The 112,481-nt window shown below is 70.3% G+C and carries 97 protein-coding genes and 9 pseudogenes; 43 read left to right on the top strand and 63 right to left on the bottom strand.

Translation table 11 applies throughout. The features are described from left to right. Positions 1-121 precede the first annotated feature (121 nt). From ACWD3C_RS18265 to ACWD3C_RS18235, 7 genes and pseudogenes are all read right to left on the bottom strand, one after another. A pseudogene (locus ACWD3C_RS18265) lies at positions 122-520 on the bottom strand (molecular chaperone TorD family protein); the annotation flags it as partial. 115 nt (positions 521-635) lie between these two features. Next, positions 636-3,200, bottom strand: coding sequence for a molybdopterin-containing oxidoreductase family protein (locus ACWD3C_RS18260; RefSeq protein ID WP_451145028.1), 2,565 nt, complete (start codon positions 3,198-3,200; stop codon positions 636-638). Positions 3,201-3,220: 20 nt separating this feature from the next. Further along, positions 3,221-4,123, bottom strand: coding sequence for an NrfD/PsrC family molybdoenzyme membrane anchor subunit (gene nrfD, locus ACWD3C_RS18255; RefSeq protein WP_451145026.1), 903 nt, complete (start codon positions 4,121-4,123; stop codon positions 3,221-3,223). A gap of 4 nt (positions 4,124-4,127) precedes the next feature. Beyond that, positions 4,128-4,739, bottom strand: coding sequence for a 4Fe-4S dicluster domain-containing protein (locus ACWD3C_RS18250; protein WP_451145024.1), 612 nt, complete (start codon positions 4,737-4,739; stop codon positions 4,128-4,130). A 103-nt stretch (positions 4,740-4,842) separates the two neighbouring features. Further along, positions 4,843-5,607: an MMPL family transporter gene (locus ACWD3C_RS18245; RefSeq protein ID WP_451145022.1), complete on the bottom strand. Its 765-nt coding sequence runs from the start codon at positions 5,605-5,607 to the stop codon at positions 4,843-4,845. A 4-nt stretch (positions 5,608-5,611) separates the two neighbouring features. Next, on the bottom strand, positions 5,612-6,259 hold the full coding sequence (locus tag ACWD3C_RS18240; RefSeq protein WP_451145020.1) for a methyltransferase domain-containing protein: 648 nt from the start codon (positions 6,257-6,259) through the stop codon (positions 5,612-5,614). Positions 6,260-6,264: 5 nt separating this feature from the next. Then, positions 6,265-7,440: a cytochrome P450 gene (locus ACWD3C_RS18235; protein WP_451145018.1), complete on the bottom strand. Its 1,176-nt coding sequence runs from the start codon at positions 7,438-7,440 to the stop codon at positions 6,265-6,267. A 160-nt stretch (positions 7,441-7,600) separates the two neighbouring features. On the opposite strand from ACWD3C_RS18235, the gene ACWD3C_RS18230 reads away from it, so the two are divergent. Next, positions 7,601-8,140, top strand: a complete 540-nt coding sequence (locus ACWD3C_RS18230) for a TetR/AcrR family transcriptional regulator (protein ID WP_451145016.1) — start codon at positions 7,601-7,603, stop codon at positions 8,138-8,140. Between the two features lie 169 nt (positions 8,141-8,309). Here the strand turns inward: ACWD3C_RS18230 and ACWD3C_RS18225 are convergent, their stop codons facing one another. After that, positions 8,310-8,858, bottom strand: coding sequence for a hypothetical protein (locus ACWD3C_RS18225; RefSeq protein ID WP_451145014.1), 549 nt, complete (start codon positions 8,856-8,858; stop codon positions 8,310-8,312). Positions 8,859-9,321: 463 nt separating this feature from the next. Between ACWD3C_RS18225 and ACWD3C_RS18220 the strand changes: the two genes are divergently transcribed. Further along, positions 9,322-10,206 (top strand): universal stress protein, encoded by an 885-nt coding sequence (locus ACWD3C_RS18220; protein ID WP_451145012.1) that lies wholly within the window; start codon positions 9,322-9,324, stop codon positions 10,204-10,206. Positions 10,207-10,419: 213 nt separating this feature from the next. On the opposite strand, the gene ACWD3C_RS18215 is transcribed toward ACWD3C_RS18220, so the two are convergent. The 6 genes and pseudogenes from ACWD3C_RS18215 to ACWD3C_RS18190 all read right to left on the bottom strand — a co-directional run bounded on the left by ACWD3C_RS18215 (position 10,420) and on the right by ACWD3C_RS18190 (position 14,006). Next, positions 10,420-10,782: a hypothetical protein gene (locus ACWD3C_RS18215; RefSeq protein WP_451145010.1), complete on the bottom strand. Its 363-nt coding sequence runs from the start codon at positions 10,780-10,782 to the stop codon at positions 10,420-10,422. Between the two features lie 333 nt (positions 10,783-11,115). Beyond that, a pseudogene (locus ACWD3C_RS18210) lies at positions 11,116-11,414 on the bottom strand (twin-arginine translocase TatA/TatE family subunit). A gap of 155 nt (positions 11,415-11,569) precedes the next feature. Beyond that, entirely contained in the window at positions 11,570-12,154 is a 585-nt protein-coding gene (locus ACWD3C_RS18205; protein ID WP_451145008.1) for a TerD family protein, read from the bottom strand. Between the two features lie 71 nt (positions 12,155-12,225). Continuing rightward, the gene (locus tag ACWD3C_RS18200; protein ID WP_451145006.1) at positions 12,226-12,438 is read right to left on the bottom strand and encodes a hypothetical protein; all 213 of its coding nucleotides are present in this window, start codon (positions 12,436-12,438) and stop codon (positions 12,226-12,228) included. Between the two features lie 555 nt (positions 12,439-12,993). Then, positions 12,994-13,569: a TerD family protein gene (locus ACWD3C_RS18195; protein ID WP_451145005.1), complete on the bottom strand. Its 576-nt coding sequence runs from the start codon at positions 13,567-13,569 to the stop codon at positions 12,994-12,996. 149 nt (positions 13,570-13,718) lie between these two features. Continuing rightward, positions 13,719-14,006: a GlsB/YeaQ/YmgE family stress response membrane protein gene (locus ACWD3C_RS18190; protein WP_451145064.1), complete on the bottom strand. Its 288-nt coding sequence runs from the start codon at positions 14,004-14,006 to the stop codon at positions 13,719-13,721. Between the two features lie 163 nt (positions 14,007-14,169). On the opposite strand from ACWD3C_RS18190, the gene ACWD3C_RS18185 reads away from it, so the two are divergent. Together ACWD3C_RS18185 and ACWD3C_RS18180 are read left to right on the top strand one after the other, a co-directional pair. Further along, entirely contained in the window at positions 14,170-14,559 is a 390-nt protein-coding gene (locus ACWD3C_RS18185) for a BlaI/MecI/CopY family transcriptional regulator (RefSeq protein ID WP_451145003.1), read from the top strand. A gap of 6 nt (positions 14,560-14,565) precedes the next feature. Beyond that, complete coding sequence (locus tag ACWD3C_RS18180) at positions 14,566-15,498, top strand: M56 family metallopeptidase (RefSeq protein WP_451145001.1); 933 nt, start codon at positions 14,566-14,568, stop codon at positions 15,496-15,498. 32 nt (positions 15,499-15,530) lie between these two features. Here the strand turns inward: ACWD3C_RS18180 and ACWD3C_RS18175 are convergent, their stop codons facing one another. The 4 genes from ACWD3C_RS18175 to ACWD3C_RS18160 form a co-directional block, all read right to left on the bottom strand. Then, positions 15,531-15,809 (bottom strand): hypothetical protein, encoded by a 279-nt coding sequence (locus tag ACWD3C_RS18175; RefSeq protein ID WP_451144999.1) that lies wholly within the window; start codon positions 15,807-15,809, stop codon positions 15,531-15,533. A gap of 341 nt (positions 15,810-16,150) precedes the next feature. Continuing rightward, on the bottom strand, positions 16,151-16,606 hold the full coding sequence (locus ACWD3C_RS18170) for a tellurite resistance TerB family protein (protein WP_451144997.1): 456 nt from the start codon (positions 16,604-16,606) through the stop codon (positions 16,151-16,153). Positions 16,607-16,759: 153 nt separating this feature from the next. Then, positions 16,760-17,767, bottom strand: coding sequence for a sporulation protein (locus ACWD3C_RS18165; RefSeq protein ID WP_451144995.1), 1,008 nt, complete (start codon positions 17,765-17,767; stop codon positions 16,760-16,762). Between the two features lie 93 nt (positions 17,768-17,860). Then, positions 17,861-18,079 (bottom strand): hypothetical protein, encoded by a 219-nt coding sequence (locus tag ACWD3C_RS18160; protein ID WP_451144994.1) that lies wholly within the window; start codon positions 18,077-18,079, stop codon positions 17,861-17,863. Between the two features lie 408 nt (positions 18,080-18,487). On the opposite strand from ACWD3C_RS18160, the gene ACWD3C_RS18155 reads away from it, so the two are divergent. The 6 genes and pseudogenes from ACWD3C_RS18155 to ACWD3C_RS18130 all read left to right on the top strand — a co-directional run bounded on the left by ACWD3C_RS18155 (position 18,488) and on the right by ACWD3C_RS18130 (position 24,390). After that, on the top strand, positions 18,488-19,822 hold the full coding sequence (locus ACWD3C_RS18155; RefSeq protein WP_451144992.1) for a hemolysin family protein: 1,335 nt from the start codon (positions 18,488-18,490) through the stop codon (positions 19,820-19,822). After that, entirely contained in the window at positions 19,819-20,844 is a 1,026-nt protein-coding gene (locus ACWD3C_RS18150) for a hemolysin family protein (RefSeq protein WP_451144990.1), read from the top strand. Before ACWD3C_RS18155 ends, ACWD3C_RS18150 begins: the two co-directional genes overlap by 4 nt. A gap of 174 nt (positions 20,845-21,018) precedes the next feature. Continuing rightward, a pseudogene (locus ACWD3C_RS18145) lies at positions 21,019-22,334 on the top strand (hemolysin family protein). 48 nt (positions 22,335-22,382) lie between these two features. Then, positions 22,383-22,660: pseudogene (locus tag ACWD3C_RS18140) on the top strand (ion transporter); the annotation flags it as partial. Between the two features lie 30 nt (positions 22,661-22,690). Beyond that, on the top strand, positions 22,691-22,954 hold the full coding sequence (locus tag ACWD3C_RS18135; protein WP_451144988.1) for a GlsB/YeaQ/YmgE family stress response membrane protein: 264 nt from the start codon (positions 22,691-22,693) through the stop codon (positions 22,952-22,954). 542 nt (positions 22,955-23,496) lie between these two features. Beyond that, on the top strand, positions 23,497-24,390 hold the full coding sequence (locus tag ACWD3C_RS18130; protein WP_451144986.1) for a universal stress protein: 894 nt from the start codon (positions 23,497-23,499) through the stop codon (positions 24,388-24,390). 79 nt (positions 24,391-24,469) lie between these two features. Here ACWD3C_RS18130 and ACWD3C_RS18125 read toward each other — a convergent pair. Continuing rightward, positions 24,470-25,509 (bottom strand): annotated as a pseudogene (locus tag ACWD3C_RS18125) (sodium:calcium antiporter). A gap of 379 nt (positions 25,510-25,888) precedes the next feature. Further along, on the bottom strand, positions 25,889-26,314 hold the full coding sequence (locus tag ACWD3C_RS18120; protein WP_451144984.1) for an alpha/beta fold hydrolase: 426 nt from the start codon (positions 26,312-26,314) through the stop codon (positions 25,889-25,891). Positions 26,315-26,335: 21 nt separating this feature from the next. On the opposite strand from ACWD3C_RS18120, the gene ACWD3C_RS18115 reads away from it, so the two are divergent. Both ACWD3C_RS18115 and ACWD3C_RS18110 read left to right on the top strand, forming a co-directional pair. Further along, a complete protein-coding gene (locus tag ACWD3C_RS18115; RefSeq protein WP_451144982.1) occupies positions 26,336-26,647 on the top strand; it encodes a helix-turn-helix transcriptional regulator in 312 nt (103 codons plus the stop codon). A gap of 48 nt (positions 26,648-26,695) precedes the next feature. Further along, positions 26,696-27,112 carry a hypothetical protein gene (locus ACWD3C_RS18110; RefSeq protein WP_451144980.1) on the top strand — a complete coding sequence of 139 codons (417 nt, stop codon included), beginning with the start codon at positions 26,696-26,698 and terminating at the stop codon, positions 27,110-27,112. 129 nt (positions 27,113-27,241) lie between these two features. Here the strand turns inward: ACWD3C_RS18110 and ACWD3C_RS18105 are convergent, their stop codons facing one another. Together ACWD3C_RS18105 and ACWD3C_RS18100 are read right to left on the bottom strand one after the other, a co-directional pair. Next, positions 27,242-28,771 carry a helix-turn-helix domain-containing protein gene (locus tag ACWD3C_RS18105; RefSeq protein WP_451144978.1) on the bottom strand — a complete coding sequence of 510 codons (1,530 nt, stop codon included), beginning with the start codon at positions 28,769-28,771 and terminating at the stop codon, positions 27,242-27,244. Between the two features lie 172 nt (positions 28,772-28,943). Next, on the bottom strand, positions 28,944-29,576 hold the full coding sequence (locus tag ACWD3C_RS18100) for a DinB family protein (RefSeq protein ID WP_451144976.1): 633 nt from the start codon (positions 29,574-29,576) through the stop codon (positions 28,944-28,946). 314 nt (positions 29,577-29,890) lie between these two features. Here ACWD3C_RS18100 and acnA point away from each other — a divergent pair, with 314 nt between their 5' ends. Next, entirely contained in the window at positions 29,891-32,605 is a 2,715-nt protein-coding gene (acnA, locus tag ACWD3C_RS18095) for an aconitate hydratase AcnA (protein ID WP_451144974.1), read from the top strand. Between the two features lie 43 nt (positions 32,606-32,648). On the opposite strand, the gene ACWD3C_RS18090 is transcribed toward acnA, so the two are convergent. From ACWD3C_RS18090 to ACWD3C_RS18075, 4 genes and pseudogenes are all read right to left on the bottom strand, one after another. Continuing rightward, complete coding sequence (locus ACWD3C_RS18090; protein ID WP_451145062.1) at positions 32,649-32,858, bottom strand: hypothetical protein; 210 nt, start codon at positions 32,856-32,858, stop codon at positions 32,649-32,651. Positions 32,859-33,037: 179 nt separating this feature from the next. Next, positions 33,038-33,268, bottom strand: a pseudogene (locus ACWD3C_RS18085) (RNA-guided endonuclease InsQ/TnpB family protein); the annotation flags it as partial. Between the two features lie 109 nt (positions 33,269-33,377). Next, positions 33,378-33,689: a hypothetical protein gene (locus tag ACWD3C_RS18080; protein ID WP_451144972.1), complete on the bottom strand. Its 312-nt coding sequence runs from the start codon at positions 33,687-33,689 to the stop codon at positions 33,378-33,380. Between the two features lie 299 nt (positions 33,690-33,988). Next, on the bottom strand, positions 33,989-34,654 hold the full coding sequence (locus ACWD3C_RS18075; RefSeq protein WP_451144970.1) for a DUF1326 domain-containing protein: 666 nt from the start codon (positions 34,652-34,654) through the stop codon (positions 33,989-33,991). A 362-nt stretch (positions 34,655-35,016) separates the two neighbouring features. Here ACWD3C_RS18075 and ACWD3C_RS18070 point away from each other — a divergent pair, with 362 nt between their 5' ends. The 3 genes from ACWD3C_RS18070 (at position 35,017) to ACWD3C_RS18060 (ending at position 37,161) form a co-directional block, all read left to right on the top strand. After that, entirely contained in the window at positions 35,017-36,090 is a 1,074-nt protein-coding gene (locus ACWD3C_RS18070; RefSeq protein ID WP_451144968.1) for a lytic polysaccharide monooxygenase auxiliary activity family 9 protein, read from the top strand. 132 nt (positions 36,091-36,222) lie between these two features. After that, positions 36,223-36,456, top strand: coding sequence for a hypothetical protein (locus ACWD3C_RS18065; protein WP_451144966.1), 234 nt, complete (start codon positions 36,223-36,225; stop codon positions 36,454-36,456). Positions 36,457-36,477: 21 nt separating this feature from the next. Beyond that, on the top strand, positions 36,478-37,161 hold the full coding sequence (locus tag ACWD3C_RS18060) for a beta-galactosidase trimerization domain-containing protein (RefSeq protein ID WP_451144964.1): 684 nt from the start codon (positions 36,478-36,480) through the stop codon (positions 37,159-37,161). 22 nt (positions 37,162-37,183) lie between these two features. Here ACWD3C_RS18060 and ACWD3C_RS18055 read toward each other — a convergent pair. Continuing rightward, positions 37,184-37,376 (bottom strand): annotated as a pseudogene (locus tag ACWD3C_RS18055) (hypothetical protein); the annotation flags it as partial. Positions 37,377-37,845: 469 nt separating this feature from the next. Between ACWD3C_RS18055 and ngcE the strand changes: the two are divergent. The 8 genes from ngcE (at position 37,846) to dxs (ending at position 48,551) form a co-directional block, all read left to right on the top strand. Continuing rightward, on the top strand, positions 37,846-39,291 hold the full coding sequence (gene ngcE / locus ACWD3C_RS18050) for an N-acetylglucosamine/diacetylchitobiose ABC transporter substrate-binding protein (RefSeq protein WP_451144962.1): 1,446 nt from the start codon (positions 37,846-37,848) through the stop codon (positions 39,289-39,291). Between the two features lie 75 nt (positions 39,292-39,366). Then, complete coding sequence (locus ACWD3C_RS18045) at positions 39,367-40,296, top strand: carbohydrate ABC transporter permease (protein ID WP_451144960.1); 930 nt, start codon at positions 39,367-39,369, stop codon at positions 40,294-40,296. Between the two features lie 19 nt (positions 40,297-40,315). Then, positions 40,316-41,248, top strand: coding sequence for a carbohydrate ABC transporter permease (locus ACWD3C_RS18040; RefSeq protein WP_451144958.1), 933 nt, complete (start codon positions 40,316-40,318; stop codon positions 41,246-41,248). A 222-nt stretch (positions 41,249-41,470) separates the two neighbouring features. Then, positions 41,471-42,670, top strand: a complete 1,200-nt coding sequence (locus tag ACWD3C_RS18035; RefSeq protein WP_451144956.1) for an ROK family transcriptional regulator — start codon at positions 41,471-41,473, stop codon at positions 42,668-42,670. Positions 42,671-42,790: 120 nt separating this feature from the next. Next, positions 42,791-43,876 (top strand): substrate-binding domain-containing protein, encoded by a 1,086-nt coding sequence (locus ACWD3C_RS18030; protein WP_451144954.1) that lies wholly within the window; start codon positions 42,791-42,793, stop codon positions 43,874-43,876. Between the two features lie 292 nt (positions 43,877-44,168). Continuing rightward, complete coding sequence (locus ACWD3C_RS18025) at positions 44,169-44,960, top strand: ATP-binding cassette domain-containing protein (RefSeq protein ID WP_451144952.1); 792 nt, start codon at positions 44,169-44,171, stop codon at positions 44,958-44,960. Then, the gene (locus ACWD3C_RS18020) at positions 44,957-46,279 is read left to right on the top strand and encodes a sugar ABC transporter permease (protein ID WP_451144950.1); all 1,323 of its coding nucleotides are present in this window, start codon (positions 44,957-44,959) and stop codon (positions 46,277-46,279) included. The genes ACWD3C_RS18025 and ACWD3C_RS18020 overlap by 4 nt, the downstream gene beginning before the upstream one ends. A gap of 340 nt (positions 46,280-46,619) precedes the next feature. Then, positions 46,620-48,551, top strand: a complete 1,932-nt coding sequence (gene dxs, locus ACWD3C_RS18015) for a 1-deoxy-D-xylulose-5-phosphate synthase (RefSeq protein WP_451144948.1) — start codon at positions 46,620-46,622, stop codon at positions 48,549-48,551. 69 nt (positions 48,552-48,620) lie between these two features. Here the strand turns inward: dxs and ACWD3C_RS18010 are convergent, their stop codons facing one another. Continuing rightward, the gene (locus tag ACWD3C_RS18010) at positions 48,621-48,995 is read right to left on the bottom strand and encodes an NTP pyrophosphohydrolase (protein WP_451144946.1); all 375 of its coding nucleotides are present in this window, start codon (positions 48,993-48,995) and stop codon (positions 48,621-48,623) included. Positions 48,996-49,398: 403 nt separating this feature from the next. Here ACWD3C_RS18010 and ACWD3C_RS18005 point away from each other — a divergent pair, with 403 nt between their 5' ends. Next, a complete protein-coding gene (locus tag ACWD3C_RS18005) occupies positions 49,399-50,523 on the top strand; it encodes a hypothetical protein (protein ID WP_451144944.1) in 1,125 nt (374 codons plus the stop codon). Positions 50,524-50,602: 79 nt separating this feature from the next. Here ACWD3C_RS18005 and ACWD3C_RS18000 read toward each other — a convergent pair whose 3' ends face one another. Beyond that, positions 50,603-51,691 carry an LCP family protein gene (locus ACWD3C_RS18000; RefSeq protein WP_451144942.1) on the bottom strand — a complete coding sequence of 363 codons (1,089 nt, stop codon included), beginning with the start codon at positions 51,689-51,691 and terminating at the stop codon, positions 50,603-50,605. Positions 51,692-51,954: 263 nt separating this feature from the next. Between ACWD3C_RS18000 and ACWD3C_RS17995 the strand changes: the two genes are divergently transcribed. Continuing rightward, positions 51,955-52,650 (top strand): hyaluronoglucosaminidase, encoded by a 696-nt coding sequence (locus ACWD3C_RS17995; RefSeq protein WP_451144940.1) that lies wholly within the window; start codon positions 51,955-51,957, stop codon positions 52,648-52,650. Between the two features lie 11 nt (positions 52,651-52,661). Continuing rightward, positions 52,662-52,814 (top strand): hypothetical protein, encoded by a 153-nt coding sequence (locus tag ACWD3C_RS17990; protein ID WP_451144938.1) that lies wholly within the window; start codon positions 52,662-52,664, stop codon positions 52,812-52,814. A gap of 52 nt (positions 52,815-52,866) precedes the next feature. Here the strand turns inward: ACWD3C_RS17990 and ACWD3C_RS17985 are convergent, their stop codons facing one another. From ACWD3C_RS17985 to ACWD3C_RS17970, 4 genes are all read right to left on the bottom strand, one after another. Beyond that, entirely contained in the window at positions 52,867-54,996 is a 2,130-nt protein-coding gene (locus ACWD3C_RS17985; protein ID WP_451144936.1) for a 3-hydroxyacyl-CoA dehydrogenase NAD-binding domain-containing protein, read from the bottom strand. Then, a complete protein-coding gene (locus ACWD3C_RS17980; RefSeq protein ID WP_451144934.1) occupies positions 54,993-56,222 on the bottom strand; it encodes a thiolase family protein in 1,230 nt (409 codons plus the stop codon). The genes ACWD3C_RS17985 and ACWD3C_RS17980 overlap by 4 nt, the downstream gene beginning before the upstream one ends. A 156-nt stretch (positions 56,223-56,378) precedes the next feature. Continuing rightward, complete coding sequence (locus ACWD3C_RS17975) at positions 56,379-57,434, bottom strand: LacI family DNA-binding transcriptional regulator (RefSeq protein ID WP_451144932.1); 1,056 nt, start codon at positions 57,432-57,434, stop codon at positions 56,379-56,381. Further along, entirely contained in the window at positions 57,431-59,800 is a 2,370-nt protein-coding gene (locus ACWD3C_RS17970) for a glycoside hydrolase family 2 protein (protein WP_451144930.1), read from the bottom strand. The genes ACWD3C_RS17975 and ACWD3C_RS17970 overlap by 4 nt, the downstream gene beginning before the upstream one ends. A 161-nt stretch (positions 59,801-59,961) precedes the next feature. Here ACWD3C_RS17970 and ACWD3C_RS17965 point away from each other — a divergent pair, with 161 nt between their 5' ends. The 3 genes from ACWD3C_RS17965 to ACWD3C_RS17955 are packed head-to-tail and all read left to right on the top strand — an operon-like array spanning position 59,962 to position 63,076. Beyond that, positions 59,962-61,284 (top strand): ABC transporter substrate-binding protein, encoded by a 1,323-nt coding sequence (locus ACWD3C_RS17965; protein ID WP_451144928.1) that lies wholly within the window; start codon positions 59,962-59,964, stop codon positions 61,282-61,284. Further along, positions 61,284-62,225 (top strand): carbohydrate ABC transporter permease, encoded by a 942-nt coding sequence (locus tag ACWD3C_RS17960; RefSeq protein ID WP_451144926.1) that lies wholly within the window; start codon positions 61,284-61,286, stop codon positions 62,223-62,225. The genes ACWD3C_RS17965 and ACWD3C_RS17960 overlap by 1 nt, the downstream gene beginning before the upstream one ends. Continuing rightward, positions 62,222-63,076: a carbohydrate ABC transporter permease gene (locus ACWD3C_RS17955; RefSeq protein ID WP_451144924.1), complete on the top strand. Its 855-nt coding sequence runs from the start codon at positions 62,222-62,224 to the stop codon at positions 63,074-63,076. Before ACWD3C_RS17960 ends, ACWD3C_RS17955 begins: the two co-directional genes overlap by 4 nt. A 411-nt stretch (positions 63,077-63,487) precedes the next feature. On the opposite strand, the gene ACWD3C_RS17950 is transcribed toward ACWD3C_RS17955, so the two are convergent. From ACWD3C_RS17950 to ACWD3C_RS17940, 3 genes are all read right to left on the bottom strand, one after another. Next, positions 63,488-64,783: an HRDC domain-containing protein gene (locus ACWD3C_RS17950; RefSeq protein WP_451144922.1), complete on the bottom strand. Its 1,296-nt coding sequence runs from the start codon at positions 64,781-64,783 to the stop codon at positions 63,488-63,490. A gap of 212 nt (positions 64,784-64,995) precedes the next feature. Next, positions 64,996-65,658, bottom strand: a complete 663-nt coding sequence (locus tag ACWD3C_RS17945) for a response regulator transcription factor (RefSeq protein WP_123973178.1) — start codon at positions 65,656-65,658, stop codon at positions 64,996-64,998. A 342-nt stretch (positions 65,659-66,000) separates the two neighbouring features. After that, the gene (locus ACWD3C_RS17940; RefSeq protein WP_451144920.1) at positions 66,001-66,687 is read right to left on the bottom strand and encodes a DUF3000 domain-containing protein; all 687 of its coding nucleotides are present in this window, start codon (positions 66,685-66,687) and stop codon (positions 66,001-66,003) included. 313 nt (positions 66,688-67,000) lie between these two features. Between ACWD3C_RS17940 and hemE the strand changes: the two genes are divergently transcribed. Then, the gene (gene hemE, locus ACWD3C_RS17935; RefSeq protein ID WP_451144918.1) at positions 67,001-68,068 is read left to right on the top strand and encodes a uroporphyrinogen decarboxylase; all 1,068 of its coding nucleotides are present in this window, start codon (positions 67,001-67,003) and stop codon (positions 68,066-68,068) included. A 280-nt stretch (positions 68,069-68,348) separates the two neighbouring features. Here hemE and ACWD3C_RS17930 read toward each other — a convergent pair whose 3' ends face one another. Further along, on the bottom strand, positions 68,349-69,173 hold the full coding sequence (locus ACWD3C_RS17930; RefSeq protein WP_451144916.1) for a rhomboid family intramembrane serine protease: 825 nt from the start codon (positions 69,171-69,173) through the stop codon (positions 68,349-68,351). Between the two features lie 162 nt (positions 69,174-69,335). Between ACWD3C_RS17930 and ACWD3C_RS17925 the strand changes: the two genes are divergently transcribed. Then, the gene (locus tag ACWD3C_RS17925; RefSeq protein ID WP_451144914.1) at positions 69,336-69,671 is read left to right on the top strand and encodes a hypothetical protein; all 336 of its coding nucleotides are present in this window, start codon (positions 69,336-69,338) and stop codon (positions 69,669-69,671) included. Positions 69,672-69,813: 142 nt separating this feature from the next. Here the strand turns inward: ACWD3C_RS17925 and ACWD3C_RS17920 are convergent, their stop codons facing one another. Together ACWD3C_RS17920 and ACWD3C_RS17915 are read right to left on the bottom strand one after the other, a co-directional pair. Next, positions 69,814-70,914 (bottom strand): FAD-dependent oxidoreductase, encoded by a 1,101-nt coding sequence (locus ACWD3C_RS17920; protein WP_451144912.1) that lies wholly within the window; start codon positions 70,912-70,914, stop codon positions 69,814-69,816. 301 nt (positions 70,915-71,215) lie between these two features. Continuing rightward, on the bottom strand, positions 71,216-72,178 hold the full coding sequence (locus ACWD3C_RS17915) for a DUF4349 domain-containing protein (protein WP_451144910.1): 963 nt from the start codon (positions 72,176-72,178) through the stop codon (positions 71,216-71,218). A gap of 193 nt (positions 72,179-72,371) precedes the next feature. Here ACWD3C_RS17915 and hemG point away from each other — a divergent pair, with 193 nt between their 5' ends. Together hemG and hemQ are read left to right on the top strand one after the other, a co-directional pair. After that, entirely contained in the window at positions 72,372-73,808 is a 1,437-nt protein-coding gene (gene hemG / locus ACWD3C_RS17910) for a protoporphyrinogen oxidase (protein WP_451144908.1), read from the top strand. A 5-nt stretch (positions 73,809-73,813) separates the two neighbouring features. Further along, positions 73,814-74,551 carry a hydrogen peroxide-dependent heme synthase gene (gene hemQ / locus ACWD3C_RS17905; RefSeq protein ID WP_451144906.1) on the top strand — a complete coding sequence of 246 codons (738 nt, stop codon included), beginning with the start codon at positions 73,814-73,816 and terminating at the stop codon, positions 74,549-74,551. A gap of 23 nt (positions 74,552-74,574) precedes the next feature. Here hemQ and ACWD3C_RS17900 read toward each other — a convergent pair whose 3' ends face one another. The 11 genes and pseudogenes from ACWD3C_RS17900 to zapE all read right to left on the bottom strand — a co-directional run bounded on the left by ACWD3C_RS17900 (position 74,575) and on the right by zapE (position 86,351). Further along, positions 74,575-76,182 (bottom strand): alpha/beta hydrolase, encoded by a 1,608-nt coding sequence (locus tag ACWD3C_RS17900; protein WP_451144904.1) that lies wholly within the window; start codon positions 76,180-76,182, stop codon positions 74,575-74,577. 119 nt (positions 76,183-76,301) lie between these two features. After that, positions 76,302-77,717, bottom strand: a complete 1,416-nt coding sequence (locus tag ACWD3C_RS17895) for a DUF692 domain-containing protein (RefSeq protein ID WP_451144902.1) — start codon at positions 77,715-77,717, stop codon at positions 76,302-76,304. 373 nt (positions 77,718-78,090) lie between these two features. Next, on the bottom strand, positions 78,091-79,095 hold the full coding sequence (locus tag ACWD3C_RS17890; RefSeq protein ID WP_451144900.1) for an ArsR/SmtB family transcription factor: 1,005 nt from the start codon (positions 79,093-79,095) through the stop codon (positions 78,091-78,093). Positions 79,096-79,376: 281 nt separating this feature from the next. After that, positions 79,377-80,123: a peptidyl-tRNA hydrolase gene (locus ACWD3C_RS17885; RefSeq protein WP_451144898.1), complete on the bottom strand. Its 747-nt coding sequence runs from the start codon at positions 80,121-80,123 to the stop codon at positions 79,377-79,379. Between the two features lie 146 nt (positions 80,124-80,269). Next, entirely contained in the window at positions 80,270-80,452 is a 183-nt protein-coding gene (locus ACWD3C_RS17880; RefSeq protein WP_451144896.1) for a hypothetical protein, read from the bottom strand. Between the two features lie 34 nt (positions 80,453-80,486). Next, positions 80,487-81,335 (bottom strand): polysaccharide deacetylase family protein, encoded by an 849-nt coding sequence (locus ACWD3C_RS17875; protein WP_451144894.1) that lies wholly within the window; start codon positions 81,333-81,335, stop codon positions 80,487-80,489. A gap of 159 nt (positions 81,336-81,494) precedes the next feature. Continuing rightward, a complete protein-coding gene (locus ACWD3C_RS17870) occupies positions 81,495-83,003 on the bottom strand; it encodes an FAD-dependent oxidoreductase (RefSeq protein ID WP_451144892.1) in 1,509 nt (502 codons plus the stop codon). Between the two features lie 58 nt (positions 83,004-83,061). Beyond that, positions 83,062-83,559 (bottom strand): GNAT family N-acetyltransferase, encoded by a 498-nt coding sequence (locus tag ACWD3C_RS17865; RefSeq protein ID WP_451144890.1) that lies wholly within the window; start codon positions 83,557-83,559, stop codon positions 83,062-83,064. A 119-nt stretch (positions 83,560-83,678) separates the two neighbouring features. After that, positions 83,679-84,527, bottom strand: a complete 849-nt coding sequence (locus ACWD3C_RS17860; RefSeq protein ID WP_451144888.1) for a slipin family protein — start codon at positions 84,525-84,527, stop codon at positions 83,679-83,681. 132 nt (positions 84,528-84,659) lie between these two features. Further along, positions 84,660-84,858, bottom strand: a pseudogene (locus tag ACWD3C_RS17855) (carbonic anhydrase); the annotation flags it as partial. 380 nt (positions 84,859-85,238) lie between these two features. Continuing rightward, a complete protein-coding gene (zapE, locus tag ACWD3C_RS17850) occupies positions 85,239-86,351 on the bottom strand; it encodes a cell division protein ZapE (protein WP_451144886.1) in 1,113 nt (370 codons plus the stop codon). A gap of 37 nt (positions 86,352-86,388) precedes the next feature. On the opposite strand from zapE, the gene ACWD3C_RS17845 reads away from it, so the two are divergent. From ACWD3C_RS17845 to msrB, 4 genes are all read left to right on the top strand, one after another. Beyond that, on the top strand, positions 86,389-87,162 hold the full coding sequence (locus tag ACWD3C_RS17845) for a pyrimidine reductase family protein (RefSeq protein ID WP_451144884.1): 774 nt from the start codon (positions 86,389-86,391) through the stop codon (positions 87,160-87,162). Positions 87,163-87,362: 200 nt separating this feature from the next. Continuing rightward, positions 87,363-87,836: an indole-3-glycerol phosphate synthase gene (locus ACWD3C_RS17840; RefSeq protein WP_451144882.1), complete on the top strand. Its 474-nt coding sequence runs from the start codon at positions 87,363-87,365 to the stop codon at positions 87,834-87,836. Positions 87,837-88,054: 218 nt separating this feature from the next. Beyond that, complete coding sequence (murC, locus tag ACWD3C_RS17835) at positions 88,055-89,443, top strand: UDP-N-acetylmuramate--L-alanine ligase (RefSeq protein WP_451144880.1); 1,389 nt, start codon at positions 88,055-88,057, stop codon at positions 89,441-89,443. 13 nt (positions 89,444-89,456) lie between these two features. Next, complete coding sequence (gene msrB / locus ACWD3C_RS17830) at positions 89,457-89,864, top strand: peptide-methionine (R)-S-oxide reductase MsrB (protein ID WP_451144878.1); 408 nt, start codon at positions 89,457-89,459, stop codon at positions 89,862-89,864. A 9-nt stretch (positions 89,865-89,873) separates the two neighbouring features. Here msrB and ACWD3C_RS17825 read toward each other — a convergent pair whose 3' ends face one another. From ACWD3C_RS17825 to ACWD3C_RS17815, 3 genes are read right to left on the bottom strand one after another with little or no spacing between them, the layout of a single operon-like run. Beyond that, positions 89,874-91,151, bottom strand: coding sequence for an alpha-glucoside ABC transporter substrate-binding protein (locus ACWD3C_RS17825; RefSeq protein WP_451144876.1), 1,278 nt, complete (start codon positions 91,149-91,151; stop codon positions 89,874-89,876). Further along, on the bottom strand, positions 91,148-92,443 hold the full coding sequence (locus tag ACWD3C_RS17820; RefSeq protein ID WP_451144874.1) for a hypothetical protein: 1,296 nt from the start codon (positions 92,441-92,443) through the stop codon (positions 91,148-91,150). The genes ACWD3C_RS17825 and ACWD3C_RS17820 overlap by 4 nt, the downstream gene beginning before the upstream one ends. Then, the gene (locus ACWD3C_RS17815) at positions 92,356-94,710 is read right to left on the bottom strand and encodes a tetratricopeptide repeat protein (RefSeq protein ID WP_451144872.1); all 2,355 of its coding nucleotides are present in this window, start codon (positions 94,708-94,710) and stop codon (positions 92,356-92,358) included. Before ACWD3C_RS17815 ends, ACWD3C_RS17820 begins: the two co-directional genes overlap by 88 nt. Positions 94,711-95,091: 381 nt before the next feature. On the opposite strand from ACWD3C_RS17815, the gene ACWD3C_RS17810 reads away from it, so the two are divergent. Together ACWD3C_RS17810 and ACWD3C_RS17805 are read left to right on the top strand one after the other, a co-directional pair. Beyond that, positions 95,092-96,327 carry a hypothetical protein gene (locus ACWD3C_RS17810; RefSeq protein ID WP_451144870.1) on the top strand — a complete coding sequence of 412 codons (1,236 nt, stop codon included), beginning with the start codon at positions 95,092-95,094 and terminating at the stop codon, positions 96,325-96,327. 73 nt (positions 96,328-96,400) lie between these two features. Then, positions 96,401-97,332: pseudogene (locus ACWD3C_RS17805) on the top strand (glycosyltransferase); the annotation flags it as partial. Between the two features lie 109 nt (positions 97,333-97,441). On the opposite strand, the gene ACWD3C_RS17800 reads toward ACWD3C_RS17805, so the two are convergent. The 3 genes from ACWD3C_RS17800 to ACWD3C_RS17790 form a co-directional block, all read right to left on the bottom strand. Further along, a complete protein-coding gene (locus tag ACWD3C_RS17800) occupies positions 97,442-98,257 on the bottom strand; it encodes an SAM-dependent methyltransferase (RefSeq protein WP_451144868.1) in 816 nt (271 codons plus the stop codon). Between the two features lie 80 nt (positions 98,258-98,337). Next, entirely contained in the window at positions 98,338-98,550 is a 213-nt protein-coding gene (locus ACWD3C_RS17795; protein WP_451145060.1) for a DUF397 domain-containing protein, read from the bottom strand. 85 nt (positions 98,551-98,635) lie between these two features. Further along, positions 98,636-99,511, bottom strand: a complete 876-nt coding sequence (locus ACWD3C_RS17790; RefSeq protein ID WP_451144866.1) for a helix-turn-helix domain-containing protein — start codon at positions 99,509-99,511, stop codon at positions 98,636-98,638. A 347-nt stretch (positions 99,512-99,858) separates the two neighbouring features. Here ACWD3C_RS17790 and ACWD3C_RS17785 point away from each other — a divergent pair, with 347 nt between their 5' ends. Continuing rightward, positions 99,859-100,446: an ATP-binding protein gene (locus tag ACWD3C_RS17785; protein WP_451144864.1), complete on the top strand. Its 588-nt coding sequence runs from the start codon at positions 99,859-99,861 to the stop codon at positions 100,444-100,446. 104 nt (positions 100,447-100,550) lie between these two features. Then, on the top strand, positions 100,551-100,880 hold the full coding sequence (locus ACWD3C_RS17780; protein WP_451144862.1) for a hypothetical protein: 330 nt from the start codon (positions 100,551-100,553) through the stop codon (positions 100,878-100,880). 202 nt (positions 100,881-101,082) lie between these two features. On the opposite strand, the gene ACWD3C_RS17775 is transcribed toward ACWD3C_RS17780, so the two are convergent. From ACWD3C_RS17775 to ACWD3C_RS17745, 7 genes are all read right to left on the bottom strand, one after another. Next, positions 101,083-101,679, bottom strand: coding sequence for a GTP-binding protein (locus ACWD3C_RS17775; RefSeq protein ID WP_451144860.1), 597 nt, complete (start codon positions 101,677-101,679; stop codon positions 101,083-101,085). Beyond that, a complete protein-coding gene (locus tag ACWD3C_RS17770; protein WP_451144858.1) occupies positions 101,660-102,034 on the bottom strand; it encodes a DUF742 domain-containing protein in 375 nt (124 codons plus the stop codon). Before ACWD3C_RS17770 ends, ACWD3C_RS17775 begins: the two co-directional genes overlap by 20 nt. After that, complete coding sequence (locus tag ACWD3C_RS17765; protein ID WP_451144856.1) at positions 102,027-102,455, bottom strand: roadblock/LC7 domain-containing protein; 429 nt, start codon at positions 102,453-102,455, stop codon at positions 102,027-102,029. The genes ACWD3C_RS17770 and ACWD3C_RS17765 overlap by 8 nt, the downstream gene beginning before the upstream one ends. A gap of 98 nt (positions 102,456-102,553) precedes the next feature. Then, a complete protein-coding gene (locus ACWD3C_RS17760; RefSeq protein WP_451144854.1) occupies positions 102,554-105,364 on the bottom strand; it encodes a sensor histidine kinase in 2,811 nt (936 codons plus the stop codon). Positions 105,365-105,557: 193 nt separating this feature from the next. Continuing rightward, complete coding sequence (locus tag ACWD3C_RS17755) at positions 105,558-106,742, bottom strand: NAD(P)/FAD-dependent oxidoreductase (protein ID WP_451144852.1); 1,185 nt, start codon at positions 106,740-106,742, stop codon at positions 105,558-105,560. 153 nt (positions 106,743-106,895) lie between these two features. Beyond that, positions 106,896-108,506 (bottom strand): amino acid adenylation domain-containing protein, encoded by a 1,611-nt coding sequence (locus ACWD3C_RS17750; RefSeq protein ID WP_451144850.1) that lies wholly within the window; start codon positions 108,504-108,506, stop codon positions 106,896-106,898. Continuing rightward, the gene (locus ACWD3C_RS17745) at positions 108,503-110,434 is read right to left on the bottom strand and encodes a beta-ketoacyl synthase N-terminal-like domain-containing protein (RefSeq protein ID WP_451144848.1); all 1,932 of its coding nucleotides are present in this window, start codon (positions 110,432-110,434) and stop codon (positions 108,503-108,505) included. The genes ACWD3C_RS17750 and ACWD3C_RS17745 overlap by 4 nt, the downstream gene beginning before the upstream one ends. A 650-nt stretch (positions 110,435-111,084) precedes the next feature. Between ACWD3C_RS17745 and ACWD3C_RS17740 the strand changes: the two genes are divergently transcribed. Beyond that, positions 111,085-112,113, top strand: coding sequence for a GAF domain-containing protein (locus ACWD3C_RS17740; RefSeq protein WP_451144846.1), 1,029 nt, complete (start codon positions 111,085-111,087; stop codon positions 112,111-112,113). The last annotated feature ends 368 nt before the right edge of the window (positions 112,114-112,481 follow it).

The raw sequence follows: 112,481 nt of genomic DNA, 5'->3' as shown, positions 1-112,481 counted from the left end.
GGATGTCGGCCGGCCAGTCTGCGGCTTCCTGCAGCACGCGCCGGACCAGGTGGGCGATGGTGGTGTACGGGGCCCACTCGGCGGTGGTTTCGAGCTCCTTGAGGTAGCTGTCGGCCCAGGGCCGGATGTGGACGTGCAGCAGCTCGTGGGCGGCACGCCACGCCTGCTCGATGGTCAGGTCGCTGTCGGCGGTTCCGACGGCGACGCGGTAGAGGTGGGCCAGCAGCGAGAGCTCGACGGCGAGGTGGTCGTGGTCGACGACCGCGTCCTGCGGGCCGAGTGCTGGCTGGAGCTGGTAGTGCTCCATGAAGGCGCCGATGTCGCGGGCGGAGCGTCCGCCGAGTTTGACCTCGCCCTGGTGGGCGGAGGCGTACGGCGGGCAGACCGGCTGCGGGCCGATGAACAGGCGGCAGAACTCGGCGGCGAGCTCCTCCAGGGCCTCGGGCTCCTCGCGCTCGGCGAGAGCGGGGTCGGCGAGCGGCCGGTGGTCGTCCCGGGTGTGGGCGTCCGCGTTGATCATCTGCCGGTGGAGCAGCGGGTCGATCTCGCGGCTGAACAGGCGAACGGCGAGGCGCAGCAGGCCGGTGTACGCCTTGACGTGGTCGGCGGCGACGGGGATCTGGTTCACGACGCGGTCACACCTTCCGGATCTGCACGACGGTGTCGTGGTACGCCTGGCCGCCCGCGACGGGGTCGGGGTAGATCGGCAGCAGGTCGTTCTGGGGGACGCTGAGGGTGCCCTGCCACCACAGCCGGTCCAGGTCGGCGTCGGCGATGTCGCCGTAGCCCGGGTTGCCGGTCGCGTCGTTGCCGTTGGTGGCGTAGGCGCCGCCGACGCTGCGGCCGGCGTTGTGGGCGATGGCCAGCACCATGGGGTGCACGCCTTCGGTCAGGCGCACCCGGGTGCGCAGGGTGCCGAGCTTGGAGCCGTCGCCGCCGGGCACGGCCGCGTCGTCGGGACGGAAGCTGGTGACCTCGATCCAGTCGCCGTCGCCTATGCCGAGCTTGTCGGCGGTGGCGCGGTTGATCAGGGCGGGGTTGGTGTGGGAGATCTCCTGCAGCCACTTGGACTGCATGGTGCGGTGCCCGTTGTGCACGTTGATCTTGTAGCTGGTCATGATCAAGTGGTCGTCGGGGAAATCGCGCTGGTGGCTGGGTATCGGCTCGTACACCGGCAGCGGCTCCACGTCCTTGCCGACCTCTTTGCCCTTGCCGACGACGAAGGAGCTGTGGATCTCGACCCTGCGGGACGGGGTGAGGAAGCCGCGCCGTGCGATGCCGCCCACGCGTATGCCGATGGCTGTGGGTTCGCCGGTCTTGTCGTCGGTGCCCTTGTGGATGATCCCGGTCCTGGGGTCCTCGCGGGAGCCCTCGAGTTCCTCCGGGGTGAGCCGGGTGACGTGGGGCTCGTAGAAGGGCTTCTTGTCAGGGTCGATGTAGATGCCCTTGGCCTTCATGTGCGCGAAGCCGCCGGGGATGGGCTTGAAGTACTCCTCCAGGTATTCCTCGGTGGTCTGCCAGGGGAAGTACTTCTCCATGCCGCCGCCGATCCGGCGGGCGAGTTCGGGGAAGATCTCGCGGATGTCCTTGGACTGTCCGCGTGGTGGGACGACGGGCTGGCGCAGGCCGACGTAGTCGACGAGGCCCTGGGGCGGGCGGGAGTCGATGTCCCAGCGTTCCAGGTAGGTGGTCCAGGGCAGGATGATGTCGGCCAGGTGTGAGGTCTCGGAGTACATCACGTCGATGCAGACGTGGAAGGGGATCAGTTCCTCGTCCGCCAGGACACTGCGTACGAGTTTGCCTTCGGGGAAGGACCAGGCGGTGTCGGCGTTGTAGGTCATCAGGGCCGACACCTTCTGCCGGCGCTCCTTGATCCAGAGGTAGATGATCTCGGCGACCTTCTGCTGCTTGAAGGCGTTCGCGACCGGCCAGTCCCTGGCCTCGGCGATGACGCTCCTGGCCGTCGGCTTGTCCGGCACCGGCTCCGGCTCTGGGATGGCGTCCTTGTCCCAGGACGAGTTGGGGTGCCAGCACCAGCCGCCTTCCCTGCCCATGTTGCCGACCAGGGCGTTGAGGACGGTGATGGCCCGGTCGTTGTAGAAGCCGTTGCGATGGGACTGCGAGCCGCGGTTGCAGATCGTCGTGCACCGGGGCGCGGCGGCGGCGAATTCCCGCGCGATGCGGACGATGTCCTCGGCAGGCACGCCGCTTTCCTTGGCGGCCCGCTCGGGCGTGTAGGCGGCGACGTGCTCGGCGAACGCGTCGGCCGGATGGTTCGACCAGGTGTCGAACCATGTCTTGTCCCACAGGCCCTCGCGGCAGATCACGTTCGCCATGGCGAGGGCGATCAGGCCGTCGGTGCCGGGCTTGACGCAGAACCATTCGTCGGACAGGGCGGCGGTGTTGGACAGGCGGGTCTCGAAGGTGACCAGTTTCGCGCCGCGTTCGCGGGCACGCATCATGCGGATGGCGACCGGGATGTGGCCCTGGTGGGCCTCGGCCCAGTTGCAGCCGAAGTTCAGCACATACCGAGTGTTCTCGAAGTCGCCCAGATCCCAGTCGGACTCGCCGATCGTGGTGGCGATGGCGGCACGCCGGTTGTTGGAGCACAGCGCGCGGTGATTGAAGTGCGAGGGGGTGCCGTAGGCGTTCAGGAACCGGGCGGTGACCTCCTTGGACCGGTTGCGGCCCTGCTGGAAGGCGAACTCCTCCGGCTTGCCCCGCTCACGGATCTCCTTCAGCCGCCCGGCGATCTCGGTGTACGCCTCCTCCCAGCTGATGCGCTTCCACTTCCCCGAGCCGCGCTCGCCCACCCGCTTGAGCGGATACAGCAGGCGGAACGGGTCGTAGAGCACGGACGGGCCGGCGACCCCTTTGCCGCACACCGCGCCCTGGCTGTTGGGGTCCTCCGGGTTGCCGGTGATCTTCAGCAGACGGCCGTTCGCGACGTGGCCGATGATGCCGCACGCGGTGGTGCACATCTGGCACATCGACGGGACGGCTGTGGTCCGGGTCGTGCCCTTGCCGACCGGTGCGGACGGCTTCGGGTCACGGATGATCTCTATGGTGCCGAGGCCCGTGAGGGCCGCGCCCGCTGCGGCACCGATCCTCAGCAGGTCGCGGCGGCCGAGTTCCCAGCCATCGGGGCCCGGCGGGCTGTCGGGTGTCTCGGTGTCCGCAGCGGCGGTGTCGGTGGTCATCGTCGGTTCCCCCCGGGGTGTCAGGCAGTGAAGATCAGGTAGCGGACGGCGGCGGTTCCGGCGAGGATCGCGGCGGCTGCCGTGAGGCGGGTCCAGCGGCCGTCACGCACCAGAGTGAGCAGGGCGAGGGGGACGATCAGCCCGAGACCGATCGCTCCGGCGTAGAACAGAGGTGCCCATTCGCCCTTGAATACGGACTCAAGTGCCTGTTTGGCGGGCCCGTTCGGCACGGACACGGCCGTGAAGGCCAGCGCGGCCGCGTAGGTCATCAGCAGGACCAGGGTGGCCCGGCGGTGCACGGCAGCCTGCAGGGTGGTCGCCTCCGGGTCCCATGTCTGCACGAGCTGCAGCACGGCGGCGCCCATCAGCAGGGACGTGACGAGAAAGATCAGGGCCGAGCCGCTCGTGGAGGCGAGCGGCGAGACCCAGGTACGGGCCAGTACGGAGATCGGGTAGACCGCCAGGGCGACGCTGGTGAAGCCGAGCAGCCACACCACCGCGTTGTCCAGGTACTTGGCGGTGCCGAGGGCCGGGAGCGGGGCCGGGGCGCCTTCCGACGCCGTACGCCTGCGCCACAGCAGGTACAGAGCGACGGCGAGCAGGAACGTCTTGACCGCGATGATCTTCGCGCCGAGCGAGATGGGCGAGTCCCAGTTCCCGAACTTGGTGAGCATCAGGAAGAAGCGCCCGGGCCGCCCGAGGTCGACGGTCAGCAGCAGTCCCGCGCCGCTCAGCAGGAGCAGGCCCAGCCAGGTGGTGCGCCAGTCCAGGGAGAGGGAGGCGGTGGGGAACCGGCTGCGGTGCCACCAGGTGGCCAGCGTGAGTCCGCTCGGGATGCCGATCAGGGTGAAGTAGGCGGCCAGCAGGCCACCCCAGGGGGCGGCGTGCGGTAACGGCGCGACCTGGGCCAGGGTGGTGAGCATGGCCTCACTGCCCCTTCAGGTCGGCGTTCGTGTCGACCTGGACGCCGTCGACCGCGATGAGTGGCAGGGCCCGCTTGGGGTCGACGTAGAAGACCTTCGGCCGGGTGTTCGCCTCCGGTTTCCACACCTCGGTCTCGTTCTCACGCATCTTGGCGGAGATCGTGCTGTCCGGGTCGTCGAGGTCACCGAAGACGCGGCAGCCGGTGGGGCATGCCTCCACGCAGGCGGGCTGGCCACCTTGGGAGGTGCGGTGCTCGCACAGGGTGCACTTGCTCGCGGTCTGGGTCTGCGGGTCCTCGTAGATCGCGTCGTAGGGGCAGGCGGCCATGCAGAAGCGGTTGAGGTTGCAGTCGCCTTCCTCGATGACGACCTCGCCGTTGGGCAGGCGGGTGATGGCGTCGGTGGGACAGGCGTTCAGGCAGGGCGCGTCCTCGCACTGGTTGCACAGGACGGGGATGAAGTGGCGGGTGGCCTTGGGGTATTCGCCGTCCTCGACGTACTTCACCGTGTCGCGGAAGACCCCGAGGGGTACGTCGAACTCGTTCTTGCAGGCCACCGAGCAGGCGTGGCATCCGATGCAGGTGTTGAGGTCGATCAGCATTCCGAAGCGGGGCACGGTGCTCCTCACAAGGGCTTACTGTTCACGGTCACGTCAGATCAGAGGGGCGGTGAGTGGTGCGGGCACGGCTGCCCGCACCACTGTGGCATTCTCCTTCGACTCAGTGCCGGAAGGTGAAGGCGGGCAGCGCCTTGTCCAGCCAGCGGGGCATCCACCAGTTGGCCTTGCCGAAGATGGCCAGGGACGCCGGCACGATCAGCATGCGCACGATCGTCGCGTCAAGGATCACAGCAATGGCCAGGGTGATGCCGAGCTCGGTGGGCGGGATCGGGCCGGTGACGCCGAAAGCGACGAACACGATGACCATGATGACGGCCGCGTTGGTGATGGGCCGTCCGGTCGCGGCGATGCCGTCCCGTACCGCGGTGCGGGTGTCGCCGGTCAGCTCGTACTTCTCACGGATCGAGGCGAGCAGGAACAGCTGGTAGTCCATCGACAGACCGAAGAGGATCGCGAAGAAGAACACCGGCGCCCAGGCGTTGATGAAGCCCTGGGATTCGATGCCGATCAGCGAGGCGCCCACGCCGTGCTGGAAGATGATCGACGCGATGCCGAACGCCGCGCCGACGGTGAGCAGGTTCATCACCACCGACACCAGCGCGATGACCACACTGCGGAAGACGATCAGCATCATCAGCAGCGACATCACCAGCACCAGCGCGATGATGCCGGGCGCGGAGGCGGCGAGCGCCTCGGTCATGTCGTGGTTCTGCGCGGCCGGCCCTCCCACCAGGGCCTCGGGGGCGTCCTCGTCGAGATCGTCGCGCAGGTCGGCGACGAGGTCGGAGGTGCGGTTGTCGTCGATGGCCGTGGTCGGCGTGATCCGGACGACGGTGCGGCCCGAGTCCGCGGCCTCGGCCGCCACCTGGTCAGCCGGAATCAGACCGTACGGCGGTGCCGAGGATGTGGAACGAGGCAGGCATGCGGGCGTCGGGAAACAGGAAGTGGTCGAGCCGCTCGATGGTGAACCCGGACCGCTCGACCGACGCGGCCGTGTCGCGGCCGGTATGACAACCCCCGGCCAACCGCGGCCAGACGGTCGCGTCGAGCACGCGCTGGAAGCGGGCCAGACCAGGGGTGTCGGCCTGGACGTGTTCGAGGAACCGCAACTGCCCGCCCGGCTTGAGGACCCGGTGAAACTCCCGCAGTGCCGCGTCCTGGTCGCGTACCGAGCACAGCACGAGCGACACTACGACCGCATCCGCGGTGGCGTCCTCGGCGGGGAGCTGCTCGGCGAGGCCGTCGACGACCTCGACCGGCGTCGGCGCCTGGCTGGCGGCGGTTTGGGCGAGGCTTCGCAGGTGCGGCTCCGGTTCCACGGCCAGGACACGGGCGACAGTGGCTGGGTAGTACGGGAAGTTGAGCCCGTCGCCGGCACCGACCTCGATCACGTCGCCGGTGAGCCGGGCGAGTAGGGCTTGGCGGTGTTCGGCCATGCCGCCCCGCTCCATGGCCCGGCCCATCAGCGGGTAGAGCCGCGCAAAGACCGGATGATGCACACAGGTGCCGCGTCCCATGCCGATCACCACCGCACCGGAAGCTCGGCCAGGCCGCCGGTGAGCGTGTCGCGCCGCATGGTCAACTCCTCCATGCCGACGGCAAGGCGCAGGGCCGGAAGCCGTGCCACCAGCTGGGCGAACACCGCCTGCAGTTCGATGCGGGCCAGGGGCGCGCCGAGGCAGTAGCGGGCGCCGTGCCCGAAGCTGAGATGGGCCGCGGCCGAGCGGGTGATGTCCACCCAGTCCGGGTCGGGGAAGACGGCGGGGTCGTGATTGGCGGCGCCGTTGTCCAGCAGTACCAGCTCTCCGGCCCGGATGGTGACTCCGTCGATCTCCAGGTCGGTCCGCGCGTAGCGGGGGATACCGCCGCCGCCCTTGCCCGGCGCGCGCAGGATCTCCTCGACCGCATGGGGGACCAGACCGGGGTCGTCCACCAGGGCCTGCCACTGCTCCGGGTTGGTCAGCAACAGCAGGGCGCCCAGGCCGATCTGGACCACCGTGGTCTCGTGCCCGGCGAACAGCAACGCCATCGACAGCCCGGCGGCTTCGTCGTCGGAGACCCCCTCGGTCGCGCACAGCCGGGAGATCACATCGTCACCGGGCTCGGCCCGCTTGCGGGCTACCAACGTCTGGCCGTAGCCGAACAACTCGGCCAGCCCTCGTTCCGAACGGGCGCGGTCGCGGATGCTGGCGGCGTCGGCGGTCCAGTCGCGGAACTGTTCGCGGTCCTCGTACGGCACACCGAGCAGCTCGCAGATCACCAGGATCGGCAGCGGCACCGCCACCGCGGCGTGCAGGTCCGCCGGTGGCCCCTGCTCGGCCAGCTCGTCCAGCAGCCGCGCCGTCAGGGCATCAACCCGCGGGCGCAGGGCCCGCAGGTGCCGAGGCGAGAAGTGCGGCTGCAGCAGCGACCGCATGCGTGCGTGGTCGGCCGCCTCGGTGGCGAAGTTGCCCAGCGGACCGCCGAACAATGCCGACTCCCCGGTCCGCGCCGCGCTCTGCGGGGCCGGATGGGCCCGGCCGAGCCGGTCGTCGTCCAGCAGCTGCCGTACCTGCGCGTGGCCGGTGACCAGCCACGCCTCGTCCCCCACCGCAGTGCGCACGCGGTGCACCGTGCCCTGGGACTGCAACTCACGCAGCCGTGGCGCGATCCGCAACGGATCCGACTGCTCGAACGGCAACTGGGCCGCGACGGCCATGGCAACCTCCATAAGTTTATTCGAGCTTGTATAAGACCTATTAAACAAGTTACTTGTATAGTCTGGCTTAAACAAGAGGAGGTTTGGAGTGACCGAAGCCGACCGGCAGCCCTCTCGGACGGCGTCAGTACGTCAGCCTGAGCGTGCTCGTGCTCGGCGCATGCCCCGGGCCGAGCGGCGTGAGCAGATCCTCGACGCGGCCACCCGCGCCTTCGCCCGCACCGGCTTCGCCGCCACCGGCCTGGACGACGTGGCCGCGGAAGCCGGCGTGACCCACGTGATCCTCTACCGGCACTTCGCCTCGAAGAGCGACCTCTACCGCGCCGTACTCGACCGCGCCTGCACCCGGCTCGCCGAGACCGTCGGCATCGACGACTACGACGAGAACAGCGTCGCCGCGCTGTTGCGCGCCGCCGCGGCGGACCCCGACGGGTTCCGGCTGCTGTTCCGCCACGCCGCCCGCGAACCCGAGTTCCGCGACGTCATCGACAGCATCCGGTCCGCCTCGATGGAGATCGCCGCCCGCCACCTCGCCGACACGATCCCGGACAGCCCCTGGCGGACCTGGGCGGCGCAACTCGTGCCCACCCTCACCCTCGAAGCCGTCATCACCTGGCTCGACACCGGCCAGCCCGACCCCGACCACGCAGCTGACCGCATCAGGCAGGCCATCCAAGGAGTCGTCCAAGCCGCCCAGTAGATCCCTGAACAGCGGAACCCACACCCGGCGATACAGGTCCTTCGACGCCGGCCTCGCCGAAGCGAGCCCCGCCATGACGCGCCGGGGCGGCCGGCGCATGGCGACAGGGAGCCTCACCTGCCAACGCACCTTGCACAGCTGGGGATGTCCAGGCGCAGCGTCCGACCGATCAGCCGGCGCGCCGCTGACCACCTTTCAACTGCTCGGCCACATCCGTGAACACCCGGCATCTCCAGAGCAGTGCCGTGACCCGCTCCAGCAGTTGCCGATCCACGAACGGGTTCAGGGAGAACCGCAGCTCGGGCTCCCGGCTGCGGGTGCTGACGGTCATGCCGCCGACGGCGAGGAACTCGTCACCGGGCTCCCAGAGTGCACCGAACACCTCCGGCCAGCACCGGAGATCAGGGAGGTCGTTACCGCTCAGGTCGATGATCAGTACCGTCGGCATCAGCTTCGACTGGCGCTTCTTCCGCTTCTCCCGGAGCACATTGGCGGCCACGTCCTGCGCCATCGCGGTCACGTGCGGGCTGTTGAACGGCGCCGACATGGTCGTGTAACCACGATCGCGGCTGACCCGAATCGACAGCCAGGAAGCCGGAATGCCGTCTTCGGGCCGCGCCGGAGACGCCTCGACTCGCAGGGAAGTGACCCCCGGCCTGCCGCCGGCGGGGAGAAACCCCTCGATGATCGCCTCCCGAACGCTCGCCCTGATGGACACGGGCGGGACCGGATGCGTCCGGATGCTCACGGCTGCGGGCAAGCCACAGGCGCGAAGCCCCTGGCTCAGGGTGTGGCTGAGGTCCGTCACACTCCTCGGGTGCCGGGAGCCGATCTCGATGCCGAAAGTCTCTTGCCCGCACTGCGGCAGCAAATCGGGTCCCTTGTCGGTGTTGAACCGGAACGGAACGCCGGCCTCGGCCAGATGCGAGGCAACCGTCAGTTCGGCGAGGTGGGTTCCAGGCGGTGATGTCGACCGGTGGCCCGCAGCGGTGCTGGCCGCCTGCGGGCGATACCCCGGCAGCGGGTGCGAGATGGACGTACACCGAGTGCTCGGCGACACTCGCGTACGCACCGTTCGGACACCTTCCCGGCTGCCGCCGGCCGGATGGTGTACGAGCCGCGCTGGCCCGGGTGGAGGGAGAATGAGAGGGCATCCTGGCGCGCTGAAGGCGGTGGGAACCATGGTTTTGCCCTTGGTCGTGGGGGTCGACGGCTCGGAGCCCAGCCTCCACGCCGTCGACTGGGCCGTGGACGAGGCGGCCCGCCACGGTCTGCCGTTGCGGATCGTCCACGCCTCGCTGTGGGAGCGGTACGAGAGTGCGGCCCTGGCGGACACCCCCGGAGCCGTCTCGGACGTGGTGACCGAGCACGACCTTGCCGAGAGTGTCGTGGCGCGAGCGGCCCAGCGTGCCCGGCAGCGCTCACCGGCGGTGGAGATCAGCACCGGCGTGGTGCCGGAGGATCCCGTGTCGGCGCTGTTGCGCGAGGCGCGCCTCGCCGGTGCCGTCGTGACCGGGGTACGAGGCAGGGGCCCGATCAGGGAGCTCCTGCTTGGCTCGGTCAGTCTTTCCCTGGCGGCCCGGGCCCCCTGTGCGGTCGTCGTCGTACGCGGCTGGGCGGAGAACAGACAAGCCGCCAACGGCCGTATCGTCGTGGGCGTCGGCGGTGCCACAGCCCCGGCAGCGGTCCGGTATGCCCTCCGGGAGGGCGCGGTGCGCGGGTGCGAAGTCGAGGCCGTACGGGCCTGGCGTCGCCCGGCGCACAGGACTGCGCCGCATCCGCTGCTGACCGGGGAGCCCGCCCATGCCGAGGAGGATCACGCCTCGGTTCTGCTCGACGAGGCATTGGGCGGCGTTGCCAAGGAGTACTCCGGCGTGATCGTGCACCGTGCGCTTGTCGAGGGTTCCGCACGCCATGCGCTGGTGGCCCGGTCGTCGGCGGCCGACCTGCTGGTCATCGGGGCCCGTCGGCGTCGCGGCCACCTCGGTCCGCAGCTCGGCCTGGTGGGGCACACGGTGTTGCACCACTCCGAGTGTCCGGTGGCGGTGGTTCCGCAGCAGGAGTGACATCGGCTGACTGATCGGCGGTCACCAGGCGGGCCTGAGCCGCGCCTTATGTGCCGAAGGACGCCCCTCGGTGGCGGCATCCGTTCGGTGATGGCGCATGGGAGACGAGGTTTCTGCCCGGAGTTTTGCCCCTTGCTCGCGCTCCTCCTACCGGCGGTTGGGCTGTGCGTCCATGCAGGTGCCAGTAAAGAGGGGCCCTGGGCGGCGTGGGTGTCACATCCACATCTTCCACGCCGACTCCAGGCGGGAGTGCGGTGTGAATCGCGGATCACCCGCGAAGCACGCGTGGATCTCGGAGGGAGCGCCGATGAGATGGAAACGCCCCTCAGTGCCGAGCGCGAACAGTTCCCGAAGGACGTCCGCCGGCAGCTCGCCCTCGTAGCGGAGCTCTCTCATGTCCAGGAAGAACTCGCTGCGCTTGCCGTCGTCGCAGGCACGCAGCTTCTGTCGGAGGCGAGGCGCGGTGGCGGCGCCGAGGGTGCCACTGACCGCTATCCACACACGAGACGGCGCCTCGGCAAGCACCCGCGTCCGTATCACCATGATCTCCACGGCTGTCCCCCCGGTATCACGCACGCGCCGTTTCCTGCCCAGACCTTCCCCGCCCTGCGGACGAAGGTGGCAGACTCCTCGATTCTCATTCGCCGTGATGGCCCCGACTGAAGCCAGGGACGCCCAGCCACCGCAGAGTGGGGCCGACGACTGCTTGGTGATGAGCCTGCTGCTCGCCCGCGCGGCCTCAGCAGACCTGCTCCTCATCTCGACGCGCCCCACTGGCACTTCGGGCTCCCGCCCGGCCGCATGGGCCACGCGGCGCGCCATCCTGCGGACTGCCCAGTGGCCGCGATCCCCGCCGGGGCCAACTTGCGTGCCCCTTGGCTGTCGGCTCCCGGCCTTGGCCGCGGTCCTTCAGTCTTGAGGCCCCGATGACTGCCCGGAACCTGGCGTTTGGGGGTGAGGTGCGGAGGTCCGTGCGGTGTGGGTCGTGTTGCAGGTGGTGGGGGTGATGGTCTCGCCCTGGATGACGCGAGGTGCCATCTCTTCCGCCTGCTGTGTGGGCGCGGGCTGTTCCTCCTTCATCGCCTTGGCCTCGGCCTTGAGGATGCGGGCGGCTTGCCTGCGGAGCGGGTGAGTTCGGGGAGCTTCTTTGCGGCGAGGACGGCTATGACGACGATGAGGATGATGGCGAGTTCGCTCAGTCCGAACATGCGGGTCCTGTCGTTCTCCTTGAGCCTGGGCCGGGCGCGGCGCGAGCATATCGAGCGGCGGGATGGTGGCGGTATCGCCGTCCCGGTTCGTGGTCGGCCGCCGTTGGCCGGAGCGGCTGGGAGGCTGCGGAAGCCGCGCTTACGGGCGAGGCCGTCTACAGGTGCGGAGAGATCGACGGCAGCAGGTCCTGGAACGTGCGGCCGACGGCGGGTTCGCCGATGGCCTTCATCTGCCAGCCGCTGCCGTTGCGGTGGACCTTCGCCATGATCTGGGCGGTGTGGTTCCCGCCGCCGGTGAGTGTGTAGCGGGCCAGCTCGGTTCCTGTGGGCTCGTCGACCAGACGGCAGAAGGCGTTCTGCACTTCGGCGAAGGTCTGGCCGGTGAAGGAGTTGACGGTGAAGACGATCTGGTCGACGTGGGCGGGGATGCGGGCCAGGTCGACGAGGATGGCCTCGTCGTCGCCTCCGGCGCCGGCCCCGCCGGTCAGGTTGTCGCCGGTGTGTCGGACTGAACCGTCGTCGCTGGTCAGGTGTTGGAAGAAGACGACGTCGGCGATCTGTCCGGAGGCGAACAGCACGGCGGAGGCGTCCAGGTCGATCTCGCGCGCGCCGGTGAGCTTGGCGAGGAAGCCCTTGCGTGGTGCGGCCTGCCAGCCCAGGCCCATGCGTACCGAGGTCAGGCTGCTGCCATCGGATTTGCTGAGGCTGATCTGCTGGCCCTTGCTCAGGTTGACCGACATGAGGGTGCTCCTTCGGGTGGGTTCGGCTCTTGCGTACGGTGTTGTTGCGCGGTGAGGCGGCGGGCGGATCGTCAGGGTATGTGGCGCGCGGTGTCGTCGGGGCCGGTGGGTGGGCGCTTCGGGAGCGTGGTGCGAAGGAGTGGGTCCTCGCTGATACAGCGCCGCAGGTGGGGCAGCATTGCGCGGTCGAGCAGCGCCTGGTGCCAGGTCAGTCGCGCCTGTTCCAGGCGGTCGGCCGACGGGGCGCCGTGTTGGCGTATCGCCATGCGCAGGGGGGCGGTCACGGCGAGCAGGGTGCTCCCTGCCGCGATGAGTGCAAGGATCCAGCCTGCGGTGACGAGTGAGGCTGGGCAAGGTGCCTGCCAGGTCGGCGAGTTGGAGAACGTAGCCGAGCGGGAGCAGGACCGCCGCGGATGTGGCGGCCACCAGCGGCGTGAGCACGGTGAATGCGGGGAGGAGGGTGGCCTTGTCCGTCGGGTGCTTCGAGCCGTGCTGGGCTGACGATCGTACGGCGAGGCAGGCGTCGTAGGCGTCTCCTGCCTCCGCCGTGATCTCGTCGGCGGCTGCGAGGGCCCCCGGGTGCGGAGGTGGTCGGCCGCCCGGCCGGCGGGGTCGGCGAGGAGGGCCCTGCGGATGTCCGTCGTGCTCAGTGCGAGATGCAGTACCGCTTCGAAGTCCGCGGGGTCCTCCGGGCGGAGGCGGTGCGGGCCGGCCACGTGGTCTCCCGGGGGTTGCTGAGGCGTGCCACCGAGGAGGCCATGCTGCAGGCCCGCCTCGGTGGGCGCGACCGCCGGGCCTGTCTCCGAGTGACGGGTCCGGCGGTGTCAGATCGGTCCGTGTCAGACGTTGACGCCGAAGTCGGCGGCGATCCCGGCCAGGCCGGAGGCGTAGCCCTGGCCGACCGCGCGGAACTTCCACTCGGCGCCATTGCGGTAGAGCTCACCGAAGACCATCGCGGTCTCGGTGGCGGCGTCCTCCGACAGGTCGTACCGGGCGATCTCGGCGCCGCCCGCCTGGTTGACGACGCGGATGAAGGCGCCCCGGACCTGGCCGAAGCTCTGCCCGCGGTTCTCGGCGTCGTGGATGGACACCGGGAAGACGATCCTGTCGACCTCGGCGGGCACGGCCGCGAGGTTCACCTTGACGGACTCGTCGTCGCCCTCGCCCTCACCGGTGAGGTTGTCGCCGGTGTGCTCGACCGAACCATCGGGGCTGGTGAGGTTGTTGTAGAAGATGAAGTGCTGGTCGGACAGGACCCTGCCGGAGGCGTCGAGCAGCAGGGCGGAGGCGTCGAGGTCGTAGTCGGTGCCGGTGGTGGTGCGGACGTCCCAGCCCAGGCCGACCAGGACTGCGGTCAGGCCCGGCGCCTCCTTGCTGAGCGAGACGTTGCCGCCCTTGGCCAGGGAAACTCCCACTGCGTACTCCTTCTCGGAAGGTGCGAATCGCGGTCCACGGCGCGGACCAGGATTATGAATCTACAGCACTGTAGAGAAAGTGGAAGGGGGGGCGCGGCCGGACGTCGGACGCGTGACCGTTTGCGCGGTGCTGGCCGTGAAGTGGTCTGTCAGTCCCGTGAGTTGCCGAACAGGAGGCGGTAGCCGATCAGCAGCACCAGCGCACCGGCGATGACCGAGCCCCAGGTCGCGGCGTCGAAGAACTCCCGCTGCACCGGCCGGTCGAGCAACTCCGACGACAGCCAGCCGCCCACGAAGGCGCCGGCGATGCCGATGAACGTCGTGCCGGCGCAGCCGCCCGGGTCCCGTCCGGGCAGGATGGCCTTGGCGATCGCGCCGGCGAGCAGGCCCAGAACCAGCCATGCGATGACACCCGTCCTCTCCTCGTTCCTTTCGATCGGCGTTGCCCGTGGCGGGCGCGTCCGGGCAGCTTAGCTTCTACAATTATGTAGAGGTTGCGGTGGTGGGTCGATGAATGACTCCTCGGGTGGCGTGGAGGCGCTCCGGGCGTCTATACGATGTCCGCCCGGGAAACGGGCGGCAGCGGAAGGGAGACAGGGCGTGACGGATCACCGGCAGCGTCCCCGGCGGCGGGGGCAGGGCGAGCTGGAGGCGCTGGTCCTGTCGGCGCTGCGTGAGGCGGACGGCCCGGCGACCGCGGGCTGGGTGCAGGAACGTCTGGGTGGGGACCTCGCCTATACGACGGTGATCACGATCCTGACCCGGCTGCTGGCCAAGGGCGCGGTCACCCGGGAGCGGGCGGGCCGGTCCTTCGCCTGGACGTCCGCCTCGGACCAGGCGGGTCTGGCCGCCCGGAAGATGCGCAAGGTGCTGGACGCCGAGAGCGACCGGGAGGCGGTGCTGGCCAGCTTCGTCACCGGCCTCGGCCCCGACGACGAGCGGCTGCTGCGCGAACTGCTGGGTCGGCCCCGGGGCGAAGGGGAAGCCTGACATCTCATGGGCGTCTTCGTCTTTCTGCCGCTGGTCCTGCCGTTGACGGCATGGCCGATCGCCCGCCTGGCCGAGCAGCATCTGCATCCGCGTACCGCGACGCGACTGCTGACTTCAGTGGCCGCGGTGATGGGGACGTGCAGCACAGTGTGCCTGGGGCTGGTGATGGTGGTCGGCACCGCCCAGCTGCCGGGCAACCCGTTGCCGGACGGCTGGTCGGACCCCGAGGTTCGCGAGGCGGTCCCGTACGACGAGGTCGTCGGTAAGGCGGCCATCCCGGCGCTCGCCGTGGTGGTCGTGGCCTGCGGTCGGACGCTGTGGCGGCACGGCCGGGTGCGGCGTCGCGCCCACCGTGCGCTGGCCGGGCTGCCGGGTACGGAGGTGGCCGTCCTGCCCGATGGCATCCCGTACGCCTACGCGCTGCCGGGGGGTGGCCGGGACCGGGTGGTGGTGACCACGGCCCTGCTGGACTGCCTGGAACCGGCCGAGCGCCGGGCGCTGTTCGCCCACGAGCGGGCGCACCTGGCCGCCCGGCACCACCGCTTCCTGCTCACCGTTCAACTGGCCGCCCGCGCCAACCCGTTCCTGCGACCGCTGCGTACGGCGGTGTCGTACACGGTGGAGCGGTGGGCGGACGAGGAGGCGGCCCAGGCGGTGGGCAGCCGTCGGACTGTGGCGGGCGCGATCGGTAAGGCGGCTCTCGTGTCGCGGGGGACGCCGGTGCCCACGCTCGCGGGGCTCGCGGCGCCGGGGCCGGTACCGCGCCGGGTGGCGGCGCTGCTCGGGCCCGCTCCGGTGGTGCGCCGCTGGCCGTCGGTGTTCACGTCGGTGGGACTGGCCACGTGGGGTGCGGCGGCGGGAACCGCCGTGTCGGCGATGTCGTCGGCGAACTCCGCGGTGACGATGTTCTTCATCCTGCATGCGGCCACGCCCCTCTGAACCAGCACGGGCGGTCCGGCAGGGACGGCTCGTCAGGCGTGGTCCACGAGCACCGTGAGTCCGGCGACGAGCCCCACGAAGGCCAGCAGCGCGAACAGACAGGCGAACAGCATCAGCCAGCCGGTCAGGATGCCCGCCAGGGCGACCCCCGCGCTCGTCCCCGTCGAGCCGACGCCCCCGATGGGGGAGGCCCACATGTCGACCGGGATGGCGATCAGCGCGCACACCGCCGTCGATCCGGCGGCCCTCGAAGGCGAGCTTGCTGCGGTAGCCGTCGTGTGGGCCCAGGAGCCCGTCGGGGTCGTCGTCACGGTGGGTATGGAGGACCGTGTTCTCCACGGGAAGGCCAGCACGCTCTACCAGGTGGAACACGGCTGCGGCCTCATTGGTGACGGCCGCGGGGCCACTGCGCCGGTCCTCGTGGTCCCCCGCGCTGAACGGCAGGGGGATCGGCTCCTGCGGGAGGGCCGAGAGCGCGATGCTGACCGGCATCCCCGCGCCGGCCAGGACTGCGGCTGTGCGGACATGCCGCAGGGAACTCGGACGGGAGGACCGGCCGGCGTTCAACGTCGCCACCCCAGCTCTCACCGTGGGCCGCGCGCCGGGCCACGGCGCCCTTACGACACCGGCCCGGCGCATGGCCGTCTGTCGGTCAGAGGTCGAACTCGTGCGGCGGCAGGTCGAGGGTGAAGCACGCCTCGCGGACGACGCCCTGCTCGGTCTTGTCGAAGTCGCCGTCGGCGCCGCCGATGACGATGCCGATCTGGATGACGGCACGCGCCTCGGCGGGCTTCTTCTTCGCCTTGGCGATCTCCTGCAGGACACCGACCTTGCCGAAGTCGAAGTCGGTGGTGAGTTTGTTCAAGTTGTCCTCGAAGCGGCGCTGCAGATCCATGGCGTCGAAGTTCTGCAGGACCTCGTTGGTGGCGATGAGCTGGGCCACGCGGCGGCGTTCGGAGGGGTCGATGGTGCCGTCGGCGGCGGCGACGAGGGCGCACATCGCCATGCTCGCGTCGCGGAAGGCGCCGCTCTTGAGGTCGTTCTTCTTCGCCGTGAGCTGGGTCTGCATCTGCGATGCGGACTCCTTGAGGCGGTCCCACAGGGCCATGAGAACTCCGTACGTGTCGGAAGGATGCCCGGACGGAGGTGCTCCGGACAATGATTCTTCTACAGCAACGTAGAAGCTATCAGCAGGGTGCGGAGAGGCTCGCTCTTTCCGCACCCTGCTTGCGCATCCTCTACCACCTGCCGTTGGCGGGCTTCAGCCCTCTTCTTCCTCGTCGCCCTCGAAGAAGTCCCCGACCTCGTCGACGACTTCGGCCGCGACCATGCCGCCGACGACCCCGACGGCGAGCCCGGCCGCGCCCGCCGCGACGGCGGTGCCCATGCCGGGGCCGGAGCGGTGGCCGTCGTGGTGGTGGTCGTCGTGCTTGTCGTGCCCGCCGTGGCCGTGACCGGCGTACGGGTCGCCGTGGCCGTACGCGGAGTGGGAGCCGTACGACGCCCGGTGCTCGACCAGCCGGTGGATCCAGCCGTCGACCTCGCTGTTCCAGTCGCGGGAGTCGTCGTGCCCGACCGTGAAGCGGGTGAGCGCGTCGTGCCCTTCGGAGAAGAAGCCGCCGCGCTTGTCCGCCTCCAGGACCACCTCCATGCCGCCGGGGTTGGCGAGGAAGGTCACCTCGATCTCGTTGACCTGGTGGGCGTACTGCGGGGCCGGGGTGAGCTCGATCTCCTGATGGAAGGGCAGCTGCTGCCCGGTGCCGCCGATGCGGCCGTACTCCAGATCGGCCGACCTGAAGCCGAAGCCGAGCTGGCCGAGGGCCTCCAGGACCGTCTCCTGGACGGGCAGCGGAGCGACGGTGAGCTGGTCGAGGTCACCCTTGTCCTTCGCGCCGGCCACCGCCAGCTCGGTGCGCACGCCGAGCACGATGCCCAGCGGCTGGCCGTACAGCTCGGTGATCGGGGTCTCCCACGGCAGCGTCACACCGAACGGCACGCTGCGCTGCTCACCCGCCGCGAGCCGGAAGCCCCCGCCGACGGTGAACCGGTCGAAGGCGACGGCGCCCTCGCTCTCCCCGTCGTCGTGCTCGGCCTCGACGCGGGCCACCAGCTCCAGGGTGATGTGCTCGATCTCGAAGTCGGCCTCACCTCCCTTGAGATGGACCTGGCCCGTGAGGCTGCCGCCCGGGCGGGCCGCGCCCGGGTCGAGGACCGTGTCGACGCTGGGGCCGCCCACGCCGAGCGAGCCGAGCAGTCGTTTGAACACCATCGTGGCGTCCACTCCTTAAACGTGCGTGTGTTCCATGAGGGTGGTGCCGCTCGCCCGACAGGGGTACGCGGCACCACGGCAGTTCGGGGCCGGCTACTTGGCCCCGTCGAGAGCGGCGAGCGCCTGCGCCCAGCGGACGTACTTCAACTCGGCCAGGTCCGCTATGGTCTTGACCCCGAACGCCTCCTGAAGCAGCTCGCCGTCACGGTCGGAGACCCCCTTCAGCGCCCCCACCGGGGCGGCCATGATCTCGGGCAGGCTCTTGTCCGCCCACGCCTTGTCCAGCACCTTGTCCAGGTCGATCGAAGCCATGTGTGACGTCCCCCAAAAGCGCGGGGCCCGGCTTGCGCGCGAGCCTTCTACAAACGCGTAGAAGCATAGGGCGGCCAGAGGCTGGGAGGGGCACGCTCCGCGCGGGCGTGCCGGGAAAGGCCGAAAACGGGTTCTTGCGCTGGCCGACGTCCATACGTATTCGCTTGCGTCGCCCCTTGACGCCGTTTGGTGTCCCGGCCTGTGGGCTGGGGAAGGTGGCGGGTGACGTTTTTTGCGTCTCCTTTACAGTGGGTGTAGAGGCAGGTAAGCCTGCTTCCCTGCCACTGTCTTCCTACGTGTTTCGTGCGTTTCGAGAAGGAGCGACGGTTCCGCAATGGGTGAGCCTCCCAGTACCAGCCGTGCTGTACCCCGTCCGCTGTCCGAGCGTGAGGGAACGGGGGTGGCACGGTGACCGAGGTCCTGCTGCTCCTGCTGGCCCTCCTCCTCACCTTGGCCTGCGCGCTGTTCGTCGCCGCCGAGTTCTCCCTGACCACCGTCGAGCGCGGTGACCTGGAGCGCGCCGCCCAGGCGGGCGAGCGCGGCGCCGAGGGCGCGCTGAACGCCGTACGCCGTCTGACCTTCCAGCTGTCCGGTGCCCAGCTCGGCATCACGGTGACCTCGCTGGTGATCGGCATGCTCGCCGAGCCGTCCCTCGCGGCGCTGCTGCGCGGTCCGCTGCGGGCGGTCGGGCTGGGCGGTGTCGCCTCGTCGGTGGCGACCGTGCTGGGCGTGGCGGTGTCCACCGTGGTGCTGATGGTGGTGGGCGAGCTGGTGCCGAAGAACTGGGCGATCTCCCGGCCGCTGGCCGTCGCCAAGGTGGTCGCCGGGCCCCAGCGTGGCTTCACCGCCGCGTTCGGCCCGTTCATCCATCACCTGAACAACACCGCGAACCGTTTCGTACGGCGCTTCGGCCTGGAGCCCGCCGAGGAGCTGGCCTCCGCCCGCAGTGCCGAGGAACTGGTCGCGCTCGCCCGGCACTCGGCCGCCGAGGGCGCTCTGGAGGCGGATTCAGCCGAGTTGTTCGTCCGTACGCTCCACCTGAGTGAGCTGACCGCGGAGAACGTGATGACCCCGCGCGTCGATGTCAAGGCACTGGAAGTGCACGCGACGGCCGCGGACGCCGCGAACCTCACCCATGCCACCGGCCTGTCCCGCTTCCCGGTCTACCGCGACAGCCTGGACGAGGTCGTCGGCACCGTCCACATCCGCGACGTCCTCGCCCTGGAACCGGACAAGCGCGCCGCCACGCTCGTCACCGAGCTGGCCACACCGCCCCTGCTGGTGCCCGACAGTCTCACGGCCGACCGGCTGCTGGAGAGGCTGCGGGCCACCCGCACGATGGCCGTGGTCATCGACGAGTACGGCGGCACGGCGGGCGTGGCGACGATGGAGGACATCGTCGAGGAGGTCGTGGGTGAGGTGCGCGACGAGCATGATCCCGTGGAGGCGCCCGACCTGGTGCCCGCCCCCGCCACCGGGGACGGGCGTGCGGTGTGGGAGGCGGACGGCTCCGTGCGCCTGGACCAGCTCGCCGGGATAGGGCTGACAGCGCCCGAGGGGCCGTACGAGACCGTGGCCGGCCTGATCGCCACTCGCCTCGCCCGCATCCCCGCCAAGGGCGACGCCCTCGACCTCGATGGCTGGCAGCTGGCCGTCGTGGAGGTCGAGCACCATCGCGCCGACCGGGTCCGCATCACGGAACCGATCCGCATTCCGGCTCAGGCGGGTGAGGAGTCCCGATGACCGCCCTCCAACTCGCCATCGGTGCCCTGACGCTGCTGACCAACGCCTTCTTCGTCGGCGCCGAGTTCGCCCTGATCTCGGTGCGCCGCAGCCAGATCGAGCCCCGCGCCCACGCGGGCAACAAGCGGGCGCGGATGACGCTGTGGGCCCTGGAGCACCTGTCCGCGATGATGGCCACCGCCCAGCTCGGCATCACCGCGTCTTCGCTGGTGCTGGGCGCGGTCGCCGAACCGGCCATCGCGCACCTGCTGGAGCCCGGCTTCGAGGCGGCCCACCTCCCGCACGGCCTGGTGCACCCGATCGCGTTCGTCATCGCGCTCACCCTGGCGACGTACCTGCACATGCTGATCGGCGAGATGGTCCCCAAGAACATCGCCCTGGCCGCCCCGGTCCCCACCGCGCTGCTGCTCGGCCCGCCCCTGGTCGCCCTCACCCGGGCGCTCAAGCCGGTCATCTTCGGCATCAACGCCTTCGCCAACGCCCTGCTCAAGCTGCTGCGCGTCGAACCGAAGGACGAGGTCGAATCGGTCTTCACCGACGACCAGCTGGCCCGCATGGTCGTCGACTCCAGCGAGGCCGGTCTGCTGTCGCCCGCCGACGGCGAGCGGCTGCGCGACGCGCTGGAGCTGGGCACCCGCCCGGTGGGTGAGATTCTCGTCCCGGCCCAGCGGATGCGCACCGTCGACCACACCATCACCCCGGCGCGGCTGGAGCGGACCGCGGCCGGGGCGGGCTACTCCCGCTTCCCGGTCACGGGCCAGGACGGCGCACTCCTCGGGTACCTGCACATCAAGGACACCCTCGGCCGCACCGACCGCCACCGGCCCTTCCCGCGCGGCGCACTGCACCCGGTCACCCGGGTCCGCATCGACACACCACTGGACGACACCCTCACAGCCCTGCGTGCCGACGGCAGCCATCTCGCCGCCGTCCTCGGTGAGAGCGGCAAGGTGATCGGCTTCGTCACGATGGAGGACGTGCTGTCCGAGCTGGTCGGACCGGCAGCTCCGGCCACCGCGTGACCCTGGACGTTCACCGATGAGGAACACGGTTTCGGCCACCCTCGTTACCCGAGGGCACAGCCGATCAATAAGGAGCGACAGCTTGTCCGCCAGACCGACGGACCCCCCTGGGCACAGTCCGCGACCATCCCGCCTTCCGGGCAGTGAGTACGGCATGCGGCGGGGTGGTGTTCGTTGAACGCCGTACTCGGCCTGCTGGCGTGCTCGTCCTGACCGCCGGTACCGGCTACTTCGTCGCCCAGGAGTTCGCGTACGTCTCCGCCGACCGGCTCGCCCTCGCTCGGGAGGCCGAGGCAGGCGACAAGCAAGCCGCCCACGCGCTGAAGGTCCTCGAACGCCTCTCCTTCATGCTGTCGGGCGCCCAGCTGGGCTTCACCGTCACCGGCCTGGTCGTCGGCTTCATCGCCGAGCCGTCGGTGTCGGTCGGCCCTGCTCAAGCCCGCGCTGTCCGGGGCCGGCATCCCCGACGCCGCCGTCACCGGCATCTCCGTGACCCTCGCCTTGGTGCTGGCCACGGTCATCCAGATGGTGCTGGGCGAGCCGGCCCCGAAGAACCTCGCGATCGCCGTGCCGGAGCGGCTGGCGAAGTCGCTGGCCCCGTCCACGCCGGCGTATCTGAAGGTCGTCGGCCCTGTGGTGCGGATCTTCGACGGCGCGGCGAACAGGCTGCTGCGCAAGATCGGCATCGAACCTGTCGGGGAGCTGCACCACGGCGCCACCCTGGAGGAGCTGGGCCACCTGATCGGCGAGTCCCACAAACAGGGCGAGCTGCCCAAGGACACCGCCGAACTGCTCGACCACGCCCTGGAGTTCTCCGACCGGACGCTGGACGAGGTGATGGTGCCGCGCGTCGACGCCGTCTTCGTCCGCAAGGAGGCCACCACCGCCGAGGCCGTCGAACTGATCTGCAAGCACGGCCACTCCAACTACCCGGTGCTCGGCGACCACCCGGACGACATCACCGGCGTGCTCGGCATGCGGGAGCTGATGCGCCTGCCCGCCGACCGGCTCGCCGACACGACCGCAGGCGCGGTGGCCCGCCGTCCGCTGCTCCTGCCCGACACCCTGCCGCTACCGGACGCCGTGCAGCAGATGCGCTCGGCCGACGACGAGTTCGCGGTCGTCCTCGACGAGCACGGCGGCGTGGCGGGCATCGTCACCTACGAGGACATCGCCGAGGAACTCGTGGGCGACATCGCCGACGAGTCCGACACCGTCACCGAGGTCGCGGTCGCGGACCGGCAGGGATGGCTGGTGGACGCCGTCTGGACGAGGTGGCCGACGCCACTGGCGTGGAGCTACCCGTGGAGGAGGACTACGACACCGTGGCCGGCCTGATCGTCGACCGGCTCGGCCGGTTCCCGGCCATCGGCGACCGCGTCACGGTCGAACTGCCCGACGGCGGTCATGCAGTGATCGACGTACGCACCCTGGACCGGCACGTGCCCGAGCGCGTCCGTATCCAGCGACTGGTGGAGGTCCAGGCATGAGTTTCCCGATGGCCCTCTGCGTCACCGTGCTGCTGCTGATCGGCAGCGGCTTCTTACGTCCTGCTGGCCTCGTTCGTCCTGGTCAAGTCCTCATCGGTGTCGTACTCAACTCCCTCGACGAGGCCCGCGGCATGGAACGGGACGAGAACACGCCCACCCCGGCCGCCGTCGCCGCGCTCGACGACGACGCCGAACGGCAGGTGCGCGACCGCATCGCCAGGGCGCGCCGGGCCCTCGACGAGTTGGAAGAGAGCCTGGCGCGCGCCCCCGTGCCCCGCCCGCACGAGGCGGAAGGGAGTACACCGTCCCCGTCAGGGCACCCCTGAGACGAAAGGACCTGGCGACGAGAGGCTGTCATGGAGATCTCCGGGATCATCACCGCCATCGTGATCGGCATCGTCATCGGTGTGCTGGGCCGGCTCGTCGTCCCCGGACGCCAGCGCATCGGCGTGCTCTGGACCATCGCGGTGGGCATCGTCGCGGCGCTGGTGGGCACAGGCATCGCCGCGGCGTTCGACGTCGCCGACACCAGGGGCATCGACTGGATCGAGCTCGCTCTCCAGATCGGCCTGGCGGCACTGGGCGTGGCCGCCCTTGACCGGGCCAAGGCTCGCCGCTGATCTCCACTTGGGCGCTGCCAACCCGGCGCCCTCGAGGTACCGCAGAGCGCTGCGGCCGGGCGGGGCGAAGAGCGAAACCTGTCGACAGCGCTCGGCACCCCGCGACATCCGTGGGAGGGCCGCTGCGGACAGCCGGTGCCGCCGCGACCGTGGAAGCAGGCTGGCTGTGACTGCCCGGCGGCCCGCTCGGCGCTGCACTGCTGATCGCGGTCGCCGCGGACAAACCTGCTTCGCTGCGGGCGGTGACAGCGCCCTGCGCCCGGCATTGAGCACAGCCACGTCGCGGAAGCCGTGGGCCCGCGGAGCATCCCGGCTCCCGGCCGGCGGGCGTTGCCTGTGCGCGGCGGCAAGGCGGCGGATCGCCTTACAACTGGCAGACCGTGCAGCACAGGCAGGCGGCATCGCACGAACGGGCGGCTGGGTCTGTGGCGAGGGCTGGAGTCTGGAGAGACGCTGGAGGAGGGCGGACAGACGCTGCCTGCAACGCCGAGGGACTGCCGACGTGACGACTCCCTGTTGTCCACAGGAAGGGGAGCGTGCCGATGAGTGGGCTCGTGGTTGTCGGGGTGGACGGCTCGCCATCGAGTCTTGCCGCTGTGGACGTCGCGGTGCAGGAAGCGCGGTTGCGGTCTGCGGGACTGCGTGTCGTGCACGGGTTCACCTGGCCCGCCCTGCACCCGCCGGTCGGCCCGTCTCCGTTGGGCCCGGCTCACGGCGCGTTGCGTGATCAGGTCGAGCACATGGTGTCGGAAGCGGTGCAGCGGGCCAGAACCCAGGCGCCGGACGTGGAGGTCACCCACGCGGTGATCGCCGGCGAGGCGCTGGCGGTGCTGGAGGGACAGTCACGCGACGCGGCCCTGCTCGTGGTCGGCAACAAGGGGCACGGGCGCTTCGCCGGAGTGCTGGTGGGCTCGGTGGCGATGCATCTGGCGGGTCATGCCCACTGCCCGGTCATGGTGGTGCGGGGCAGACCCGACCCGGAGGGGCCGGTGCTGATGGGTGTCGACGGCTCGCCGGAGAGCAGGGCTGCTGTGGAGTTCGCCTGCACCGAGGCCGCGCTGCGGGGCGCTGATCTGGTGGCTGTGCACGTGTGGGGGACCCGGGGGGATGGGGCTGAGTTCACGCTTGGGCTCCCGGCGGAGGAGGAGCATGCCGACCGGCTCCGAGCAGAGGGAGAACAGGTACTCACCGAGGCGCTGACGGGCTTGAGCGTGTCGCAGACAGGGGTGATGGTGAGCGGCCGCTTGGTGCGGGGCCCCGTCCGTCAGTCGTTGATCAAGGAGAGCGAAGGGGCCCAGCTGCTGGTCGTGGGGGCACGGGGGCACGGCGGCTTTACGGGACTGCTTCTGGGATCGGTCAGCCAGGCGGTCCTCCACCATGCCCGCTGCCCTGTCGGTGTCGTACGGCCAACGGGACAGGGGAATGAACGGCCCTGACGCGTGTCCGTAGCAGCGGGCTCCGTCGGCGGCTCCGAGGCCACGCACCGGCCCGTTCGCTCTGGTGCGGGCTCGGCCTTCAGACAGCGAGCACGGCAACCGTGCTTGCGTAGAGGGCGATGAGCAGGATGCCGTCGAAGCCGATCTTGAGCAGCCGCGCTTTTGGCGTACGAGGAGGCCACCGAGCAGGACTGCCGTCATGACCATCGCGCCGCTCGTGAGGAACAGCTCGTCCGGGTCCGCAGCGTGGAACACGGACCCGCCTCGGTAGGCGATGTCGCCGACGACCAGGTTGAGCGCGTCCAGGCAGTTCCCGCCGACGATGGCGGCGATGGCCAGCGTGACAGCGCCACGCCGGACGGCGGCGATGGACGTGACCGTCTCCGGGAGGGCGTTGACCAAGCCCATGAACACAACCCCCACGAGACCGGCGCTCAGACCCGTATGCCCCACGACGCTTTCCGCCGCACGGGCCACCGCCCAGCCCCCGATCACGACGAGCCCCGCCACGGCTGCGAACTCGCCCCACAGCCGTGATGTCGAATGGGCGCCAATTCCCTCGGTGCCTTCGCCCGGGACATCGGGAAGCGTGTCCCTGGTGCGCACCGCTCGCCACATGGGTTCACCGTGGCCGCGGATGAGCCGTAGGCCGCCGAGGTAGAAGGTCACCATCACCACGGACGCCGGATGCAGGCCCAGAAAGGTGACAGAAGGGCTGAACGCTGCCATGAGAGCGATGCCCAGCAGCCCGATGAGCAGGCAGCCGAAGAGCATGTTGGACAGTGATGCGGCGGCGTGTTCGAGATTGACTTTCCGCAGGAAGGCGTCGGCGACGACGAGTGCGACGGTCTGCGCTGCGATACCTCCCACAGCGTTGCTGTACGCAAGGCGAGGCTGGTCCACAGCGGCGCTCACCGCGGTCATCACAATGCCCGAAAGGGATGTCACGAGACCGAACAGCACCGCGCCGAACAGGGCTTCTCCCCAGCCGGTGCGGTCGGCGAGGGTGTCGCCCAGCCCCGCGAGCCGGACGCTGCACACCACGGTGACGGCCGTAGCCACGAGGAAGACCCCGATGCTCCAACTCAGAGGCCACAAGTCGGCCAGCGGTGTGAGCATGGAAGCCCTTCGTCGGTGCGTGATAGCGCGGAGTAGTCGGCTCTCACGTACCACGGAACACCCGCTCCACACCGACGCACGCGTGAAGTTGGGCCAGAGTGTGCTGCCGCAAGGGGAGCACGCACAGCACGAGGGCCTCCACGCGCTGTCACGACGTGTGCCTCCTTGACGCTCGGGGCGTTCGGCAGCAAGTGGTGGTCTGCGCCTTGCCGTGGTGGCCAGTATTGGTGGCGTCCGCGCCGAAACTGTGACGACCCAGGCCAGCCGCGACACCGACACAGGCGGCCTGATCACTGCCCCGGCGCGGGCTTGTCTCCTCACTCACGACCCACAACAACGGCGGCGGATCACAGAGTCCCTGAGGGCTGAGAACGCGTACTCACAGCCCGCTGTTCGTGTTCGCGCTCATCAACGCTGCCACCAGCGTGACGACCGTCTCCGGGTGTTCTTCCACCACGAGGTGCCCCGCACCTGGCACGGTTCTCACCACGACGCCGAGGTGGCGGGAAGCGGGCGAAGCCAGCCGGGACGGTGGCAGGAAGACATCGTGCTCGCCAGTGGCTACCAAGTTCGTCACCCGCCGGGACCGGGCGAGTAACGCCTCGGGGAGGGGCGCGGGTGCCAGGCTGGAGCGGCAGGACCGGGCCAGGAGAGTCATCCAGGTGACGAGTTCGGCCGCCGGCCGGCCCCGTGGATCTGCCGCAGCAGCGTCGAGCTGCGGACCCCGGTGGGACTGGCGAGCCAGGGCAAGGTGGCCGCCAGGACCCGACCAGTGACCTTGAGCCGGGTCAGCCCCGCGGGTCACGCACCTCACAGAGAACCTTCCATGCCTGCGCAACCGTTGCTTGTCCGTTCCGTTCCTCCTGCTTCTCCCGGTGCCGTACACGCGGCGTTCCTGACCGTGAAGGCCGCCGCCGAGTATCTCGGCCTCTCACCCCACACCCTCTACGTCTGGCGCCACCGGCGACAGGGCCCGCCGAGCTTCCGCATGGGTCCACGCGGCCGCGTCATGTACCGGCTGGAAGCCCTGGACGCCTGGGTCCGTGAGCAGGAGCAGGCCGATTCGCGTTCCAACGCAGCCCTCAACCCGCTGAACGCCCCTCCCGAGGAGCGGTCCACCCGCTTCCCCAGCGCGTGACGCTCCAAGCGCCGTAGGGCGCCGTATTCATCCACCTTCGTCAAGGAGTTGCACCTGGCTGGCTACATAGAAGACCGATGGCTCAAGAAGCGCCCCAACCCGAAGACCGGTAAGCGCGAACGCACCGCCATGTACGGCAAGTGCACCCGTTACCGTGTCAAGGGCATCCCCAGCGTCAAGGACCGTTCCTTCGACACGCTCCAGGACGCCAAGACCTGGCTCGCCCAGGCCCAGACCGATGCGCGTCGAGGCGAGTTCGTCGTCTGGGAGCCCTCTCGGGAACACGGCTACCATGCCCTGCGCCACTTCTACGCCTCCGAGCAGTTGGAGGCCGGCGAGTCGGTCGGCTCCCTGGCCCGCTGGCTCGGCCACTCGGACCCCGGGTTCACGCTCCGGAAGTACGCACACTTCCTGCCCCGCGCAGGTGCACGCGGCAGCGCCGCCATCGACGCGGTCTTCGCGTAGCCGTAGCACCGGGCGACCGGGACCAGCCCGGTCCCGGCCCAAAGTCCCAGAGAAGTCCCAGAGGTGCCGCCGCACCCCCTCCAGACCCACATCCGTGCAGGTCAGACAGGGTGTGGCGGCACCCGCCGTTCAGATGTCCCGGAAGATCTCGATCTGTGCCCCCACCGAGTTGAGCCGCTCCGCCAGGTCCTCGTACCCGCGGTTGATGACGTACACGTTGCGCAGTACGGACGTGCCCTCCGCCGCCATCATCGCGAGCAGGACGACCACGGCGGGCCGGAGCGCGGGTGGGCACATCATCTCGGCGGCGCGCCAGCGGGTCGGGCCCTCGACCAGTACGCGGTGGGGGTCGAGGAGTTGGAGGCGGCCGCCGAGGCGGTTGAGGTCGGTCAGGTAGATGGCGCGGTTGTCGTAGACCCAGTCGTGGATGAGGGTCTTGCCCTGGGCGGAGGCGGCGATGGCCGCGAAGAAGGGGACGTTGTCGATGTTCAGGCCGGGGAACGGCATCGGGTGGATCTTGTCGATGGGCGCCTCCAGCTTGGAGGGCCGGACGGTGAGGTCCACAAGGCGCGTACGGCCGTTGTCCGCCGAGTACTCGGGGGAGCGGTCGTGGTCGAGGCCCATCTCCTCCAGGACCGCGAGCTCGATCTCCAGGAACTCGATCGGCACCCGGCGGACCGTCAGCTCGGACTCGGTGACGAGCGCGGCGGCGACCAGGCTCATCGCCTCGACCGGGTCCTCGGACGGCGAGTAGTCGACGTCCACGTCGATGTCCGGCACGCCGTGCACGGTCAGGGTCGTGGTGCCGATGCCCTCCACCCGTACGCCCAAGGCCTCCAGGAAGAAGCACAGGTCCTGGACCATGTAGTTGGACGAGGCGTTGCGGATGACGGTCGTGCCGTCGTGGCGCGCGGCGGCGAGCAGCGCGTTCTCGGTCACCGTGTCCCCGCGCTCGGTCAGCACGATGGGCCGGCCGGGGGTGACCGACCGGTCGACCTGCGCGTGGTAGAGCCCTTCGGTCGCGGCGATGTCGAGCCCGAACCGGCGCAGCGCGATCATGTGCGGCTCGATGGTCCGCGTACCGAGGTCGCAGCCGCCCGCGTACGGCAGCCTGAAGTGGTCCACGCGGTGCAGCAGCGGGCCGAGGAACATGATGATCGAGCGGGTGCGGATGGCCGCCTCGGCGTCGATGGCGTCCAGGTCCAGGTCGGCCGGGGGCACGATCTCCAGGTCGACGCCGTCGTTGATCCACCGGGTGCGGACGCCGATCGAGCCGAGTACCTCCAGAAGGCGGTACACCTCCTCGATGCGGGCGACCCGGCGCAGCACGGTGCGCCCCTTGTTGAGCAGTGAGCCGCACAGGAGCGCGACGCACGCGTTCTTGCTGGTCTTCACGTCGATGGCGCCGGACAGCCGGCGGCCGCCGACCACGCGCAGGTGCATCGGACCCGCGTAGCCCAGCGAGACGATCTCACTGTCCAGGGCCTCACCGATTCGAGCGATCATCTCAAGGCTGATGTTCTGGTTGCCGCGCTCGATACGGTTCACCGCGCTCTGACTGGTGCCGAGGGCCTCGGCGAGCTGCGACTGTGTCCAGCCTCGGTGCTGCCTGGCGTCACGGATGAGCTTGCCGATGCGTACGAGGTAGTCGTCTGACATGAGGGAAGGCTATCTCAGATATGAGATGCCGCACGGTGTGGGGTCCAGATGGGTGACGATGTGTCAGTGACGCCTGCGCGCCACCCGTGTACGGCGTGCGCCGCGCGTACGGCGCCGGCCGAAGGGGCCCGGCAGGTTCATCGACGTCGACTCGGTCCGGTCCGGTCCGTAGTCACGCGTCCCGGTCGGCTTCCTGAGCCGCACGCTCCAGCCGGTTCCGATGATTCTCCCACCATGCCGAGTCGCCCGGCGGCATGCTGTCATTGCCCTTGTTCATACCTACGGCGCCGTCCATGAGTTCCCGGAGGATGTCGGCGTGCCCGGCGTGCCGGTGCGTGTCGGCGATCACGCGCACCACGGCATGATGCAACGTCACCTCGTTCCGGCTGCTCGGCCACCACGGCACCCTGCCGACCGTGTCCAGCGCCAGCGCGTCGATCGTCGCGTCCGCGTGCGCCCACGCCCGGCGGTACAGCTCCACGATGTGCTCGCGCGACTCGTCGGCGGTCGCCCACATGTCCGCGTTGGGCTCGGCACTGTCTTCGAGCCAGGGCAGCGGCTCGCCGGACAGACGGCCGAAGGTGTCGCCGAGGTAACCCAGTTCTACACCGGCCGCGTGCTTCACCAGGCCGAGGAGGTTGGTGCCGGTCGGCGTCAGCGGGCGGCGGACGTCGTACTCCGAGAGCCCTTCGAGCTTCCACAGCAGGGCATCGCGGGCGGACTGCAGGTAGAAGTGAAGGTCGCCCTTGGGATCCGCCTTGGGATCGGCCTTGGTGTCAGTGTTGGTGTCGTCCGACGTAGTCATGGGGTCAGTCTGCCGCTCGCGCGATCTGTGTCCATCGGCTTTTTCATGGTGGAGCGTGGCTGAGCGCCGCAACCGCGCCGAACTCGGCGAACCTTGCCGAGGGGCGCCGTCCGGGCATGGCTGTCCCGCCCCCTCCGGACATGACCATCCCGCCCCTATGTACTAGAGTTATCTCGACATCGAGATATCTGCCGAGGCGCACCGCAGCCGCCACTCCGATAAGGGTTACCTAACTTAGCCTTACCTTAGCGGATCGTCGAGACGGCGTGGCGGCAGGATGCGGTGGTACGCGCACAAAAATGAAGGAGACTGTCGTGTCGGCGAACAGCTTCGACGCCCGCGCCACGCTGAGCGTGGGCGACGAGTCGTACGAGATCTTCCGGCTGGACAAGGTGGAGGGCTCGGCCCGTCTTCCGTACAGCCTCAAGGTTCTGCTGGAGAACCTGCTCCGTACCGAGGACGGCGCGAACATCACCGCCGACCACATCCGGGCCCTCGGCACCTGGGACTCGCAGGCCCAGCCGTCCCAGGAGATCCAGTTCACGCCGGCCCGCGTGATCATGCAGGACTTCACCGGTGTGCCCTGTGTCGTGGACCTCGCCACCATGCGTGAGGCCGTGAAGGAACTCGGCGGCGACCCGGCGAAGATCAACCCGCTGGCGCCGGCCGAGCTGGTCATCGACCACTCCGTCATCGCCGACAAGTTCGGCACGAACGACGCCTTCGCGCAGAACGTCGAGCTGGAGTACGGCCGCAACCGCGAGCGTTACCAGTTCCTGCGCTGGGGCCAGACCGCCTTCGACGAGTTCAAGGTCGTCCCGCCGGGCACCGGCATCGTCCACCAGGTGAACATCGAGCACCTCGCCCGTACCGTCATGGTGCGCGGCGGCCAGGCGTACCCCGACACCCTCGTCGGCACCGACTCGCACACCACCATGGTCAACGGCCTTGGCGTGCTGGGCTGGGGTGTGGGTGGCATCGAGGCCGAGGCCGCCATGCTCGGCCAGCCGGTCTCCATGCTCATCCCGCGCGTCGTCGGCTTCAAGCTCACCGGTGAGCTCACGCCCGGCACCACCGCCACCGACCTCGTGCTGACCATCACCGAGATGCTCCGCAAGCACGGTGTCGTCGGCAAGTTCGTCGAGTTCTACGGCGAGGGTGTGGCCGCCACGAGCCTTGCCAACCGCGCCACCATCGGCAACATGTCGCCGGAGTTCGGCTCCACCGCCGCGATCTTCCCGATCGACGACGAGACCATCAAGTACCTGAAGCTGACCGGCCGCAGCGAGCAGCAGCTGGCGCTCGTCGAGGCGTACGCCAAGGAGCAGGGCCTCTGGCTGGACCCGAAGGCCGAGCCGGACTTCTCCGAGAAGCTGGAGCTGGACCTGTCGACGGTCGTCCCGTCGATCGCCGGTCCCAAGCGGCCGCAGGACCGGATCGTCCTCGCCAATGCCAAGCAGCAGTTCGAGCAGGACGTCCGCAACTACGTCTCCGAGGACGAGGAAGCGGGCAAGGAGTCCTTCCCGGCCTCCGACGCCCCGGCCACCTCCAACGGCGTGCCCACCCGCCCGACCACGGTCACCGCCCCCGACGGCTCGACCTACGAGATCGACCACGGTGCGGTCACGGTCGCGGCCATCACCTCCTGCACCAACACCTCGAACCCGTACGTCATGGTCGCCGCCGCCCTGGTGGCCAAGAAGGCGGTCGAGAAGGGCCTGACCCGCAAGCCGTGGGTGAAGACCACGCTGGCGCCCGGCTCCAAGGTCGTCACCGACTACTTCGACAAGGCGGGCCTGACCCCGTACCTGGACAAGGTCGGCTTCAACCTGGTCGGCTACGGCTGCACCACCTGCATCGGCAACTCCGGCCCGCTGCCGGAGGAGGTCTCCAAGGCGGTCAACGACCACGACCTCGCGGTCACGTCGGTCCTGTCCGGCAACCGCAACTTCGAGGGCCGTATCAACCCCGACGTCAAGATGAACTACCTGGCCTCCCCGCCGCTGGTCGTCGCGTACGCCATCGCGGGCTCCATGAAGGTGGACATCACCAAGGACGCCCTCGGCACCGACCAGGAAGGCAAGCCTGTCTACCTGACCGACATCTGGCCGGCCGAGGCCGAGGTCAACGACGTCGTGGCGAACGCCATCGGCGAGGACATGTTCAACAAGTCCTACTCCGACGTCTTCGCGGGCGACGCCCAGTGGCAGGCGCTGCCGATCCCGACCGGCAACACCTTCGAGTGGGACACCGAGTCGACGTACGTCCGCAAGCCCCCGTACTTCGAGGGCATGGGCATGGAGCCGGCCCCGGTCGGCGACATCACCGGCGCCCGCGTCCTCGCCAAGCTCGGCGACTCGGTCACCACCGACCACATCTCCCCGGCCGGTGCCATCAAGGCCGACACCCCGGCGGGCAAGTACCTCACCGAGCACGGTGTCGAGCGCCGCGACTTCAACTCGTACGGTTCCCGCCGCGGCAACCACGAGGTCATGATCCGCGGTACGTTCGCCAACATCCGCCTGCGCAACCAGATCGCGCCGGGTACGGAGGGCGGCTACACCCGCGACTTCACGCAGGACGGCGGTCCGGTGTCGTTCATCTACGACGCCTCCCGCAACTACATCGAGCAGGGCATCCCGCTGGTCGTCCTGGCCGGCAAGGAGTACGGCTCCGGTTCGTCCCGTGACTGGGCCGCGAAGGGTACGGCGCTGCTGGGCGTCAAGGCCGTCATCGCCGAGTCGTACGAGCGCATCCACCGCTCGAACCTCATCGGCATGGGTGTTCTCCCGCTCCAGTTCCCGGAGGGCGCGAACGCCGAGTCCCTCGGTCTGACCGGCGAGGAGGCATTCTCCTTCTCCGGCGTCACCGAGCTGAACGAGGGCACCACGCCGCGCACGGTCAAGGTCACCACCGACACGGGCGTCGAGTTCGACGCGGTCGTCCGCATCGACACCCCCGGTGAGGCCGACTACTACCGCAACGGCGGCATCCTGCAGTACGTGCTGCGCAGCCTGATCAGCAATTGATGTGCCCCTTGGCTTGAGTGCCTTGGGTTCTGGCCGTCGCCCTTCACCGGGCGGCGGCCAGTGCTGCACGCATCCGAGCGCCACTTGCATGGCCCCTTGCCTCCGCGTGGAGACTGCGCGTGCTCTTGATTACCGTGTCGCCCGCGAATTCTCGTCCGCAATGGAGACGGTTCCTGGGATCGCGTTTCTTGCAAGAAGGGCATGTCTGGGACGTTCCCTGTGGGAGGACTGAGCGTAGATCGCTCCCGTACAGCGGGCTTTTGTATACCAGTTGGCGGCGGCGTTCGTCGGAGCGTTGTCCAGGATCCCTCTGGTGAGCTCTGCTTTCTGCTTCCTGTTCTTGTTTCCTGCCGTGGCCTGAGATCGGGTGGCTGACGTCGCCATGTTCTGCACGCGCAAGTCTTCGATTCCGACGAACCCGTGGTATTTGGACAGGTCGGTGGTCAACTTGTGAGTGAAGTCGAGTCTTCTTCTGTCCTGCCTCGCCCCGAGCGCCCCGATCGCGGCAATGGTGCGCATCAATCGATTTGAACGCGTGCCACGGTTGTACTTCTCGGCATATGTGAGTTGGCGCTCCTTCCGTTGTTCCAGAGCCGTGAGGCGTTTCTCCTCCCCGGCTTTCAGCGTGGGGCGCATGGACCGCCCCGTCGGCTCGGTGGACACCCATGCCGAGATGGAAACTCCGAAGTCGACGCCACAGCCGGGGCCTCCGTTGGGGCCAGCCGGCTTGGCACCGGAGTGCACACCAAGGGAGACATGCCATCCAAGTCCGTCACGGGCGATCGTGGCGTTGCGAATGGTTCCGCCCAGCGTCCGGGAAAGCCGGATCCTCAGCCAACCCAGAACCGGGAAGCGGACCTCCGCCCAGCCTGTTGGGCTTGCGGAACTGGACGGCCTGACCGGTGAAGGGAATCCCCATCCGATCGCCACGGCGCTTGAAAGCAGGAGAGCCCGCTGGATGATCAGGATTGGCCATGTTGACGAACGCTTGATCAAGGCGGCGCAGGATCTGTTGCCCGGACTGCGCCGGGAGGTCACGGATCCAGTTGATGGAGGGGTCGGGGTGATTACGTATCTCGGTCAACAGGGCACAATGCTCTGCGGACCACACCCAACTTCCGTCCTGCTTGCGGCCGACCATCAGACGGTGGTCCAGGGCGAGATGTGATGGCCACTCCAAGAGGCTCGCACTCCTCGGGTGTGCACATGCGGTTCACGGTACGGCTGCCCCTCGCGACGCCACAGGCGGATACGGTCACGAAGGGGCTCCGGGCACCCATGCGGTGAGCGCCCATGCAGTTGAGCGCCCATGCGGTGATCAGGGCGCCTTCGATCTCCGCCTCAGGGCTCGTCCAGGGCAGCCGGCGCCGACCGGGCCGCGCATCAGTTGGGGCCGCTCCAGTCGAAAGGGAAGTACTTGCTGGACTTGCCGCTGCGGCTCCAGCTGAAGCCGAACGCGTCGGCCTGGTCGGTGGTGGCCCGACCCCAGGTGGCGATCTGACCCGGGCCGACCTCGGAACCGGGGGCGTTGTGGACCTGGACCCGCGCCCCCTCGGGCGTGGTGGGACCGGTCAGGGCCTCGGCACGGGCGGTGACCCGGCCGGGGATCTCGGCGCGCCACGACCCCAGGTCCTTGTCGACCTCGATGGTGATCGGAGCGACGTCCATGCCGCGCAACTCTGCGCCGAAGACCTCGGCGAACTGCTGCGGCCAGCCCCCCGCCTCACCGCCGAAGATCGCGCCGAGCGCGGCGCGCTGCTGGTCGTCTGCCCGCTCGTCGACGAAGACGGCGGCATACGGGTCCGTGTGCTCACCGGCCCACACGTTGCCGGTGAAGGACCCGAGCATCAGGACGTTCAGATCGTCGAGCCGGACATCCCCGTACTGTCCCTCGCGTATGTGCCAGGCGAGAACACCCTCGCAATCCCCCTCGGACGGGGGCTGGGCAAATGTGCACGGGCAAGGAATGGCGCACTTGCAGGTGTCGAACCAGTCGCCCACCACATGCCACTGCGGGCTGCCGGTGGTCTGCTCGGTCTGCTCAGTCATCTCGCTCCTCCTGTCCTGCCGCCTCGGAGCGGTGCTACTTCCAGGGTGCGCCCTTGCCGATGCGGAAGCGAAGTGACTCCGGACCAGGTTGAGCAAGGCCGTCACGAGGGCCGCACGCACCCGGGCGCGGCCCTCCTGCGTCAGGCCGCGTCAGGCGTTTACAAGGGCGACGCGCGGCGCTAACTTCACCAAAGGGTGAGGTGGGAGCGCTCCCATATTCGGTGGACCGGAACCCGCCCCGGGGCTCGCTCCCATCTCACGCACACCTCCGCACGCACCCTCGCGCACAGATCCGCACACGCATCTGTATACGCATCCGCACCGCACCTTCCGAAAGGCTGTACACCCAAGGAGTAATTGTCATGCGCGTGACAAGCCTACGATTAAGGCTGCCCCAACGCCACAGAGCCCTCCTCCTCGTCCTGCTCGCCCTCGTCATGACCGTCCCTTCGCTCGGCCTGGTCGTGTCGGCCGGCGGCGAGGCGGAGGCGCACGGTACCCCCATGAAGCCCGGCAGCCGCACCTTCCTGTGCTGGCAGGACGGGCTGACCGACACCGGTGAGATCAAGCCCGTGAACCCGGCCTGCCGGGCGGCGCAGCAGGTCAGCGGGACGACCGCGTTCTACAACTGGTTCTCGGTGCTTCGCTCGGACGGCGCCGGCCGCACCCGGGGCTTCGTCCCGGACGGCGAGCTGTGCAGCGGCGGCAACACCAACTTCACCGGCTTCAACCTCCCGCGCGACGACTGGCCGTTGACCCACCTCACCGAGGGCGCGACCGTCGACTTCTCGTACAACGCGTGGGCGGCGCACCCGGGTTGGTTCTATGTCTACATCACCAAGGACGGCTTCAACCCCAACCAGGCGCTCACCTGGGACGACATGGAGGACCAGCCGTTCCTGAGCGTCGACCACCCGCCGCTCAACGGCAGCCCGGGGACGGTCGAGGCCAACTACTCCTGGTCCGGGCAGCTTCCGCAGGGCAAGGACGGGCGCCACATCATCTACATGGTCTGGCAGCGCTCCGACAGCCAGGAGACCTTCTACTCCTGCTCCGACGTCGTCTTCGACGGCGGCAACGGCGAGGTGACGGGCGTCAAGGACCCGGGCAACCCGCCCACCGAGCCCCCGCCGGGCGACTGCACCGCGACCCGTCGTACGACGGGCAGCTGGAACGGCGGCTACCAGTCCGAGGTGACCGTCACCAACAGCGGCACCGTGCCCATGCTCGGCTGGATGGTCGACTGGACGCTGCCGAGCGGGCAGTCGATCGACAGCCTGTGGAGCGGCAACGCCACGTACAACGGCCAGGACGTGATGGTCCACAACGCCGACTGGAACGGGGCGCTGGAACCGGGAGGGAGTACGACGTTCGGTTACGTCGTCTCCGGCTCCGGCGGTGACAGTACGACGGCCCTGCCCTGCCGGGTCGGCTGAACCGGTGCTCCGGGCGGACCCGGTGGGCACGAGCCGCTGTCCACCGGGCCCGCCACAAGCCTGGCAGGAATTTGATGCCAGGCGGCAGTCCTGCCACTGCCGCCCAGACTGATCCGGGGTCAGGCTGGAGTCATGAACAACACATTCGACACCGCAGTCCAGACCCTCATCACTCTCGCCGTGCTGTCCCTCGTGGCGCTCCCCGCGATCCTCGGCGCCATCCGTGACCGCCGCGTCGATATCCAACTCAGAGACGCGGAGGAGGGGCGAGATCGCCGCACCGGCCTGCTGGTCGTCTTCGACCTCGCCTACGGTCCGCACGAAGAACGGGTCTTCCGCGCGATCGCGCGCCGCGGCACCAGCTGAGCGCGACTCCGGTCGGTCCCGGTGCGCCACTTCCCGGGGCGCCTGAAGGGGTTGACGTCCCGGGAGGCGCTCGCCGCACACGGCGGCACGGTCCTGGCCACCTTCCTCTCCGGCCGCGTCGACGCACACGACCACGCGTTCCTCACTGACGCCCCCGTCCCACTCGCCCCCTCATGGGCGTCCGGGTCGACGAAGGGGACGCGCGCGCCGGAGTTCGTACAGACCGTCCGGCTGGGGGAGTCGGACTGCGAACCGCGCCTCGTCTTCGAGATCGTGCGGGTGCGCGGCGCCGAACCGGTCGGTACCTACGGCGCCGACTTCTACGCGGGCACCCCCGTCGTGAACCGGAACCGGAACCGGGACCGGAACCGGTTCAGTGAGGGCGAGGCCTGGTACGTCGCCACCGCCTTCGGCCGACCGGGCGTCGACCGGGTGGTCCGCCGGATCCTCGCCCGCCACGACCTCCTCGGTCCGTACGCCGACCACCCCGCCGTCGAGACCGCGACCCGCGTCGCCCCCGACGGCACCACCCTCCTCTTCCTCCTCAACCACACCTCCGAACCCGCCCACCTGACCGCCCACGCCACCGCCACCGACCTGCTGACCGGCAAACGGGCCGAACAGGGCGAGCCCCTGACCCTCGACCCGCTCGGCGTGGCCGTCCTCCGGACTCAGCAGGCGCACCCGGCACAGAACCTCCAGTAACGCGCGCACCCGTGACACCCCGTCAGGCGAGCAACTCCACCTCCGCGAGCGTCGACTCACCGTCGAGGACCAGCCGGTACTGCCGGTACGGCCCCCGTGCCGTGACCGAGAGCACCTGGGTCCGACTGTCCCGGGTGAAGGACTCGCCGGAGCGCCTGTCGACGGTCTTCCCAGGTGGTGCCGTTCATGGACGCCTGGAGGGTCCAGCCGGTGGGGATCGTGCGTGGCGGTGCTCGTGCAGCCCCGAGCGGTGGGAAGCCCGTTCGGGCCGGGGCGCGTGCCGGGCGGCGTGGGGGCGTGCCTGAACTTCCCCGGGGTCGCTCAGCGCCGAAGATCCGTCGTCGAACGGTGTCGACGCGGTGTCGATCTTCACTCGGGAAGCACACAGGCCGCTCATATTTCCGCGAGGTCTCAACTCGGAAAAGACCATTGGCCAACCTTGCATTCGATCTTGCTCCGTCGACGGGAAATGGACTATACCTGTCGGCGTCCGGGTAGCCGTCCGACGGCTGTGGACAGGCAGGACCCTGGGGAAACACAGGAGGCGGCGGACCGTGTCGCGCGCGCCGACTGCCGCTTGCCCCCTGTTGAATCCCTCACGCACGACCCCAGCTTGAACCGACCGCGGTGCCGGGGAGGATCCGGTTCACCGCCTGAGTCCTGTAAGAAGGCGAGGACTTGAGCATGGGATCCACTTCCGCCGAGAACAGCAGTACCGAGGGTGTCGGCCGCCGCGATCTGATCAAGCGTTCAGCGGCGCTCGGCCTGGTCACCGTACCCACCATGAGCTTCCTGTCCGCATGCGCCAGCGGCGGCGGGGGCGACGACTCCGGCGGCGACACCCAGGGCGAGGTGTCCGAGGCGAACCCCTTCGGTGTGAAGGAGGGCAGCAAGCTCGACGTCGTCATCTTCAAGGGCGGTTACGGCGACGACTACGCCAAGGCGTGGGAGGCCGAGTTCGAGAAGAAGTGGGGTGTGACCTCCGCCCACACCGGAACTCAGGAGATCACCGGCAAGCTCCAGCCCCGCTTCAACTCGGGCAACCCGCCGGACATCGTCGACAACTCCGGCGCACAGAAGATCAAGATCGATGTTCTGCACAAGAACGGCCAGCTCCTCGACCTCGCGGAGGTCCTGGACGCCCCTTCGGTCGACGACCCGAGCAAGACGGTCCGCGACACCCTCATCCCCGGCACGCTCGACGCGGGCTTGCAGGAGGGCAAGATCGTCGCCCTCAACTACATCTACACGGTGTGGGGTCTGTGGTACTCCGGCAAACTCTTCGAGGAGAAGGGCTGGGAGGCGCCGCAGACCTGGGACGACTTCCTCGCGATCTGCAAGGACGCCAAGGACCAGGGCATCGGGGGCCTCGCGCACCAGGGCAAGTACCCCTACTACATCAATGTCGCCATCATGGACCTGATCGCCAAGACGGGCGGCCTGGACGCCATGAAGGCGATCGACAACCTCGACCCCAAGGCGTTCGTCGGCTCCGACGCGGCACAGGCGGGCGTCGAGGCGATCTACGAGGTCGTCGAGAAGGGCTACTTGATGCCCGGCACGAACGGCCTGACCCACACGGAGTCCCAGACCCGGTGGAACCAGTACAAGGCAGCGTTCATCACCAGCGGGTCCTGGCTGGAGAACGAGCAGCTCAAGCAGACGCCGGACGACTTCGACATGAAGTTCCTGCCGATGCCGGTGCTCGCCGACAGCGTGCTGCCCTTCGAGGCGATCCGGGCCGGCTCCGGCGAGCCCTTCATCATCCCGGCCAAGGCCAAGAACCTGCCCGCGGCCAAGGAGTTCATGCGGATGATGCTCTCCAGGGAGTGGTCCACGCTGTTCGCCAAGGAGGCCAACTCCCTGACCATCCTCCAGGACGGCGTCGACTCCGGCGTACAGCTGCGGCCGGGCACCCAGTCCACGGTCGAGGCGTCCCAGGCGGCCGGTGACAACACCTTCCGGTATCTGTACACGGAGTGGTACGGCGAGATGGACACGGCCATCCAGAACGCGTCCAACGAGCTGATGGCCAAGCGGATTCAGCCGAAGGAGTGGCTGCAGCGGGCGCAGGACGCCGTTGACGAGGCGGCGAAGGACCCGGCGTCGAAGAAGAACCGTCGGGACTAGCAGTTCCCCGCGCCCCTCACGGGGCGCGGCCCCCTCCAGGCCGGCCGAACGGAACACCAGGGGCAGGAAACGCCAATGCGCAAAGGGCAGTACAGGTTCGTCGCGGGGTTTTTGTTCATCCCCGTGGCGCTCTACCTGATCTTCGTCATCTGGCCGTACATCCAGACGTTCGGCTATTCGCTGACGGACTGGAAGGGGCAGTCGCAGACCTTCAAGTTTGTCGGGCTGGACAACTACACAGCATTGTTCCAGGACGACATCTTCATGAAGGCGATCTGGCACAACATCCTGTTCCTGGTGTTCATCCCGGTGATCACTATCCTTTTGGCCCTGTTCTTCGCGTTCATGCTGAACGCGGGCGGGCGGGGCAGGGCCGGCGGCGTCGCGGGGGTCGCCGGTTCCTCGTTCTACAAGATCGTTTACTTCTTCCCGCAGGTGCTGTCGCTGGCGATTCTCGCGGTGCTGTTCGGGGCGGTGTACCGCAGTGACAGCGGCGGCATGCTCAACGGCTTTCTCGTGAAGCTGGGACTGGTCGACGCCAATTCCCCGGTCGAGTGGCTGAACGAGCCGAACTTCGTGCTGTGGGCGCTGATTCTCGTGGTCGTGTGGCACGGGGTCGGCTTCTATCTCGTGCTGTTCTCCGCGGCCATGCAGTCCATTCCCAGAGACATCTACGAGGCCGCGCTGATCGACGGTGCGGGCCGTGCCCAGTCGTTCTTCCGTATCACGTTGCCGCTGCTGTGGGACTCCGTGCAGACCGCGTGGGTCTACCTCGGAATCGCGGCGATGGACATGTTCATCCTGGTCTCCACGATGACCGCCGGCGAGTACGGCGGCGGCCCCGACCACCACAGCGAGGTCATGGCGACCGTGATGATGCGGAACTTCCTGCTGTACGGCAAGAGCGGCTACGCCTGCGCCATGGGCGTGATCATGCTACTCCTCACCCTGATCGTGTCCGTGGTCATGCTGCGCGCCACCCGCCGTGAGCGCATCGAGTTCTGAGCGGGAGAGACGACAAACGATGAGCGCATCCCTGAAGACCGTCTCGCACGGCGGCTCCGCACCCGCCCGGCCGGCCGTGGCCAAGGGCCCGGTCCGCCCCGGCGACGAGCGCAGCGAAGGCGTCGTCCTCAACGTCTTCTCGCACGGCTTCCTCGCCCTGTGGGCCCTGCTGATCGTGCTGCCGCTGCTGTGGCTGGTGCTCAGCTCCTTCAAGACCGACACCCAGATCGCGGGCTCGGCGTTCGGCTGGCCCGAGAACTGGTCCCTCGACGTCTTCTCCCGCGCCTGGGACAAGGGCATCGGTGACTACTTCCTCAACACGGTCATCGTGCTGGCCTTCTCCGTGCCGCTGACGATGCTGTTCGGCTCGATGGCCGCGTACGTGCTGGCCCGCTACCCGTTCTGGGGCAACCGCCTGCTGTACTACTTCTTCGTCGCGGGCGCGATGTTCCCCGTGTTCCTGGCGCTGGTCCCGCTGTTCTTCATGGTCGACCGGCTGGGCATGCTGAACACCTACCAGGGACTGATCCTGGTGTACGTCGCCTACTCGCTGCCGTTCACCGTGTTCTTCATGCACGCGTTCTTCCGCACGCTGCCCACGGCCGTCTTCGAGGCGTCCATCCTCGACGGGGCCTCGCACACCCGGACCTTCTTCCAGGTGATGCTGCCGATGGCGAAGCCGGGACTGATCAGCGTCGGGATCTTCAACACCCTGGGGCAGTGGAACCAGTTCATCCTGCCGACGGTGCTCATGCAGCCGCAGAGCGGTGACGACCCCGAGCGGTACGTTCTCACCCAGGGGCTCATCCAGCTCAACCAGCAGCAGGGGTACGCCTCCGACCTGCCCGTTCTGTTCGCGGGTGTGACCATCGCGATGATCCCGATGCTGGTGGTGTACCTGTCCTTCCAGCGTCAGGTGCAGTCGGGTCTGACCTCGGCGACGCTCAAGTAGAGCTCGACGTTCGAGCAGCGCTCCGGAGCGTTCGGCGCGTACGCCGTCTCACGCTCCGTGAACACGCCGTCCCCGCTTCGGGGGCGGCGTACAACTCGTGCGCGGACACCCGATTGCGGTTCAACCTCTTGACGGGAGGCGACCCGAACGGCTCAGCTTAGAGTTCACTAGTTGGACATATACGGGGTCTCACCGAGGCGACCCCGTGCGCAGGAGGTCGTCGTGGAGACTCCGGGGTCGCAGTCGTCGCTGCACCGGGCAAATCTGGAGCGCGTCGTACGGGCGGTGCGACTCGCCGGTTCGCTCACGCAGGCGGAGATCGCGAGGACGACGGGCTTGTCCGCGGCGACGGTCTCCAACATCGTGCGGGAGCTCAAGGACGGTGGAACGGTCGAGGTCACGCCCACGTCCGCGGGTGGCCGCAGGGCCCGGGCGGTCTCGCTCAGCGGCGACGCCGGCATTGTCATCGGCGTGGACTTCGGGCACACCCATTTGCGCGTCGCGGTCGGAAACCTCGCCCACCAGGTGCTGGCCGAGGAGTCCGAGCCGCTGGACGTGGACGCCTCCGCCGCGCAGGGCTTCGACCGGGCGGAACAGCTGGTCAACCGCCTGATCGCGGCCACCGGGGTGGACCGCGCCAAGATCGCGGGGGTGGGCCTCGGCGTGCCCGGCCCGATCGACGTGGAGTCCGGCACGCTCGGCTCCACCGCCATCCTGCCCGGCTGGACCGGCACGAAGCCCGCCGAGGAGCTGCGGGGGCGGCTCGGCGTGCCCGTGCACGTGGACAACGACGCCAACCTCGGCGCCCTGGGCGAGCTGGTCTGGGGCAGTGGCCGCGGAGTGAAGGACCTGGCGTACATCAAGGTCGCCAGCGGGGTGGGCTCGGGCCTGGTCATCGCGGGCAAGATCTACCGCGGCCCGGGCGGCACAGCGGGGGAAATCGGCCATATCACTCTTGATGAATCCGGCCCCGTCTGCCGCTGCGGCAACCGGGGCTGCCTGGAGACCTTCGCCGCCGCCCGCTATGTGCTGCCGCTGCTCCAGTCCAGCCACGGCACCGACCTGACCATGGAAGGGATGGTCAGACTGGCGCGGGACGGAGACCCCGGCTGCCGCCGGGTGATCGCCGACGTCGGCCGCCACATCGGCAGCGGAGTCGCCAATCTCTGCAATCTGCTGAACCCCAGCCGGGTGGTGCTCGGCGGCGATCTCGCCGAGGCCGGGGAGCTGGTCCTGGGGCCCATAAGGGAGTCCGTCGGCCGCTATGCGATCCCCAGCGCGGCGCGTCAACTCTCCGTGCTGCCAGGGGCACTTGGGGGCCGTGCGGAGGTGCTCGGGGCGCTCGCCCTGGCCCTCAGCGAGATGGGCGATTCGGCTCTTTTGGACGGCAGCCTCCACGCCGCGACGCCCGTCTTCACTTAGAGAACGAATAACGCCGTTGCCATCTCGTTAGTATTTACTTCTTGACGTCGCACGTGCGGCCGAGTTGACTTCCGGTCACCTCGGCCGCAACGACGCGGCCTCGTCAGGGAGGTTTACAGGATGAACACGTTCGCGCGTCGTGCCGCCGTGGCCGTCACCGCCACCGCGATGGCAGCGACCCTCGCCGCTTGTGGTGAGGCAGGTAGCGGCGACAGCGACTCCGGCGACAACAAGACCATTGGTCTGCTGCTCCCCGAGAGCAAGACCACGCGTTATGAGTCGTTCGACTATCCGCTCATCAAGGCGAAGGTCGAGGAGCTCTGCTCCGACTGCAAGATCGACTACAAGAACGCCAGTGAGAACGTCTCGACCCAGAAGCAGCAGTTCGACGACCTGATGGCCTCCGGTGTGAAGGTCATCATCCTGGACGCCGTCGACTCCGCGGCCGCCAAGGCCTGGGTGCAGGAAGCGGCCGACCAGGACGTGCAGGTCATCGCGTACGACCGGCTCGCCGAGGGCCCCGTCTCCGCGTACATCTCGTTCGACAACGAGAAGGTCGGTCAGCTCCAGGGCCAGGCCCTGGTCGACGCGCTGGGCGACAAGGCCGCCGACGCCAACGTCGTGATGATCAACGGCAAGGAGAGCGACCCGAACGCCGCCCTGTTCAAGAAGGGCGCCCACTCGGTCCTCGACGAGGAAGTCGGCAAGATCGTCTACGAGCAGACCGGTGAGTGGGACGCTGCCGTCGCGGGCCAGAAGGTCGGCAGCGCCATCACCGCGCTCGGCAAGGACGGCTTCGACGCGGTCTACTCCGCCAACGACGGCATGGCCGGAGGCGTCATCGCGGCCCTGGACTCGGCCGGCATCAAGGGCATCCCGGTCGGTGGCCAGGACGCCGAGCTCGCCGCCATCCAGCGGATACTCGCCGGTACCCAGGCGTACACGATCTACAAGCCGTACAAGCCGGAGGCCGAGGCGACCGCCGAGATCGCGGTCAAGCTCCTCAACGGCGAGTCGATCGACTCCCTGGCCACCGGGTCCATCGACAGCCCCAGCGACTCGGGCATCCCGGCCGCGCTGCTGGAGCCCACGGTCGTGACCAAGGACAACGTCAAGGACACGATCGTCGCCGACGAGTTCTTCAAGGTGTCCGAGATCTGCACCGCCAACTACGCCGACGCCTGCAAGGACGCCGGCATCCAGTAACCCGCGGACCGGTACGGCGCCCCTCCCCGAGCACGCCCCGCATCCGGGGCGGGGCGCCCTGCCCACCGGCGGGTTCCGGGCGGAGCCGGCCTTCGCCGCGGCGGCACTGTGTCCGCACGGCCGGCCTCCCCATCCCCCCACCATGGGCCGTGTCCCGTTCGGCCCTTGCACAGCTCAGTCTTTCGCGCGTTGATGCGGACGTAGTCCCGTTCCTGGTGCCGGCCCTCAGCGCCCCAACCCCGGTGCTGCTCTTCCAGCGCGCGGTATCCCCGCCGGTCAGGCGGCGAAGGAGATGGTTCATGTGTCCGCTACGCCCGTGTTGGCGTTGCGCGGAGTGTCCAAGCGGTTCGGTGCGGTTCAGGCCCTCACCGATGTCGAACTGGAGATTTCCGCCGGCCAAGTGGTCGCCCTCGTGGGCGACAACGGCGCAGGTAAGTCGACCCTCGTCAAGACGATCGCGGGTGTCCACCCGATCGACGAGGGCATCATCGAGTTCGAGGGCAACCCGGTCCGGATCCAGCGGCCGCACGACGCCCAGAACCTCGGTGTCGCCACCGTCTATCAGGACCTCGCCCTCTGCGACAACCTGGACGTCGTGGCCAACCTGTTCCTCGGCCGCGAACTCGGCAAGGCCTCGGTGCTCGACGAGGTCGCCATGGAGAAGCGCGCCAAGGAACTCCTGGACACCCTCTCCATCCGCATCCCCAGCGTGCGCATCCCGACCGCCTCGCTCTCCGGCGGTCAGCGCCAGGTCGTCGCGATCGCCCGCGCCCTGGTCGGCGACCCCAAGGTCGTGATCCTCGACGAGCCCACCGCCGCCCTCGGCGTCGAGCAGACCGCCCAGGTCCTCGACCTGGTCGAGCGGCTGCGCGAGCGCGGCCTCGCCGTGATCCTCATCAGCCACAACATGGCCGACGTCAAGGCCGTCGCCGACACGGTGGCCGTGCTGCGGCTCGGCCGCAACAACGGCGTCTTCGAGGTCAAGACCACCTCGCAGGAAGAGATCATCTCCGCCATCACGGGCGCCACGGAGAACGCCGTGACCCGTCGTGCGGCCCGCAGCAACGGGGAGGTACAGAAGTGACCACCGACAAGACCTCCGCCGCCGGGACGACCGAGGCCGTCGCGACCGCGACCGACGAGCACATCGTCGAGAATCCCGAGGCCGCCGACGGCGCCATCCCCGCAGTCGACCCCCGCCTCCTCGTCCGCGAGGAGGGCCTGGCCGGCTACTTCAACGAGTTCAAGCGGAAGATCCGCGGCGGTGAACTCGGCGCGGTCCCGGTCGTCTCCGGCCTGATCGTCATCTGGGCGATCTTCGAGTTCACCACCGGCCGCTTCCTGGAGCCGTCGAACCTCACCAACATCGCGCAGTACATCGTCGGCCCCGGCCTGATGGCCACCGGCATCGTCTTCGTGCTGCTGCTCGGCGAGATCGACCTCTCCGTGGGCTCCATCGCCGGTGTGACCGCCGCGGCCTCCGCCGTGATGGCCGTCAAGAACGGCATGAACGAAACGCTCGCCGTACTGATCGCCGTCGTCGGCGCCGCTCTCATCGGTGCGCTGCACGGCTTCTTCTTCGCCAAGATCGGCGTCCCGGCGTTCGTCGTCACCCTGGCCGGCTTCCTCGGCTGGAGCGGTCTGCAACTGTCGGTCCTCGGCAACACGCTGTCGCTGAACAACATCCCCGACGGCGTCGTCCACTCGCTGAACAACACCTACTTCTCCAACATCGCCTGGGCCAACACGGCGGCCACCGTCGCGGTCGCCCTGCATCTGCTGTCCCAGCTCAGCGAGCAGCGCCGCCGCAAGGCGGTCGACCTGCCGCACCGTCCGCTCAGCGAGATCGCGCTGCGGTCCGGCGTCGTCGCGGCGCTCGCCTTCGGTATCGCGGCCGTCTTCAACCAGGCGCGCGGCTTGCCGCTCGGCATCACGATCTTCATCAGCATCGTCGTGCTGGCCAGCTTCGTCCTGCGCCGCACCCGTTACGGCCGTCAGGTCTTCGCCGTCGGCGGCGGCATCGAGGCCGCCCGCCGTGCCGGTATCAACGTGGCCCTGATCCGGATCTCGGTGTTCACCATCTCCGGGACCCTCGCGGGCCTCGGCGGTCTGTTCATCGCTTCGCAGTCCGGTGTCTCCGACTCCAGCCTCGGCGGCGGCAACATGCTGATGATCGCCATCGCGGCGGCCGTCATCGGCGGCACCAGCCTCTTCGGCGGCCGCGGTACGCCGTGGTCGGCGGTGCTCGGCATCCTGGTCATCCAGTCGATCATGACCGGCCTGTACATGCAGGGCAGCTCCAGTGCGGCCGTGCAGTACATGATCACGGGGGCCGTGCTGCTGGCCGCGGTGGTTCTGGACTCGGTGTCGCGTCGTACGCAGAAGTCGGCGGGGCGCGCGTAGCGGTTGAGCAGGGGGCGCCGTCGGGGTTGCGGTTGGTTGTCGGCTGCGGGTTTGTGTGTGGCTGGTCGCGCCCACGCGGCGGAGCCGCAAATTGACACAGCCCCGCGCCCCTTCAGGGGCGCGCTGCAGTCCCCTCTGTGACAGGAAGTGCCCGGTGCCATGGTGGTGTCGGGCACTTCTTTGCGCTCGGGGGCGTTTCGTACGCGTATGGCGGTGCAGGATGGTTTACGGCCGATCGCGTGATGTATGACGCGGAGGCCGGACGCCGCCGTGGAAGGCGGAACATTAGACTCGACAAGCCTGGCAAAAGGTCGATCAGCTCTACTGCAAGGAGGCACGGGTGCCGCTGCTGACCCGCATCAGGGGACCGCGCGATCTGGACCGGCTCAGCTTCGAGGAGCTGGACCTGCTGGCAGGGGAGATCCGGAGCTTCCTCGTCGACGCGGTCTCCAAGACCGGCGGCCACCTCGGCCCGAACCTAGGTGTGGTCGAGCTCACCATCGCGCTGCACCGCGTCTTCGAGTCGCCGAAGGACAAGGTGCTCTGGGACACCGGCCACCAGTCCTACGTGCACAAGCTGCTCACCGGCCGTCAGGACTTCTCGAAGCTGAAGATGAAGGGCGGCCTGTCGGGCTACCCGTCGCAGGCGGAGTCCGAGCACGACGTCATCGAGAACAGCCACGCGTCGACGGTCCTCGGCTGGGCCGACGGTCTCGCCAAGGCCAACCAGCTGCGGAAACGCGACGACCACGTTGTCGCCGTCATCGGTGACGGCGCCCTCACCGGCGGTATGGCCTGGGAGGCGCTCAACAACATCGCGGACGCCAAGGACCGTCCGCTCGTCATCGTCGTCAACGACAACGAGCGTTCGTACGCCCCCACGATCGGCGGCCTCGCCAACCACTTGGCCACGCTGCGCACCACCGACGGTTACGAGCGCTTCCTGGCCCGGGGGAAGGATCTGCTGGAGCGCACCCCCGTCGTCGGCAAGCCGCTCTTCGACACCCTGCACGGGGCGAAGAAGGGGCTGAAGGACTTCATCGCGCCGCAGGGCATGTTCGAGGACCTCGGCCTGAAGTACGTCGGGCCGATCGACGGGCACGACGTCGAGGCCCTGGAGTCCGCGCTCGCCCGCGCCAAGCGCTTCGGCGGCCCGGTGATCGTGCACTGCCTGACGGAGAAGGGCCGCGGCTACCAGCCCGCCCTCCAGGACGAGGCCGACCGCTTCCACGGCATCGGCCCCATCCACCCCGACACGGGCCTGCCGATCAAGGCATCGGGCGCCGACTGGACCTCCGTCTTCGGCGAGGAGATGGTCGAACTCGGCAGGGAGCGCGAGGACATCGTCGCCATCACCGCGGCGATGCTCCAGCCGGTCGGCCTGAAGAAGTTCGCGGACGCCTTCCCGGACCGTATCTACGACGTCGGCATCGCCGAGCAGCACGGCGCCGTCTCCGCGGCGGGCCTCGCGGCGGGCGGGGTGCACCCCGTCTTCGCCGTGTACGCCACCTTCCTCAACCGTGCCTTCGACCAGGTGTTGATGGATGTGGCCCTGCACAAGTGCGGGGTCACCTTCGTGCTGGACCGGGCCGGCGTCACCGGCACCGACGGCGCCTCGCACAACGGCATGTGGGACATGTCGATCCTCCAGGTCGTCCCCGGCCTCAGGCTCGCCGCCCCGCGCGACGCCGACCAGGTCCGTGCCCAGCTGCGCGAGGCCGTCGAGGTCGACGACGCGCCGACCGTGGTCCGCTTCTCCAAGGGCACCGTGGGCCCCGCCGTACCCGCCGTGGGCCGGATCGGCGGCATGGACGTGCTGCGTGAGCCGGGCACGGACGCCCCGGACGTGCTCCTCGTGTCGGTGGGCGCCCTCGCGCCGATGTGCCTGGAGATCGCCGGCCTCCTCGACAAGCAGGGCATCTCCACCACGGTCGTCGACCCGCGCTGGGTCAAGCCGGTCGACGAGGCCATGGCCCCGCTCGCCGAGCAGCATCGCGTGGTCGTGACCGTGGAGGACAACTCCCGCGTCGGCGGCGTCGGTTCGGCCGTCGCCCAGTCCCTGCGCGACGCGGGCGTGGACGTTCCGCTCCGTGACTTCGGCATCCCGCCGCGCTTCCTCGACCACGCCTCCCGCGCCGAGGTCATGGCGGAGATCGGGCTCACCGCGCCCGACATCGCCCGCCAGGTCACCGGGCTCGTCTCCAAGCTCGACGGCCGCTTCGCGCGCACCACGGCCGAGGCGGTCGACCAGGTGGAGCCCGCCCGCGACTGACGTACCGGCAGGCGGCCGTGCGCGTTGGTGAGGCTGTGTCACGTCCCCGGCCGGGGACGTGACACAGCCTCAGTCCTGTCCGGCCCGCACCGCACGCGGCCCGGTGACCTCGGCGCCCGTCTCGGTGACCCGGCGCCGCAGTTCGCGGTCGGCGGTCACCACCAGGCAGGGGCGGCCGTGGGCCTCGGCCGCCAGTTCCGTGATCCGGTCGTCGCCGCTGCCGGAGGCCGACTCGACGCGTACTCCCGGCACGGACTCCACACCGCGAGCCGCGCCCTCCACCACGAGCACGATTTCGACCTGCTCCCCGCGCCCCGGCATCCCGTCCCGCGCGAGCCGGTCCCGGAGCCGCTCGGCGGCCCCGCGGCGGTCGCGCCACCAGCCGTCGGGGACGGAGCCGATGACGTTGGCGGCGTCGATGATCACGAGCAGTGGGTCAGCCATGGGGACAGGGTCCCATGGTGGTGGTCAGAGCCTGTGTCATATCCCCGGCCGGGCGCCCGCCGCCTGGCACGCACTCCCCCACTGCCTTAAGGGCGTGGGGGACCCCCAGCCGTGTTGCCGAAAGGCCCTGGTAGCTCCTCCCCCACGCTCGGCTTCGCTCGCGCGGGGCCGCCCCCATCGAGGACCTTCCGGCGCCTTGCGATCGCACGCTCCCCCACTCTCGGCTGCGCTCGAGCGGGGGGACCCCATGACGACGTGCGCTGATCCGGCCGGGGATATGACACAGGCTCTCACAGAGCTGGCGGAACGATCATCTTATGATGGGCGCGCTTGCCTCTCGCATTCCTGGCGCGAGAGGGCGGCCGGTAGCCGCGCCGAGCGTCATGGGGAGGGACAGGTCGTCATGCGGACCAGAGCCGGGCGCGCCGCCGCCCAGGGGGAAGCGGCCGGAACCGGTGAGAAGAGGGCCGGAGGCGAGCGGCAGGCCGCCGTGGCCACGCTCCGTGGGTCCTGGCTCGTCCTCGGCAAGGACGGCAGGCTCACGGCGTACGCCCGAACCCACGACGGCCTGTTGCGCTGGACCCAGACCCGGCCCGGCGACCCGCGGTGGAGCGGCCCGGACCTCTTTCCCGTGCCCGCTCTCACCCACCTCTCGGTGACCCAAGGGACCGACGGCTACGTCCACTTCCTCGGCCGGCGCGAGGTCCCCAAGGACGACGGCCCGCCTGCCGTGAACCTCGTGCATGCCGTCCAGTACCAGACCGGCCGCCCCGTCACCGAGTGGCGCCCGCTGGGCAACCCGCACAAGGTCCGCGAGAAGGCGGCGCGGCTCGGGGCGCCGACCGCGGTGGTCGACACCGCCGGAATCGTGCACGTCTTCGTGCGGAACGCGGGCGGTGGCGTCACGCTGCGGCGGGAGCTGCCCAGCGGCAAGTGGGGCCGGTGGACCGACATCAAGGGCAGCCGGGTGCAGGGCCCCGTCGCCGCGGTCGCCCACGCCTCCGGACGCGTCGAGGCGATGGTCGGCGGCAAGAACCTGATCACGCGCTGGGCGCAGGACCAGCCCGGCGGGGACTTCCGCCGGATCCCGGACACCCCGCTGGCGGTGGCCCGCGGCAGCGCCGTCGGGCTGGAGACCGCGCCCGACCGTGCCACGTACTACTGGACCGACCCGGCGACCGGGGGAATCGTCGCCCACCGTCCCGGCAGCGAGGCGATCCCGCTCGGCGGCACACCGGCCGGGGGCCCCGTCGCCCCGCTGCGCACGACGATCGACGGCTACGACTGCACCGTACTGGCCCATCGTGACCGCGACGGACAGGTCCAGCTCGCCGCCAGCGGCACGGAGAACGAGCAGGCCGGCGTCTGGTGGTCGCCGACCCGGGCGCGCTGCGTGGGCACCCCCGCGCTGGTGAGTGACGCGTACGGCAAGGTCGTGCTCGGGACCATCGGCGCCGACGGCGCCCTGTACATCGCCCGGCAGAAGGACGAGGAGGGCCTGGCGATGCCTCCCTCGACCCGCGTCTGACGCCGGCGCCCACCGGAACACGACGAGGCGGGCCACCGGTCGGGGTGGCCCGCCTCGTCGTGTGTCAGGTGCCGGGTTGTCAGCCGCCCGTGGCGGGGGACTTCTTGGCGGACTCGGGGATCTCCGAGTCGGTGCGGATCGCCTTCCACAGCTGCGTCGCCTGCGGCTCCGCGGCCACCACGCGGTTGGGATCGGTCTTGTCGTACTCCACCGGCAGCATGATCGTCTCCATGGTGGCGGGGTCGACCCCGTTCATGCTGCGCCCGAAGTCCGCCAGCTTCGTCAGGGACGCCAGCTCGGAGTCGGTGGTGAGCGACTCGGTGAGCGAATTGGCGATCCTGTAGGCCTTGGTGGGGCTGCCCAGCAGGTCCTGCTGCTTGACCTCGCTCAGCAGCGCGATCATGAACTGCTGCTGGAGGCCGATACGGCTCAGGTCGCTGCTGTCGCCGACGCCGTACCGGGTCCGGACGAACCCGAGCGACTCGGTGCCGTTCAGCTTGTGGGTACCGGCACTCAGGTTCAGGCCGTTGGCGCCGTTCTTGATGTCCTGGTCGATGGTGACCGTCACACCGCCTATGGCGTCGACCAGTTCCTTGAAGCCGGCGAAGTCGATCTCCATGAAGTGGTCCATGCGGACGCCGGACATCTGCTCCACGGTCTTGACGACACAAGCGGAACCGGCGAGCGAGTACACGGAGTTGAACATCACCCGGTTCGCCGACGGGAGCGTGGAGCCGTCCGACGTGGTGCACTCGGGGCGGGTGACCAGGGTGTCGCGCGGGATGCTGACGGCGACGGCGCTGGTGCGGCCCTCGGGGATGTGCATCACGAGGGCGGTGTCGGAGCGGGCACCGGAGACGTTGCCCGAGTCGAGCTCGGCGTTGTCCCCTGCGCGCGAGTCGGAGCCCAGGACCAGGATGTTCCGCCCCGACGTAGGCAGCTTCTCGGGGCGGTCCTCGCCGATCGCCTTGTCGAGGTCGACGCCGTCGATGTTGCCGTTCAGGTCGCTGTAGAGCCAGTAGCCGGTGCCGGCGCCCGCCAGCAACAGCAGGACGAAGCCGAGCGCGATCCAGCGCCACACCCTGCGGCGCCGTGGCTTGTCGGTCCGGCCGCCGGACGGCGCACGCCGGGATCTGCCTGATTCCGTGTCCGTCAGGGCATGCGTCATGCCTCGGTGTCCTCTCTCATCGCTTGACTCGATGCCGGGATTCGAACGTGGGGGGAGGGCACGAGTGGGGGGAGAGGCCGGGCCCGTACGGCTGTCGAACACCACAATGTATCCGAACTATAGACCGACTCCGGGGTCATGCCCCGAAGAAGGGGCGCTTCACCCTCAGGGCGCGGGGATGAGCGAACTCGATTGTCTCGTCCGGCGAAGGGTGATCACATGACGCCTGCACACGGAAAACCACACGGAAAGCGAGTACACCCATGGCAGTTGGGCGCAGAGTATTCCTCGGCGGCTTCACCGCGGGCGCGGTGACCGTCGCCGTCAGCGGGTCGGAGGCCGCAGCGGACGACGGTGAGTACACGCAGTACACCGCGCCGGCCCAGTTCTACGGCACCTCGACGACGGCGCACACGGTCACCATCAACCACAAGGGCGCCTCCGGGGAGGCCGTGGCGCTCAACGTGACCTCGGACAACCCGGACACCTCGGCGATGTACCTGACCGGCAGGGAGACCGCACGCGGCACGCTGAAGATCTCCCACATGGGGTACGCCGACGGCTCGGACCAGGGCGCCGCCGCCCTCTCGCTCGACCTCCGCACGGCCGGAACCGCCGCCCAGGGCATCTACCTGACCGCGACCGACGGCCCGACCACCGGCAACCTCGTCGCCGTGCGGAACACCCCCGGCCTGGACGACTTCATCATCAAGGGCACGGGGCGGATCGGCGTCGGCACAGCCCGCGGGGCCACGCCCCAGGCCCAGCTTCACGTGGTCCAGCGGGCCGAGAACGCCGCGTCGGCCGTGCTCGCCGAGGGCGCGGTGCGGCTCGCGGACGTCTCCGCCGTACCGACGAACGCGCCCGCCGCACTCGGCGGCGGTTCCCTCTACGCCCAGGACGGCGCCCTGTACTGGAAGGGTGGCAACGGCAAGGTCACCCAGGTCGCGTCGGCGTAAGGGGGCTTGAGATGCAACTGACCCCCGAAGAACTCATCTCCGAGTTCCACGACGCCGTCATGGAGCTGTACTTCGCCCGCAAGCGCATCATCGCCCTGGAGACGGAGAACGCCGAACTGAAAGCGCGCCTCGCCACGGCCGAGCAGGACGACGCGAGCGCATGACAGAGGGCCTCCGCACACCGCGGAGGCCCTCGTCACATCCGTACTACGCCGGTTACGCCGGAACCGACGCCACGCCCGGAGCCAGGAACTTCTTGCCGTTCACCCGCTCCGACACGCCCTCGCGGTCCAGGTACGGCGTGATGCCGCCCAGGTGGAACGGCCAGCCGGCGCCCGTGATCAGGCACAGGTCGACGTCCTGGGCCTCGGCGACGACGCCCTCGTCGAGCATGAGCCCGATCTCCTGCGCGACCGCCTCCAGGACGCGCGCCCGCACCTGCTCCTCGGTGAGGACGGAGTCGCCCTGCTTCAGCAGCGCGGCGACCTCCGGGTCCAGCTCGGGCTTGCCGCTGTCGTAGACGTAGAAGCCGCGCTTGCCCGCCTCGACGACCCGCTTGAGGTTCGGGGAGACCTTGAAGCGGTCCGGGAACGCCTTGTTGAGCGTCTCGGAGACATGCAGGCCGATCGCGGGGCCGACCAGCTCCAGGAGGACCAGCGGGGACATCGGCAGGCCCAGCGGCTCGACCGCCTTCTCGGCGACCTCGACCGGGGTGCCCTCGTCGATGACGTTCTGGACCTCGCCCATGAAGCGGGTGAGGATGCGGTTCACGACGAACGCCGGGGCGTCCTTCACCAGAACCGCCGTCTTCTTCAGCTTCTTGGCGACGGCGAAGGCCGTGGCGAGGGAGGCGTCGTCGGTTGCCTCGCCCCGGACGATCTCCAGGAGCGGCAGCACCGCCACCGGGTTGAAGAAGTGGAAGCCGACGACCCGCTCGGGGTTCTTCAGCTTCGACGCCATCTCCGAGACCGACAGCGAGGAGGTGTTGGTGGCGAGGATCGCGTGTGCCGGGGCGACCGCCTCGACCTCCGCGAACACCTGCTGCTTGACGCCGATCTCCTCGAACACGGCCTCGATGATGAAGTCCGCGTCCGCGAAGCCCTCGGCCTTGTCCAGGACACCGGTGACCAGCGCCTTGAGGCGGTTGGCCTTGTCCTGGTTGATACGGCCCTTGCCGAGCAGCTTGTCGATCTCGGCGTGGACGTAGCCCACACCCTTGTCGACGCGCTCCTGGTCGATGTCCGTGAGAACGACGGGCACTTCGAGGCGGCGCAGGAAGAGCAGCGCCAACTGCGAGGCCATCAGGCCCGCGCCCACGACACCGACCTTCGTCACCGGACGGGCGAGGTTCTTGTCCGGGGCACCGGCCGGGCGCTTGCCGCGCTTCTGGACCAGGTTGAACGCGTAGATCCCGGCGCGCAGTTCGCCGCCCATGATCAGGTCGGCGAGGGCCACGTCCTCGGCGTCGTACCCCTGCTGGAGGTCGCCGTTCTTGGCCGCGGCGATGATGTCCAGGGCGCGGTACGCGGCCGGGGCCGCCCCGTGCACCTTGCCGTCCGCGATGAAGCGGCCCTTGGCAACAGCCTGGTCCCAGGCCTCGCCGCGGTCGATGACCGGGCGCTCGACCTCGACGTCACCCTTCAGCACCTGAGCCGTCCAGATCAGCGACTGCTCCAGGAAGTCCGCGCCCTCGAAGATGGCGTCGGCGATGCCGAGGTCGTAGACCTGCCGGCCCTTGAGCTGCTTGTTCTGGTTGAGCGAGTTCTCGATGATCACCGAGACGGCCTTGTCGGCGCCGATCAGGTTCGGCAGCAGGGTGCAGCCGCCCCAGCCGGGGACCAGGCCGAGGAAGACCTCGGGGAGCGAGAAGGCGGGCAGCGCCTTCGAGACCGTGCGGTACTTGCAGTGCAGGCCGACCTCGACGCCGCCGCCCATCGCCGCGCCGTTGTAGTACGCGAAGGTCGGCACGGCCAGGGCCGCGAGGCGCTTGAAGACCTCGTGGCCGCCCTTGCCGATGGCGAGCGCGTCGTCGTGGTTCTTGAGGAGCTCGACGCCCTTCAGATCCGCCCCGACCGCGAAGATGAACGGCTTGCCGGTGACGCCGACACCGACGATCTCACCGGCCGCGGCCTCCTTCTCGACCTGGTCGATGGCGGTGTTGAGGTTCGCCAGGGACTGCGGCCCGAAGGTGGTCGGCTTGGTGTGGTCGAGGCCGTTGTCGAGGGTGATGAGGGCGAAACGGCCCGCCTTGAACGGCAGATCCAGGTGGCGTACGTGCGCCTGGGTGACGACCTCGTCGGGGAACAACTCGGCCGCGCCCTTGAGGAGTTCAGCGGTGGTGCTCACTTGTTGCCTCCGGCAGCGTTCTCGAAGTGAGGGTTCTCCCAGATGACCGTCGCGCCCATGCCGAAGCCGACGCACATGGTGGTCAGGCCGTAGCGGACGTTCGGCTGTTCCTCGAACTGGCGGGCCAGCTGCGTCATCAGCCGGACGCCGGAGGAGGCCAGCGGGTGCCCGAAGGCGATGGCGCCGCCGTACTGGTTGACGCGCTCGTCGGCGTCCGCGATGCCGTAGTGGTCGAGGAAGGCCAGGACCTGGACGGCGAAGGCCTCGTTGATCTCGAAGAGGTTGATGTCCTGGATCGACAGGCCCGCCTTGGCGAGGGCCTTCTCGGTCGCCGGGATCGGCCCGTAGCCCATGACCTCCGGCTCGACGCCCGCGAAGGCGTACGAGACCAGGCGCATCTTCACCGGGAGGTTGTTCTCGCGGGCGAAGTCCTCGGACGCGATGATCGAGGCGGTGGCGCCGTCGTTGAGACCGGCCGCGTTACCGGCGGTGACCCTGCCGTGCACGCGGAACGGCGTCTTGAGACCGGCCAGGTTCTCCAGCGTCGTCCCCGGGCGCATCGGCTCGTCGGCGGTGACCAGGCCCCAGCCCGTCTCGCCCGCCTCAGCGTTGGTACGGCGGACCGAGATCGGCACCAGGTCGGCCTGGATCTTGCCGTTGGCGTACGCCTTGGCGGCCTTCTCCTGCGAGCGCACGGCGTATTCGTCGGCGCGCTGCTTGGTGATGTGCGGGTAGCGGTCGTGCAGGTTCTCGGCGGTCATGCCCATGAACAGGGCGGACTCGTCGACCAGCTTCTCGCTGACGAACCGCGGGTTCGGGTCCACGCCCTCGCCCATCGGGTGGCGGCCCATGTGCTCGACACCACCGGCGATGACGGCGTCGTACGCGCCGAACGCGATCGAACCGGCCGTGGTCGTGACGGCGGTCAGCGCGCCCGCGCACATGCGGTCGATGGAGTACCCGGGGACGGACTGCGGCAGCCCGGCGAGGATGCCCGCGGTGCGGCCGATGGTCAGGCCCTGGTCGCCGATCTGCGTGGTCGCGGCGATGGCGACCTCGTCGACCTTCTTCGGGTCGAGACCGGGGTTGCGTCGCAGCAGCTCCCGGATCGCCTTCACGACGAGGTCGTCGGCTCGGGTCTCGTGGTAGATGCCCTTCGGGCCCGCCTTGCCGAACGGGGTGCGGACGCCGTCGACGAAGACGACGTCCCTGACGGTACGAGGCACGATGGCTCTCCTCCAGGGTGCGGGATGGCACTGCTGCGATGCGCTTCGCTGAGCGAGCGCTCACCCCCATGCTACTTACGGGTAACCATGCTGCCCAGTCCCGGAGGGCCAAGCGGTGAAGGTCACATCCGTTTCACAGCCATGATGCTACGGAGATCATCCGCGCGGCGGTGCCGTGGACCCGCGTGGCGTCAGTACGGGTGTCTGCACGGGATGCGACCCCGCTCCCTCTCCCATGATCACCCCGAACAGCGTCCGCGCCACGTCCGCGCCGAATCCGTGCACGTCATGGCTCATCGCGGACAGGGTCGGACGGGTCAGCCGGCACAGCTGGGAGTCGTCCCAGGCGAGCAGGGAGACGTCGCCGGGGACGCTCAGCCCCATCTCGGCGGCGACCGACAGCCCGGCCACGGCCATGATGTCGTTGTCGTAGACGATCGCCGTCGGCCGGTCCGCCGCACCGGCCGCGAGCAGCGAGCGTGTCGCCCGCGCCCCCGAATCCCCCGAGAAGTCCGTCGCCACCTGCCACGCCCCGGCCAGCGCCAGCGCCCTGGCGGCCTCGTCGAAGGCGGCCGCACGGATGGACGTGTGGCCGAGGGCCGCCGCACCTCCCACCCGGGCGATCCGCCGGTGCCCGAGGGCGGCGAGATACCGTACGGCCTCGGTGACGGCGGTGGCGTCGTCGGTCCACACGGAGGTGAGACCGCCGGTCAGGGACGGATGCCCGACGGCGACCACCGGCATCCCGAGCCGCTCCACGGCCGCCACTCTCGGATCGTCCGCGCGGAAGTCGACGAGAATCGAACCGCTGACCTGCTTGCCCCGCCACCACGCGTCCTGGAGCCCCACCTCCTCGTCCAGATTCCGTACGAGCCGCAGCAGCAACGAGCACGACCGCTCGGTGAGCACGCTCTCCACCCCGGAGATGAACTCCATGTAGAAGGGTTCGAGCCCGAGCAGCTTCGCCGGCCGGCAGATCGCGAGCCCCACCACGTCCACCCGCTGGCTCGACAGCGACCGCGCGGCCAGGTTCGGCGCCCACCCGAGCTCCCGCGCCGCCGCGAAGATCCGCTCGCGGGTCGCCTCGGCCAGCCCCGGCTTGTGGTTGAACGCGAGCGACACCGCTCCCTTGGACACCCCGGCCCGCGCGGCGACGTCCTTGATCGTGACGCGGGGCGCCGGGGGAGTCGAGGGTGTCGAGGGTGTTGTCATCGGGTGGGCTCCACGCAGTACAGGGCCGACCGGGCGGCGTCCGCGTCCGGACTCTCCCAGCCGCGCACCCCCATGGTCACCTGTTCCCCGGGCAGCAGCGTGACCAGCCCCGTGTCCGTCCGAGCCGCCGGCTGCAACCGGTCGGCCTGCAGCAGCAGATCCCGTACCAGGGTCCGGGCCGTCACGGTCACCGTGCCCGGCGCGACGGTGACGTCGAACTCCGGCCGCGGGTAGGGGATGTCGCGGTCCGGCACGGGGAAGTGCACGGCACGCAGCCCGTCGGCGTCCGCGACCAGGAACTCCTTCAGCCCGACAGGCTCCAGCTCACGCGGCACCCGGAGGCCGGCGACCGCTCGCGCGGAGGCCGCCAGTTCCACGCCCGTCTCCGCCACCACGGCCCCCTCGACCGACATCCGCCGCAGCCTGAGCGCGGGCGCCCACGCCTCGCCCGACTGGTTCACCGCCGCCAGCACCAGCCCGCCGTCGCGGGGCCGCAGCGTCAGCAGCCGGTCCGCGTACAGCCGCCTGAGCTCGTGGTACAGCGGCTTGGGCCGCCCGTCCCCGTCGATCGCCGCCCAACTCGTCACCGGCCAGCAGTCGTTGAGCTGCCACACGATCGTGCCCGCGCACACGGGCCAGTGCGACCGCCAGTGCTCGATCCCGGCGGCGACGGCCCGCGCCTGGTTGACCTGCGTCAGATAGTGCCAGCGGTCGAAGTCGCCCTTCGACACCGGGAAATGCCGGGCGAGACCCCGCTCCAGCTTCCCGTTCCCGTCCTCGGCCTTCTGATGGTGCAGCATCCCGGGGGAGTCCGCCGCGAGCTCCTCGCCGGGCAGGGCGCGCCGCAGAGTGGCGTACGCGGGGGGCGCCTGCCAGCCGAACTCGGCGACAAACCGCGGCACATGGAGCCGGTAGTCCGCGTAGTCCTCGCGGTTCCACACCTCCCACGAGTGGTGCGTGCCGTGTGCCGGGTCGTTCGGGTGGTGGTCCCAGGACCCGGACCAGGGACTGCCCGGCGTGTACGGCCGCGTCGGGTCCGACTCGGCCACGACACGCGGCAGTACGCCCAGGTAGTACCCCTCGCCCCACGACTCCCCGGCCAGCCGCCGCTCCCAGTCCCAGTCCCTGAAGCCCCACAGGTTCTCGTTGTTGCCGTTCCACAGCACGAGTGAGGGGTGCGGCATCAGCCGTACGACGTTCTCGCGCGCCTCGGCCTCCACCTCGCCCCGCAGCGGCTGTTCCTCGGGGTAGGCGGCGCAGGCGAACGGGAAGTCCTGCCAGACCAGCAGCCCCAGCTCGTCGCAGGCGTCGTAGAAGTCCTCGCTCTCGTAGATCCCGCCGCCCCACACGCGTACGAGGTCGACGCCCGCCCCGGCCGCCTGCCCGAGCCGCTCGCGGTACCGCTCCCGGGTGATCCGGGACGGGAACGGGTCGTCCGGGATCCAGTTGACCCCGCGCGCGAAGAGCCGCTCCCCGTTCACGACCAGGGTGAAGCCGGTGCCGTGCTCGTCGCGCGAGGTGTCCAGCTCGACCGTCCGGAAACCGATCCGCCGCCGCCACACATCGAGGGCGCCGGAGTCGTCGTACAGCGTCAACTCCACGTCGTACAGCGACTGTTCACCGTATCCGCGCGGCCACCACAGCTCGGCGCCGGGCACCCGGAGCCGTACGGCCGCGCCCGTGCCGTCGACCTCGGCGCTCGCCTCCACGCCACCGACCCGGGCGGTCACGCCGAGCCCGGCCTCGACGGCGGACCGCTCCACGTCGACGAACAGGTCCACGTGCCCGACAGAGCCGCTCACCGTCACCACCGGCCGCACCCGGGCGATCCGCGCCGTCGACCACCGCTCCAGCCGCACCGGCCGCCAGATACCGGCGGTGACCAGCGTCGGCCCCCAGTCCCAGCCGAAGGAGCAGGCCATCTTGCGGATGAACTGGAAGGGCTCGGGATATGCGTTCGGCCGGTCCCCGAGCCGCTGGCGCACCGCCTCGGCCTCGGCGTACGCGGAGGTGAAGCGCACGGACAGCCGGCCGCTCAGCCCGGTCACGTCGAAGCGGTACGAACGGTGCATGTTCCGTACGGAGCCCAGGAGTCGGCCATCGAGCCGGATCTCGGCTGCCGTGTCCAGCCCGTCGAAGACCAGGTCCGTCTGGTCGTGCCCCACGGACTCCGGCAGATCCCTCTCGTACGTCCACCCCCGCCGCCCCACCCACGCCACCTCGGTCTCGTTCCGCCCGAGGAAGGGGTCCGGGATCACCCCGGCCGCCAGCAGATCGGTGTGCACACAGCCCGGCACCACGGCCGGCAGTTCGGCCCCGTCGTACCGCAGGGTCCATCCCTCGGTGAGCGGTGTGGCGTCCAGCATGCGGTCTCCCTAAACCGGTCCAGCACTTGAAGGAGCAGTGCCCTTAATCAATCTTGCAGCGTTGGCGAAATTGGGACTTTACCGGTTCAGGTACGGCTGCCAGAGTGCCGAACCAGCCAACCATCCACGCGCGCTCGACCCGCCGAACGGAGCTGGTGCAGATGAACCGCAGCGCACACAGAGCACTCGCCGGAACACTGCTCGCCGCCGCACTCATGGCCGCGGGCTGCACGGGAAGCGGAGGCAGTTCGGAAGGCGCGGACGCCGAGGCGCCCGACGACCCGGCAACGGTGTCCGGAACCATCACGGTCCTCACCCACCGCACCGACCTCGTGCAGGACGGCACGATGAAGAAGTACGCCGCCGAGTTCAACAAGACCTACCCGAAGGTCAAGGTCGAGTTCGACGCCCTCACGGACTACGAGGGCGAGGTCAAGATCCGGATGAACACGGAGAACTACGGCGACGTCCTGATGATCCCGGCGGTCATCAAGAAGAACGACTACCCCAAGTTCTTCGCCTCGCTGGGCACGCAGGCCGAGCGCAGCGAGAAGTACCACTTCACCGACTTCACCACGGTCGACGGCAAGGTCTACGGGCAGAGCCCGATGGGCGGGCTCCCCGGATTCCTCTACAACAAGAAGGTCTGGCGGGACGCCGGGATCACCGACTGGCCCACCACACCCGCCGAGTTCGTCGAAGGCCTCAAGGCCATCAAGGCCAGGACCGACGCGGTCCCGTACTACACCAACTTCAAGGACATGTGGCCGCTCACGCACTGGACGTACATGAACGGCGCGGTCAGCTGCGACACCGGGGCGACCGACAAGCTGGCCGAGGGCAACCCCTGGGCCGAGGGCGCCGATCTGCGCGTCGCCGACACCCTGCTGTACGACATCGTCCGCGGCGGGCTCGTCGAGAAGGACCCGACGACCACCAACTGGGAGGGCTCCAAGCCCAAGCTGGCCAAGGGCGAGATCGCCACGATGTGGCTCGGTTCCTGGGCGATCACCCAGTTCCAGGCGGCGGCGAAGGAGGCGGGCACCAACCCGGACGACATCGGCTTCATGCCCTTCCCGGCCCAGGTGGACGGGAAGTTCTGCGCGGCCATGTCGCCCGACTACAACCAGGCCGTCAACGTCAACTCCGACCACAAGGAAGCCGCCCGCGCCTGGATCGACTGGTTCACCGACGAGTCCGGCTACGCCGCCGACAACCTGACCCTCTCCCCGGTCAAGGGCGCCCCGCTCCCCGAGGTGCTCCGGCCGTACGAGGAGGCGGGCGTGAAGTTCATCGAGGTCGACGACGCCCAGGGCGGCACGGTCAAGGAGATCGACAACGCCTCGGAGGTCGGCATCTACCAGCCCGACTACCGCCAGGACCTCGTCGACCTGGCCCGCGGCGCCAAGGACGGCAGCCTGGAGGACTTCCTCGACGACCTCGGCAGGCGCTGGACCGAGGCACAGCAGTCCCTGGGGTCCTGATGACGGACACGGTCCACAAGGCGCGGCCCACCGTGGCCGCGCCCGGCGTCCGCAAGACCGGGCCCCCGAGGAGACTGAGGCTGCGCCGGGGCCTCACCCCCTGGCTCTTCCTCCTCGCCCCGCTGGCGCTCCTGGTCACCTTCACGTACGCGCCGGTCGCCAACATGATCGCGTACAGCTTCACCGACTGGGACGGCATCAGCCCCGAACTGAACTACACGGGCGCCGAGAACTACGTCGACATCTTCACCAGGGCGGAGCTCTTCCAGGTCTTCCTGGTCAGCGGCTACTATCTCGCCGCCTCGGTGGTGCAGATCGCCCTCGCGCTCTACTTCGCGACGATCCTCAGCTTCAACGTCCGTTTCCGGAACTTCTTCAAGGGCGTGCTCTTCTTCCCGTACCTGATCAACGGGGTCGCGATCGGCTTCGTCTTCCTCTACTTCTTCCAGGACGGCGGCACGCTCGACTCGGTCCTCGGCCTGCTCGGCGTGGACACCGACCGGGCCTGGCTCTCCACATCCACCTCCGCGAACATCTCGCTCGCCGGCGTCTCGGTCTGGCGCTACATGGGCCTGAACTTCGTGCTCTTCCTGGGCGCGATCCAGTCCATACCGGGGGAGTTGTACGAGGCCGCCGAACTCGACGGCGCCAACCGCTGGCAGCAGTTCCGGTACATCATCGCGCCCGGGATCCGCCCGGTGCTGAGCCTCAGCGTGATCCTGTCGATCTCCGGCTCGCTGTCGGTCTTCGAGATCCCGTACATCATGACCGGCGGCGCGACCGGCACCGAGACCTTCGTGATCCAGACGGTGAAGCTCGCCTTCCAGTTCAACAAGACGGGCCTCGCCTCGGCCGCCGCAGTCGTCCTGCTGCTGATCATCCTGGCGGTGACGTGGGTGCAGCGCCGCCTCGTCCCCGACGACAAGGTGGATCTCGTATGACGCTCATCGCCCCGACACCGGGGGTCCGCCGGGGAGTCGCACGCACGCTCACGTATCTGTCGCTGGTCGCCGCGTCCGTCGTGGTCCTGCTGCCGCTCGCAGTCGTCTTCCTGACGTCGCTCAAGACGTCGAAGGAGATGACGGACGACAGCGGCGCACTCTCGCTGCCCGGCGACTTCCTGAACTTCCACAACTATGTGACGGCGTTTCAGGACGGCCGGATGCTGACGGCGTTCGGCAACACGGCTTTCATCCTGCTCTTCGCCATCACGGGCACGGTGGTCATCGGGTCCATGGCGGCCTACGCGATCGATCGCTTCACCTTCCGCTTCCGGAAGCTGGTGGTCGCGCTGTTCCTGATCGCCACCCTCGTACCCGGAGTGACGACTCAGGTGGCGACCTTCCAGATCGTCAACAGCTTCGGCATGTTCGACACCCGCTGGGCACCGATCGCGCTCTACATGGGCACCGACATCGTCTCGATCTACATCTTCCTGCAGTTCGTACGGTCGATCCCGGTCTCACTCGACGAATCGGCCCGCCTCGACGGCGCCAACGCCTTCACGATCTACCGGAAGGTCATCTTCCCGCTGCTCAAGCCCGCGATCGCGACGGTCGTGATCGTGAAGGGGATCACCGTCTACAACGACTTCTACATCCCCTTCCTCTACATGCCGTCCGAAGATCTTGGCGTGATCTCGACGTCCCTGTTCCGCTTCAAGGGCCCGTTCGGCGCGCACTGGGAGACCATCTCGGCGGGTGCCGTGCTGGTGATCCTGCCGACGCTGATCGTGTTCCTGTTCCTGCAGAGGTTCATCTACAACGGGTTCATGCGGGGCGCGACAAAGTGACCTCTGGGTGCCCTCGGCTCACGCCGGGGCACCTAGGGGGTGTTTCGAAAGTCCCGCACAGCACCCACGGCGCCCGGCACGCACTCTCGCCGCACCAGCCGAAAGCCCAAGTACATCCAGTACGAGAGCTTTCGTCCGGCACGCCGAGAGCACGCACCGGACACCGCGGGCACCGCACAGGACTTTCGAAACACCCCCTAGGAGGGTGCTGAAGATCTTGGCCGGGCTCCCGACGCCTGGCACGCACTCCCCCACTGCCTTAAGGGCGTGGGACCCCCAGCCGCGTTGCCGAAATGCCCTAGTAGCTCCGCTACGAGGGCATCCCGGCGCCTTGCAGCTGCACGCACCAGCCGCCGCTCGCTGATCCGGCCAAGATCTTCAGCACCCTCCTGGAACGCGCCCGCCCGCAGGTCACGCCTTCGCGGCCCGCGCCTGGAGCGCCGCCACCAGCATCGGCGTGACCTGCTCGACCTGCCAGGGCCGCGCCCCGTACCCGGCCAGCGCGGCCGCGACCGACTCGGCGTCCGGGACCGCCGGCGGCTCCCAGCAGACCCGCCGCACGGTGTCCGGCGTGATCAGGTTCTCCTGCGGCATGTTCAGCTGCTCGGCCAGGGCCGACACGGCGGCACGCGCGGCGGAGAGCCGGGCCGCGGCGGCAGGGTCCTTGTCGGCCCAGGAGCGCGGCGGCGGAGGCCCGGCCACCGGCTGCCCCGGCTGCGGCAGCGCGGAGTCAGGCAGGGCCTTCGCCCGGTCGACGGCCGCCTGCCACTGCTCCAGCTGACGCCGCCCCATGCGGTGCCCGAAGCCGTTCAGCGCGGCCAGCGCGTGCACATTGGCCGGCAGGGCCAGCGCCGCCTCGACGATCGAGGCGTCGCCGAGCACCTTGCCCGGAGAGATGTCCCGGCGCTGCGCCACCCGGTCCCGGGTCTCCCACAGCTCCCGTACGACCGCCATCTGTCTCCGGCGCCGCACCTTGTGCATCCCGGACGTACGGCGCCACGGGTCCCTGCGCGGCTCGGGCGGCGGCGCCGAGGCGATCGCGTCGAACTCCTGCAGGGCCCACTCCAGCTTGCCCTGCCGGTCCAGCTCCTTCTCCAGGGCGTCACGCAGGTCGACGAGGAGTTCCACGTCGAGGGCCGCGTAGCGCAGCCAGGGGTCGGGCAGCGGGCGGGTGGACCAGTCGACCGCGGAGTGGCCCTTCTCCAGTACGTAGCCGAGGACGCCCTCGACCATCGCGCCGAGGCCCACACGCGGGAACCCGGCGAGGCGGCCGGCGAGCTCGGTGTCGAAGAGCCGGGTCGGCACCATGCCTATCTCGCGCAGACAGGGCAGGTCCTGGGTGGCCGCGTGCAGCACCCACTCCACGCCGGCGAGCTCCGCACCGAGGCCCGACAGGTCGGGGCAGGCGACGGGGTCGATGAGCGCGGTGCCCGCGCCCTCGCGGCGCAGCTGCACCAGATAGGCGCGCTGTCCGTAGCGGTACCCGGACGCGCGTTCGGCGTCGACGGCTACCGGACCGGAACCGGCGGCGAAGGCGGCGATCACCTCGGCGAGTGAGGCGTTGTCGACGATCACGGGCGGAACGCCGTCCTGCGGCTCCAGCAAAGGGATCGGCGCCTCTGCATCAGAAGATCCGCCGTCGTCCGGAGGGGCGCCTCCGGTGGTTCGCAGTGAGCTGTCTGCTGCGGTCTCTTGGGCGTCGGTCACCTGTCAAGGGTATCCATGTATGGACAACGCCCGTCGACGGAACGTTCCGTCGACGGGCGTCCTAGGGGCGTAAACCAGTCAAGTGTCACACGTGTCAGTGAAAATTCCCGGCGTACGGCATGAATCAGGCACTACACGGATGATACGGGTGGTGGCTCTCGGTGCTCATGGTCTTACGGTGCTCTCAGCGCTCTTATGTGCTCTTCGTGCTCTCAGTGGATGATCCCCGTCCGCAGGGCCACCGCCACCATGCCGGCGCGGTCGCCCGTGCCGAGCTTGCGGGCGATACGGGCGAGGTGGCTCTTGACGGTCAGGGCGGACAGGCCCATCGAGACGCCGATGGCCTTGTTGGACTGGCCCTCGGCGACGAGGCGGAGCACCTCGACCTCGCGGCCCGACAGCTCGCGGTAGCCGCCCGGGTGGCTCGGGGCACCCGGGGGGCGGCGGTGCATACGGGCGGCGGCGGAGCCGATGGGGGCGGCACCCGGTCGGGTGGGGAGCCCGATGTTCGTGCGGGTGCCGGTGACGACGTATCCCTTCACGCCCCCGGCGAGGGCGTTACGGACGGCGCCGATGTCGTCGGCGGCGGACAGGGCGAGGCCGTTGGGCCAACCCGCGGCGCGGGTCTCGGAGAGGAGGGTGAGGCCGGAGCCATCCGGCAGGTGGACGTCGGCGACGCAGATGTCGCGGGGGTTGCCGATGCGGGGACGAGCCTCCGCGATGGACGAGGCCTCGATGACGTCGCGTACACCGAGGGCCCACAGATGGCGGGTGACGGTGGAACGGACGCGCGGATCGGCCACGACCACCATCGCGGTCGGCTTGTTCGGGCGGTAGGCGACCAGGCTTGCGGGCTGCTCGAGGAGAACGGACACCAGGCCTCCTGGGGGTGCGGGACGGGGCCGGCTCGTGGGGGTGAAGCCGGGACGAACCGTGCTTTCAAGGTCACAGTCGTCTTCGGCATCAAACCCGTGCTCCTTTAGAGAATGATCACGATTTGGTGAGTAACAATACGTGCAATTCGGACACATCTTCGATCATTCGAAGATCGAACGGGTTCGCTCCGCGTCGGAACCGGCTCGAAAGTGGCCGTATCGACAAAACGGCAGAGGCAAACGGGTGATGTGAGCGGGACGGGGGCATACAAACGGCGGGCCCCCTGGCCGTTCGGCCAGGGGGCCCGCCGTCTGAGGGTGCGGGGCTGTGACAAAAGCCCTTCAGGGCGCTCCCGGCTCCCCCCGAGGAGCGCGCCGCTGCGGCAGCGTCACCACCGAGGCGTCGCCCGGGGCGGCCGGGGGCAGCCCCGCGACCTGGGAGAGGAGGTCGCACCAGGAGGCGAGGTGGGCGGCGGTGTCGGGAACGCCGCCAAGGCCCTCCTGGGGCGTCCAGGAGGCGCGGATCTCGATCTGGGAGGCGGCGGGGCGGGCACCGAGGCCGCCGAAGTAGTGCGAGCTCGCCCGCGTCACCGTGCCGCTCGGGTCGCCGTACGACAGACCACGGGACTGGAGCGCGCCGGTCAGCCAGGACCAGCAGACGTCCGGCAGCAGCGGGTCAGCGGCCATCTCGGGCTCCAGTTCCGCGCGGACCAGGGTGACCAGACGGAACGAGCCCTGCCAGGCCTCGTGCCCGGCCGGGTCGTGCAGCAGCACCAGACGTCCGTCGGCCAGATCCTCGTCGCCGTCGACGACCGCGGCCTCCAGGGCGTACGCGTACGGGGCGAGCCGCTGCGGGGCCCGCGTCGGGTCGACCTCGATCTCCGGCCGCAGCCGCGTGGCCCTCAGCGCGTCGACAGCCGCACGAAAGGGCAGTGGAGCCGCGTCCGTCGCATCCAGGTCGCCCTCCCCCTCCTTCGCGTCGTCCATTCCGCCAGCGCCGTCCGACAGTCGTCCCTGTGCCGCAGCCATGCGGGGAAGAGTAAGGGGGAACAAGCTCCGCGCGGAGGTAAGACACTGCCTTATGGGGGCTCGGTTCGCCTCCGGGGCGCCGCAGTGCCCAATATGCGGCTACCGCCGCGTGGCGGTGTCGGGAGGCCGACCGTGCTCGACCCCTCCTTCGTCGGGGCCTCCGCGCGCTCGGGCTCCCGACACCGGCGCGCCCCTTCGGCTCACTCGCCGGGTTGCTGGGTGTGGCCGTAGCCGGGCGGGCCGTTGTCGTGGCCCGGCGGCCGTTGTTGTACCCGGCGTCGGAGGTGTCGGTGAGCGTGCGAGACTTTTCGTCGTGAGTGCCAATGCCGGCCCCTCGGGCCACCAGCCGACCGCGACGTACGACTCAGCTTTCCTCAAGGCATGCAGGCGCGAGCCCGTGCCGCACACGCCGGTGTGGTTCATGCGCCAGGCCGGGCGCTCCCTGCCCGAGTACCGCAAGGTGCGCGAGGGCATCCCCATGCTGGAGTCGTGCATGCGGCCCGAGCTGGTCACGGAGATCACCCTCCAGCCGGTACGGCGCCACAACGTGGACGCGGCGATCTACTTCAGCGACATCGTCGTCCCCCTGAAGGCCATCGGCGTCGACCTCGACATCAAGCCCGGCGTCGGCCCGGTCGTCGAGAAGCCCATCCGCACCCGCGCCGACCTCGCCCAGCTGCGCGACCTGACCCCCGAGGACGTCGGTTACGTCACCGAGGCGATCAAGCTGCTCACCCCCGAGCTCGGCGAGACCCCGCTCATCGGGTTCGCGGGCGCGCCGTTCACCCTCGCCAGCTACCTCGTGGAGGGCGGCCCGTCCCGTACGTACGAGAACGCCAAGGCGATCATGTACGGCGACCCGCAGCTCTGGGCCGACCTGCTCGACCGGCTCGCCGACATCACGGCCGCCTTCCTGAAGGTCCAGATCGAGGCGGGCGCCAGCGCGGTCCAGCTCTTCGACTCCTGGGCCGGCGCGCTCGCCCCCACCGACTACCGGCGCTCCGTCCTGCCCGCCTCGGCGAAGGTGTTCCAGGCGGTCCAGGGGTACGGCGTCCCGCGCATCCACTTCGGCGTCGGCACCGGTGAGCTGCTGGGCCTCATGGGCGAGGCCGGCGCGGACGTCGTCGGCGTCGACTGGCGTGTCCCGCTCGACGAGGCCGCCCGTCGGGTGGGCCCCGGCAAGGCGCTCCAGGGCAACCTCGACCCGACCGTCCTCTTCGCCTCCCAGGAGGCCGTCGAGGCCAAGGCCCGCGAGGTGCTCGACTCGGCCGCCGGGCTGGAGGGCCACATCTTCAACCTCGGGCACGGCGTCCTGCCGTCCACGGACCCGGACGCGCTGACCCGGCTCGTGGAGTACGTCCACGCCCGGACGGCCCGCTGAGAGCCTGTGTCCTATCCCCGGTCGGATCAGCGCACGTCGTCATGGGGGTCTCCCCGCTCGAGCGCAGCCGAGAGTGGGGGAGCGTGCGATCGCAAGGCGCCGGAGCGCCCTCGATGGGGGTGTCCCCGCGCGAGCCGAGCGAAGCCGGTTCGAGCGTGGGGGAGGAGCCACGTGGGCGTTTCGGCAACGCGGCTGGGGTCCCCCCACGCCCTTAAGGCAGTGGGGGAGTGCGTGCCGGGCGGCGGGCGCCCGGCCGGGGATGTGACACAGGCTCTGACGTTCACCCCTGCCAACCGGGCCGCGCCTGCCTGCCCCACAGCGGGCCGCGCGGCTCGGGTGGCGGCGGGGTACCCGGGCGCAGCGGCCAGGCCAGCAGCATGCCCGCCAGGAAGCCGACGACATGGGCCGCGTACGCCACGGTCCCGGCGTCGGAGACGCCCTCGCCCGACGAGTACACCGCCTGCAGCACGAACCAGAAGCCCAGCACCATCCACGCGGGCAACCGCAGCGGCAGGAAGATCAGGAACGGGACCAGCACCCAGACCCTGACCTTCGGATACAGCACCAGATACGCGCCGAGCACCCCGGCGATCGCCCCGGACGCCCCGATCAGCGGGGAGCCGGAGTCGTCGTTGAGGAGCGCGTAGCCGTATGTGGCCGCGTAGCCGCAGGCCAGGTAGAACAGCGCGTACCGCACATGCCCCAGCCGGTCCTCGATGTTGTTGCCGAAGATCAGCAGGAAGAGCATGTTGCCGAGCAGGTGCAGCCAGCCGCCGTGCAGGAACATCGCGGTGAAGACGGACAGCGGCGGCGACTTGTCGTAGCCCGGCTCGCTCACCACACAGCCCGGACCCTGCGGGCCGACGGCGACCTCGCCCGTGGGCACCAGCCGCGGCATCTGCTGATGGATCAGCTCCTGGGGCACCGCCGCGTAGCGGTCGAGGAACGCCTCCAGGTGGCACAGCTGCGACAGCTGGCTGTCGCCCGCCACCGAACCGGCCAGACCGGGTGTGAAGAGGAAGACGAGGACGTTGGCGGCGATCAGCGTGTACGTCACATAGGGCGTGCTGCGTACGGGGTTCGCGTCATGGACGGGGATGACCACAAGGAACTACTGCCCTCGATCCAGGGGCGGAACCCGCGTGCGGAGGGGTGGGGGCGCCACGGCATGCGCCGATGCGCCCCCGGAGCGGTGAACATGGTCGACTTCCGATGCGTATGTGTCCTCAACCGCGCGTGATGCGAGGAACTACGTGAGGAACAGGCGATGAACGACCGAGTTACTCCTCAGATGCACGCCACGCCCGACGGCGAGGCGGAACTCACCCTGGTGGTACGCCTGCCCTGGGAGGACGTCGCCCGGCTCGGCCAGGAGGCCGGCCGGCTCGCCGCCCAGACGCAGCGCCCCGTGACCCTCGACGAGGCCGTCAGCCACCGGCTGCGCTCGGCACGGGCGGCTGCCGCTCATGCCAAGCCCGGTGCGTCGGCTGAGCAGCCGCCCGCCGTTTCTTCCAACGCCTCCGCCTCGGTGTCGTCGCTGCCTGCGCGGCCGCCGGCGGAGCAGGCTCGGCAGGCCATAGAGAGGATCAACGGGACGGCGTAGCTCCGCCGGTTGGGCAGGGGGCGCCGTGGGGGTGCGGTCAGGTTTTGGGTGCAGGTTCGTTGTGGCTGGTCGCGCCCACGCGGCGGAGCCGTACATGTCACAGCCCCGCGCCCCTCAAGGGCGCGGCTGCCCTGCACGTTCGTTAAGAGGCGCCCTTGCGGACCGCCGCTACCGCCTTTCTCGCCGCCACCAGTACCGGGTCCCATACCGGGGAGAACGGGGGCGCGTAGCCCAGGTCCAGGGCTGTCATCTGTTCCACCGTCATGCCTGCTGTGAGGGCGACCGCTGCGATGTCGACGCGTTTGGCGGCGCCCTCGCGGCCGACGATCTGGACGCCCAGGAGGCGGCCGGTGCGGCGTTCGGCGAGCATTTTCACGGTCATGGGAGAGGCGCTCGGGTAATAGCCCGCGCGACTTGTCGACTCGATGGTGACCGTTTCGTACTGGAGGCCGACTCGTTGGGCGTCCTTCTCGCGGAGGCCGGTGCGGGCGATCTCCAGGTCGCAGACCTTGCTGACGGGGGTGCCGACGACGCCGGGGAAGGTGGCGTAGCCGCCGCCGGCGTTGGTGCCGATGACCTGGCCGTGTTTGTTGGCGTGGGTGCCGAGGGCGATGTAGCGCTCGCGGCCGGAGACGAGGTCGAGGACCTCGACGCAGTCGCCGCCGGCCCAGATGTTCTCGTGGCCGCGCACACGCATGGCGAGGTCGGTGAGCAGGCCGTCGTGTTCGCCCAGGGGGAGGCCCGCCGCTTTGGCGAGCGTGGTCTCCGGGCGTACGCCGATGCCGAGGACGACCACGTCCGCCGGGTACTCGGCGTGTTCCGTGGCGACCGCGCGGACCCGGCCGTCGTCGCCGGTGAGGAGCTTGGTGACCTCGGCGTCGTTGACCATGGTGATGCCGAGGTCCTCCATGGCCCGGTGCACCAGGCGGCCCATGTCGGGGTCGAGCGTGGACATGGGTTCCTTGCCGCGGTTGACGACCGCCACCTCGTAGCCCCGGTTCATGAGCGCCTCGGCCATCTCCACGCCGATGTAGCCCGCGCCGACGACCACCGCCCGGCGGCCCCGCGTGGCGGCCAGCGTGTCGAGGAGCGCCTGACCGTCGTCGAGGGTCTGCACGCCGTGCACCCCGGGCGCGTCGACGCCCGCGAGCGGCGGGCGGAGCGGGCGTGCGCCGGTGGCGATGACGAGCTTGTCGTACGGCGTCCAGGACTCGGCCCCGGACTCGACGTCCCGCACGCGCACGCCCACTCAATACGATTCGCCCACTGCGGGTGACGCCTGTGTTACTGTCGGTGCGCCCGGTCGGCGTCAGTCAAGCCGTTCGGGTCTACCGCCGGGCTGGCGGGATGTCAGGTCTGTGGAGCTGGTGTAAGACCGATGGGCGGCACTCCGTCCCTTGCCGTTTATTCGGGTCGGCGGCTGTCGATGAAGCAGAAAACTCTTCCCGTGAGGGGAGAATCCCCCGCTTCAGCCGGGGGAGAGGCCAAGCCCATGGGAACACGCTGTGCGGGCCCGATATTTCGGGCCCGCCTGGTGTATGTGCTCACTCCCCCTCACCCGGGGGCGGCGGGGCCGCCGGAAGCGAGCCCGTGGTGCCCGTGGCGGCGGCCGCCGGGCGCGGCTGCCGGGAGCGCATGAAGCGCACCCAGAGCAGCAGGAGAAGGGCGGTGGCCGCCGCGAACGGGAGCACCGCGGCGAGCGCCATCCCGAGCCAGCGGAACATCGTCACGAACGCGCCCCAGCCGCCCGCGAGCGCGTCCAGGAACCCCGGGTCCTCGTCCTTCTCGGTCTTCTTCACCGGGGTCTCGGACAGGGACAGCGTGATGGTGGCGAGGCTGGTGCGGTCCTTCAGGGAGGCCTGCTGGGCGAGCAGCGACTCCAGGTCGGCCTGACGGCGGCTCAACTCGCCTTCCAGGGTGACCACATCGCTGAGCTTGGTCGCCTGGTCCATCAGCTCGCGGACCCGGGCCACGCTGGCCTGCTGCGACTTGATGCGGCTCTCCACGTCGACGACCTGGTCCGTGACGTCCTGTGCCCTGGCCTCGCGCTCGACGAGCTTGCCCGCGCCCTCCAACTCGGCGAGGACCTCGTCGTACTCCGCGGTGGGCACGCGCAGGACGACACGTGTGCGCTCGCGGCCCCTGCCGTCGCGGGTGGTGGACTCGTTGCCGACGAACCCGCCCGCGTTCTCCACGGTGGTGCGGGCCTCGTCCAGGGCCTTCGGCACGTCCTTGACCTGCACGGTCAGCGAGGCGGTGCGGATGATGTGGCTCTTGGTGAGATCGACCGGCGTGGAGTCGCCGCCGCTCTCCCTGCCGTCACTGTCCGCGGCACCCTGCCTGCTCGCGGCCTCGTCCTGCCGGGCCTCCGCGGCGGCGCCGCTGCCGCTGGCGGAGGAGTCGTCGGCGGCGCGGCTGCACCCCGTGAGCGCGAGCGCGGAGGCGAGGAACAGGGCGGCCAGGACGTGCGTCGGCCTCCCGGAACGTCGTAGGTGCGTAAGGGCCATGGCGGATTACCCCCGAGGGTCGTCGTGACGGACGCTCCTTCGACGCCGGAGCGGGCCGGGACGTTGGCCGGATCCGGTTCCGAAGAGGTCACGGTCGGGACTCGGCGAGGCCACCGGGCAGGGCCGCTCGGCAGGGCCCTCGCAGGGCCATATGGCCCGTGGGACTGTCGGTGGCGTCTGAGAAGGTGGAGACATGAGCGGATCACGTACGGGTGCGGGCCATGTCGTCGTCATCGGGGCCGGAATCGCGGGGCTGGCCGCCGCGCACCGATTGCTGGACCGGTACACGCGCGTGACCGTCCTGGAAGCCTCGGACCGCGTCGGCGGCAAGCTGCTGCCGGGTGAGATCGCGGGCGCACGGGTGGACTTCGGCGCCGAGTCGATGCTGGCCCGGCGCCCCGAGGCGGTCGGCCTCGCGCGGGAGGCCGGCCTCGCCGAGCGCCTCCAGACCCCGGCGACCGCCACGGCCTCGATCTGGACCCGGGGCGCCCTCCGCCCCATGCCCAAGGGCCACGTCATGGGCGTCCCCGGCACCGCCTCCGCCCTCTCCGGCGTCCTCTCCGACGAAGGCCTCGCCCGCATCGAGCGCGACGCCGAGCTGCCCCGCACCGAGGTCGGCGACGACGTGGCGGTGGGCGAGTACGTCGCCGCCCGCCTCGGCCGCGAGGTCGTCGACCGCCTGGTCGAGCCCCTCCTGGGCGGCGTCTACGCGGGCGACGCGTACCGCATCTCGATGCGCTCGGCCGTCCCCCAGCTCTTCCAGGCGGCCCGCACCCACGCCTCCCTGACCGAGGCCGTCCGCGAGATCCAGGCCAACGCGGCGGCCGCTCAGCAGACCGGGCCGGTCTTCATGGGCATCGAGGGCGGAGTGGGCCAACTGCCGCTCGCCGTCGCGGAGTCGGTGCGGGCGAGGGGCGGCGAGATTCACTTCGACCGCCCGGTCCGTAGTCTGCGCCGTACGTCCGAGGGCTGGGAGATCGGCCTCGACGAGCACGTGGTGGCGGCGGACGCCGTCGTCGTCGCCCTGCCCGCGCCGCAGGCCGCCCGTCTGCTGTCCGCCGAGTCCCCGGCCGCCGCGGCCGAGCTGCGCGCCGTCGAGTACGCCTCCATGGCCCTGATCACCCTCGCCTACCGCCGCGCCGACGTCACCCTCCCCGAGGGCAGCGGCTTCCTCGTGCCGCCGGTCGACGGGCGCACCATCAAGGCGTCGACCTTCGCGTCCCAGAAGTGGGGCTGGATCGCCGAGGAGAACCCCGACCTGCTCGTCCTGCGGACCTCCGTCGGACGGCACGGCGAGACGGAGATCCTCGGCCACGACGACGCCCACCTGGTGGACGTCTCGCGCCACGACCTGCGCGAGGCCACCGGCCTGGACGCGGCCCCCGTCGAGACCCGGGTCACCCGCTGGCACGACGGTCTGCCCCAGTACCCCGTCGGCCACCACGCGCGCGTGGCCCGCATCCGCGAGCACATCGCGAAGCTGCCGGAACTGGCCGTGTGCGGGGCCGCGTACGACGGGGTCGGCATCCCGGCGTGCATCGCGAGCGCGTACGCCGCCGTGGACCGGCTGGGTGTGGAGGAGGTCACTTCGAACCCGGTGCGGAGCCGGCACCACGGAGCAGGAGAATAAGGAACATGAGCGACGACACCCCCACCACCGGCCCCGACAGGATCCCGAACAAGGGCAAGCTGGCCAAGGACCTCAACGAGGTCATCCGTTACACCCTGTGGTCCGTCTTCCAGCTGAAGGACGTGCTTCCCGATGACGCTGCGCGCGCCGGTTACGCCGACGAGGTCCAGGGGCTCTTCGACCAGCTCGCCGCCAAGGACGTGACCATCCGCGGCACCTACGACGTGTCGGGCCTGCGTGCCGACGCCGACCTCATGATCTGGTGGCACGCCGAGACCAGCGACCAGCTCCAGGAGGCGTACAACCTCTTCCGCCGCACAAAGCTGGGCCGCGCGCTCACGCCCGTGTGGTCGAACATGGCGCTGCACCGCCCCGCCGAGTTCAACCGCTCGCACATCCCCGCGTTCCTCGCCGACGAGACGCCCCGGAACTACATCAGCGTCTACCCGTTCGTGCGCTCGTACGACTGGTACCTGCTGCCCGACGAGGACCGCCGCCGGATGCTCGCCGACCACGGCAAGATGGCCCGCGGCTTCCCGGACGTGCGGGCCAACACGGTCGCCTCGTTCTCCCTCGGCGACTACGAGTGGCTCCTGGCCTTCGAGGCCGACGAGCTCTACCGCATCGTCGACCTCATGCGCCATCTGCGCGCCTCCGAGGCCCGCATGCACGTCCGCGAGGAGGTCCCGTTCTTCACGGGCCGCCGCAAGGACATCGCCGAGCTGGTCGCCGGCCTGGCCTGATCAAGTTTCTGATCAGTTCCTGATCAGCGGAGGTGCCGGGTGGCCTTCCCCGCGGGGGCACGGTCGCCCGGCGCCGCCGGCCTCGGCTCCGGGCGACCCGTGCAGGCCGCGCGCCGCACCGGGAGGCGGCCCTGAAGCAGGTACGCCTCCACGTAGCCGTTGACGCACTTGTTGGGCCCGCCGCCGATCCCGTGCGTCCCCGTGTCCCGCTCGGTCACCAGCACGGAACCCCACAGCCGCCGGTGCAGTTCGAGGGCCCCTTCGTACGGTGTCGCCGCGTCCCGCTCGGCCGCCAGGATCAGCGTCGGCGGCAGCTCACCCGGCCCGGTGCGCACGTCGAGCGGTTGCTGCCGGGGCACGGACCAGTAGGCGCACGGCAGGTTCATCCACACGTTGTCCCACGTCTCGAACGGCGCCGTGCGCGCGAGCCGCGTGTTGTCGCGGTCCCAGACCCGGAAGTCCGTCGGCCAGGGGGCGTCATTGCACTCGACGGCCGTGTAGACCGCTTTGCCGTTCTCCTGTTCGGCGGCGGCCTCCGGGTGCGGGCCCGCCTGCTGGACCAGCGGCTCCGGGTCGCCCTTCAGATACGCGGACAGCGCCAGGGCGCGCTGCGGCCAGTAGTCGTCGTAGTACCCGGCCTGCAGGAACGCGTTCTGCAGCTGCCCCGGCCCGACCTTGCCACCCGCCGGCTCGGCGGCGAGCCGCGCGCGGGCCCTGTCGTAACTCCGGAGCACCGCCTCCGGGGTGTTCCCCAGCCCGTAGACCGTGTCGTGCTTGGCGATCCACGTACGGAAGTCCGTCCAGCGGTCCTCGAACGCGGCCGACTGGTCGAGGTTGTTGCGGTACCAGATCTGGTCGGGCCTCGGGTCCACCGCCGAGTCGAAGACCATACGGCGCACATGCGAGGGGAACAGGGTCGCGTACAGCGCGCCGATGTACGTCCCGTACGACGCCCCCATGAACGTCAGCCTCTGCTCGCCGAGCGCGGCCCGCAGCACGTCCAGGTCGCGGGCGTTGTTCAGCGAGTGGAAGTGCCGCAGCCCGCTGCCGCCGCGCTGCGCACACCCGCGCGCGTACGCCTTCGCCCGCGCGATGCGCTCCTTCTTGTACGACTCCGAAGGGTGCGTCGGCGCCGGCGAGGGGCCCTTCTGGAGCTGCTCGGGGTCCTGGCACGACAGCGGGGCCGACCGGCCCACCCCGCGCGGGGCGTAGCCGATCAGGTCGTACGCGGCCGCGATGCGCTTCCACTCGGGGATGTAGCCGATGAGCGGGAAGTACATGCCGGAGGCGCCCGGCCCACCGGGGTTGTAGACGAGGGCGCCCTGCCGCGCGACCTTCTCGCCGGAGGGGCTCTTGCCTTTCGCCTTCACCCGGCTGACCGTCAGTTTGATCTGCTTGCCGTCCGGTTGCGCGTAGTCGAGCGGAACCGTCACCGTGCCGCACCGCAGGCTGCTCGGGAGCTCCATCTCCTTCGGGCACGCCCCGAAACGGATCCCCTCGACCGCGGCCCGCTCGGCGGCGACGGCGACCCCGGCGGCCTCCGGCCGGATGGTGTCACCGCCCGCGGGGGCGGCGGCGAGCGCGGTCAGAAGCAGGGACCCGACGGTCCCGTGGAGAACGGCAACTCTCATCGAGCATCCCTTCAGCGCACAACAGCAGCAAAAGGGATGTTTCGTTCGGGGTCGACTGAAGTAAAGCACCGCTGGCGGGTGTCGGCGTCCAAAGCTCCCGTGCGCCTCTGAATTCCGGATCAGTGCGGCGCGCCCCTGAGGGGGCGCGGGGCTGTGACATGTGCGGCTCCGCCGCGTGGGCGCGACCAGCCACCCACAACCCGCAGCCACCGACCCACAGCACCCCTACGGCGCCCCCCACCCAACCAGCGGCGCGTCGGGGCGGGGCCGGAGCGGTACAGCCACCACGCGCGCAGCCGCCGCCGGGCCTCGGCGTCCTCCGGGAGCCCGGCGAGCAGCAGGTGCTCGGCGAAGGTCAGCGCGTCACGGCGGTAGCCGCCGGTCATCGGGTGCCCGTGCGCGTACCCGAGGAAGGCCGGGCGGTACGACTCCCCGAGGATCTCCGGCAGTTCCGGCGCCACCTTCGCCACGACGTCCGCCCGCTTGGCGTCCAGCGCCCGCGCCTGCACGCCCAGCCGCACCCGGTCGAACCCTTCGGGCACGGGAGTCCCGGCGACGAGCGCCGAGAGCAGCGCGGCCTGCGTGAGGGCGAGGCGCTGGCGTGCGGGGTCGGTGACCGTGGCGGACTCCTGCGGCCGTACGGTCGAGGCGTGCTCCTCGGCCCCGGTACGGCGACCGCCGCCCGCCTCGGCTCCCGCCCGCTCCACCGTTTCCCGGATCGCCGCCAACTCCCGCTCCAGCTCGGCCGGTTCGGGGAAGTTCTCGTCGCGTTCCAGGAGGACGCCGGGCGGGGTCACCCGGGAGGCCAGGTCGGCGAGGATGTCGAGGACCGGCTGCGGGACGGGGTGGGCGTGGCTGTCGTGCCAGACGCCGTCGCGCTCGAAGCCGCCCGCGACATGGACGTACGCGATGGCCTCGACCGGCAGTCCGTCGAGGGCCTTGGCCGGGTCCTCGCCCCGGTTGACGTGGTTGGTGTGCAGGTTCGCCACGTCGATGAGGAGCCGGACGCCGGTGCGGTCGGCCAGCTCGTACAGGAACTGTCCCTCCGTCATCTCCTCGCCCGGCCAGGAGATGAGGGCCGCGATGTTCTCGACGGCGAGCGGTACGGGCAGGGCGTCCTGGGCGATACGGACGTTCTCGCACAGCACGTCGAGGGCGTCGCGGGTGCGGGCGACCGGGAGCAGGTGCCCGGCCTCCAGGAGCGGGGACGCGGTCAGCGGTCCGCCCGCCCGTACGAACGCGATGTGCTCCGTGACCAGCGGCGAACCGAGGGACTCGGCCCGCTCCGCCAGCGCGGTGAGCCGGGGCTCGGCGGGCCGTTCCGCGCCGCCGAGCCCGAGCGAGACGCCGTGCGGTACGACCGTGACGCCCCGCTCGCGCAGCCGCCTCAGCGAGTCGGGCAGGTGCCCGGGGCACACGTTCTCCGCCACGACCTCGACCCAGTCGACGCGGCCGGTACCGGCCATGCGCTCCACGGCGTCCGCCATCTCCGGCCGCCACCCGATGCCCGCCCCCAGGCTCCCCGGTCGCTTCATCGTCGCCCCCTCCTCCGTCACGGCTCCACCAGGACCCGTGCCTCGTCTCCCGACGACGGCCCCGTGTTCCGGCGTGACGGAGTCATGGCCCCGGCTGCCCGGGCCGAATCCCTTCGGGGGAACCTTCAGAGCAACATTTGAGGTTCGGGCCCGCTCCCATGTCGGGAGCGGGGCCCGGGCGGATCAGGATCAGGACGGGTCGAGCCGGATCGAGTTGTACGGGGTGAGGCGGATCCGGCCTCTGGCTCCGCGGCGGCGCCGAGCGTCGTGCTCCGGCGTCGCCCTGTGTCCCTTGATCCCCGTTTCCCGGCCCCCGTTCGTGCCCGAGGCTGTCGCTGTCCCGCGAACCCCCGCCACACGTTGAAGCTGTGGCTCAAACGTCGAGCGGCGTGCTCAGCGGGCTGTTGAGGAGGGCGAGCCCCGCGGGTGTGATGGTGTGCAGCACGGACTTGCTGTGGCGCACGCTCAGCAGCAGGCCGGCCCGGCGCAGGACGGCGGTGTGCTGGCTCGCGGCGGCCCCGGAGATGCCGAGCCGCTGCGCGAGTTCGCCGGTCGTACGGCCGGACACGACGTCCTCCAGGATGGCGGCCCGGGTACGGCCGACCAGGGCGCCCAGCTCGGCGCCCCGTTCCGTGACACCGCGTCCCCGGGCCCAGCCGAGGGTGTGCCGGATCGGGTAGACGAGGACCGGAGGCAGCTCGGGGGAGGCGAGCGTGACGGGTCTCCGGTTGCAGAAGAAGGAGGGCTGGAGCAGCAGCCCCCGCCCGTCGAGCCGCAGTTCACGGTCGACCGGGTAGTCGGCCTCCAGCACGGGCGGCTGCCAGCGCAGGAGGGGGCGGAAGCCCGCGAGCAGCCCCTCGGTGCCTCCGGCCAGCACTGCCCGGGTGCGCATGGCGTGGTCGGCGTCCACCTGTGCCCGGATGGTCGGCCAGAAGGGGGCGAGCGCGTGCCGGTGGTACAGGTGCAGGGCGGCGCCCAGCCGGCGGAGGGTCTCCGGGTCGCCCTCGGCCAGGGCGCGGGTCCACGATGGCAGCGGACGTAATCGCTCCGGGCGGGCGGCGAGTCGGGCGAGATCGCCGCGCAGCGTGGTCCGGGGCGTTCTGAGTACGGTGTCGACCGCGCTCTCCAGGTCGTAGGAGCCGCACAGGTCGGGGGTGAGGAAGTCCGGTGAGTAGCCGCGCGGCGGCAGCAGCGCGGCGAGCGTTCGGCCGGCCGGGAGCAGCCGCGGCCGGATCAGGCGCCGCCACTCGCCGAACGCCGGGGCGTTCTCCTGCGTGATCAGCGTCTGGAAGCTGTTGGCGATCTCCCAGAGGGGGTCGGGCGCGGCGGCGACACGGACACGTGCGATGTCCTCGGGAGTGAAGTGCACCCGAAGCATGGGATCTCCGATGGTGGTCGGTCATCGGGCGGGTGGTGGTACCCCACGACAGTCGCTGAGCGCGACGGGGATGAACAAGGCGCTAATCGGTCGCCTGTTCGATGCTGTGGTGGCTCGCTAGGTCACGGCCATGTTCATGCTGCTTGAGGCTGGCGGTGGAATGACCGCCTCGGAAGCCACTTTCCGGTCAGGTGGACTCTTGCGGCTGTTATCGGCACAGAAGGCCTGAACCGTACCCCTCGACGGCCTCCGCCTCCCCGGACGCGGACCCTCAACCCGCTTCAGCGCCGCAGCGCCGGATGGTCCGCCACCACCGTGATGGAGTTCGGGGCGATCTCCGTGAACCCCGCGTCACGGACCAACGGGAGCCCGGAGGTGGTGAGTCGGCGCCAGTGGGTGTGGTCGGGGGAGGTGCGCACGGAGAGGGGGAAGGCGGCGTCGCGCCAGGCGGCGCGGTCCTCGTCGGGCAGCTCCCACCAGGCCAGTTGGGCGCCGTGGCCCGCCTGGGCCATGGCCTTGCCGGCGGACATGTCCAGGTCCGGGCTCATCCACAGGACCGGTGCGGTCGGGTCGGCGTCGACCGGCGGCTCCGGGTCGTCGAGGTCGGTGCCGGAGACCTGGAGACGGGCGAGGTCCTTGGGCCAGCCGTCGAGGGGGACGGGCGGGAAGGCGCGTACCTCCGCCGACTTGCCCGTGACGGTGATGCCGGGCAGCGCCCCGGCCCGGCGCCACTCGGCACCCCGGGCGCGGCGGACGACCTTGCGGATGCGGGCGTCCTGCCAGTCCCGCATCGCCTGCGCCCACTCCCCGTCGCCGACGGAACGCTCGTCGCTCAGCATGACCAGGACCGCACGGGCCGCCGTCTCCAGGGCGTCGGTACGAGCCGGGGGAGCGGCCCGCTCGATCCGTGCGACCAGGGGCAGCACGAACTGCGGGGCCGCGTCGCGCGTGCTGCGCCCGGCGCGGAAGGGGCTGTCGTTCACGGTGTCTTTCGCGGTGTCGTTCGAGGCGGTCGGGTCACTCGTCACGCCCCCAGTCTGCCAGGCGGAAGATCCGTTTCACCGCGTGCGGTCGTATGCCTGTACGAGACGCGACATCGGCCGCGCCCACCGTGACCCGCGCACTCGCCGGGGCCCACGCGCTGACCGTGGCCCGCGTGCCCACCGCCCGCCGGTCAGCCCGAGCAGGCCGTGCGCTGTGCCTCCAGCCACTCGCACTTCGGGCACAGCGTGATCCCCTTGTGCGACTCCGGGTACTCGGTCGGCTCCTGGCAGAGCACGCAGTCGGCGGAGGGCGGACCGTCGGCCGTCGGCGGTGCCGTGTCCGCGGAGGGCTCCGTGCCGCAGTAGTCGCTCATACGACCAGCGTAAAGCGGACGCGAGGCGCCCCCCTCACCGCGCCGAACCGATCAGCTCGGACACCTTCACGAACCGGAAACCCCGCTTCCGCAGCTCCGGCACGATCGTCCGCACCGCCCGCTCGGTCGCCGGAGCCGCGCTGCGGGTGCAGTGCATGACCACCACGGACCCCGGCCGCACCCCGTCCAGCACGTCCCGCGCCACCGCGTCCGCGTCCGTCGCGAACGCGTCCCCGCTCACCACGTCCCACTGCACGGCGGTGACGCCGGAGGCGGCGAGCGCCTTGAGGGCCCGCCGGTCGTAACACCCGCCGGGGAAGCGGAAGTACGGCATGGCCTGCCGTACCCCTGCCTCCCGGAAGGCGGTGTACGCCCGCTCCACATCCGCCCGCATCCGGTCCTCCGTCACGGTCGGCAGCCCGTAGCAGTCGTCCGTGAAGGCGTAGTGGCTGTACGAGTGGTTGGCGACCTCGAAGAGCGGGTCCCGCCCGATGGAACGGGCCTGGGCCGGGTACTCCTCCGCCCAACGCCCCGTCATGAAGACCGTCGCCGGAACCTTCAGGCTCCGCAGCGTCGAGATCAGCCGCGGGTTGTCGAAGCGCTCACCCGCCGCGGCCCTCGGCCCCTGGTCCGCGGTCATGTCCGCGTCGAAGGTGAGCGCGACCGTCTTGTCCTGCGTCCGCGGCGCGCGCTCGAACACGGGCGTCAGCCCGGCGGGGCCGGGCGCGAGCGTGGGCGGGCGGGAGGGCGGCGGGGCCACCACCGAAGGGCGGGTGGCGGTGCGAGGGGCGTCGGGGGTCCCACAGGCGGCGAGGACGCCCAGCGCGCCGAGGGCGCAGAGGGAAACGGCGCGGCGCGCTGATCGTCGTACAGGAGTGATCACCGGATGAACGTAAGGGCAGGAAAGGTGTGAATGGGGCATTGGTGGGTGCGCGGTCACCCGCCTGGCCCCGGGGTCACCCGCTCCCGGCCGGAGGCGTCAGCCGTCTCTCTTCCCCCGGCCGCCGTACGGTCGCAGCGCGCCCCTCCCCCGAGGCGACGCTCACATCTCCCGCTGCTCCAACGGCCGGGTCGCCGGCCCCTGGATGACCTTGCCGTCGACGTCGAAGCGGGAGCCGTGGCAGGGGCACTCCCAGGCACGTTCGGCGGAGTTGAAGGCGACGAGACAGCCCAGGTGGGTGCAGCGGGCGGACAGCGCGTTCAGGTGACCGTCGTCGTCGCGGTGGACGGCGACCCGCTCACCGTGGGCGCGTACGACGTCACCCTGGCCCGGAGCGATGTCCTCGACGGAGTCGGGGAGGTGGAGCCGGTCGCCGACGAAGTGCCGTACGACGTGGGCCTGATGGCGCAGGAAGGCGGGCGCCTCGCGTACGGTCGACCGCAGCCGGCGCGGGTCGTACAGGTCGGCCCACGGTGGCCGTTCGCCCGCGATCAGGGCGGCGAGCAGCCGCCCGGCCATGATGCCGCCGCTGATGCCCCAGCCGCCGAAGCCGGTCGCCACGTAGGTGTGACGGGCGGCCGGGTGCAACGGGCCGACGAGCGGAACGGTGTCCGTCGGGTCGTTGTCCTGTGTGGCCCAGCCGTAGGTGAGGTTGACGGCCGGGAAGTGCTCCGTGGCCCAGTCGGTGAGCCGCTCGAACCGTTCCAGGGTGTCGCCGGTGCCCGGGGCGAAGTGCTCGCCGGTGACGATCAGCAGCCGCTTGCCGTCCTCGTACGGGGCGGTGCGGACCGAACGGATGCCGTCCTCGGGGGTGATGTACATGCCGTCGGGATCGCGCTCGGCCGCCATCGCCCCGGCGACGACCAGCTCGCGGCGCGGGGAGAGCCTGGTGAAGAGCAGGGCCCGGTCGAAGACCGGGTAGTGCGTGGCGACGACGACGTCCCGGGCTGAGACGGTGGTCCCCATCTCGGTCGACACCGTGCACGGCTCGACCTCGTCCAGCCCGAGGACGGGAGTGTGCTCGTGGATCCGCCCGCCGTGCGCGAGCAGGTCGTCGACGAGCGCGAGCAGATACTTCCGGGGATGGAACTGCGCCTGTCCGTCGACCCGCACGGCCCCCGCGACCGGATACGGCAGCCCGGTGCCGGTCACGAACCGCGCGGCAAGCCCGGCCTCCCGGGCGGCCTCGGCCTCGGCGCGGACTTCACCGACGCGCTCCGGGGACCGGACGTACGTGTACGCGCTCCTCCGCTCCCACTCGCACTCCATGCCCAGCTCGTCCACGATCCCGGCGGCCCGCTCGACCGCCTCGCTCTGCGATCGCGCGTACAGCCGCGCCCCGTCGGCGCCCCGGGTCCGCCGCAGCCGGTCGTACACGAGCGTGTGCAGCGCGGTCACCTTGGCGGTCGTCCGCCCCGTCACCCCACCGGCGACCCGCCCCGCCTCCAGCACCGCCACGCTCCGCCCGGCCCGCGCCAGCTCCCACGCCGTACTGAGCCCCGCGATCCCCGCGCCCACCACGGCCACGTCGACGTCCAGATCCTCGTCCAGCGGGCGGTACGCGGTGCCGGGCGCCGTCTCCGTCCAGTACGAACCCCGGTTCCTGTCCATGCGGGCCGGGTACCCCGGGGGCGGGCGGGTAGCCGGGCACGGGGCTCGACGACGCGAATCACTGGCCGGAGCCGCTCCAGAGGACCTCGTCCTCCACCGTCACGTCGGTCGCGGCCAGGCCCAGTGCCCGCGCGATGCCGATCGAGGCCTCGTGTCGCGGATGGATGTGCGCGCTCAGGGCGCCCACCCCGTGCGCACGCAGCCAGTCCGCCATGCCGAGCGCACCCTCACGCCCGTAGCCCCGGCCCTGGTGGTCGACACCGACGACCCACGCGAGCTCGGCCTCCATCCGGTCCGCCGCCGTGTGGCGCAGCGTGGCCTGGACGGTGCCGACGAGCTGCCCGTCCGCCGACCGGCGCAGCATCCAGTTCAGCCAGCCGTGCCTGCCGTCCGGGGATCGCCCGGCCGACTGCCGACGGTACTTCGCCTCCAGCTCTTCGAGCGTGCACGGCGTACCGCCGGTCCAGGTGTGCAGCCGTATGTCGTCGAAGACCGCGAAGGCCTCACGTGCGTGTGCGACACGGAGCGGCTCCAGCCGAAGCCGCTGCGTCGTCATGGGAGTGGCGGTCGGCCACCCGTTCTCGATGCCCAACTTCCCTCCAGGGCGGACATGGTGACCGCCCGTGTGTGGCACGCACGCGGCGCCGCGTGAACCACGCGTGGGGAAGACGTCACTCAGCCGGACTGGAGCTGGGCCGGTGCGGCGTCCGGTGTCTGTTGCGCCGGCTGTGCCGACTCGTCCGACTGGGCCGGTTGTACCTGTTGTACCTGGGCCCGTTCCAGGAAGCGCAGGAGTTCCACCGGGAAGGGCAGGACGAGCGTGGAGTTCTTCTCGGCCGCGACCGCCACCACCGTTTGCAGCAGCCGGAGCTGGAGGGCGGCGGGCTGACTGGACATCACCCCGGCGGCCTCCGACAGCTTCTTCGACGCCTGGAACTCGGCGTCCGCGTTGATGATGCGGGCCCGGCGCTCACGGTTGGCCTCGGCCTGGCGGGCCATCGAGCGCTTCATCGTGTCAGGGAGGGACACGTCCTTGATCTCGACCCGGTCGACATGCACGCCCCAGCCCACGGCCGGGCTGTCGATCATCAGCTCCAGGCCCTGGTTGAGCTTCTCGCGGTTCGACAGCAGGTCGTCGAGGTCGCTCTTGCCGATGATCGAGCGGAGGGAGGTCTGAGCCATCTGCGAGACGGCGAACCGGTAGTCCTCGACCCGGACGAGCGCGCTCGCCGCGTCGACGACCTTGAAGTACACCACCGCGTCCACCCGCACGGTCACGTTGTCGCGGGTGATGCCCTCCTGGGCCGGTACCGGCAGCGTGACGATCTGCATGTTGACCTTGTGCATGTGGTCCACGATCGGAACCACCATGTTGAAGCCCGGCAGACGTGGCTCACCGAGCAGCCGCCCGAGCCGGAACACCACCCCGCGCTCGTACTGCTTCACGATCCGTGCCGCCGCCGCGACGTACAGCAGCCCGGCGGAACCGGCCGCCGCGACGACCGTCAGCAGCTCCTGGACCATGACGACCCCCTTCCGGGCCGGGCATATCGGTCACGAATAACACGATATGCCCGGCCGGGTGCTGTGGTCGAGGGTGACCAGAGCCCCCAGGCTTTCGACCAGGGCTTTTCGACCACAGTCCCCGAGGAGGGTCACGCACGGGTACGAGCGCAGCCGCAGCAGCTGGGTGAGGACGTGGTTCCGCACGGCGTCGGCGACGGCCGGGTCCTCAACCGCCCCCTGCGGGCGTGGAGTCGCCTGGTTCAGCCAGTCGCGTACGGCGTACGGCAGGTACGGCGGTCAGGTCGTCGCCGCGGACGAGCGCACCGACGGCACCGCAGTGCGAGTGGCCGCGCGCCTCGATCAGCGCGTCGGTGATGGATGAGAACGGAAACGTGGGGGAACCGTGCTCGGCTCAGCGGCGGAACACCTGCAACGCCGCAGGTGAGTGGGGTGCCGAGGATCTCGCCGCGGGACCGTACGCGTCGGCGGGAGCGGCGGGTTCGAGCCCGGCCGTGGGATCACGGACCAGCTCGGAGCGCTCGGGCTCGTCGAGAGCCGACTCCTCGTCGCGGGTCCGGTGGCGAGTGGAGGGCTGGACCTCGACCTTCTTGGGTGCTTGGTCACCACAGGAGACGGTTTCTTCCTCGTGGGCGGAAGCGAACGCCTCGGTGAAACGGGACGGGGGAGGGCGGCGAAATGTCGCCGGTGGTCTTCGGCCTCTCCCCGTGGCTACGCGTGCTCCACGAGGCCCTTGGCGTCGCGGGCGAGGGCGGTGAGGCGGGAGATCGCGCGGAAGTACTTCTTGCGGTAGCCGCCCTTCAGCATCTCCTCGCTGAACAGCTGGTCGAAGGGCAGCCCCGAGGCCAGCACGGGCACTTCACGGTCGTACAGCCGGTCGGCGAGGACGACGAGCCGCAGGGCGGTGGACTGGTCCGGAATCGGTTGCACGTCGGTCAGGCACACCGCCCGGACTCCGTCCGTGAGGGCGCCGTAGCGGCTGGGGTGGACGCGGGCGAGGTGGTCGAGCAGATGCGGGAAGTCGTCGAGGGCGGCGCCCTCGGTGGCGTACGCGGCCTTCGTGACCTGTTCGTCGGAGAACGGCGCCGGGGCCTCGGGCAGACCGCGGTGGCGGTAGTCCTCGCCGTCGATGCGCAGGGCGCGGAAGCGGGCGGACAGCCCCTGGATCTCGCGCAGGAAGTCGGCCGCCGCGAACCGGCCCTCGCCGAGCTTGCCCGGCAGCGTGTTCGAGGTGGCGGCCAGCGCCACGCCCGCGTCGACCAGCTTGCCGAGGAGGGTCGAGACGAGGACGGTGTCGCCCGGGTCGTCCAGTTCGAACTCGTCGATGCACAGCAGACGATGGCCGGAAAGCGTCTGGACCGTCTTCTGGAAGCCCAGGGCGCCGACCAGGTTCGTCAGTTCCACGAAGGTGCCGAAGGCCTTCAGCGAGGGCTCGGCCGGGGTCGCGTGCCAGAGGGAGGCGAGCAGGTGGGTCTTGCCGACCCCGTAGCCGCCGTCGAGGTAGACGCCGCGCGGGCCGGCGGGGGTCTTCCTGGCCGCAGCCCTGCCGAAGCCGAAGAACCCGCGCCTGCCGGCCGCGCCGCTCGCGTGTGCGCCGTCGAGACCTGCCGCGAAGCCGCTCAGGACGCGGACGGCCTCGGTCTGGCTGGGCTGGTTCGGGTCCGGGATGTACGTGTCGAAGCGCACCGAGTCGAAGCGCGGCGGCGGCACCATCTCGGCGACGAGCCGGTCCGCGGGGACATGGGGCTCGCGGGCGCACAGCGAGAGGGGAGCCGCTTCCGGTATACGGGCGGTTCCGGACACGGTGGTGTTGGACGACGACACGGTTACCCACTCTAAGGGCCGTGCCACACTGCACGACATGCGACGCCTGTTCCCTGTGACCGAACGAACACAGTCCCGCGAGGGGGCCGCCGACCGAGAGTGGAGTCTGGAGGAGCTGGCGGACGCGTACGCCTACCCCTCGGCGCGTGAGCCCTGGCTGCGCGCCAACATGGTGTCCACCCTCGACGGGGCCGCGCAGCACGACGGGCGTTCACAGCCCATCTCCAGCGCGACCGACATGCGGATCTTCGGCACGCTGCGGGCGCTCGCGGACGTGGTGCTCGTGGGTGCGGAAACGGTACGTCAGGAGGGTTATCGTCCGGCACGCGCGCGTGAGGGCTTCGCGGCGATGCGGGAGGCGGCCGGGCAGGGGCCCGCGCCCGCCATCGCCGTGGTGAGCGCCGGCCTGGACCTGGACTTCTCGCTGCCGCTGTTCACCTCGCCCCTGGTGCCGACGCTGCTGCTGACCGGCGCCGCCGTGGCCCCCGAGCGGGTCGCCACCGCCGAGAAGGCGGGTGTGCGGGTCGTCGTCGCCGGGGACGGCATGGGCGTCGACCCCGCCCGGGCCGTACGCGCCCTCGCCGGCCTGGGGCACACCCGGCTGCTCACGGAGGGCGGACCGCGGCTGCTCGGGCAGCTGGTGGCGTCGGGGGTCCTGGACGAGTTGTGCCTGACGGTGGCGCCGATGCTCACGGCGGGGGACGCGCAGCGGATCGCCGGGGGACCGGCGGTGGTCGTACCGAAGCGGTTCGAACTCGTGTCCTTGCTGGAGGAGGAGGGGTTTCTGTTCAGCCGGTACCGGCAGGGCTGAGGGCGCTGTGGCGGCCGGGGCGAAAGTGGACTTCGATGGTGGAAGTGGGCGGAATCTTCCGTTCCGTTTCGCTCTCGGTGGGCAGACTAGGACACGCAGTCCCCGTGCGGTCACGGGGCAGGATGGTTTCCGCAGGGTCCGGTGCGGCCCGCGGAGGAGTGAGGGCCCACGCGGTCCTCTTCAGGAGAAGGGCGCCTGTCGTGTTCACGAGCGTATTGATGATCGAGAAGGCCCTGACGTCCGCCGACGTGGAGTTCGTCACCACGCTGCACGGTGACGAGCCGGTCTCCTTCCACGTGCTGCTCCAGCCTCGCGGCGACCAGGCCGACCGCTTGCTGCGGGCCATCGACGACGTCGCCCTCGGCGAGCTGGACGAGGCGGTCCGCGAGCACGAGACACCCGAGGGGGAGGAGGCCAAGAGCGAGGGGGAGCGGGCGCTGGAGGTGTCGCTGGTCGCGCTGCGGGCGTCGGGCAGTGGGGCGGAGGGGCGGCTGATCGAGGATCATCCGCTGGATGTGCTGAAGTCGCTGGTCGAGGAGGTCGGGGCGGACGAGGTGATCGTGCTGACCGATCCGCATTACGTGGAGGAGTTCTTCCACCGGGACTGGGCGTCGAGGGCTCGGCACAAGGTGGGGGTGCCGGTGCTGAAGCTGTTCTCGCACGCGAAGTCTTGAACGGTGGCGTTCCACTGGGCTGGGCTGTGGGCGCCGTGGGGGCGGGGGGTGTTCGTTGGCTGCGGGTTTGTTGTGGCTGCTCGCGCCCACGCGGCGGAGCCGCATATGTCACAGCCCCGCGCCCCTTAGCGCGCCCAACTGGGCCATGGCAATAGGGTGGGCCCCGCGTCCCCCGGGGCGCGGATCGTCGTCGTATCGGAACTTGGGGAGAAACACGCATGGCACCCGGCCTTCCTACCGCCATGGACCGACCGCACTTCATCGGGATCGGCGGGGCCGGAATGTCGGGGATCGCGAAGATCCTCGCGCAGCGCGGTGCCAAGGTGGCGGGCAGTGACGCGAAGGAGTCCGCGACGGCCGAGGCGCTGCGGGCGCTGGGGGCGACGGTGCACATCGGGCACGCGGCGGAGCACCTGGCCGAGGACGCGACCTGTGTGGTCGTGTCGTCCGCGATCCGGGGCGACAACCCGGAGCTCGCCCGCGCGGCGGAACTCGGCATCCCGGTCGTCCACCGTTCGGACGCCCTCGCCCGCCTGATGGACCGGCTCCGCCCGGTCGCGGTGGCCGGTACGCACGGCAAGACGACCACGACGTCGATGCTGGCGGTGTCGCTGACCGAGCTGGGGCTGAACCCGTCGTACGCCATCGGCGGTGACCTCGACGTGCCCGGCTCCAACGCCCTGCACGGCGAGGGAGAGATCTTCGTCGCCGAGGCGGACGAAAGCGACCGGAGCTTCCACAAGTACGCGCCCGAGGTGGCGATCGTCCTCAACGTCGAGCTGGACCACCACGCCAACTACGCCTCCATGGACGAGATCTACGAGTCCTTCGAGACGTTCGCGGGCCGGATCGTGCCCGGTGGCACGCTGGTGATCTCGGCGGACCACGAGGGTGCGCGGGAGCTGACCCGTCGGGTCGAGGGCGTCCGGGTGGTGACGTACGGGGAGGCGGAGGACGCCGTCGTACGGGTGCTGTCCGTCGTCCCGCAGGGGCTGAAGAGCGAGGTCACGGTGGTGCTGGACGGGGCCGAGCTGACGTTCACGGTCTCGGTCCCCGGCCGCCACTACGCGCACAACGCCGTGGCCGCGCTGGCGGCGGGCGCGGCGCTCGGAGTCCCGGCGGCGGAGCTGGCCCCGGCGCTGGCGGCGTACACCGGGGTGAAGCGGCGCCTCCAGCTGAAGGGCGAGGCGGCCGGAGTCCAGGTCATCGATTCGTACGCGCATCACCCGACCGAGATGACGGCCGACCTGGAGGCCATGCGGGCGGCCGCGGGCGACGCGCGCATCCTCGTCGTCTTCCAGCCGCACCTGTTCTCGCGCACGCAGGAACTGGGCGTGGAGATGGGGCAGTCCCTGGCCCTGGCGGACCAGTCGGTGGTGCTGGACATCTACCCGGCGCGCGAGGACCCGATCCCGGGGGTCACGAGTGAGCTGATCATCGACGCGGCGCGGGCGGCGGGCGCGGACGTGACGGCCGTCCACCACAAGGCGGAGGTCCCGTCGCTGGTCGCGGGAATGTCGAAGCCGGGGGATCTGGTTCTCACCATGGGCGCGGGGGACGTGACCGACCTGGGCCCGCTCATCCTGGACCACCTGCAGTCGAAGTGAGGGGCTGAGCTTCATGTCGTACGACGTCGAAAAGCCGGACGAGCAGTGGCGCGCGGAGCTGACCCCGGCCGAGTACGCGGTCCTGCGCCAGGCCGGCACGGAGCCCGCCTTCGTCGGTGAGTACACCGACACCAAGGCCAAGGGCGTCTACTCCTGCCGCGCCTGCGGGGCCGAACTCTTCACCTCCGACACGAAGTTCGAGTCCCACTGCGGGTGGCCGAGCTTCTTCGACCCGAAGGACACCGGCGCGGTCGAACTCCTGCAGGACCGCTCGCACGGGATGGTGCGCACCGAGGTGCGGTGCGCCCGCTGCGGGTCGCATCTTGGGCACGTGTTCGAGGGGGAGGGGTATCCGACCCCGACCGATCAGCGGTACTGCATCAACAGCATTTCGCTGCGGTTGACGGCTGACGAGAGCTGAGCCGGAGGGTCACCCGCCGGGGCCCGCGCAGATGTTCTCGGCCGGCTGGAAGGAAGGGTCGTCGGCCGACTCCTCGGCCACGTGGAGGCGTATGGCCTCCAACCGCTCCAGCAGCGAGTCGAGAAGCTTCTCCGTGCGGAACCGGAAGAACTCCAGGACCGCGCGGTGGAAGGCGTCCCTGAGCTCGGGCGGCATCACGTCCGAGGCGTCGAAGCAGAGGGTGCGGGCGTCCGAGGTGAGCAGGGCGTTGATCTCCTGCTCGGCTGGGTTCGCGGGCGCCGTGGGCGTCGGCTCGGTCGTGGCCGGGAACAGGGGGCGCACCTCCGGGTCCGCCTCCGCCCGCCACAGCGCCCGCCCGGTCGGGCCCGACAGCCGCTCCACGAGTTCCTGGGCCGCCGGGTCGTCGCTGAAGACGGCGGCCATGTCGCCCGCTACCTCGTACATGTCGCGGTACGCGGGCGGCCCGCCAAGGAACCGGGCCGACGGCTCCACACGGACGTCGTCGTCCGCGTAGACGTACCGGATGAAGGCGCTCTGGTGCTCGTGCGTGCAGTCGAAGCCGGGGGAGTTGAGCAGGCCGCGCGGTCCGTCGGGCCCGGACGTGCCCTCGTACGAGGTGGTGAGGGACCGTTGGATCGAGTCCGGGGGGTGCTCGCCGAGCAGTCGCGCCCAGGTCGTCCAGGCCCGCCGGACGGCCGGGTCCTGCCAGCTGAGCCTGCTCGTGGCCCACTGCCGGTAGAGCTCCGGGCCCGCCTGGTGGAGCAGGATGTCCTCGACCCAGTCGGTGCCGGGCCAGCCCGAGGTGGCCTGCGAGGCGAGCCCCACGCACCACGTCGGATCGTCGCCCGGCGTGCCCGCCTTGCTCCACACCAGGCTCTTCAGGTCGACCTTCAGCGGCACCCAGTACGTGCGGCGTTTGCCGTCCACGCGCAGCGTCGGTGCCCACGGAAGGTACGCGCGCTCGATGGTCTCGGCGGGGAGGGGCTTCAGCTGGTCGCGGCGGGCGTACTCGGTGAGTTCGCCGATGCTGTTGAGGATCGCCACGTCCGGCGGGTCGTCGGCCTCCAGCTGTGAGACGAGCGTCTCGCGCAGTGAGCGGGTGCCCTCGTACGTGTACGTCCTGCCGCTCCCGTCGTCGAGCCGTTCGAGGGTGGCTTCGAAGGCCTTGCCCTCCTCACCGGTCCACGGGCCCAGGACGACGAGCGGTGCGGGGGCGTCCGAGGCGCAGCCGGGGACGAGGGCGAGCAGGCAGGCCGCGACGACCAGGGTGCGCAGGACACGGTTCATGTGACGGCTCCCGGGCGGGCCACCACGAGGTACTCGCGGCGGTAGATGTGCAGGGCGCCGCCGACGACACCGGCGCTGACCAGGCCCGCGGGGAACACGAAGGGGGCGGCCCCGTCCAGGAGGGCGAGCCGCCCGTCGTCGAGGCCCTCGTCGAGCCGGTCGTCCAGCACCTCGATGGAGTACGGGTCCGGCCCGTCGAAGGGGCGGTCCTCGGCGACCGCCTCCGTGTCGGGCGAGGTCCGCTCGGCGAGCGCGTCCGCCACGGGGACGGCCTCCGCCTGCGCGTGCTGCGCGAGCAGCGCGTCGGCGGTCAGCAGCGGTACGGCGAGCAGGGGCAGGGCGGCGACCGTCAGCGGAACGCTGAGCCGGATCCGGAAGTTGTGGCGCAGAAAGGCCACGGTCCGCCAGAGCCCGGCGGCGAACAGCACGAGGGCGAGGCCGGAGACGACGGCGGCGGTGAGTACGCCCCCGCCCCAGCCCGCCCGGTCCGCGAACCGTTCGCGCAGTTGCCGCTCCAGGCCGGACACCCGGTCCACGATCGAGGTCGCGCTCGGGCCGGTCGTGGGCGGGCACGGCGGGTAGCGGTCACCGCTGTCCGCGGCGGTGACCGGAGCCGAGCAGAGCATGCTGCGCGCATAGGTGAGCTCGGCCTCCCGCAGGACCGGGTCGGCCGCGTGCCCCTGGGCCCGCCCGATCCGGTCCGTGTAGTCCACGACCAGCCCGGACACCACACGCAGCTCCTGCTCCTCCGCCACGGTCAGCGCTCCGCCGCGCGCGACCTGGTTCAGGCTCTGGGTCGCCCGCGCCACCCGTGTCCGGTACCGCTCGCCGAGCCCGCTCAGCTCCACCGCACGGCCCTCGTCGAGGGTCTCCACGGCCTCGCCGTGCGCGATGAACAGCGACGCCTCGGCGTTCGCGAGATCGACCAGCGCGGGCGCCAGCCGGTCCTGTACGTACGCCGAGTCGCCCCGCACGTCCGCGTAGGCCCAGCCGAACGTCCCGAAGGCCACGACGGCGAGCAGGGGGAGTGCGACGAGGCGGTCCCGCAGATACACGCGGTTGCGGCTGCCGTCCGCCGTCGGCCATGTGTAACGCCGGAGCCGGCGGGCGAGTTCGGCGGCGACGGCACGGCCGGCCCGGACACCGCGCCGCAGGCGCACCGGCGGCCGGGTGCCGGCACCCGCGCGGAGCCCTCCGGCCCGGTTCACCGACGGACCGTCCGGGTGTTCGGCCCCGGCGACGGCGTCCGGGCGACTGTCCGGAGCCAGTTCGTGATCCTCTTTCCGAGCCATGGGCTGTCCCTGTGGTGCCGGAAGGCGAGCGGGCGGACCGCGTAGGCGTGGTCCAGCAGGGTCTCGGCGACGTCGTCGTCCTCGTCGTCGTCCTCGGGGGCGGCGGAACGGGCGGCCTGGTGGGCGAGGGCCAGGTAGAGACGGGACAGGTCCTTGCTCAGGCCGGGTTCGTCGGACGGCAGACCGAGCCGTACGTCGGCGCCCGCGGCCAGCTCCGCCAGGCCCGGCGCGTCGAGGGCACCCCGCGTCAGCGCGTCCCGAGCCGCCTCCCACACCTCCGCCGTCATCCGTTCCCGGGCCTGCTCGTCCGTCAGCCCGTGCGCGTGGAAGAGCCGGGCCAGCCGCTCCAGCACCTCGCGGAGCCGCTCGGTCACCTCGTCGGGGCGCTCGGCGGTCCGCAGGTGCTCGACTCCGATGCGCACAGCGGCCGTACGCGCGGCAGTGCGGTGCCGTGAATGCTGCGGCACCGCGTCCAGCGCCCGCACGGCGTCGCCACGCGCCCGCTCGTCGTCCAGCGCGAGCCGCGCCCGCACCGCGCCGAACGCCGCGCTGCCCAGCGACGGGTTGCGCAGCCGCACCGCCTCGTAGAACGTCAGCGCCTCGTGCCACCGGCCCAGGCGCTCGGCGCAGTAGCCGAGCGCGAGCTTGGGCGCGTACTCGCCCGGGATCGCCGCGAACACCAGGTCGAAGTGGACCCGCGCCGCGTCCACCTCGCCCCGCCCGAGGGCGAGCAGCCCGCGGTGCCAGTCGAGCCGCCAGTCGTACGGGGCGCGCTCCGGCCCGATCAACGCCTCCGCGGACCGCAGCTCCCGCTCGGCCGCCTCGGTCCCGCCCCCGGGAACCCTCAGCCGTACGCGGCAGCGCAGCAGATGGACCTCCGGAGAGTCCCGCCAGTCCCCGGTGTGCTGCAGCAGCGCCTCCGGAGCGGCGTCGGCCAGCCTGCTCAGCTCGGCGTGATGGTCGTCGTACGGATCGGGGCGCGGGACGGGCAGCCGCTGCGCGACCTCGGGAGGCGACGGCGGCGTGTACGCCGTGGGGGCGTCCGGCGCGGTCCACCGGGCGAGGGGCGGCGCGGACCCGAGCGCCCCGTCGAGGGCGTACGGCGACTGCAGGAAGAGCGGCGACGGTTCGAAGGTCTCCGTCCCGGTCCGCAGTGACCGCAACTCCCGGAACACACCTCGCAGTTGCTCCTCCATCTCGCGTGCCGTGGCGAACCGCTCGGCCCCCTCGGTCCGGGTCGCACGGTGCAGCACGCGGGCGAGCGACAGGAGGCCGAGGCCGTGGGGTGGGGGCGCCGTCATGCGGAGGGCCTCCAGGGACTCGGGGGCGTCGGGGGTGCCGGGAGCATCGGGAGTGCCGGAGTCGCCCTGCGCGTTCAGCCGATCGAGCATGTCCAGGGAGCCCAACTCCGCCAGATCCTCCGGCGATTGCCCCAGCCCGCTCAGCCGCCGCAGAGTCTCCCCCAGGCTGAACAGGTCGTCCTGGCCGGTGGATTCGCCGTTCGGGCCGACGGTCGGGGCACGGAACCCCTCCGTGGTGAGCCCGGGATGGCCTGCCGGGCGCACGCTCCCCACGTCGACGATCTTCGTCGTGGTGCCGTCGTGCATGACGTTGTCCGGCTTCAGGTCGCCGTAGACCCTGCCGAGCCGGTCGCCGTGCAGATACCCGAGTGCGGCGAGGACGCGTACTCCGTAGGCGAGCACGAACTCGTGGAAGCGGACGCCGCCGAACTCGTCCGGGTTCACCTGGGCCCGTGCCCGCACCTCCTCCAGGGTGAGCCCGTCGACGTACTGCAGGACGAGGAAGTCCCCGACCTCGGGATGGTGGCCGTAGTTGAAGACCCGGATGATGTCGTGATGGCCGAGGTCGACCAGGGCCCGCCGCTCCCGGACCAGGGCGCCCGCCGTGGCCGCCGCCTGCTCCGGATGCAGGATCTTGATGGCGACCTCGCGGTCGTCGACCTTGGTGTCGTGCGCGAGGTAGACCTCGCCCATTCCTCCGTAGCCGAGCGGCCGGACCAGCCGGTACTGCCCGGCGAGGAGCTGCCCGTGCGGCAGCGGGAGCCCGTCCGGGGCGTCACCTCGGGACACCGCCCGCTCCCGCAGCGTGATCGTGGGGAGCAGGGTCGGATCGGGACTCTCCGGGGGAAGCTCGACGCGCGCGGCGCGCAGGACGATCGGCTGCGCGGCGACGACCAGCGGTCCGAACGACCCACTGGAGTCCGGCAGTTCACCGGACGCGCCGCCCCTGCTCGAAGCCCCCTCCATGCCTCCTCAGGATAGACGCGGGGGCCGGAAATGACCCCGTTGTCGCATGGGGAGGTGATGTGTCCAAGTGTCCCCGGGAGGGGGCACGTCGTCGACTGCGCGGGCCCTTGACGGCCCCGAGCGGAGTTGCCACACTCGCCGCCCGCTTTAGAAACCGCTTGCTGTCTCGCCTGTCGTGCGCCGGGACACTACGTAGAGCCGCGTTGTCCCAGGTCAGGTGTACCGCAATCTGTGAATCGATTCAGTCGAACAGGTTCGACATGCATGACGAAGCAGAAGCGCAGCAGCAGGTGTACGAACCCCAATAGGCCCCCCACAGGAACCCCCCACAGGAACCCCCCACAGGAACCCCCACGAGAACCCCCCATAGGAGAAGACGAGATGGGACGCAGAGCCGCACCTCACCTCACCCGCGCGACCGGAACGACCCGCAGGAGGCGGGCCGGTGTCGCCGCCGTCTGCGCCACCGCCCTGCTCACCGGTGCCGCCGTGCTGACGGCACCCGCGAACGCGGCGCCGGCCCCGGCGACCGACACCGTGGCCGCTGCCCCCGCCCAGGCCCTCGCGGCCTGCGGCGACGGCTCGTACCAGGCGGAGGCTGTGCTCAGTGGCAGCACCTGGACCGCCCGGCGCGGCAGCAGCGTCGTGTACACCGGCACCGACATGCGGGCCGCGATGCAGGCGGCCGTCAACAGCCTCACGTCGGGCCGGACTTCGAAGGAACGGGTCGTCGTGCGCGGCTCGGGCTCCATCAGCGCGGGGTCACGCGTCTCGCTGCCGAGCTACACCGTGCTCGACGTGTGCGGCACGATCAACGTCACCGGCAGTGGCTCCGGCGACCAGGCCCCGGTCTACGCGCGCGGCGTGCGTGACATCGAGGTCCAGCACCTCAACCTCACCGGCGCCCCGCTCTACGGCATCTTCATGCGCAACGTGCAGAACGTCGTGCTCGGCCAGATCGACATGCGCCTGTCGCGCGGGCTCGGTGTGCGCATCGACAACCGCGGCGACACCAGCCAGTGGACGCGGAACGTCCGCATCGACAACGTGTACGTCTCCGGGGCGAGCAACCACGCGGTGGAGACATACGGCGTCGACGGCCTCACCATCGGCACCGTCACCGCCCGCAACGTCGGTTACTCCGGCCTGCTTCTCAACCAGACCATCAACGCCACCGTCGCCAAGGTCGACGCCGAGGGCGCGGGCACCGGCACCGGCTACGCGGCCTTCCGCATGGCCAACCGCAACGGCCGGGTCGGCAGCTCCTACCCCACCAACATCCGCGTGGGCGAGGTGATCGCGCGCGGCGGCGGTCGCGGCGTTTTCTGCGTCTCCGAGAGCGGCGGCGCCGTCATCGACCGGATCAACCTCACCAACACCGGCAACAACGCGATCCTGATCGAGAACTGCTACAACGTGAACATCGCCGCCCAGAGCGGCAGCGTCTCCGGCGGCGGCGAGATCCGCCTGGCCGCCCGCTCCGAGTTCCCGAACAACCGCGACATCACCGTCCAGAACCTCACGGTGACCAACTCGTCCATCAGGGAGAGCCCCTGCGGCGAGAACACCACGTTCCGCAACAACCGGCTCGTCAACAGCAGCCAGAACATCTGCTGAGCGCGCGCCGTGCCGGGGCGGCGTCCGGGATTCGCTCCCGGCGCCGTCCTGGCGGCCGTTTGACCCTCCCCTGGGCACGGATCTGCCCCTGTTGTCGACCACCACGGCACCCCTCGGCTGGCACATCACCGAAGCAACAGGCACCCCCGGTCTCGGCGTCTACCTCCAACCCACCGCGCCCACCGGCGACTTCCCACCCGTCGTCACCGGCGCCCGCTCGCTGGGCCGCCTCGGCAACCGCGCCGCCGGACGTTTCGCGCTCCGCATGGCCGGCCGGGTCTACGGGCAGGCGGTCGTGGAGCTGCGCCGCCGTCTCGGACTGCCCCCGGCCACCGCCTCCGCGATACGCCGACGGCGGAGTCCGTGAACTGGCCCGTCCTGTACGGCTTCAGTACCGCGCTCGTGCCCCGCCCCTCCGACTGGCGGCCGGGCCTGGAGGTCGTGGGCAACTGGTGGCCCCACCTCCGCGATTCCGAGCGGCTGCCGGCGGACGTCGAGGACTTCCTGCGAGCGGGGCCCCGGCCCGTGTACGTCGGCTTCGGCAGCATGGCGGCCGGTGACGGGGAACGGCTGAGCGACATCGCCGTACGGGCGCTGCGGCGCGCCGGGCTGCGCGGCAGCCTGCAGCGCCGGGCTCGCGGCCGACGGCGACGACGTGCTCACCATCGGGGACATACCGCACGCCCTGCTGTTCCCCGGCTGGCCGCGGTCGTCCACCACGCCGGTGCGGGCACCTCGGCGGCCGCCCTGCGGGCCGGAGTGCCCGCCGTCACCGTGCCGGTGACGGCGGACCAGCCGTTCTGGGCGGGTCGGCCGGCCGCCCTGGGCGCCGCCACCGCGCCCATCCCCTTCAGGTCCCTCACCGCCGAACGTCTGGCCGACTCGCTCGGCCGAGCCGTACGGCAACAGTCGTACACACGCGCCGCCGCGACCGCCGCACGGCACATGCTGGGGGAGGACGCAACGGGTCAAGTCATGAAGGCGGTACGGGAATTGACGGGGTAAGTCAGGCAGGACAGGGGGCGCGGGGCTGTGACATCACGCGGCTCCGCCACGTGGGCGCGCGACCCCCACAACGGACCCGCAGGTCAAAGACCGCGCCCCCAGCGGAGCGCTACGGCTTGCGTGCAACCGCCCCGTACATGGCGATGTCCTCGTCCCGGATGCCCTGCTCGCCCGTGCCGTCCGGGCGCCACTTGTGGACCTGGACGATGCCGGGCTCGACCAGTTCCAGGCCCTCGAAGAACTCGTGGGCCTCGTCGATGGTGCGCAGGCGCATCGGCATGTTGCGGGCGGCGTACTCGCGGGCGACGCGGCCGACCTCCTCCGGGGCGAACTCGGCGGTGCCGATGGTCATCGCCAGGTAGCTGCCGGAGGGGAGGGGATCGAGGAGGCGGCGGACGATGCCGACCGCGTCGTCCTCGTCCAGGACGAAGTGGACGATGGCGATCACGGTCAGGGCGACCGGCTTGGACAGGTCCAGTGTGTCGAGGAACTCGGGGGCGCCGAGAACGGCCTCCGGGTGCTGGAAGTCGGCCTCGATGTACGCCGTCTTGCCCTCGGGCGTGCTGGACAGCAGGCCCTGGGAGAGCGTGAGGACGATGGGGTCGTTGTCCACGTAGACGACCCGGGACTCGGGGGCCACCGACTGGGCTATCTCGTGGAGGTTGGGCGAGGTCGGGATGCCGGTGCCGATGTCGAGGAACTGGCGCATCCCCGCTTCCTCGGCCAGCCAGCGCACCGCGCGGTTCATCCAGTCGCGGTTGGCCCGCATGTGGATCGGCAGGGCGGGCCACTCCCGCGCCATGGCGTCGCCCGCTTCCTTGTCGGCGGGGTAGTAGTCCTTACCGCCGAGGATGTAGTCGTAGATGCGCGCCGAGTGGGCGTTCTCGGTGTCGATGCGGTCGGCAGGCCATCCGTTGTCGGGCACGCGGCCCCTCCCATTCCGGGTCGTGGATCTGAGTGAACGTCTGAGTGAAAGTGGTGGACGCTCAGTAAAAACAAGGCAGTTCAGAGTAGGAAGTCGGCCTCACCCGCCTTCACGCCGGTCAGGAAGCTCGTCATCTCGTTCGGGGTGAAAACCAGGGCCGGGCCGTCGGGATCGGTCGACTGGCGAACGGCGACCCGTCCGTCGGCGAGCCTCTTCACCTCCACGCAGGCGCCGCCCGCGTCGTCGCTCCACGGCTTGGCCCAGCCGCGGACGCCGAGGTCCCGGGACGGCATGCCGTTGTGTATGGGGTGGCTGCCCGAGTGCGGGTTGCCCGAGTGGTGGTTGATCGAGTGAGGGTGGCTGCTGGGGTGGTGCACGTCAGAGCTCCTTGCGTATCGCACCGAGGAGGGCCTCGGTCTTTCTGGCGGGCGCCGACTGGGCGCCCAGCCGGTCCAGGGCCTCGCGATAGACCACGACGTCGTCCGTCTTGTCGAGATACACAGCGCCCACCAGGCCGCTGAGATAGACGATGTCGGGCAACTCGCGTGCCCTGAACCGGAAGAGATGGAACGCGCCGGCCCGCATCGCGGGATGCGGGCCGTTCCCGAACGGCATGATCTGCAGCGTCACGTTCGGGAGCGCGTTGACCTCGATCAGATGGTCGATCTGGGCGCGCATCACCGCCGCGCCCCCGACCGGCCAGCGCAGCACGGTCTCGTCCATCACGACCCACACCCGCGGCGGCGCCTCACGGGTCAGCAGCTCCTGGCGCCGCATGCGCAGCGCGACCCGGCGCTCGGTCGCCTCGGCCGGGGCGTGCGGATTGCCCGCGCCCAGCAGGGCGCGGGCATACGCCTCGGTCTGCAGCAGCCCGTGCACGAACTGGGACTCGTACGCCCGGATCTGGAGCGCCGCCTGCTCCAGGCTCAGATAGGCGGCGAACCAGTCCGGCAGGACATCCCGGTATGTGTGCCACCAGCCGCGCTTGTTGGCCTCGCGGACCGACTTCAGAAAGGTGTCGATCTCCTGCTGGTCCCGTACGCCGTACGTCTGGAGCAGCTTCTCGACGTCCGGGAGCCGGAGCCGGGCCACCTTGGCCGCCTCCATACGGCGGATCGTGGAGTGACTGACCCCGATCGTCCTGCCCGCCTCCTCGAACGACAGCCCGGCGCGGGTCCGCAGCTCCTCCAACTGCTTGCCCAGGATCATGCGCAGGACGGAAGGAGCGCCGCCCCAGTCGGTCTCCGCGGTCACGCCTTACCCCCTCACACCGGGTGTCGAGGTCGGAGTCTTTCACGATCAACTGTGGCCATCATCGGCCGCCGGGGCAGCATGCACCCGATGAATTGCAATTTTCAACTTGCTGGTTGCGGAGCGTTGTTGGCAGGTGTCACAGTGGACGTACCGTACCCGCCGGTGAAGGAAGCGGCTGGGCAGCTCCGTTGGGGGAGATGGGGCTGCGACTCGGCACCCTTCGTCGCGTATTGATGCCGTGAGATGAGTGAGTTCTCGCTCTCGCCTCTCGCGGTGCCTGGCGTGAAGCCGGTCGGCGCGGCCCCGGCACCGTCCCTGGTGCGAAGGCAGACGAAAGGCGAACGGCGATGGCTCCGCCCTCCCTCCCCCAGCCATTGAGCCGCCCGTCCGAACGGCCCCGGGTGCCGGGGTCGGCGACGGCGGACGAGTACCCCGACAGAGAGGCCCTGTTCGGCCTGCCCGCGACGCCGGCGTCGGTGGGTGTGGCCCGTGCGACCGTGCGTGAGCTGCTGGGTGAGTGGGGCACGGGCGACGAGACGTGCGACAACGCGATGCTGGTGGTTTCCGAACTCGTCACCAACGCGCTCACCCACTCGGCGAGCGACTGGATCATCTGCCGGCTGCGTGCCTTCGGCGAACGGCTCCATATCGAGGTCGAGGACCAGAACCGTGGCCGCACCCACCCCGCCCGGCGCCAGGCGGACCCCGACGATCAGGGTGGTCGCGGGCTGCTGCTGGTCAGTGTGGTCAGCCGTGACTGGGGGGTGGCGGACTCCGCGGACCGCTCCGGGCGCGTCGTCTGGGCCGAACTCGCTCCGGAGGAAGGGGAGTTCACGGACACCGAACTCCCGTCGGCCTCCCACCTCGACCGGTCCGTCCCCCGCCTCGGCCGAAGGGCCCATGCCTCATGGAACGACAGCACACCCTGGATCTGAGTCCACCGCTCGCGCACGGGCGCCGTGCAACGCGGGCATACGGCCGGCTGCCGGGCCGGTTGCCCATACCCCCGGACCTTCAGCCCCGTCTGGGGTGCGACGCCGTGGGTACGACGCGGGAGCACGGGGAGCGGATCATGCGCTCCCTGCCCCGTATCGGCTGTGTCTTCGCCGACGACGAGCGTTGGTGGTGGGTCGTTCCCTCCGGCTCCCACATCGGCGTGACCTGGCCGTCCACCACCAGCTACGTGATCGGCGCCCAGTTCTACGACCCGTCCTGGACCGCGACCCGCCCACGCCCCCGTCCCGACAGCCTCCTCCTCATCCACAGCCCCGAGGGCGACACCCCGTACACCCCGCCCATCCCCCTCTACTTCCTCACCTGCCGCCTGGCCGGCAGCGCGCCGCACTGGTCACTGGGCACGGCACGCTGAGCCGGGGGGGCGAAAACGAACGGCCGTAGGGGACGGCCTAGGGGGTGTTTCGAAAGTCCTGTGCGGTGCCCGCGGTGTCCGGTGCGTGCTCTCGGCGTGCCGGACGAAAGCTCTCGTACTGGATGTACTTGGGCTTTCGGCTGGTGCGGCGAGAGTGCGTGCCGGGCGCCGTGGGTGCTGTGCGGGACTTTCGAAACACCCCCTAGCGGCCCTCTACCGCCGCCAACCGGGCCGCCGCCTGCTTCCGGGCCGCCTCCAGGACGGCCAGGAGCACCGCCTTGCTGGAGCCACGGTCACGGACGTCGCAGAGGACGACCGGTGTGGAGGGGTCCAGGTCGAGGGCCTGGCGGACCTGTTCGGTGGTGGCTTCGCGGCGGCCGTTGAAGCAGTTGACGCCGACCGCGAAGGGAATCTCGCGGGCCTCGAAGAAGTCGATCGAGGCGAAGGACGCGTCCAGGCGGCGGGTGTCCGCCAGGACCACGGCCCCGAGGGCACCCGTGGACAGGTCGTCCCACATGAACCAGAAGCGGTCCTGACCGGGCGTACCGAAGAGATAGAGCACCAGCTCCGGAGAGATCGTGATCCGGCCGAAGTCCATGGCGACCGTGGTCGAGGACTTCTTCTCCACGCCCGCCAGATCGTCCACACCCACGCTCGCCGCGGTGATGCGCTCCTCGGTCTCCAGCGGGGCAACCTCGCTCACCGAGCCCACCATGGTGGTCTTGCCCACACCGAATCCGCCCGCGATCAGGATCTTCAGCGCGGTCGGCAGGACCGGCTCAGAGTTGACGGATACCATCCATCACCCTTTCGATGAGTTCCACGCTCGGCTGCTCGCTCAGCGCGGGCGGGGACTGAACAATGATCAGCTCGGCGTTGAGCAGGTCCCCACAGAGCACCTTCACCACGCTCACCGGCAGGTCCAGCTGGCCGGCGATCTCCGCCACCGCCACCGCGCGATCGCGGCACAGGGCGAGGATCGCCATGGCCTCCGGCTCCAGATGGTCATGGTCGTACTCGTGCTCCGAGCGCGAGACGACCAGCGTGATCAGCGTGAAGTGATGCTGACTGTGGCGCGTACGACCGCCGGTGATGGCGTAAGGCCGGACATGGCGCCCGGCCTGCTCGTCGTCGAGCCACCTGGGTTCACGCATCCTTGACGTAGCCGGAGGGGGTATCCACACGCGGCGCGGCACTCAGGTACTTGCCCACCTGCTTGACCAGCGTGCCCATCTCGAAGGCCATCATCCCGACGTCCACCTCCTCGGAGGCGATCGCGGCGAGCCGCGCGCCCCGGCCGGCGGCGGTGACGAAGAGGAACGCCCGCTCCATCTGGATGACCGTCTGCTGGACCTCTCCGCCGTGGAAGTGGCGTGCGACGCCCCGGGCGAGGCTGTGCATGCCCGAGCCGACGGCGGACAGGTGCTCCGCGTCGTCCCGCCGGATGTCCTTCGACTTGCCGATGAGAAGGCCGTCCCCGGACAGCACCACGGCGCAGCGGATCTCCGGTATCCGTTCCACGAGTCCGTCCAGGAGCCAGTCCAGCTGGGGACCGGGTTGTACCTGCTCAGTCATTCCTGAATGTTCCTCACAGTAAGTCGGCGCCGGGGGAAGCGCCGGTCAGCTGGCGCCTTGGGGGGTGCGCCACATCCGTGTGGCAACTGAGGCGCCCGTCAGTTGGCGTCGGGGTCGCGCGATGATGCCGTCCGGCCGTCGGGGCCGTCCGCCTCGCCGTCCTCGGAGAACTTGGCCCGCTTCAGGCCCTGCTGAATGGCGATCATGGCCCGGGCCGAGGCGTCGGGGGAGAGACCGCCCTCGTCGTCGTCCCGCCCGCCCTGGTGCCCCGCCTCTTTGCGCAACTGCTGCGCGAGGCTGGCACCCCGGGTCCGCTGCGGCAGGACCGTGGGAGTGGTGAGAGGGCCGGAGGAGTCCCGGGGCGTGGCGGCCCGACGGGTTTCGGCAGCGAGCCTGGTCGGGGCTCCGGTGTCAAAACCCGTACTCGTACTCATACCTGCACTCGTGCTCGTACTGGCGCTGAGTCCCGCGCCGACACCAAGTCCCGCATCGGAAGCAGAGGCAGCACCAGAACCAGAACCAGGACCAGAACCAGGACTCATACTCGCACCGGAGCGCGATCCGGACTCGGACCCGGACCCGGCCGAGGCCTCGGCGCGATGGACGGGATGCTCCTGCGGCGGAGTCCACCCGCCCGGACCGGGCTCCCCGGCCGACGGGTGATCTGAGGCGGGTGGCAACAGACCTGCACCTCCGTAATCGGGGAACCCGCTGTAGTCCGGCATCCGGGTGTGCGTCAGCGTGTCCCCGGCGGTGGCCGAGCCCACGGCCACCCCGGCGAGCACCTGGGAACCGCCGGAGGTCCCGGACCCGCCCCCGCTCCCGGCGCCGACTCCGGCAAGCGCGGTCTCGACGACGGTGGAGGGGATCCCGGCGCCCGCGGTGTCGGACGACGCCCCGATCCCGGCGCGCTCGCCCGGTGTCGGCACCGCGCGGCCCGACGAGACCGCGGCCGACTTGAGCTGGTCGAAGACCGGCGAATCGATCTCTTCGAGCAACTCGGCCGGCAGCAGTACGACGACGAGCGTGCCGCCGTACACGGACTCGCGCAGCTCCACCTTGATCTTGTAGCGCTCGGCGAGCCGCGCCACCACGAAGTGGCCGAGGCGAGGGTCCTCGCCCAGCGCGGTCATGTCGAGCTTGGGCGGGTGGGCGAGCAACTGGTTGGCCTGCTCGCGCAGTTCGTCCGGCACCCCGAGGCCGTGGTCCTCGACGTGCACGGCCAGGCCCTTGGCCACCTTCGTCGCGCTGATGAACACGTGCGTGTCCGGCGGCGAGAAGCTGGTGCCGTTCTCGATGAGCTCGGCGAGCAGATGGGTCACGTCGGCGACGGCCCGCCCGGCCAGGGCGAGGCGCCGGTCCGCGGGCAGGTTCTTCACCTTGACCCGGGTGTACTGCTCGGTCTCCGCGACCGCGCTGCGCATCACGTCGGTGACGGAGACGGGCGCGGTCATCCGGCGGCTCGGCGGGGCGCCACTGAGGATCACCAGGTTCTCCGCGTGCCGCCGGACACGGGTGGCGAGGTGGTCGACCTTGAAGATGTCCTTCAGCAGGTCGGAGTCCTCGTGCTTGCGCTCCAGGTCGTCGAGGAGCGAGATCAGCCGGTGGATCAGGATCTGCGTACGGCGGATGAGCTGCGCGAAGACCTTCTCGGAGCCCTCACGGCCGAGGTTCTGCCGGATGGCGGTGTCGGCGGCCACCCGGCCCAGGTGGTCGATGGCCGAACCGAGCCGCTCCACCTCGTCGGTGGCGTGGCGGGGCCGGTCGGAGAGCGGCTGGGGTTCGACGCGCTCACCGCGCTCCAGCCGGGTCAGCAGCTCGGGCAGCCAGATGCCCGACAGTTCCTCGGTCTTCTGCTGGAGTTCGGTGAGCCGGTACCGCATCGAGCGCCGGCTGCGCAGGGCGAGCAGCGCCCCGCCGACCAGGGCGGCCAGGGTGGCGGCGGAGCCCAGGAGCAGGCCCAGCATCAGGTCGTCGGCGCGTTCCGCGCCCTCGTCGGCGATGCCCTGGACCGCGTCCGAGCCCAGCGTCCGCAGGTCGCCGATCACGGCGTCGGCGGCGGCCGTCCAGTCGGTGGCCCGCCGGGGCAGGGCCGAGCCGCCGGCGCCCGCGACCGCGTTCTCGACGGTGCCGACCGTGGCCCACTGCGAGGTCTCCCGTATCTCCCCGTACGCCGAGGACCCGCCCGCGGGCAGATCGCGGGAGGCCAGCGTGGACCGCAACTCCCGCTGGACCGCCAGATACTGGGCGAACTGGGCGCGGGTCTGAGCGCTCATCCGGCGCGAGGACAGCGCGCCGGAGACCAGCGCGTCCTCCCGCGAGAGCATCTCCGTCAGCCGGACGAGAGCCGTCGTGGCCGCGCCCGCCTGCGCGAGGGCTCCGTCCTCGCTGCGTACGGCGGACGCGAGCAGGTCGGTGGAGTTGGTGACGGCGCCGGTGAAGTACTGGAAGGTACCGAGGGCGTCGAGGCTGCGCTCGTCGATCGCCTTGCGCCGCTCCGCCAGGTTGTCCAGCGCCTCGTCGAGCTTGTCGGCCCCGTTGCTCAGGGCCGAGGTGTCCAGCGCGGACTCGGATGCCGAGCGGTACGAGGAGACGGCCTCGTCCGTCTCCTCACGGGCCGCGTCCAGGTCCTGCCGGGTCTTGTCGCCGCGGCTCGCCTGCCAGACGGCGGTCAGCCGGCGCTCCTCCTGCAGCCGGGTCAGCAGGGCCTGTGCCGGGGCGGCGACCGACGAGACCCGGTCGGACTCGGCCTGCGCCTGTATCTGCTCGTCGGCGAGTCCGGCCGCCGTATAGCCCCATACGCCGGTGGCGAGGACCGCGGGCACGACGAACGGTACGACGAACGAGTACCGGAGATTCTTGCGGGGGGCGGACCGATGACGTGTCCGCCGGTCTCGGGTGCCTGGCATCTGATTCCTCGTACGACAGCGAAACACTGGTGACGGTAGGGGCGGTGGTGCGTGGTGCCCGAGATCCCCCGCGCGCCGCCTTGACACTGCGTTGGCAAATGTCAGCGGCCTGGTGAACCGTACCAGGCCAGCGCCTCACCGTCAGCATCCGCTTGACCACAACTACCGGCATGAGCAGCGTAGTTGACGAAGATCACAGAAGCGCTAGCAACTTGGGGGTGTACAAGGCGCTCACGGACCCGATACCGGCGACCGTGTCGAAGTAGATCGAGGTCAGCTCCGGATCCGTCTGCACCGCCCGGAGCAGCGACAACCGGTGCTCGTTCGGCGCCAGTTGCGCCACCCCCAGCGTGGCCTCGTATCCCGGGGTGAGCGCGCCGTCCCGCTCCTGGGCGTACTCCCGCAGCGCCGCGTCGAGCCGTGCCGGGTCGTGGCCGAGGACGTCACCCGCGTGTTTCACGAGCGATTCCACTTGCTGGAAGGCGTCGCTGATTCCCCGTGCCGTGATGGAGTCCTTGTGGTGGCCCGAGTCACCGACCAGCGCCCAGCCGGGGCCCATGGCCTGCCGGAAGTAGTTCTGCTGGTTACCCGTCCCGCGCAGCCGCTCGACCGGTTCCTTCCCCTCCAGCCGTTCGTACAGCGCCGGCGCGGTGGTGCGTATCTGCCCCATGTATGCCGGGTGCGCGTTCCCGCGCACCTCGTCGAACCGGGACTGCGGGAAGTACGCCAGGACCAGCGTCGCCCCGTCGTGGGTGGCCACGGCGGCCACCCAGCTCCCGGGCCGCTCGTACAGCTCCATCGTGGCCGGGACGCCCTCCCAGTACGCGTAGTACGCACACGTCAGCCGCTCGTCCTCGACCGTGAAGGGCGCCCCGACGAGCCCGGCGACCGTGGACCGCATCCCGTCCGCGCCGATCACCAGATGGGCGCGCTCGCTGAACGCCTGCCCGCCGTGTCTGCCCTCGACCCCGACGACTCGCCCGTCCTCGTCGTACAGCAACTCGGTGACCTGGCACTTCTCGCGGTACTCGACCCCGGCCGCGACCGCCGCTTCGATCAGGATCGGGTCCAGCACCGTGCGCCGCGGCGCGTACCCGGCCCGCTGCCCCTCAACGCCCCGGGCACACCCGTCGAGCCGCACGTCGGCCACCTCGTACGACACCCGGTCCAGTGGCGGGCACCCGGAGGCACGCAAGGTGTCGAGCAGCCCCCAGCGCGCCAGAGTCGCCACGCCCGGCTGGTGGATGAGGTGCGTGGAGAGTACGTCGGTACCGAAGGCGGCCTTGTCCAGCAGAAGGACCCGATGTCCCGCGCGGGCCAGCAACATGGCAGCAGGAGCTCCGGCGCAACGCGCCCCTACCACGATGGCGTCGAACATGTGGGTGCCTCATTACGGGGGTTGGGGAGTAGGGGCGCCCCGATAGGGGCGCGGGGCTGTGACATTGTGCGGCTCCGCCGCGTGGGCGCGAGCAACCACAGACGGCCCGCAGCCATCCACGGCGCTGACCCGTACGGCGCTCACCCGGCACCCTCAGCGCGAGCGCAACCGCTCGGCCAGGGCCCGCCGGTCGATCTTTCCATTGGTGTTGAGCGGCAACTCGTCCAGTACGGCGATACGGCGCGGCAGCATATACGGCGGCAGCCGCTCACCCAGTCGCGCGAACAACGCGTCGGGATCGGAGCCGGCGCCACTGACCACGGCCTCCAGTTCCGGTTCGCCGTCCGCCGCGGGCACGGCCAGTACCACGGCCTCACGTACACCCGGCTGCTGCCGCAGCATCGCTTCGATCTCCCCGAGTTCGACGCGGTGCCCCCGGAGCTTGACCTGGTGGTCGGTGCGGCCCAGGTGCACCAGGTGGCAGTCGCGCAGGGCGACCCGGTCGCCGGTGCGGTACCAGTGGCCCTCGGCGATCTCCTCGCCCGGGGTGAGGTCGAGGAAGCGGCCGGGGTTGTTGGCCGGGTCCAGGTAGCCGGGGAAGCGCTGGGGGCCGCGTACGCACAGCTCGCCGTTGTCGGAGGGCTCGCCGCTGTCGTCCAGGAGCAGGATGTCGAGTGTGGGGTACGCGTTCCCGATCGGCGCCGTGCCGTTGGGGGTGTCGGGCCAGTCGGCCGGGTCGGCCGGGAAGCGGTACGCCGTGCAGGAGATGGTCAACTCGGTCGGTCCGTACAGCACTTCGACCCTGCTTCCGGGCGCTGCCGTCTGCCACTCGCGGGCCGCCGTCAGGGGCAGCGCCTCGCCGCCGAAGATGCTCCACCTCAGCGTCGGCATGCTGCCGGGCTTGAGTGTGCCGAGCCGGGAGGCGAAGGAGATCAGTGACGGCACCGAGAACCAGTGGGTGAGCCGCAGGTTGTTGACCGTCTTCACCGGCGACAGCAACTGGCTGAGCGCCGGCACCACCAGCGTGCCTCCGCCCGCCCAGGCCACGAACAGATCGTGCACCGAACCGTCGAAGGTGATCTCGAACGTCTGTGACAGCCGGCTGCCCGGCCCGATCTCGTAGCGGGACGCCACCTGCTCCAGACAGGCGGAGATGTTGCCGTGGGTGATCGGCACACCCTTGGGCGTACCGGTCGATCCGGACGTGAAGATGATGTACGCCAGATCGTCGGCCCCGACCCGCGGGTACTCCATGTCGGGCTGTGGCTCGGCGGCCAGAGCCGCCAGCTCCCCGGGCGGTACGACGAGCCGGGGCATCCCGAAGTCGTCGTCCCCCGGAGCGTCGGCGAGGAGCAGGTCCAGCTCCGCCGCCTCGGCGATGCCCTTGGTCCGGGTCGCGGGATGCTCCGGGTTGAGGGGGACGACGGCCGCGCCGATCCGCAGGATCGCCAGGTATCCGGCGTACGCGGTCACCGACCGGCCGGCCAGCAGCCCGACCCGTCGCGGCGGGACACCGGCGCCCGCCGCGACCAGCCGCGCTGCCAGCCGCTCCGCGAGGTCGCGGAGTTCGGCGTACGTCAGCTGCTCGCCCTTGACCTCCAGGGCCGCGCAGTCGCCGAACTCGTCGGCGGACAGGGCGAACCAGTCGTACAGGGGCCGCGGCCGGCCCTTGCTCGGTTCATCCGTGCTCGGTCCGTCCGCGGTCGACAGATCGCTCTCGGCACCTTCGCCCCCGTCGGCGCCTTGGATCCGTTGTTCTCTCATCGGGTCGCGGCCTCCAGGGCCTGTGTCCACTCGCGTAGTTCGCCCACGGTGCGCAGGCGGCCGAACTCCTCGGGGTCGACCTCCTGGCCGGAGCGCTTGGTGAGCTCCACGACGATACGGAGCTTGGCGAGGGAGTCGATGCCGATCTCGGTGAGGGTGGAGCCGTCGTCGAAGCCGGTGCGGGCGTGCTCGCGCAGGACCCACGTGGACAGGTCGCCGTTCTCCTCCGCGGGTGCCTCGCCGGGCCAGTACCGCTTGGTCTGCCAGGGGTAGTGGGGGAGGGGTACGTAGCGGGCGCCCTTGCCGAACTCGCCTTCCCAGTCGACGTCCTGGCCCTCGCGGTAGCGGTCGGCGAGCGGGGAGGAGCCGCCCGGGGTGCCGGTGAGGGCGGCCACCAGTTCCTCGTGGGTGGCGCCGACGACGGCCATGCGGTGCTCGTGGTGCTGGCGGCGGGTGGCCGCGCTGAAGCAGATGTCCCGGACCGAGTACGTGGCACCGGGTCCGTCGGGGGCGAGGTACTCGGCGTACGAGCGGGCCAGCGCGTCGAGCGCGGCCGGCGTACGGGCCGAGAGGGCGAGGACGTACGGCGTGCCGCGTTTGGGTTGCCTGCCCTTGGGCTTGGGGGCGTCGGCCTGCCGTATCACCACATGGGCGTTGAGGGCCGAGGAGCCCTGTCCGGAGATGCCCGCGATGGTGGGCCGGCCGCGGTCGGGCAGGTCGTGCAACTTGCTCGGTATCGCCAACGGCAGCTTGTCCCAGGCGACATGGGGAGTGGGCTCGTCGTGGTGGAGGCTGGCGGGGACCTGTCCGTGCTCCAGGCACAGCACGGCCTTGATCAGCCCGGCGAGGCCGCCGGCCGCCTCCGCGTGGCCGATGTTGGTCTTCACCGAGCCGACCAGCAGCGGCCGGTCGGCGGGCCGTCCGTCGCCCAGCACCTCGCCCAGCGCGTCGAGTTCGAGTGCGTCGAAGACGGGGGAGCCGGAGCCGTGCGCCTCCACGAAGTCGACGTCGGCGGGGTTCAGCCCGGCGTCCTCGTATGCCCAGCGGAGCACCTCGATCTGCCCGGTGAGCGACGGGTTGAGCACCGTGTCGCTGGTGCGGCCGTCATTGCCGAGGGCGCTGCCCTGAATGACGGCGCGGACACGGTCGCCGTCGGCGAGGGCGTCCTTGAGCGGTTTGAGTACGGCGACGGCGACGGCGTCGCTCGGGGCGTGGCCGTCGGCGCTCGCGTCGCCGAACTTGCTGCGGCCGTCGGCGGACATGCCCCCGGCCGCGGTCATCACGACCCCTTCGTCCGGGCGGAGTTTGAGGTTCACCCCGGCGACGAGGGCCACGGGGGACTCCCGGGCGCGCAGGCTCTGCACGGCCTGGTGCACGGCTGTCAAGGAGGCCGAGCACGCCGTGTCCACGACAACGCTGGGGCCGCGGAAGTCGAAGAAGTGGGAGAGCCGGGCGGACAGCAGCGAGCGGAAGTTGTTCAGTTGGGCGGCCGACATCGCGTCACCGCCCTGACGGAGCGCCAACTCCAGGTAGTCGGCACGGGCGTTGCCGACGAAGACCCCGGTGCGACTGCCGGCCAGTGCGTCGGGCCGCTGGCCCGCGTCCTCCAGCGCCTCCCAGGCCGTCATCAGCAACAGCCGCTGCTGCGGGTCGAGTTCCACGGCCTCGGTGGGGGACGTCCCGAAGAACTCGGCGTCGAACTCGGCGACTTCGTCGACGTAGCCGGCGCGTCGGCTGGCGAGCTTGCCGGGGCCCGGATGGGGGTCGTACAGGGCGTTCACGTCGTACCGTTCAGGTGGGGTATCGCTCGTGGCGTCCTTGCCCTCTCGCAGCAGGGCCCACAGCTCGTCGGTCCCGGCCGCTCCCGGGAGACGGCAGGCCATGCCGATGACCGCGACCGACCGTGCGTCCACGTCCGACCTCTTCAACGGAACTCTCCTTCGCTGCCTCGTCGATGTGCGTGCGTCCTGGCGCGTCTGACGCCCGTCCCGCCACCGGGGATCTCCCGGGTGCGGGCGGATGAGAACGGACTACATGGTGGTGGGGGCTGTCAACACCTTCGTCACCGGGCCGTCGCTCTCAGCCAGGCACGTCCAAACCCGACCGTGTCGGCGGACGGCCGGTCCGGATGCTGCACCGTGGCGCTGTGCGTTCAGTGGATCTTGGCGTGAAACCGCCTCGGGCGCCAGGGTGTTCCATCCCACACTGGAGGCGGGGCGGCCGCAGCTCCGACTGCTCGTGACCCACCGCTGTCAGCCCTCTCTCCCACCCGAACGCGCATACGAACGTCGAAAACCGGCCCCCCGGACGATTGTCTTACGCAAAATCGTTTCCGCTCGTTTCCCGATCAAGGATTGGCGAGAAGTCGTCGCTGGTGGTTGAAACCTGTAAAAATTTGGACAGTCTCTGAGATTGGGCACCCGCGGCAGGCGACGGCGGAGGGGCGATCGGCGGGCGGTTCGGGAGACACCCAGTCAAGTCGCCACGGTGCTCCAGGTGTTGAAGACGAGACGCACGAGACGGAAAATAACGGGTGCGGTGGTCCGCGGAGGGCAAGGTTCTGCTTTCATCTGACTTCATGGATCCCCTGACGACATCCGACCAGGCGCGCGCGGCGAGCGAGCAGCGGAAGCTGCGACTGCAGGTTCTCGGCCTCAACAACGTCGAGGCGGAGGCCACCTTCGACCGCGTCGCCCGGCTCGCGGCCAGCTTCACCCGGTCTCCCCTGGCCATGGTCAACTTCATCAACGACGAGCGGCAGATGTTCCGGGGCATGTACGTGCCTTCCGCCTCGCCCGACGAGAAGCCGAATCCCGACAGCGGGGGCATAGTCTTCGATCTCAGCGACATCGCCCGGGAAGCCCCCAACGACTACGGCTTCTGTCCCCACGTGGTGGCCCAGGGGTCCCAACTCGCCCTGGACGACGTCTTCGACTACCCCAGGTTCAAGGGCAACCCGCTGGTCAACGACATGGGCGTGCGCTCTTACCTGGGCACTCCGCTGCGGGACAACAGCGGCATGATCCTCGGCACCGTGTGTGTCGCCGACACCAAGCCGCGGCACTGGGACCGTGAGATCCGTGAGGGCATGCAGGAGCTCTCCGAGACGCTGCTCGCCGACTTCAAGCTCCGCGACAGCCTGCTGGCCCAGCAGCAGGAGCTCTTCGCCGTCTTCGACGGTGCGCCCTTCCCCATCATGCTCACCGAGGGGCCCAACCATCTGCTCCGCTACGCCAACGGCAAGCAGGGCACCGCGTTCGGGCGCGTCCCCCAGTTCAGTCCCGGCCGGATGGCGCTGCCCGGGCTGGAATCGATCGGCGTTTTCAAGGCGATGGACGAGGCGTACCACACGGGGCGGGCGGCCACCCTCGGGCGGGCCCAGATCACCACGTACGACTTCCCGCAGCCCCAGGAGTTCAGCTTCCTCTGCACCCCCGTCCGTACCTCCCCGGGCGCCCCCATCAGTGGTGTCCTCACCGTCGCCATGAACATCACCGGCCAGGCCTACCCCGGCGCGGAGCAGCAGGCCTTCGCGGCGAACGTCCAGGAACGCTTTGAGCGGTTGGGCGCGGGTGGGATTGCCGGGGCGTTCCCCGGAGGCTCCTAGGGCCGAAGCCGAGGGGCGACGAAGGCCTGGGCGTCCCCGCCCACGGGGCACGTCCGCGCGCGTCCCGGCTCCCTGGGGCGTTTCTCGCCCCCGCCGCCCCTACCCGTCCCATCCTCCAGGGGCTCCGCCCCTTCGACCCCGCCGGTAGGGGGTGGATGGTGTGGCTTGGTTGGGGGCTGCGGGTTGTGTGTGGCTGGTCGCGCCCACGCGGCGGAGCCGCACATCGATACAGCCCCGCGCCCCTGAAGGGGCGCGGCTTCGGCACAGTCTGCAACCAGTCGGCCCGCCCCCGCGCCAAGCCTTTTCAGCCCCGGCCAGGCACCCCCAGCCCGTCCGGCGCTTGAGGACGAGGCCGTTCAGGCCGATCC

Source organism: Streptomyces sp. NPDC002845 (assembly GCF_053591955.1).
Note: the sequence above shows the minus strand (reverse complement) of the source record. Positions and strands in the feature narration are given on the sequence as shown.

Bases quoted from the DNA above. Each gene is read 5' to 3' on its own strand.
- ACWD3C_RS18165 (WP_451144995.1), bottom strand. From the start codon at position 17,767: ATGGTGTTCAAACGACTGCTCGGCTCGCTCGGCGTGGGCGGCCCCAGC.
- ACWD3C_RS18240 (WP_451145020.1), bottom strand. From the start codon at position 6,259: ATGGGACGCGGCACCTGTGTGCATCATCCGGTCTTTGCGCGGCTCTAC.
- ACWD3C_RS17925 (WP_451144914.1), top strand. From the start codon at position 69,336: ATGAACGACCGAGTTACTCCTCAGATGCACGCCACGCCCGACGGCGAG.
- ACWD3C_RS17795 (WP_451145060.1), bottom strand. From the start codon at position 98,550: ATGCCGTCCCGGGACCTCGGCGTCCGCGGCTGGGCCAAGCCGTGGAGC.
- ACWD3C_RS18010 (WP_451144946.1), bottom strand. From the start codon at position 48,995: ATGGCTGACCCACTGCTCGTGATCATCGACGCCGCCAACGTCATCGGC.
- ACWD3C_RS17955 (WP_451144924.1), top strand. From the start codon at position 62,222: ATGACGCTCATCGCCCCGACACCGGGGGTCCGCCGGGGAGTCGCACGC.
- msrB (WP_451144878.1), top strand. From the start codon at position 89,457: ATGTCGTACGACGTCGAAAAGCCGGACGAGCAGTGGCGCGCGGAGCTG.
- ACWD3C_RS18220 (WP_451145012.1), top strand. From the start codon at position 9,322: ATGGTTTTGCCCTTGGTCGTGGGGGTCGACGGCTCGGAGCCCAGCCTC.
- ACWD3C_RS17880 (WP_451144896.1), bottom strand. From the start codon at position 80,452: ATGAGCGACTACTGCGGCACGGAGCCCTCCGCGGACACGGCACCGCCG.
- ACWD3C_RS17940 (WP_451144920.1), bottom strand. From the start codon at position 66,687: ATGGCTGCGGCACAGGGACGACTGTCGGACGGCGCTGGCGGAATGGAC.
- ACWD3C_RS18235 (WP_451145018.1), bottom strand. From the start codon at position 7,440: ATGGCCGTCGCGGCCCAGTTGCCGTTCGAGCAGTCGGATCCGTTGCGG.
- ACWD3C_RS18070 (WP_451144968.1), top strand. From the start codon at position 35,017: ATGCGCGTGACAAGCCTACGATTAAGGCTGCCCCAACGCCACAGAGCC.
- ACWD3C_RS17975 (WP_451144932.1), bottom strand. From the start codon at position 57,434: ATGACAACACCCTCGACACCCTCGACTCCCCCGGCGCCCCGCGTCACG.
- ACWD3C_RS18105 (WP_451144978.1), bottom strand. From the start codon at position 28,771: ATGTCAGACGACTACCTCGTACGCATCGGCAAGCTCATCCGTGACGCC.
- ACWD3C_RS17845 (WP_451144884.1), top strand. From the start codon at position 86,389: ATGCGACGCCTGTTCCCTGTGACCGAACGAACACAGTCCCGCGAGGGG.
- ACWD3C_RS17820 (WP_451144874.1), bottom strand. From the start codon at position 92,443: ATGGCTCGGAAAGAGGATCACGAACTGGCTCCGGACAGTCGCCCGGAC.
- ACWD3C_RS18230 (WP_451145016.1), top strand. From the start codon at position 7,601: ATGCCCCGGGCCGAGCGGCGTGAGCAGATCCTCGACGCGGCCACCCGC.
- ACWD3C_RS18025 (WP_451144952.1), top strand. From the start codon at position 44,169: ATGGTTCATGTGTCCGCTACGCCCGTGTTGGCGTTGCGCGGAGTGTCC.
- ACWD3C_RS17865 (WP_451144890.1), bottom strand. From the start codon at position 83,559: ATGACGACGCAGCGGCTTCGGCTGGAGCCGCTCCGTGTCGCACACGCA.
- ACWD3C_RS17785 (WP_451144864.1), top strand. From the start codon at position 99,859: ATGGCTCCGCCCTCCCTCCCCCAGCCATTGAGCCGCCCGTCCGAACGG.
- ACWD3C_RS17750 (WP_451144850.1), bottom strand. From the start codon at position 108,506: ATGAGAGAACAACGGATCCAAGGCGCCGACGGGGGCGAAGGTGCCGAG.
- ACWD3C_RS17815 (WP_451144872.1), bottom strand. From the start codon at position 94,710: ATGGAGGGGGCTTCGAGCAGGGGCGGCGCGTCCGGTGAACTGCCGGAC.
- ACWD3C_RS18045 (WP_451144960.1), top strand. From the start codon at position 39,367: ATGCGCAAAGGGCAGTACAGGTTCGTCGCGGGGTTTTTGTTCATCCCC.
- ACWD3C_RS17860 (WP_451144888.1), bottom strand. From the start codon at position 84,527: ATGGTCCAGGAGCTGCTGACGGTCGTCGCGGCGGCCGGTTCCGCCGGG.
- ACWD3C_RS18000 (WP_451144942.1), bottom strand. From the start codon at position 51,691: ATGACGCATGCCCTGACGGACACGGAATCAGGCAGATCCCGGCGTGCG.
- ACWD3C_RS17770 (WP_451144858.1), bottom strand. From the start codon at position 102,034: ATGCGTGAACCCAGGTGGCTCGACGACGAGCAGGCCGGGCGCCATGTC.
- ACWD3C_RS18150 (WP_451144990.1), top strand. From the start codon at position 19,819: ATGACCGCCCTCCAACTCGCCATCGGTGCCCTGACGCTGCTGACCAAC.
- ACWD3C_RS18005 (WP_451144944.1), top strand. From the start codon at position 49,399: ATGCGGACCAGAGCCGGGCGCGCCGCCGCCCAGGGGGAAGCGGCCGGA.
- murC (WP_451144880.1), top strand. From the start codon at position 88,055: ATGGCACCCGGCCTTCCTACCGCCATGGACCGACCGCACTTCATCGGG.
- ACWD3C_RS17765 (WP_451144856.1), bottom strand. From the start codon at position 102,455: ATGACTGAGCAGGTACAACCCGGTCCCCAGCTGGACTGGCTCCTGGAC.
- ACWD3C_RS17870 (WP_451144892.1), bottom strand. From the start codon at position 83,003: ATGGACAGGAACCGGGGTTCGTACTGGACGGAGACGGCGCCCGGCACC.
- ACWD3C_RS18260 (WP_451145028.1), bottom strand. From the start codon at position 3,200: ATGACCACCGACACCGCCGCTGCGGACACCGAGACACCCGACAGCCCG.
- ACWD3C_RS18205 (WP_451145008.1), bottom strand. From the start codon at position 12,154: ATGTCGGTCAACCTGAGCAAGGGCCAGCAGATCAGCCTCAGCAAATCC.
- ACWD3C_RS18130 (WP_451144986.1), top strand. From the start codon at position 23,497: ATGAGTGGGCTCGTGGTTGTCGGGGTGGACGGCTCGCCATCGAGTCTT.
- ACWD3C_RS18065 (WP_451144966.1), top strand. From the start codon at position 36,223: ATGAACAACACATTCGACACCGCAGTCCAGACCCTCATCACTCTCGCC.
- ACWD3C_RS17775 (WP_451144860.1), bottom strand. From the start codon at position 101,679: ATGGTATCCGTCAACTCTGAGCCGGTCCTGCCGACCGCGCTGAAGATC.
- ngcE (WP_451144962.1), top strand. From the start codon at position 37,846: ATGGGATCCACTTCCGCCGAGAACAGCAGTACCGAGGGTGTCGGCCGC.
- ACWD3C_RS17755 (WP_451144852.1), bottom strand. From the start codon at position 106,742: ATGTTCGACGCCATCGTGGTAGGGGCGCGTTGCGCCGGAGCTCCTGCT.
- hemG (WP_451144908.1), top strand. From the start codon at position 72,372: ATGAGCGGATCACGTACGGGTGCGGGCCATGTCGTCGTCATCGGGGCC.
- ACWD3C_RS17995 (WP_451144940.1), top strand. From the start codon at position 51,955: ATGGCAGTTGGGCGCAGAGTATTCCTCGGCGGCTTCACCGCGGGCGCG.
- ACWD3C_RS17960 (WP_451144926.1), top strand. From the start codon at position 61,284: ATGACGGACACGGTCCACAAGGCGCGGCCCACCGTGGCCGCGCCCGGC.
- ACWD3C_RS17900 (WP_451144904.1), bottom strand. From the start codon at position 76,182: ATGAGAGTTGCCGTTCTCCACGGGACCGTCGGGTCCCTGCTTCTGACC.
- ACWD3C_RS17990 (WP_451144938.1), top strand. From the start codon at position 52,662: ATGCAACTGACCCCCGAAGAACTCATCTCCGAGTTCCACGACGCCGTC.
- ACWD3C_RS18135 (WP_451144988.1), top strand. From the start codon at position 22,691: ATGGAGATCTCCGGGATCATCACCGCCATCGTGATCGGCATCGTCATC.
- ACWD3C_RS17965 (WP_451144928.1), top strand. From the start codon at position 59,962: ATGAACCGCAGCGCACACAGAGCACTCGCCGGAACACTGCTCGCCGCC.
- nrfD (WP_451145026.1), bottom strand. From the start codon at position 4,123: ATGCTCACCACCCTGGCCCAGGTCGCGCCGTTACCGCACGCCGCCCCC.
- ACWD3C_RS18100 (WP_451144976.1), bottom strand. From the start codon at position 29,576: ATGACTACGTCGGACGACACCAACACTGACACCAAGGCCGATCCCAAG.
- ACWD3C_RS17825 (WP_451144876.1), bottom strand. From the start codon at position 91,151: ATGAACCGTGTCCTGCGCACCCTGGTCGTCGCGGCCTGCCTGCTCGCC.
- ACWD3C_RS17970 (WP_451144930.1), bottom strand. From the start codon at position 59,800: ATGCTGGACGCCACACCGCTCACCGAGGGATGGACCCTGCGGTACGAC.
- ACWD3C_RS18180 (WP_451145001.1), top strand. From the start codon at position 14,566: ATGGGCGTCTTCGTCTTTCTGCCGCTGGTCCTGCCGTTGACGGCATGG.
- ACWD3C_RS17740 (WP_451144846.1), top strand. From the start codon at position 111,085: ATGGATCCCCTGACGACATCCGACCAGGCGCGCGCGGCGAGCGAGCAG.
- hemQ (WP_451144906.1), top strand. From the start codon at position 73,814: ATGAGCGACGACACCCCCACCACCGGCCCCGACAGGATCCCGAACAAG.
- ACWD3C_RS17760 (WP_451144854.1), bottom strand. From the start codon at position 105,364: ATGCCAGGCACCCGAGACCGGCGGACACGTCATCGGTCCGCCCCCCGC.
- ACWD3C_RS18115 (WP_451144982.1), top strand. From the start codon at position 26,336: ATGCCTGCGCAACCGTTGCTTGTCCGTTCCGTTCCTCCTGCTTCTCCC.
- ACWD3C_RS18030 (WP_451144954.1), top strand. From the start codon at position 42,791: ATGAACACGTTCGCGCGTCGTGCCGCCGTGGCCGTCACCGCCACCGCG.
- ACWD3C_RS18160 (WP_451144994.1), bottom strand. From the start codon at position 18,079: ATGGCTTCGATCGACCTGGACAAGGTGCTGGACAAGGCGTGGGCGGAC.
- ACWD3C_RS18170 (WP_451144997.1), bottom strand. From the start codon at position 16,606: ATGGCCCTGTGGGACCGCCTCAAGGAGTCCGCATCGCAGATGCAGACC.
- ACWD3C_RS17895 (WP_451144902.1), bottom strand. From the start codon at position 77,717: ATGAAGCGACCGGGGAGCCTGGGGGCGGGCATCGGGTGGCGGCCGGAG.
- ACWD3C_RS17890 (WP_451144900.1), bottom strand. From the start codon at position 79,095: ATGCTTCGGGTGCACTTCACTCCCGAGGACATCGCACGTGTCCGTGTC.
- ACWD3C_RS17810 (WP_451144870.1), top strand. From the start codon at position 95,092: ATGGGACGCAGAGCCGCACCTCACCTCACCCGCGCGACCGGAACGACC.
- ACWD3C_RS18075 (WP_451144970.1), bottom strand. From the start codon at position 34,654: ATGACTGAGCAGACCGAGCAGACCACCGGCAGCCCGCAGTGGCATGTG.
- ACWD3C_RS17915 (WP_451144910.1), bottom strand. From the start codon at position 72,178: ATGGCCCTTACGCACCTACGACGTTCCGGGAGGCCGACGCACGTCCTG.
- ACWD3C_RS18040 (WP_451144958.1), top strand. From the start codon at position 40,316: ATGAGCGCATCCCTGAAGACCGTCTCGCACGGCGGCTCCGCACCCGCC.